95 protein-coding genes and 1 riboswitch (2 of these 96 running past the window's edge) are annotated in these 115,048 nt (G+C 71.3%); of the genes, 44 read left to right on the top strand and 51 right to left on the bottom strand.

Annotated features, from left to right (window positions below; genetic code table 11):
- Positions 1-217: the 5' portion of a LacI family DNA-binding transcriptional regulator gene (locus OHT77_RS10195; protein WP_328827854.1), read on the bottom strand. It extends 884 nt beyond the left edge of the window; the window shows 217 of its 1,101 coding nt (coding positions 1-217); it begins with the start codon at positions 215-217; its stop codon lies beyond the left edge, outside the window.
- A 121-nt stretch (positions 218-338) separates the two neighbouring features.
- Positions 339-1,352 (bottom strand): hydroxyacid dehydrogenase, encoded by a 1,014-nt coding sequence (locus OHT77_RS10190; RefSeq protein ID WP_328827853.1) that lies wholly within the window; start codon positions 1,350-1,352, stop codon positions 339-341.
- Positions 1,353-1,638: 286 nt separating this feature from the next.
- Here OHT77_RS10190 and OHT77_RS10185 point away from each other — a divergent pair, with 286 nt between their 5' ends.
- Positions 1,639-3,243, top strand: coding sequence for a carboxylesterase/lipase family protein (locus OHT77_RS10185; RefSeq protein WP_328827852.1), 1,605 nt, complete (start codon positions 1,639-1,641; stop codon positions 3,241-3,243).
- A gap of 184 nt (positions 3,244-3,427) precedes the next feature.
- On the top strand, positions 3,428-4,480 hold the full coding sequence (locus OHT77_RS10180) for a LacI family DNA-binding transcriptional regulator (protein ID WP_328827851.1): 1,053 nt from the start codon (positions 3,428-3,430) through the stop codon (positions 4,478-4,480).
- Between the two features lie 11 nt (positions 4,481-4,491).
- On the opposite strand, the gene mmuM is transcribed toward OHT77_RS10180, so the two are convergent.
- On the bottom strand, positions 4,492-5,421 hold the full coding sequence (gene mmuM, locus OHT77_RS10175; RefSeq protein ID WP_328827850.1) for a homocysteine S-methyltransferase: 930 nt from the start codon (positions 5,419-5,421) through the stop codon (positions 4,492-4,494).
- Positions 5,422-5,538: 117 nt separating this feature from the next.
- A complete protein-coding gene (locus OHT77_RS10170; RefSeq protein ID WP_328827847.1) occupies positions 5,539-7,641 on the bottom strand; it encodes an autotransporter in 2,103 nt (700 codons plus the stop codon).
- A 160-nt stretch (positions 7,642-7,801) separates the two neighbouring features.
- Here OHT77_RS10170 and OHT77_RS10165 point away from each other — a divergent pair, with 160 nt between their 5' ends.
- Positions 7,802-9,214 (top strand): RICIN domain-containing protein, encoded by a 1,413-nt coding sequence (locus OHT77_RS10165; protein ID WP_328827844.1) that lies wholly within the window; start codon positions 7,802-7,804, stop codon positions 9,212-9,214.
- Between the two features lie 8 nt (positions 9,215-9,222).
- Here the strand turns inward: OHT77_RS10165 and OHT77_RS10160 are convergent, their stop codons facing one another.
- A complete protein-coding gene (locus OHT77_RS10160; protein ID WP_328827843.1) occupies positions 9,223-10,296 on the bottom strand; it encodes a pectinesterase family protein in 1,074 nt (357 codons plus the stop codon).
- Positions 10,297-10,335: 39 nt separating this feature from the next.
- Positions 10,336-12,015, bottom strand: a complete 1,680-nt coding sequence (locus OHT77_RS10155) for a rhamnogalacturonan lyase B N-terminal domain-containing protein (RefSeq protein ID WP_328827842.1) — start codon at positions 12,013-12,015, stop codon at positions 10,336-10,338.
- Between the two features lie 187 nt (positions 12,016-12,202).
- Here OHT77_RS10155 and OHT77_RS10150 point away from each other — a divergent pair, with 187 nt between their 5' ends.
- Both OHT77_RS10150 and OHT77_RS10145 read left to right on the top strand, forming a co-directional pair.
- Entirely contained in the window at positions 12,203-13,270 is a 1,068-nt protein-coding gene (locus OHT77_RS10150) for a rhamnogalacturonan acetylesterase (protein WP_328827841.1), read from the top strand.
- Between the two features lie 78 nt (positions 13,271-13,348).
- Positions 13,349-15,055, top strand: a complete 1,707-nt coding sequence (locus OHT77_RS10145; RefSeq protein WP_328827839.1) for a DUF2264 domain-containing protein — start codon at positions 13,349-13,351, stop codon at positions 15,053-15,055.
- Positions 15,056-15,268: 213 nt separating this feature from the next.
- Here OHT77_RS10145 and OHT77_RS10140 read toward each other — a convergent pair whose 3' ends face one another.
- Positions 15,269-15,841, bottom strand: a complete 573-nt coding sequence (locus OHT77_RS10140; RefSeq protein WP_328827838.1) for a TetR/AcrR family transcriptional regulator — start codon at positions 15,839-15,841, stop codon at positions 15,269-15,271.
- 123 nt (positions 15,842-15,964) lie between these two features.
- Here OHT77_RS10140 and OHT77_RS10135 point away from each other — a divergent pair, with 123 nt between their 5' ends.
- The 3 genes from OHT77_RS10135 (at position 15,965) to OHT77_RS10125 (ending at position 19,207) form a co-directional block, all read left to right on the top strand.
- The gene (locus tag OHT77_RS10135; RefSeq protein ID WP_328827837.1) at positions 15,965-17,242 is read left to right on the top strand and encodes a YhgE/Pip domain-containing protein; all 1,278 of its coding nucleotides are present in this window, start codon (positions 15,965-15,967) and stop codon (positions 17,240-17,242) included.
- Between the two features lie 67 nt (positions 17,243-17,309).
- Positions 17,310-17,933, top strand: a complete 624-nt coding sequence (locus tag OHT77_RS10130; protein WP_328827835.1) for an ArsR/SmtB family transcription factor — start codon at positions 17,310-17,312, stop codon at positions 17,931-17,933.
- Positions 17,930-19,207, top strand: a complete 1,278-nt coding sequence (locus OHT77_RS10125; protein WP_328827833.1) for an MFS transporter — start codon at positions 17,930-17,932, stop codon at positions 19,205-19,207. Before OHT77_RS10130 ends, OHT77_RS10125 begins: the two co-directional genes overlap by 4 nt.
- Before the next feature lie 105 nt (positions 19,208-19,312).
- Here OHT77_RS10125 and OHT77_RS10120 read toward each other — a convergent pair whose 3' ends face one another.
- The 9 genes from OHT77_RS10120 to OHT77_RS10080 all read right to left on the bottom strand — a co-directional run bounded on the left by OHT77_RS10120 (position 19,313) and on the right by OHT77_RS10080 (position 30,334).
- Entirely contained in the window at positions 19,313-20,476 is a 1,164-nt protein-coding gene (locus tag OHT77_RS10120) for an MFS transporter (protein WP_328834206.1), read from the bottom strand.
- 5 nt (positions 20,477-20,481) lie between these two features.
- Positions 20,482-23,349 carry a glycoside hydrolase family 2 TIM barrel-domain containing protein gene (locus tag OHT77_RS10115; RefSeq protein ID WP_328827832.1) on the bottom strand — a complete coding sequence of 956 codons (2,868 nt, stop codon included), beginning with the start codon at positions 23,347-23,349 and terminating at the stop codon, positions 20,482-20,484.
- A gap of 27 nt (positions 23,350-23,376) precedes the next feature.
- Complete coding sequence (locus OHT77_RS10110; RefSeq protein ID WP_328827831.1) at positions 23,377-24,249, bottom strand: carbohydrate ABC transporter permease; 873 nt, start codon at positions 24,247-24,249, stop codon at positions 23,377-23,379.
- On the bottom strand, positions 24,246-25,211 hold the full coding sequence (locus OHT77_RS10105) for a carbohydrate ABC transporter permease (protein ID WP_328827829.1): 966 nt from the start codon (positions 25,209-25,211) through the stop codon (positions 24,246-24,248). The genes OHT77_RS10110 and OHT77_RS10105 overlap by 4 nt, the downstream gene beginning before the upstream one ends.
- Positions 25,212-25,228: 17 nt before the next feature.
- A complete protein-coding gene (locus tag OHT77_RS10100) occupies positions 25,229-26,494 on the bottom strand; it encodes an ABC transporter substrate-binding protein (RefSeq protein WP_328827828.1) in 1,266 nt (421 codons plus the stop codon).
- Positions 26,495-26,786: 292 nt separating this feature from the next.
- Positions 26,787-28,040 carry an ROK family transcriptional regulator gene (locus tag OHT77_RS10095; protein ID WP_328827827.1) on the bottom strand — a complete coding sequence of 418 codons (1,254 nt, stop codon included), beginning with the start codon at positions 28,038-28,040 and terminating at the stop codon, positions 26,787-26,789.
- A 160-nt stretch (positions 28,041-28,200) separates the two neighbouring features.
- A complete protein-coding gene (locus OHT77_RS10090) occupies positions 28,201-29,445 on the bottom strand; it encodes a D-arabinono-1,4-lactone oxidase (protein WP_328827826.1) in 1,245 nt (414 codons plus the stop codon).
- The gene (locus tag OHT77_RS10085) at positions 29,442-29,768 is read right to left on the bottom strand and encodes a hypothetical protein (protein WP_266773896.1); all 327 of its coding nucleotides are present in this window, start codon (positions 29,766-29,768) and stop codon (positions 29,442-29,444) included. The genes OHT77_RS10090 and OHT77_RS10085 overlap by 4 nt, the downstream gene beginning before the upstream one ends.
- Positions 29,769-29,773: 5 nt before the next feature.
- Positions 29,774-30,334 carry a TetR/AcrR family transcriptional regulator gene (locus OHT77_RS10080; protein WP_328827824.1) on the bottom strand — a complete coding sequence of 187 codons (561 nt, stop codon included), beginning with the start codon at positions 30,332-30,334 and terminating at the stop codon, positions 29,774-29,776.
- A 127-nt stretch (positions 30,335-30,461) separates the two neighbouring features.
- Here OHT77_RS10080 and OHT77_RS10075 point away from each other — a divergent pair, with 127 nt between their 5' ends.
- From OHT77_RS10075 to OHT77_RS10065, 3 genes are all read left to right on the top strand, one after another.
- Positions 30,462-31,121 (top strand): pyridoxamine 5'-phosphate oxidase family protein, encoded by a 660-nt coding sequence (locus OHT77_RS10075; protein WP_328827823.1) that lies wholly within the window; start codon positions 30,462-30,464, stop codon positions 31,119-31,121.
- Between the two features lie 302 nt (positions 31,122-31,423).
- Positions 31,424-32,743, top strand: coding sequence for a radical SAM protein (locus tag OHT77_RS10070; protein ID WP_328827821.1), 1,320 nt, complete (start codon positions 31,424-31,426; stop codon positions 32,741-32,743).
- Positions 32,744-32,956: 213 nt separating this feature from the next.
- Positions 32,957-34,474 (top strand): cellulose binding domain-containing protein, encoded by a 1,518-nt coding sequence (locus tag OHT77_RS10065; protein WP_328827820.1) that lies wholly within the window; start codon positions 32,957-32,959, stop codon positions 34,472-34,474.
- 24 nt (positions 34,475-34,498) lie between these two features.
- Here OHT77_RS10065 and OHT77_RS10060 read toward each other — a convergent pair whose 3' ends face one another.
- Positions 34,499-36,547, bottom strand: a complete 2,049-nt coding sequence (locus tag OHT77_RS10060) for an eCIS core domain-containing protein (protein WP_328827819.1) — start codon at positions 36,545-36,547, stop codon at positions 34,499-34,501.
- A 399-nt stretch (positions 36,548-36,946) separates the two neighbouring features.
- Between OHT77_RS10060 and rsgA the strand changes: the two genes are divergently transcribed.
- The 3 genes from rsgA (at position 36,947) to OHT77_RS10045 (ending at position 40,490) form a co-directional block, all read left to right on the top strand.
- The gene (gene rsgA, locus OHT77_RS10055) at positions 36,947-38,065 is read left to right on the top strand and encodes a ribosome small subunit-dependent GTPase A (protein WP_328827818.1); all 1,119 of its coding nucleotides are present in this window, start codon (positions 36,947-36,949) and stop codon (positions 38,063-38,065) included.
- A gap of 464 nt (positions 38,066-38,529) precedes the next feature.
- Positions 38,530-39,984, top strand: coding sequence for a DNA-3-methyladenine glycosylase 2 family protein (locus OHT77_RS10050; protein ID WP_328827817.1), 1,455 nt, complete (start codon positions 38,530-38,532; stop codon positions 39,982-39,984).
- Entirely contained in the window at positions 39,981-40,490 is a 510-nt protein-coding gene (locus tag OHT77_RS10045; protein ID WP_328827815.1) for a methylated-DNA--[protein]-cysteine S-methyltransferase, read from the top strand. Before OHT77_RS10050 ends, OHT77_RS10045 begins: the two co-directional genes overlap by 4 nt.
- A gap of 7 nt (positions 40,491-40,497) precedes the next feature.
- Here the strand turns inward: OHT77_RS10045 and OHT77_RS10040 are convergent, their stop codons facing one another.
- On the bottom strand, positions 40,498-40,866 hold the full coding sequence (locus OHT77_RS10040) for a PPOX class F420-dependent oxidoreductase (RefSeq protein ID WP_328827814.1): 369 nt from the start codon (positions 40,864-40,866) through the stop codon (positions 40,498-40,500).
- A gap of 180 nt (positions 40,867-41,046) precedes the next feature.
- Between OHT77_RS10040 and OHT77_RS10035 the strand changes: the two genes are divergently transcribed.
- Positions 41,047-42,390 carry an SGNH/GDSL hydrolase family protein gene (locus tag OHT77_RS10035; protein ID WP_328827813.1) on the top strand — a complete coding sequence of 448 codons (1,344 nt, stop codon included), beginning with the start codon at positions 41,047-41,049 and terminating at the stop codon, positions 42,388-42,390.
- A 10-nt stretch (positions 42,391-42,400) separates the two neighbouring features.
- Here the strand turns inward: OHT77_RS10035 and OHT77_RS10030 are convergent, their stop codons facing one another.
- Positions 42,401-42,883 carry a DUF456 domain-containing protein gene (locus OHT77_RS10030; RefSeq protein ID WP_266773905.1) on the bottom strand — a complete coding sequence of 161 codons (483 nt, stop codon included), beginning with the start codon at positions 42,881-42,883 and terminating at the stop codon, positions 42,401-42,403.
- A gap of 36 nt (positions 42,884-42,919) precedes the next feature.
- Complete coding sequence (locus OHT77_RS10025) at positions 42,920-43,900, bottom strand: helix-turn-helix domain-containing protein (RefSeq protein ID WP_328827812.1); 981 nt, start codon at positions 43,898-43,900, stop codon at positions 42,920-42,922.
- 1,305 nt (positions 43,901-45,205) lie between these two features.
- On the opposite strand from OHT77_RS10025, the gene OHT77_RS10020 reads away from it, so the two are divergent.
- Entirely contained in the window at positions 45,206-46,903 is a 1,698-nt protein-coding gene (locus OHT77_RS10020) for a protein phosphatase 2C domain-containing protein (RefSeq protein ID WP_443048203.1), read from the top strand.
- Between the two features lie 72 nt (positions 46,904-46,975).
- Positions 46,976-48,718 (top strand): pyruvate dehydrogenase, encoded by a 1,743-nt coding sequence (locus OHT77_RS10015; protein WP_266773907.1) that lies wholly within the window; start codon positions 46,976-46,978, stop codon positions 48,716-48,718.
- Here OHT77_RS10015 and OHT77_RS10010 read toward each other — a convergent pair.
- Entirely contained in the window at positions 48,715-49,953 is a 1,239-nt protein-coding gene (locus OHT77_RS10010) for a helix-turn-helix domain-containing protein (protein ID WP_328827809.1), read from the bottom strand. The two genes, OHT77_RS10015 and OHT77_RS10010, sit on opposite strands and share 4 nt — an antisense overlap.
- A gap of 146 nt (positions 49,954-50,099) precedes the next feature.
- Here OHT77_RS10010 and OHT77_RS10005 point away from each other — a divergent pair, with 146 nt between their 5' ends.
- Positions 50,100-50,570 (top strand): hypothetical protein, encoded by a 471-nt coding sequence (locus OHT77_RS10005; protein ID WP_328827808.1) that lies wholly within the window; start codon positions 50,100-50,102, stop codon positions 50,568-50,570.
- 486 nt (positions 50,571-51,056) lie between these two features.
- Positions 51,057-51,509: an ATP-binding protein gene (locus OHT77_RS10000; RefSeq protein WP_328827807.1), complete on the top strand. Its 453-nt coding sequence runs from the start codon at positions 51,057-51,059 to the stop codon at positions 51,507-51,509.
- A gap of 110 nt (positions 51,510-51,619) precedes the next feature.
- Here OHT77_RS10000 and OHT77_RS09995 read toward each other — a convergent pair whose 3' ends face one another.
- The gene (locus OHT77_RS09995; RefSeq protein ID WP_266773911.1) at positions 51,620-52,663 is read right to left on the bottom strand and encodes a DUF2637 domain-containing protein; all 1,044 of its coding nucleotides are present in this window, start codon (positions 52,661-52,663) and stop codon (positions 51,620-51,622) included.
- Positions 52,664-52,966: 303 nt separating this feature from the next.
- On the bottom strand, positions 52,967-53,815 hold the full coding sequence (locus tag OHT77_RS09990) for a (2Fe-2S)-binding protein (RefSeq protein WP_328827806.1): 849 nt from the start codon (positions 53,813-53,815) through the stop codon (positions 52,967-52,969).
- 157 nt (positions 53,816-53,972) lie between these two features.
- Between OHT77_RS09990 and OHT77_RS09985 the strand changes: the two genes are divergently transcribed.
- Both OHT77_RS09985 and OHT77_RS09980 read left to right on the top strand, forming a co-directional pair.
- On the top strand, positions 53,973-54,779 hold the full coding sequence (locus OHT77_RS09985; protein ID WP_328827805.1) for a GntR family transcriptional regulator: 807 nt from the start codon (positions 53,973-53,975) through the stop codon (positions 54,777-54,779).
- A gap of 128 nt (positions 54,780-54,907) precedes the next feature.
- Complete coding sequence (locus tag OHT77_RS09980; protein WP_328827804.1) at positions 54,908-55,180, top strand: hypothetical protein; 273 nt, start codon at positions 54,908-54,910, stop codon at positions 55,178-55,180.
- A gap of 1 nt (position 55,181) precedes the next feature.
- Here OHT77_RS09980 and OHT77_RS09975 read toward each other — a convergent pair whose 3' ends face one another.
- Together OHT77_RS09975 and OHT77_RS09970 are read right to left on the bottom strand one after the other, a co-directional pair.
- On the bottom strand, positions 55,182-55,949 hold the full coding sequence (locus OHT77_RS09975; RefSeq protein WP_328827802.1) for a hypothetical protein: 768 nt from the start codon (positions 55,947-55,949) through the stop codon (positions 55,182-55,184).
- 132 nt (positions 55,950-56,081) lie between these two features.
- A complete protein-coding gene (locus OHT77_RS09970) occupies positions 56,082-57,755 on the bottom strand; it encodes a PucR family transcriptional regulator (protein ID WP_266773916.1) in 1,674 nt (557 codons plus the stop codon).
- 310 nt (positions 57,756-58,065) lie between these two features.
- On the opposite strand from OHT77_RS09970, the gene OHT77_RS09965 reads away from it, so the two are divergent.
- The 5 genes from OHT77_RS09965 (at position 58,066) to OHT77_RS09945 (ending at position 64,747) form a co-directional block, all read left to right on the top strand.
- Positions 58,066-58,965, top strand: coding sequence for an FAD binding domain-containing protein (locus OHT77_RS09965; RefSeq protein ID WP_328827801.1), 900 nt, complete (start codon positions 58,066-58,068; stop codon positions 58,963-58,965).
- Positions 58,965-59,549 (top strand): (2Fe-2S)-binding protein, encoded by a 585-nt coding sequence (locus OHT77_RS09960; protein ID WP_328827798.1) that lies wholly within the window; start codon positions 58,965-58,967, stop codon positions 59,547-59,549. The genes OHT77_RS09965 and OHT77_RS09960 overlap by 1 nt, the downstream gene beginning before the upstream one ends.
- Before the next feature lie 2 nt (positions 59,550-59,551).
- Positions 59,552-61,939 (top strand): xanthine dehydrogenase family protein molybdopterin-binding subunit, encoded by a 2,388-nt coding sequence (locus tag OHT77_RS09955; protein WP_328827797.1) that lies wholly within the window; start codon positions 59,552-59,554, stop codon positions 61,937-61,939.
- A 149-nt stretch (positions 61,940-62,088) separates the two neighbouring features.
- Positions 62,089-63,549, top strand: coding sequence for an NCS2 family permease (locus OHT77_RS09950; protein ID WP_328827796.1), 1,461 nt, complete (start codon positions 62,089-62,091; stop codon positions 63,547-63,549).
- A 46-nt stretch (positions 63,550-63,595) separates the two neighbouring features.
- A complete protein-coding gene (locus OHT77_RS09945; RefSeq protein ID WP_328827795.1) occupies positions 63,596-64,747 on the top strand; it encodes an XdhC family protein in 1,152 nt (383 codons plus the stop codon).
- Between the two features lie 10 nt (positions 64,748-64,757).
- On the opposite strand, the gene OHT77_RS09940 is transcribed toward OHT77_RS09945, so the two are convergent.
- Positions 64,758-66,923 carry a serine/threonine-protein kinase gene (locus OHT77_RS09940; RefSeq protein WP_328827794.1) on the bottom strand — a complete coding sequence of 722 codons (2,166 nt, stop codon included), beginning with the start codon at positions 66,921-66,923 and terminating at the stop codon, positions 64,758-64,760.
- 183 nt (positions 66,924-67,106) lie between these two features.
- On the opposite strand from OHT77_RS09940, the gene OHT77_RS09935 reads away from it, so the two are divergent.
- A complete protein-coding gene (locus OHT77_RS09935; RefSeq protein WP_266773922.1) occupies positions 67,107-67,748 on the top strand; it encodes a LysE family translocator in 642 nt (213 codons plus the stop codon).
- A gap of 115 nt (positions 67,749-67,863) precedes the next feature.
- Here OHT77_RS09935 and OHT77_RS09930 read toward each other — a convergent pair whose 3' ends face one another.
- Positions 67,864-68,304 carry an SRPBCC family protein gene (locus OHT77_RS09930; RefSeq protein WP_328827793.1) on the bottom strand — a complete coding sequence of 147 codons (441 nt, stop codon included), beginning with the start codon at positions 68,302-68,304 and terminating at the stop codon, positions 67,864-67,866.
- Between the two features lie 205 nt (positions 68,305-68,509).
- On the opposite strand from OHT77_RS09930, the gene OHT77_RS09925 reads away from it, so the two are divergent.
- A complete protein-coding gene (locus OHT77_RS09925) occupies positions 68,510-69,520 on the top strand; it encodes a DUF2278 family protein (protein WP_328834205.1) in 1,011 nt (336 codons plus the stop codon).
- Between the two features lie 63 nt (positions 69,521-69,583).
- Here OHT77_RS09925 and OHT77_RS09920 read toward each other — a convergent pair whose 3' ends face one another.
- The 9 genes from OHT77_RS09920 to OHT77_RS09880 form a co-directional block, all read right to left on the bottom strand.
- Positions 69,584-70,318, bottom strand: coding sequence for a polysaccharide deacetylase family protein (locus tag OHT77_RS09920; protein WP_328827791.1), 735 nt, complete (start codon positions 70,316-70,318; stop codon positions 69,584-69,586).
- 186 nt (positions 70,319-70,504) lie between these two features.
- Complete coding sequence (locus OHT77_RS09915) at positions 70,505-71,089, bottom strand: histidine phosphatase family protein (protein ID WP_328827789.1); 585 nt, start codon at positions 71,087-71,089, stop codon at positions 70,505-70,507.
- 105 nt (positions 71,090-71,194) lie between these two features.
- The gene (gene metE / locus OHT77_RS09910; RefSeq protein WP_328827788.1) at positions 71,195-73,513 is read right to left on the bottom strand and encodes a 5-methyltetrahydropteroyltriglutamate--homocysteine S-methyltransferase; all 2,319 of its coding nucleotides are present in this window, start codon (positions 73,511-73,513) and stop codon (positions 71,195-71,197) included.
- A gap of 150 nt (positions 73,514-73,663) precedes the next feature.
- Positions 73,664-73,863, bottom strand: a riboswitch (cobalamin riboswitch).
- Between the two features lie 61 nt (positions 73,864-73,924).
- Positions 73,925-74,908: a methylmalonyl Co-A mutase-associated GTPase MeaB gene (meaB, locus tag OHT77_RS09905; protein WP_328827785.1), complete on the bottom strand. Its 984-nt coding sequence runs from the start codon at positions 74,906-74,908 to the stop codon at positions 73,925-73,927.
- On the bottom strand, positions 74,905-77,091 hold the full coding sequence (gene scpA, locus OHT77_RS09900; protein WP_443047974.1) for a methylmalonyl-CoA mutase: 2,187 nt from the start codon (positions 77,089-77,091) through the stop codon (positions 74,905-74,907). The genes meaB and scpA overlap by 4 nt, the downstream gene beginning before the upstream one ends.
- A complete protein-coding gene (locus tag OHT77_RS09895; protein WP_328827784.1) occupies positions 77,091-78,896 on the bottom strand; it encodes a methylmalonyl-CoA mutase subunit beta in 1,806 nt (601 codons plus the stop codon). The genes scpA and OHT77_RS09895 overlap by 1 nt, the downstream gene beginning before the upstream one ends.
- A gap of 220 nt (positions 78,897-79,116) precedes the next feature.
- Positions 79,117-80,466 (bottom strand): diaminopimelate decarboxylase, encoded by a 1,350-nt coding sequence (gene lysA / locus OHT77_RS09890; protein ID WP_328827783.1) that lies wholly within the window; start codon positions 80,464-80,466, stop codon positions 79,117-79,119.
- A gap of 9 nt (positions 80,467-80,475) precedes the next feature.
- Positions 80,476-80,919 (bottom strand): SAV_915 family protein, encoded by a 444-nt coding sequence (locus OHT77_RS09885; protein WP_328827781.1) that lies wholly within the window; start codon positions 80,917-80,919, stop codon positions 80,476-80,478.
- Between the two features lie 160 nt (positions 80,920-81,079).
- A complete protein-coding gene (locus tag OHT77_RS09880; RefSeq protein WP_328827779.1) occupies positions 81,080-81,613 on the bottom strand; it encodes a universal stress protein in 534 nt (177 codons plus the stop codon).
- 422 nt (positions 81,614-82,035) lie between these two features.
- Between OHT77_RS09880 and OHT77_RS09875 the strand changes: the two genes are divergently transcribed.
- On the top strand, positions 82,036-83,646 hold the full coding sequence (locus tag OHT77_RS09875; protein ID WP_328827778.1) for a purple acid phosphatase family protein: 1,611 nt from the start codon (positions 82,036-82,038) through the stop codon (positions 83,644-83,646).
- A gap of 74 nt (positions 83,647-83,720) precedes the next feature.
- Here the strand turns inward: OHT77_RS09875 and OHT77_RS09870 are convergent, their stop codons facing one another.
- Positions 83,721-84,290 (bottom strand): hypothetical protein, encoded by a 570-nt coding sequence (locus OHT77_RS09870; RefSeq protein WP_328827777.1) that lies wholly within the window; start codon positions 84,288-84,290, stop codon positions 83,721-83,723.
- A 204-nt stretch (positions 84,291-84,494) separates the two neighbouring features.
- Between OHT77_RS09870 and OHT77_RS09865 the strand changes: the two genes are divergently transcribed.
- The 4 genes from OHT77_RS09865 (at position 84,495) to OHT77_RS09850 (ending at position 88,299) form a co-directional block, all read left to right on the top strand.
- A complete protein-coding gene (locus OHT77_RS09865) occupies positions 84,495-85,001 on the top strand; it encodes a SigE family RNA polymerase sigma factor (RefSeq protein ID WP_328827776.1) in 507 nt (168 codons plus the stop codon).
- 10 nt (positions 85,002-85,011) lie between these two features.
- Positions 85,012-85,680, top strand: coding sequence for a hypothetical protein (locus tag OHT77_RS09860; protein WP_328827775.1), 669 nt, complete (start codon positions 85,012-85,014; stop codon positions 85,678-85,680).
- A 139-nt stretch (positions 85,681-85,819) separates the two neighbouring features.
- Positions 85,820-87,046, top strand: a complete 1,227-nt coding sequence (locus OHT77_RS09855; RefSeq protein ID WP_328834203.1) for a glycosyltransferase — start codon at positions 85,820-85,822, stop codon at positions 87,044-87,046.
- The gene (locus OHT77_RS09850; RefSeq protein ID WP_328827773.1) at positions 87,043-88,299 is read left to right on the top strand and encodes a hypothetical protein; all 1,257 of its coding nucleotides are present in this window, start codon (positions 87,043-87,045) and stop codon (positions 88,297-88,299) included. The genes OHT77_RS09855 and OHT77_RS09850 overlap by 4 nt, the downstream gene beginning before the upstream one ends.
- Before the next feature lie 9 nt (positions 88,300-88,308).
- Here OHT77_RS09850 and OHT77_RS09845 read toward each other — a convergent pair whose 3' ends face one another.
- Positions 88,309-89,295, bottom strand: coding sequence for a hypothetical protein (locus OHT77_RS09845; RefSeq protein ID WP_328827772.1), 987 nt, complete (start codon positions 89,293-89,295; stop codon positions 88,309-88,311).
- 178 nt (positions 89,296-89,473) lie between these two features.
- Positions 89,474-90,403: an NADP-dependent oxidoreductase gene (locus OHT77_RS09840; protein WP_328834202.1), complete on the bottom strand. Its 930-nt coding sequence runs from the start codon at positions 90,401-90,403 to the stop codon at positions 89,474-89,476.
- 137 nt (positions 90,404-90,540) lie between these two features.
- Here OHT77_RS09840 and OHT77_RS09835 point away from each other — a divergent pair, with 137 nt between their 5' ends.
- Entirely contained in the window at positions 90,541-90,927 is a 387-nt protein-coding gene (locus tag OHT77_RS09835; RefSeq protein ID WP_328827770.1) for a winged helix-turn-helix transcriptional regulator, read from the top strand.
- 67 nt (positions 90,928-90,994) lie between these two features.
- On the opposite strand, the gene OHT77_RS09830 is transcribed toward OHT77_RS09835, so the two are convergent.
- Positions 90,995-91,579, bottom strand: a complete 585-nt coding sequence (locus OHT77_RS09830; protein WP_328827769.1) for an ArsR/SmtB family transcription factor — start codon at positions 91,577-91,579, stop codon at positions 90,995-90,997.
- A gap of 57 nt (positions 91,580-91,636) precedes the next feature.
- Here OHT77_RS09830 and OHT77_RS09825 point away from each other — a divergent pair, with 57 nt between their 5' ends.
- Entirely contained in the window at positions 91,637-92,542 is a 906-nt protein-coding gene (locus OHT77_RS09825) for a S41 family peptidase (protein WP_328827767.1), read from the top strand.
- On the opposite strand, the gene OHT77_RS09820 is transcribed toward OHT77_RS09825, so the two are convergent.
- From OHT77_RS09820 to OHT77_RS09810, 3 genes are read right to left on the bottom strand one after another with little or no spacing between them, the layout of a single operon-like run.
- Positions 92,527-93,519 carry a VOC family protein gene (locus tag OHT77_RS09820; RefSeq protein WP_328827766.1) on the bottom strand — a complete coding sequence of 331 codons (993 nt, stop codon included), beginning with the start codon at positions 93,517-93,519 and terminating at the stop codon, positions 92,527-92,529. The two genes, OHT77_RS09825 and OHT77_RS09820, sit on opposite strands and share 16 nt — an antisense overlap.
- Positions 93,516-94,379: an alpha/beta fold hydrolase gene (locus OHT77_RS09815; RefSeq protein ID WP_328827764.1), complete on the bottom strand. Its 864-nt coding sequence runs from the start codon at positions 94,377-94,379 to the stop codon at positions 93,516-93,518. Before OHT77_RS09815 ends, OHT77_RS09820 begins: the two co-directional genes overlap by 4 nt.
- A gap of 8 nt (positions 94,380-94,387) precedes the next feature.
- Positions 94,388-95,953: a bifunctional 3-(3-hydroxy-phenyl)propionate/3-hydroxycinnamic acid hydroxylase gene (locus OHT77_RS09810; protein ID WP_328834201.1), complete on the bottom strand. Its 1,566-nt coding sequence runs from the start codon at positions 95,951-95,953 to the stop codon at positions 94,388-94,390.
- Positions 95,954-96,114: 161 nt separating this feature from the next.
- Between OHT77_RS09810 and OHT77_RS09805 the strand changes: the two genes are divergently transcribed.
- The 3 genes from OHT77_RS09805 to OHT77_RS09795 are packed head-to-tail and all read left to right on the top strand — an operon-like array spanning position 96,115 to position 98,353.
- Positions 96,115-96,756, top strand: a complete 642-nt coding sequence (locus OHT77_RS09805) for a TetR/AcrR family transcriptional regulator (protein WP_328827763.1) — start codon at positions 96,115-96,117, stop codon at positions 96,754-96,756.
- Positions 96,753-97,307, top strand: a complete 555-nt coding sequence (locus OHT77_RS45000) for a hypothetical protein (RefSeq protein ID WP_443047972.1) — start codon at positions 96,753-96,755, stop codon at positions 97,305-97,307. The genes OHT77_RS09805 and OHT77_RS45000 overlap by 4 nt, the downstream gene beginning before the upstream one ends.
- Positions 97,304-98,353 carry an amidohydrolase family protein gene (locus OHT77_RS09795; protein ID WP_328827760.1) on the top strand — a complete coding sequence of 350 codons (1,050 nt, stop codon included), beginning with the start codon at positions 97,304-97,306 and terminating at the stop codon, positions 98,351-98,353. Before OHT77_RS45000 ends, OHT77_RS09795 begins: the two co-directional genes overlap by 4 nt.
- A 61-nt stretch (positions 98,354-98,414) precedes the next feature.
- On the opposite strand, the gene OHT77_RS09790 is transcribed toward OHT77_RS09795, so the two are convergent.
- Positions 98,415-99,584 (bottom strand): magnesium and cobalt transport protein CorA, encoded by a 1,170-nt coding sequence (locus OHT77_RS09790; RefSeq protein ID WP_328827759.1) that lies wholly within the window; start codon positions 99,582-99,584, stop codon positions 98,415-98,417.
- A gap of 301 nt (positions 99,585-99,885) precedes the next feature.
- Here OHT77_RS09790 and OHT77_RS09785 point away from each other — a divergent pair, with 301 nt between their 5' ends.
- Positions 99,886-100,977 (top strand): winged helix DNA-binding domain-containing protein, encoded by a 1,092-nt coding sequence (locus tag OHT77_RS09785; RefSeq protein WP_328834200.1) that lies wholly within the window; start codon positions 99,886-99,888, stop codon positions 100,975-100,977.
- Between the two features lie 25 nt (positions 100,978-101,002).
- Here the strand turns inward: OHT77_RS09785 and OHT77_RS09780 are convergent, their stop codons facing one another.
- Entirely contained in the window at positions 101,003-101,650 is a 648-nt protein-coding gene (locus OHT77_RS09780; RefSeq protein ID WP_328827758.1) for a LysE family translocator, read from the bottom strand.
- A 104-nt stretch (positions 101,651-101,754) separates the two neighbouring features.
- Here OHT77_RS09780 and OHT77_RS09775 point away from each other — a divergent pair, with 104 nt between their 5' ends.
- Positions 101,755-102,621, top strand: coding sequence for a LysR family transcriptional regulator (locus OHT77_RS09775; protein WP_328827757.1), 867 nt, complete (start codon positions 101,755-101,757; stop codon positions 102,619-102,621).
- 127 nt (positions 102,622-102,748) lie between these two features.
- A complete protein-coding gene (gene dmpI, locus OHT77_RS09770) occupies positions 102,749-102,931 on the top strand; it encodes a 4-oxalocrotonate tautomerase DmpI (protein ID WP_266773946.1) in 183 nt (60 codons plus the stop codon).
- A gap of 115 nt (positions 102,932-103,046) precedes the next feature.
- Here dmpI and OHT77_RS09765 read toward each other — a convergent pair whose 3' ends face one another.
- The 3 genes from OHT77_RS09765 to OHT77_RS09755 form a co-directional block, all read right to left on the bottom strand.
- The gene (locus OHT77_RS09765; protein WP_328827756.1) at positions 103,047-103,838 is read right to left on the bottom strand and encodes a S1 family peptidase; all 792 of its coding nucleotides are present in this window, start codon (positions 103,836-103,838) and stop codon (positions 103,047-103,049) included.
- A gap of 202 nt (positions 103,839-104,040) precedes the next feature.
- Positions 104,041-106,857: an ATP-binding protein gene (locus OHT77_RS09760; RefSeq protein WP_328827755.1), complete on the bottom strand. Its 2,817-nt coding sequence runs from the start codon at positions 106,855-106,857 to the stop codon at positions 104,041-104,043.
- A gap of 171 nt (positions 106,858-107,028) precedes the next feature.
- On the bottom strand, positions 107,029-107,862 hold the full coding sequence (locus tag OHT77_RS09755; protein ID WP_328827753.1) for a response regulator transcription factor: 834 nt from the start codon (positions 107,860-107,862) through the stop codon (positions 107,029-107,031).
- 125 nt (positions 107,863-107,987) lie between these two features.
- Here OHT77_RS09755 and OHT77_RS09750 point away from each other — a divergent pair, with 125 nt between their 5' ends.
- Complete coding sequence (locus OHT77_RS09750; RefSeq protein ID WP_328827750.1) at positions 107,988-109,658, top strand: AMP-binding protein; 1,671 nt, start codon at positions 107,988-107,990, stop codon at positions 109,656-109,658.
- Positions 109,655-111,262, top strand: a complete 1,608-nt coding sequence (locus OHT77_RS09745) for an AMP-binding protein (protein WP_328827749.1) — start codon at positions 109,655-109,657, stop codon at positions 111,260-111,262. Before OHT77_RS09750 ends, OHT77_RS09745 begins: the two co-directional genes overlap by 4 nt.
- 51 nt (positions 111,263-111,313) lie before the next feature.
- Here the strand turns inward: OHT77_RS09745 and OHT77_RS09740 are convergent, their stop codons facing one another.
- Positions 111,314-112,021 (bottom strand): hypothetical protein, encoded by a 708-nt coding sequence (locus tag OHT77_RS09740; RefSeq protein ID WP_328827748.1) that lies wholly within the window; start codon positions 112,019-112,021, stop codon positions 111,314-111,316.
- A gap of 175 nt (positions 112,022-112,196) precedes the next feature.
- On the opposite strand from OHT77_RS09740, the gene gcl reads away from it, so the two are divergent.
- A complete protein-coding gene (gene gcl / locus OHT77_RS09735) occupies positions 112,197-113,981 on the top strand; it encodes a glyoxylate carboligase (RefSeq protein ID WP_328827747.1) in 1,785 nt (594 codons plus the stop codon).
- Positions 113,982-114,173: 192 nt separating this feature from the next.
- On the opposite strand, the gene OHT77_RS09730 is transcribed toward gcl, so the two are convergent.
- Both OHT77_RS09730 and OHT77_RS09725 read right to left on the bottom strand, forming a co-directional pair.
- Positions 114,174-114,407, bottom strand: a complete 234-nt coding sequence (locus OHT77_RS09730) for a hypothetical protein (protein ID WP_328827746.1) — start codon at positions 114,405-114,407, stop codon at positions 114,174-114,176.
- A 368-nt stretch (positions 114,408-114,775) separates the two neighbouring features.
- Positions 114,776-115,048 carry the 3' end of a catalase gene (locus OHT77_RS09725; RefSeq protein ID WP_328827745.1) on the bottom strand. The gene runs 1,185 nt beyond the window's last position, so only the last 273 of its 1,458 coding nucleotides appear in the window; its start codon lies off the right edge, out of view; it ends in the stop codon at positions 114,776-114,778.

Raw genomic sequence — 115,048 nt, 5'->3', positions numbered from 1 at the left:
CCGTCGGCGTGCCACCGCCGGCCAGGGAGCGGGCGTGCGCGTTGGTGACGTAGTCCAGGTCGCCGACGACCTTCATCACCCGGCGGCGCAGCTCCTCCGACACCGGATAGTTGCCGGACAGGACGCGCGAGACGCTCGCCACGGAGACCCCGGCGCGCTCCGCCACGTCCCGGATCGTCGCCCGGCCGAGGTCGCCCGACGCCTTGCGCTGACTCACCGTAGCGACTCCTTCACCGTGACCGCGTGTCCACCGGGCGCCCCGGGGGCCTGACCCCGCGCCGGTCGGGAAACCGTATCCCAAGGTCGTTCCCGGTGTGACGGCCTGTGGACGGCGCGGATCAGGCGACACGGGCCAGGTCCGCGCGCCGTACCTCGTGGGCCGGTGGCAGGCCCGCGGCCAGGCGTTCCAGCTCGTCGACCACGATGGCGCCGAGCCGCGCCAGCTCGTTGCCGAGGGAGCCCGCGATGTGCGGGGTGAGGAAGACGTTGGGGAGCTTGTAGAGCGGGGAGGTGGGAGGCAGCGGCTCGGGTTCCGTGACGTCGAGGATCGCGGTCAGACGGCCCGACAGCAGCTCGTCGGTGAGGGCCTCGTGGTCGATCAGGGCGCCCCGCGAGGTGTTGATCAGCACGCCGCCGTCCCGGATGAGCGCGAGCCGCCCGCGGTCCAGCATGCGCTGCGTCTCGGGGATGTCGGGGGCGTGCAGGCTGACGATGTCGCTCCGGCTCAACAGGTCGTCCAGCGGCAGGAGTTCGGCCCCCAGCGCGGCGGCCTCGGTGACGCTGACGTAGGGGTCGTGCAGGAGGACCTCGAAGTCGTACGACCGCAGCAGCTCCAGGAGCCGGCGGCCCACGCGGGAGGCGCCGATGACGCCGATCCGGCGGCCGAGGTTGCCGATCGGGGCGGTCTCGGCGGGCGTCGGGTAGGTGTGCGTGTGCCGGAAGCGCTCCCGCTGGGCGAAGGTGTCCTTCCCGGCCAGCAGGATCATCGCGAGGGTGTACTCGGCGACCGGGAGCGCGTTGCCGGTGACCGCGCTGGAGACGGTCACCCCGCGTTCCCAGAGGGCCTCGCCGACCAGTGAGCGGACCGAGCCCGCCGCGTGCAGCACGGTCCGCAGCCGGGGTGCCGCCGCCAGCGCGTCGGCGTCGAGGTGCGGGCAGCCCCACCCGGTGATCAGGACCTCGGCGCCCGCCAGGGCCTCGGCGGCCTCGGGGGCACCGAAGTCCCGTACGACCAGGCCGGGTTCGATCTCCGCGGTCCGGCGCAGCCGGTCCAGCAGGGGCGGGGGGAAGAGCAGGGGCAGGTGCACCGGATCCATGGCGAACACGGCCCTGGGCGGCTGGGCGCTGGGCATGACCCTCCAGAAGTGCGGCAGTGGTGCTGCGTGAGGACGACGTGAGGAGAGAGCGGAAACGTTTTCTGAAAACGCCTTCTACCGTAGATCTGCGGTGGAGCGAGGGTCAATCGCTGAGAAGGCACCCCGGACGCGGAAATATTTCGATCGGTCCCGGGACCGGAGGCAGGCGGTTCCGCGGGGCCGTGACCCGTCCAGCCGCGCTCGTCCGCCGGAATAGCCGGGCGCGATGTGATGCTCTGATGAGCAGCATGGTTCACGAGCGTGGTGAGGAGCTGGTGGGCAGATGACGGCGACGACGACGCAGACGGCAGAGCGGACGGGCCCCGTGGTGGGCACCCCCTACGGGGCGGTGCGCGGCCGGTACGAGAACGGGATCGCGGTCTTCCGGGGCATCCCCTACGCGGCGCCCCCCTTCGGCCCGCACCGGTTCCGCCCGCCCGTCCCGCCCGAGCCCTGGACCGGGGTGCGCGACGCGCTCGACTTCGGCCCCACCGCGCCGAAACCGCCGTACTCCGACGCCTTCGCCAAACTGCTCTCCGACCCCGTCGTGCCCGGCGACGACTGTCTCAACCTGAACGTGTGGACCCCGGAGCCCGGCCGCGGCGCCCGGCTGCCGGTGATGGTGTGGCTGCACGGCGGCGCGCTGACCCGGGGTTCGTCGGCCGTCCCGGTCTACGACGGCCACGCCTTCGCGCGCGACGGTGTCGTCATGGTGTCGGTCAACTACCGCCTGGGCGTGGAGGGTTACGGCCTCTTCCCGGACGCCCCCGCCAACCCCGGCCTGCGCGACCAGCTCGCCGCGCTGCGCTGGGTGCACGAGTCCATCGAGGCGTTCGGCGGCGACCCCGACCGGATCACCCTCTTCGGGCAGTCCGCCGGCGCGATCAGCATCGGCGCCCTGCTCGCCGTACCGCAGGCGCAGGGCCTGGTCCGGCGGGCCGTGCTGCAGAGCGGGCCCCCGGAGGCCTTCGACCGCGACAAGGTGCGGCGGATGGTGCGCCGGATGGCGACCCGGCTGAAGATCCCCGCCACCGCCGAGGCCTTCGCCGCCGTCGACCGTGAGCTGCTGCTCCGCACCCAGGCCGACGTGGGCCGACTCAGCAGCCCGGTGCTCGGCGGCCCGACCTTCGGGATCGTCATCGACGGCGAACTGGTGCCCCGCGATCCACTGGAGGCGCTCGTCGACGGCGAGGCCGCCCGGGGCGTCGACCTGATGCTGGGCTGGACCCGCGACGAGTACCGGCTGTGGCTGGTCCCCGGCGGACTCCATGAGCGGGTCGACCGGCTCGGCGCGGTCGCCCTGGCCGGTGCGATGGCCCGCTGCCACTGCGGTGTCGAGGTCCCGCGCGGCTACCGCGCCCTGCACCCCGGGGCCGGCGCCGCCGAGACCGTCGGCCAGCTCGTCACCGACCACCTGCTCCGCTACCCCCTGCACCGCCTCGCCGACGCCCGCCCCGGCACCGCTCACGTCTACGAGTTCGCCTGGCCCTCCAACCTCCCCGACCTCGGCTCCTGTCACGCCCTCGAACTCGGTTTCGTCTTCGACACGGGCGACATCCCCGAGTCCGCCAAACTCGCAGGCCAGGGGGCGCCGCAGTCGCTCGCCGACGCCATGCACGGGGCGTGGGTGCGGTTCGCGGTGGACGGCGACCCCGGCTGGCAGCCCTGGGACGACACGCATCCGGTCCGGATCTTCGGCGAGGAGGGCGAGCCGTACGTCGTGCACGGGGCGCGCGACCCCGAGTTCGCGCTGTGGGCGACCGACGCCGTGGCGAAGGAGACGGCGGCCCGGGCCGAGGGCACACCGCCCGCACGGAGCGCCACCGAGCTGCGGTCGGTCGTACGGCGGCGGCTGCGCCGGACGGGAGACGTGCGGAGGTCCTCGTGAAAGCGGGCTTACGGATCGGGGAGAGAAACCGGTTGCCGAACGTCGGCTCTCGCCCATCTTCCCGCTGACGTAAGCGAATTGGCCGACGCTCGCCCCTCCTCCCCGTCTCCGCCCGCTGCTACCCTCCGCGCAGGGAACCGGTTGCCGGAGTGTTTCCACCGGCCGGGGAGGGGCGGGGCGGTAGATGACCAGGAAGAGCCAGGACGCGAGCGGGAGCACCATCCGGGACGTGGCGGCCCGCGCCGGGGTGTCCGCGTCCACGGTGTCGCGGGTGCTCGGCGGCGACTACCCGGTGAGCACGGCCACCCGCACCCGTGTGCTGCGGGCGGTCCGTGACCTGGACTACGTCGCCGACGCGCGCGCCAAGGCGGTGGCGGGGGTCGGGACCCCGACGCTTGCATTCGTTCTGGAGGACATCACCGGACCGTCGTTCGCGCTGATGGCGCACGGCGTGGAGCGCGAGGCGAACCGGCTCGGGCACCTGTGCCTGGTGTGCAGCACGGAGGGCGACGTCCAGCGCGAACTGGACTTCATCGAGACCATGCGCGCCCAGCGCACCGCCGCCGTGATCCTCGTCGGCGGCACCGCCGACACCCCCGAGTACCGTGAGCGCACCCGCCGTATCGCCGACTCGCTCGCCGCCGCCGGTTCCCGGCTCGTGCTCTGCGGACGCCCGCCGCTCGGCCCGGGGGCGCCGGTCACGGTCATCGAGTACGACAACGAAGGCGGCGCCTACGCCCTCGTCGCGCACGTCCTGGCCCAGGGCCACCAGCGCGTCCTGTTCCTCGGCGGCAAGCCGGACCACACGACCGCGCAGGGCAGGGAACGCGGTTACCTCGCCGCGCACCGCGCCCGGGGCCTCGAACCCGACCCGGACCTCCTGCTCCACGGCGACTTCACCCGCGACTCGGGCCACCGCCTGATGCGGTACGCGCTGAGCCGGAAACTGGAGTTCACGGCGGTGGTCGCCGCCACCGACATGGTCGCCGCGGGCGCGCTCACCGCCCTGCACGAGGCGGGCCTCGACGTCCCGGGCGACGTGTCCCTGGCCGGTTACGACGACATCCCCTTCGCCCGCGACCTGCACCCCGCCCTGACCACGGTCCATGTCCCCTACGAGGAACTGGGCCGCCTCGCCGTCCGCACCGCGCTGGGCCGCACCCCGGAGTCCCCGGACGAGCACCTGCTGCTGGGCACGCACGTGGTCGTACGGAACTCGGTCGCGGCCGCTTCCTAGGGCGGGGTCTTTCAGGCGACCCCGTCCAGCGTCCGCGCGATCGACGTGATCGCTCCCGGGCCCACCCGGCAGCACCCGCCGATCAGCCGCGCGCCGGAGTCCCGCCAGCCCTCGACCTGCTCGGCCGTGAAGGTCGAACGGCCCGTCCACGCGCGGGCCTCCGCGTCCCAGGTCTCGCCGCTGTTGGGGTACACCACGACCGGCTTGCCGGTGACCCGGGCCGCCGTCTCGACCGCGCCCTCGACGTCCTCGGGGGCGCAGCAGTTGACGCCGACCGCGACGATCTCGTCCGCCTCGGCGGCCAGCGCGAACGCCTCCTCCAACGGCTGCCCGGCACGGGTGCGGTCACCCGCGATCGAGTACGACAGCCAGGCCGGCACCCCGAGTCCGCGCGCCGCCCGCAGCAGCGCCTCGGCCTCGGCGGTGTCCGGGATCGTCTCCAGGGCCAGCACGTCCGGGCCGACGGCGGCCAGCACTTCCATGCGGGGCCGGTGGAACGCCTCCAGCTCCGCCACGCTCAGCCCGTACCGCCCCCGGTACTCGGAGCCGTCCGCGAGCATCGCGCCGTAGGGCCCGACCGAGGCCGCCACGTACAGGCGCCGCCTGATGCCCCGGCGCCCCGCCTCCACCGCCGCGTCGAGCGCCAACTCCACGCTCAGGGCGATGAGTTCGGCCGCCCTGTCGCGCTTGATGCCACGCTTGGCGAAGCCCTCGAAGCTGGCCTGGTAGCTGGACGTGATCGCCACGTTGGCGCCCGCCTCGAAGTACGCGAGGTGCGCCTCGGTGATCGCCTCGGGCCGGTCCGCGAGCAGCCGCGCCGACCACAGCTCGTCGCTCAGATCGTGCCCGGCCGCCCCGAGCTGGTTGGACAGCCCGCCGTCGAGGACGAGCGTCCCGGCGGCGAGCGCGTCGGTGAACGGGGCAGAGGTATGGCTGGTCATGTCACGACGCTAGTCGATACGGCCGGGCAGCCGGGGTGGCGTCCAGTCCGCGAACGGAATGCCCGGAATGCGGGACGTGCAACGGCGTCACGGCAGACGGCCGGGCCGTTGTCGGTCCTACGCCGCGTGCCGCCCGCCCCCGCGCCTGCCGCCGCCCCGGGTGCGCCTGGTCGCCGGGACCAGCAGGCCGCCGAGAAGGCCGAGGCCGAGGGCGTAGGGCCACCAGCCGAAGCCGTCGCCACGCGCGGTGTCCGTGGTGCGGGCCTCGGCGAGCGTCGTACCGGACGAGGCCTTGGGACGGTCGGTGGGGGAGGAACTGCTCGCGGGGGCGGCAGTCAGGACGACGTCGTTGCCGTCGCCGCCGCGGTAGCTGATGCGGTACGTCGTGTCGGCGAGCCTCAGCTTCGCGCCCTCGCGAAGTCCCGTGAAGACGCCGGTCGTTGGGGCGCGGCCCGTGTGGTCGAGGATCGTGACGGTCCGCGCGGGATGCGTCCCGGCGGCCGCGAGGTCCAGGTCGCCCGCGAGGCGGGCCTTGCCCGCCACCTTCAACGGCTCGGCGCCCAGGACGAGTTCACCCCGCACGCTCTGCGTGTAGTCCCCGGTCACGGTGAGGCCGGACGTCACCAACCCGTCGTTCGTGATCGCACCCTTCACCGTGCCCACGCCGGTCAGCTCCGTCGACAAACGCAACCCGGCCGTCCCCACGTCCAGCCGCGCGCCCGCCGAGGTGAGCCGGATCGCCCTGCTGCGGGCGAGCGTCGCCCCCGACCGCAGCGCCAGCGTGCCCTTCGAGACCGTCGTCGTCCCCGTGTACGTCACCGCCGTACCGGTCAGCGTCGTGGTCGCGGCGCCCGACTGGACGAGTGACCCCTTGCCGCCGATGTGCGACAGCTGGACGCCGAGTGCCGTATTGCGTACGACGAGGGTCCCGTCGTCGACGATCCGCCGCTGCTCCGTCCCGGTCAGCAGGCCGCCGTCGCCGCCCCTCTTCGCGGACCCGAGCCGCAGCACCGCCCCCTGCTCCACGGTCGTCGACCCGTCGTAGAACTGCGGCGCCGCGAAGGTCACGTCGTTCCCGCGCGTCCCCGCGACCACGATGTCCCCGGCACCGGGCGCGGCCAGCGTGTCGTGGTACCTGCCGCCGCCGATCGGTGCGCCCAGGGTGACCGGGCCGTCGTAGTCGAAGGTCAGCCGGGAGCGGACGCCGCTCGCCTCGTGGAGGTTGATGTAGACGGTGTCCTTGGTGCCCGGCATGAAGATCCGGTGGGTGGTGCCGTCGCCCCACCGGACGTCCGCGCCCTCGATGTTGGTGCCGCGCTTGTTCAACTGGTGGGCGATCGCACGCCAGTTGAGGCCGGGGTCGCTGAGTGACGGGTTGGTGTCGCCGCCCTGGTCGCTGTAGCTGTACTGGCCGGTGAGGACGACCTTGCTGCCGGGGCGCGAGTGGACGTTGACGTCGCTGCCGTACTCCCGCTGGTAGAAGTTCTGGCGCAGGGTGATCGTCTGGTGCAGCGGGGTGTCGATGATCCAGGAGCCCTGGTTGAGGATCGCGCGGGCGTTCGGGAGGGCCACCGGGTACTCGGGGCGGCCGGCCGCCGTGCCGGTGCCGTTGTCCATCACCCCTGAGAACGGGTGGGTTCCGGCCAGGTCGAGCGTGCCCCACATGTTGCGCGGCTGGGTGACCAGGCCCGAGCCGCTGATCGTGCCGATGTTGAAGGTGCGGGTCAGGGAGAGGCGCAGGGTGCCGTCGACCCGGACGTTCAGCTCGTTGAGCCGGTAGCCGGGCGTGCCGTAGGGGAAGTGGCCGATCAGGCCGGTGCCACCGCCCTTGCCGTACTGGAGAGTTGTGCCGCGGTCGACCGTGATCGCGGGCGGGTCCGGGTTGCTGACGGTCGTGTAGGGGTGGTTGCCGCCCTGGGTGGTCACCTTCTGCCGCTGCCGGGAGGCCGGGAGCGTGAAGTCGCTGTCCTTGGTGAGGATCAGCGTCCCGCCGCCGCGCACGGTCAGCGTCCCCTGGCCGCGGAACACCCCGTCGTACGTCGTCGTCCCGGACGGCACGGTGACCACCGTGTCGCCGGTGAGCGTCACATCGCGGCCCGCGAGGACGTCGGCGGTCGCGTCACGGGCACCGGCGGCCGAGGCAGCGGGAGCACTGACGAGGAGGGTGACGGCCGCGAGGGCACCTGCGGCGGCTGAGGTCTTGCGGGTTTGGCTGCGCACGTCTCTGGAGACGCGCGCCGGCGGCGGCGATAACAGAAATCTCCCGGCCGTCTTTGTCCCGCACGACCCGTTGACCTTCCCGTAACACACCCTTACCTTTTCGGCGTTCGTCATGACAGATGCCGTACGAGATCTCGAACTCCCTTCGGAGAGGCGTCAGATGAGACGTGTGTACGCAATCCTCGTCGCCCTGTGCTGCGCGCTCGCCGCGGCGCTGGTGACCGCGGGACCGGCGCAGGCCGCGGCCCAGACCATCACCAACGGCACGCAGTTCACGGACACTTCGGGCAACCCCGTGCACGCGCACGGCGGCGGGGTGATCAAGGTCGGCAGCTACTACTACTGGTTCGGCGAGGACCGCAACACCGACAACACCTTCAAGTACGTGGACGCGTACCGCTCCACGGACCTGAAGAACTGGGAGTTCCGCAACCACGTCCTGACCCAGTCCAGCGCCGCCGAACTGGGCACCGCGTACATCGAGCGGCCGAAGGTCGTCTACAACGCGTCCACCGGCAAGTTCGTGATGTGGATGCACAAGGAGAACGGCGTCGACTACAGCGAGGCCAAGGCCGCCGTCGCCGTCTCCTCGACGGTGGACGGCAGTTACACCTACCAGGGCAGCTTCCAGCCGCTCGGCGACACCATGTCCCGGGACATCACGACGTTCGTCGACACCGACGGCACCGCCTACATGGTCTCCGCCGCCAACGAGAACTACGACCTGCACATCTACCGGCTCACCGCCGACTACACCGCCATCGCCGGCCTGGTCGCCAACCCGTGGGCCGGCGGGCACCGCGAGGCACCGGCCCTCTTCAAGCGCAACGGCGTCTACTTCATGCTGACGTCGGCCGCGACCGGCTGGAGCGCCAACCAGCAGCAGTACGCCACCGCCACCAGTATCGGCGGCCCGTGGACGGCGTTCACCAACGTCGGCGACTCGACCGCGTACAACTCGCAGACCGCCTACGTCCTTCCGGTCCAGGGGACTTCGGGCACCTCGTACCTCTACATGGGCGACCGCTGGGGCAACTCCTTCGGCGGCACCGTCAACGACTCCCGTTATGTGTGGCTGCCGTTGACGTTCCCGACCACGACCTCGATGTCCATGGCGTCCTGGTATCCGGAGGTGTCGATCGACACGGCCGCCGGCACGATCACCGGCACGAGCGCGACGTACAACACGCTCGTCGCCCGCAACAGCGCCAAGTGCGCGGACGTGGCGAACCAGTCGCTGTGGCAGGGCGTCGCGATCAGCCAGTACACCTGCAACGGCGGCACCAACCAGAAGTGGTGGTTCAAGGACCTCGGCACCGGCTACTACGAACTCATGGGCCGGGGCAGCTCGTTGTGCCTCCAGGAGAACGCCGCGAACGTGACCCAGGAGAACTGCACCGGCGCCACCGCCCAGCAGTGGAGCCTGACCACGTCCGGCAGCTACGTCCTCGTGAAGGCCAGGGCGAGCGGTGAGTGCCTGGACGTGTCGGGCGCGTCCACCGCCAACTCCGCCGCGATCATCACGTACACGTGCAGCGGGGCGACCAACCAGCAGTGGACGCGCGGTAGTTGAGAGCAGGTTTACCGGACCGGATTCCAGCCATCCGTGCCCGCCAGGTACTTCTGGGCCGTGTAGTTCGCGGCCTGGGAGTCGGTGAGCTGCGGGCGGTCGGAGTTCACCGTGGCGCCCGCGCCGGTGTTCCTGTACTCGAAGAAGCGGGCGTTCTTCCACGAGTAGCCGCTCATGTCCGTCCAGGGCCCGGCGACCTTCACGGCGGCGGGCAACGAGGTCTCGCGCACGACCAGTTGACCCACCGCGTCCGCCGTCGGATGCCAGGGGCGGCCCAGGTAGTACGTGTTGGCCGCCGCCGAGCTGCTCACCGAACTGCCGGTGACGAGGATGCCGTAGGTCTTCGCCGAGCTGGTGTTGGGCGCGGAGAGGAAACCGTTGAGACCGCCCGCGGCGGCGCCCGAGTTGCGCAGTTGGATGGTGACACGGTCGTAGACGGCGGTGGCGTTGCCGAAGACGAAATCGACGTCGCCGGAGATGAACGACGAGTAGAAGTACTGCCGGTACTGACCGGTCGACGACGGCGACCAGTTGAGGACCGTGTCCTGGCGGCTGATGAACCGGTCGTTGGTGAACGTCTGCCGGTCGCCCTGCGCCGTGACCGCGACGGCCTGGGTGTCCGTGATCTCGGGATGGGCGGCCTTGTCGAAGGTGTTCTGGACGGTGATCCCGGTGACGGTCAGCCCGCCCGCCGAGAAGGTCGCCACCGAACTGCCCAGCGTCCCGTACTTGTTGCCGCCGGAGTCGGTGTAACCGGCGGCCCGGTCATAGGTGATGACGACGTCCTCGGCGTTGCCGGTGGCGCCCTTGACGGTCAGCCCCGCCTTCCCGGACGGCACGTTGACGATCTCGGTGTACGTGCCCTTCGCGACGGAGATCGTGTCACCGGCAGCGGCGGCGTTCACCGCGGCCTGCACGGAGGTGTATCGCCCCGAACCGTCCTTGGCGACGGTGATGACGGTGGCGGCCCGCGCCTGGGTCGCCAGCGACACCGCGACCAGCCCGAGGGCGGCCGCGGTACCGGTCGCGACGGCCGCGGTGCGGCGCCGGGCGGGGGAGCGGCGGTGCGTGTTCGGCTCAGTCATGCCTACCAGTCGCCGTGCCCCGCCCGGGAGTTGCCGCCTTCAGGCGAGCAGATCGATGGCGTCGACGGACGTGCCCGCGCTCAGGAACGACGTCGTGCCCGAGCCGCTCGCCACAGAGATCTTCAGCGTGTTGTACGCACTGGCGTCCGTCAGCCAGGCCGACGCCGGAACGCTGTACGTGAACGTGTAATTGTTGCCCCGGTACGAGCCCACGGTCAGCGACCGGGTGCTCGGCTGGGTCGGCGGCGAAGGGACGGCCGAGGTCCAGGTGTCGTTGACGACGACCTGCGGCCGGCCGTTCGCGTACGCCGTCGTCACCCCGATGCGCAGGGTGTGCGCGGCACTCGACTGGGCGGCCGTCAGCCTGAAGTAGACGATGATGCCGCTGTTGACGTCCTTCCACAGATAGCAGGGGAACGCCGAGGTCTCCGTCCCGCTGCCGACGACGACGTTCCCGGTCCAGGACGCGGCCCGTACGTCCGAGGGGTGCGCGTACGTCATCAGGTCCGCGTTCTTGAACCCGCTCGGCGAACCGTCCCAGTTGCCGATCCGCCAGATCGCGCTCGCGTTGGACGGGTCGTTCGAGGCCGGGATCGCGATGCTGTTCAGCGTCGTCGTCCCGCCCGCCGTGACCGCCACCGAGCTTGTGTAGACGGCGAGTTCACCCTTGAACACGGTCAGCGTGTACGTCCCCGGCAGCACCCCCGCGATCGAGAAGTAGCCGTCCGAGGCCCGGGCCGAACCCCAGTACTGCGCGGCCGAGTTGGCGAGCCCGACCATGTACGCGTACGCCGTGTCCCGCCCGGTGATGCCCACGCCCGCGACGCGTCCGCGCGAACTCGCCGCCGTGTAGCCGGAGATGCCGAGCCCGTCGGCCCACGCGGTGGTGAGGTTGGCGTGGTACAGCGACGAGGAGGGCGCGCCGCCGTCCGTGAGGGCGATGACGTACGGGCCCTGGAGGCCGAAGCGCTGCGCCTCGGTCTGGTTCTCGCCGTAGTAGAGGATCTCGTACAACCCGCCGCCGTCCGCGCTCTGATGGCGCAGCAGGGAGCGGTAGAACGGGCCGCCGGACGCCTTCTCGTGGTTGCTGCGCACGACCCACAGGCCGACGCTGCCGGTGGTCCAGCCGACGTAGTCGTAGTCGATGACCCGGTTCTTCGAGTAGTGCTTGGAGCGGGTCTGGCCGTCGGACTTCGCGAAGACGTCCGCGGACTCGATGGTCGTCGGCGCGTAAGTGTAGGAATCCGGCTGGTCGTTGAGGAACAGGCCGGCCTTCACCCGCACGATGTAGCGGGTCGCGCTGACCGAGGTGTCGGCCTTGTTGGTCCACAGATAGACGTTGTTCTCGCCGCTACGGGCCGCGTAGTAGTGCTTCAGCGTGCCGTGCGTGACGGAGATCAGGATCGTCGTGCCGGACTGCGCGATCGTCACCGTGGACGCGCCGAGGCCGGACTCGACATGCGAGTTCATGCCGCCGTAGCCCTGGTACTCGGTGCCCTTGTAGAGCAGCGAGGTCAGATCGCCGTTCGTCTTGCTGACCTTGAAGACCAGGCTCGCGCCGGTGTCGACGACGTAGTTCGAGCCGTCGTCGGTGTAGCCGAAACTCGCGGCCGACGCGCTCTCGGCGAGCGGCCCGGCGAGCGCCGCCGAACCGGCCGCGGCCGCCGTGCCGAGGACGAAGGTGCGGCGGCGAACCGGTCTGTTCACAGAGCCGGACATGGGGGTGCCTCCTTCGGGAGGTGGGGGTGCGGGTGCTTTGGAGCGTGGCAGTTGAATCGATTTCGCGAAAGGGCTTTCGCAGCCTTGGAGTTGGCAAGGATGTGAAAACCTGCCGGGCTCTAGAAAGCGCTTGTCCGAAGCGGTACGGTCCTCCGCCAGGCCTTGTCGTCGGACGGAGGAGCCACGCATGAGACGTTTCACGATCGCCCTGCTGGCCGCACTGACCCTGAGCACCGCCCTGCCGGCCGCACCCGCCCAGGCACACGACCGCACACCCCCGCTCGGCCTCGCCGACTGCACCGCCACCGCCTGCCACTTCGACGTCCCGCCCGGCACCTACGACGTCACGGTCCGCCTCGGCGGCGCGGCGGCGGCGAGTACGGCCATCGGCGGCGAGACCCGGCGCTCCCTGCTCCCCGAGACGGCCACCGCCGCCGGCCGCACCGTGACCCGTGCCTTCACGGTCGACGTCCGCACCCCCGAGGGCGAACCCACCGGCCCCGACGGCACCCCCGGCCTCGACCTCACCCTAGGCGGCACCGCCCCCGCACTCGCCGGCATCCGCGTCACCCCCGCTCGAACGAACTCGCGCGGGGGCACCCCCATCGCCCGCCGGATCATCCTGATCGGCGACTCCACGGTCTGCGACCAGCCGGGCGACCCGTACTCGGGCTGGGGTCAACAACTGCCGCAGTTCCTCCGGAAGGGCGTCTCCGTCGCCAACTACGCCGATTCCGGGGAGAGTACGGTCACCTATCTGGAGAATCCCTTGCTGTGGGGGACAGTTGAGCCGAAGATCCGCCCCGGCGACCTCGTCCTCGTCCAGCTCGCCCACAACGACAAGACCACCGACGAGGCGACGTATCGCGCGAACTTGGAAACGCTCGTAAGGGGTATCCGTGACAGGGGAGGCCGTCCGGTTCTCGTGACACCGATCGTCCGCCGCTGGTTCAATGCCGACGGCACACTGGACAACGACACCGCGCTGCTGGTGAACGGGCTCGGGGTCGACCTTCCGGGTGTCATCCGCTCGGTCGCCGCCGCCGAGAGGGTAACGCTCGTGGACCTCACGGCGCAGACCAAGGCGCTGGTGGAATCGCTGGGAGTGGAAGGCTCGAAGGCGATCTACCTCTACAACGAGAAGAAGGACAACACGCACACCTCCGCGCACGGCGCCACCGTGTACGCGGGCCTGGTCCGCGACGCACTCGTCGCCCGGCATCTGCTGCCGGAGGGCCGGGTACGAGTGGGGTGAGACCCGAAAGACCCCTGGGGCGTTCCGACCGGAACCGGGGCGCCCCAGGTTCCACCCCTCCAGCGTGAGAGCGAGCCGATGCACCTGCCTTCCGACGACCGCGCGTCGAGCCCCCGCACCGGCTTCACCCGGGCCCACTGGGAGACGGCGGCCGACACCCTCCTCGCCGCCGTGGAGCCGTACGCGACCGAGGACCGCGCGCTCTACCACCTCCCCGGCACCCACACCAGCCACTCCGGCAGGCTCTCCGACGGCCTGGAGGGCTACGCCCGCACCCTGCTGCTTGCCGCGTTCCGCCGCGACGAGACGGCACTGGAGCGCTACGCCGACGGACTCGCCGCCGGCGTCGCGGGCGTCTGGCCGGGCATCGAGGACCGCAGCCAGCCGCTGGTCGAGGCGGCCTCCATCGCCCTCGCCCTGCGCCTGACCCGCCCCCTCCTGTGGGACCGCCTCGACGAACCCGTGCGGCAGCGCGCGGCGGACTGGCTCGCCGACGCCCTCACCGCCGAACCCTGGCCCTGCAACTGGGAGTTGTTCCCCGTCACGGTCGGCGGCTTCCTCCAGGACGTCGGCCACGAGGTCGACGCGTCCCGCAAGGCGATCGACCGGGGCCTGTCGCGCATCGAGGACTGGTACGTCGGCGACGGCTGGTACACGGACGGCGACGGCCGCAAGTTCGACTACTACAACGGCTGGGCGATGCACCTCTACCCGGTCCTGCACGCCTGGCTTTCCGACGACCCCCGGCTCCTCGACCTCTACGGCGGCCGCCTGGAACGCCATCTCGCCGACTACGCCCGTCTGTTCGGCGCCGACGGCGCCCCGATGCTCCAGGGCCGCTCCCTCACCTACCGCTTCGCGACGACGGCTCCGCTGTGGCTCGGCGCGCTGACGGGCCGTACGCCACTGTCGCCCGGGGAGACGCGGCGGCTGGCGTCGGGCGCCCTGAAGTACTTCCTGGAGCGCGACGCGGTCGACGCCGACGGACTGCTCACCCTCGGCTGGCACGGCCCCGACGAAGCCTTCCTGCAGAGCTATTCGGGTCCCGCCTCCCCGTACTGGGCAAGCAAGGGCTTCCTCGGCCTGCTCCTCCCGCCGGACCACGAGGTGTGGACGGCGACGGAGGACCCGGGCCCGGCGGAGCGGGAGGACGCGATCACGCCGGTCGCGCCCGCCAACTGGTTGCTCCAGTCGACCAGTTCGGACGGCCTGGTCCGCCTCCACAACCACGGCAGCGAGGACGTCCGCTACGACCCGTACTACACGCGCCTCGCCTACTCCACCGTGACGCGGCCTTCGTCGTCGTACGACAACAGCGTGATCGTCGGCGGCGATCCGAGCCGTACGGAGATCGTGCCGCTGGGGGTGGGGGAGGGCTGGGCCGCCTCCCGGCACACGGCGGCCGACGGGGCGCACGTGGTCAGCCTGGTGGTGGCCGAGGGGGCGGTGGAGGTGCGGGCCTACCTGGTCGTGGGCGCGGCCGAGGGGACGACCGTGCGGGTCACGGGGTGGCGGGCGGGGGAGCCGGCCAGGGCCGAACTCGTCTCGGTGCACGGGTTGTTGGAGGGCGAAGGCGTGACCGGCGACGGGCCCACGCTGTTCGTCGCACTGGCCCGGCTCACGGCGGAGCCGGACCCCCGTCCCCTGGCGGACCTGGTGTCCGTGGAGGTCGACGCGGATCACGACGTCACCGTCCAGTGGGCCGACGGCAGGCGGGTGGGCTTCCGGTTCACGGAGTCAGCCGGGCGATCCGGAGACTCGTCGTGGTCGGTGACGCCCCGCTGAGCGGGGTCGCGCAGGTCGGCGTGACGGGGGCGTGGGCCCAGGTCGCGGCCTGCGGGCGATGCGGCGGGGGGAACGGCGACGGTGCGCGGTGCTGCGTCTTGCGTTGGTCGTGCCTCAAGTCGACGCCCGCGCGGGGAGGTTGCCGTGGCGCCGCGCGAAATAAGCGGAGGTGAGACCGGTTCTACGGCGAGGGTGGGCCCGTCGGTGTCTCCGTCAGCGCTCGCCCGGCCACCGTGTCAGCGCCACGTGCAGCGCGTCGACCGCCCGCTCCCAGGACACCTGTACGTCACGGGACGCGCCGAAGCCGCCGGTGGACTCCAGGGCACAGTAGCCGTGGAACGTACTCCTCAACAGCCGTACGGCGTCGGTGAGATCGGGTTCCTCCAGGCCGTAGGCGCGCAGCATGCCGTAGGTGATCTCGGCGGTGCGGATCAGGGCGGGGGAGTCGGCGACCAGCGCCTGGTCGATGCGGATCTGGGTGGCCGCGTACCGGCCCGGGTGCTCCAGTGCGTAGGAGCGGTAGGCGTCGGCGAAGGCGCCCAGGGCGGCCCGGCCGGTGCGGCCGGCGACCGCGACGGCGATGCGGTCGATCAGCTCGCCGCCCGCGAGGAACGCGACGCGGGTGCGCAGGTCCTGGAGGTTGCGGACGTGCGAGTACAGGCTCGCGTCCTTCACGCCGAACCGGCGGGCCAGCGCGGACAGGCTGACGTTCTCGAAGCCGACCTCGTCGGCGAGGTCGGCGGCGGCCGACACGACCCGGTCGGCGGTGAGTCCCGCGCGTGCCACGGCCCACCACCTCTTCTCTGACCTGCGACGACTTGACCCCTAGGACAATAGCCAATGACAAGACGGGCGCCCGGCGCGTTTCACCGCCGTCCCCACCGGATTCCGACTCCAGACTTGACCACCATGGACGACGACTCCGGCACCCCCGCCCCCACCGGCCTCCCCGCCACCGCACTGCTCGGCCGCCCCAAGCTGTGGCTCATCCCCACCGTGCTCACCGGCCTGCTCGCATTCCTGCTGTCCCTCCTCTACATGGGCGGCATCGTCAACCCCAACCGCGAGCTGAACGCGCTGCCCATCGCCCTCGTGAACAGCGACACGGGCAAACCGCTCACCGGGCAGCAGCAGAACCTCGGCACCCAGATCGCCCACTCCATCGCGACCAACTCCGGCAGCCGCGCGGCCGGTTGGCGCCAGCTCACGAAAGCCCAGGCACAGGACGAACTCGACGCCGGGAAGGTCTACGGCGCCCTGGTCATCCCCGCCGACTTCACGAACTCCGTCGCCGCGCTGACCACCGCGAACGCCACCACCCGCCCCACGATCACCGTGCTGACCAACCCCGGCAAGGGCAGCCTCGGCTCCTCCCTCGCCAGCCGGATCAGCACCACCGCGGCCCAGCAGGCGTCCCTGACCATCGGCAAGCAGCTCACGGCGGCGGCACCGAAGGCCGACGGCACGCAGAAACTGCTCCTGGCCGATCCCGTAGCCGTCACCACCCAGGTCGGCCACCCCATCGGCGACAACAGCGGCATCGGCCTCACCGCCTTCTACTACACCCTGCTGCTGGTCCTGGCCGGATTCATGGGCGGCAACGTCATCAGCAACGGCGTCGACACCGGCCTCGGCTATGCCGACAACGAGATCGGCCCCTGGCACACCCGCCGCCCCACCGTCCCGATCAACCGCACCCAGACGCTGATCCTGAAGATGGCCATGACCGCCGGGATCACCCTCCTCAGCGTCTCCCTGATCATGCTCGCCAGCGTCAGCATCCTCGGCATGGACGCGACCCACATCCCGCTCCTGTGGATCTACTCCTACTGCGCCGCCCTCGCCGTCGGCCTCGGCGTCCAGGCCATCAACGCCGCGTTCGGCGGGATCGGCCAGCTCATCTCCATGTTCGTGTTCATCGTCCTGGGCCTCCCGTCCTCCGGCGCGACCGTCCCCCTCCAGGCCGTCCCCGGCTTCTACCGCTTCCTCTCCCACTTCGAGCCGATGCGCCAACTCAGCGACGGCGTCCGGGCGATCCTCTACTTCGACGCCCGCGGCGACGCGGGCCTCGACCGCGCGTGGACCATGATCGGCGTCGGCGCGGCGATCGGCCTGCTCTTCGGCTTCGCGATGGTCCAGTACTACGACAGGAAGGGCCACAAACGCCTGACACCGCAGCCGGCCTGATCCGATCAACCGGTCCGGTAGATCTGAGAGTTGACTCTCAGGCTTTCCGAGAGAACACTCTCAGACCATGGATTCCGGCAATCGTTTCGGTGACCTGGAGATATCCGACCCCAAAGCCATGCGGGCGCTGGCGCACCCCGTCCGGCTCGCGATCCTCGAACGCCTCCAGCGCCGCGGCCCCGCCACCGCCTCCCGCCTCTCCCCGCACGTGGGCGCCACCCCGTCCGTCACCAGCTGGCATCTGCGCCACCTCGCCGGGTTCGGCCTGGTCCGCGACGCCGAGGGCGGGACGGACCGGCGGGAGCGGCGGTGGGCGGCGGTGGCGCGGGGCTTCCGGTTCGAGATGCCGGACGACGAGGAGGGGCGGTCGGCGGCGCGGGTGCTGATCGGCGAGTTGTTCGCGCGCAACGCCGAGCTGCCCCTGCGCTGGCTCATGGACACGGCGCCCGGACTGGAACCGGAGTGGAACAGGACCGCCCGGGCGAACAACACGCGGATCGTGGTGACGGCGGACGAACTGGCCGCACTCCAGGAGGCGTTCGAGGAACTGATCGCGCCCTACGTCGTCCGCGAACCGGACCGGCGCCCGGCCGACGCCCGCGGTGTACGGCTGCTGATGTACGCACTGCCGGAGGGCCCCGGGGACGAGGGCCGTGTAGATGAGGGTGCCGACACCGACGCTCCGGAATGAAGGGCACCCGGCTCCTTCGGCCCGTACCGGGCTCGTTGTGGCGGGACCGGCGGTTCGTACGGTTCTGGTGCGGCCAGTCCGTCTCCCAGTTCGGCGACCGCATCTCCGAACTTGCCTTGCCCCTCCTGGCAGTTGGCGCACTGCACGCCTCCGCGAACCAGGTCGCCCTGCTCACCGCCCTGGTCTGGACACCGAACCTCGTGGGCCTGTTCCTGGGCGCCTGGGTGGACCACCGCCCCGCCAAACGCCGGCTCATGGTGTCCGCCGATCTGATCCGCGCCGCCGTACTGCTGTCCCTCCCGGTCGCCTACGCCCTCGACACGGTGACGCTCGGCCAGCTGTACACGGTGGCCCTGCTCACCGGCACGGCCGCGGTCGTCTTCAACACCGCGTACTCCTCCTTCTTCGCCCACCTCGTACCGGCCGAGGCGTACGTCGAGGCCAACAGCAAGCTCAGCGCGAGCAGATCGGCGTCCTTCATCGCAGGCCCCGCGATCGGCGGCGGCCTGGTCCAGGCGCTGTCGGCTCCGGTCGCGGTCATCGCGGACGCGCTGTCGTTCATGGCATCGGCACTCCTGGTCGGAGGCACGAGAGTCGACGAACCGGCGGCCGCTACGGTGTCGGCGGGCCCCTCGTTGCTTCGGCGCGCCCGGGAGGGCCTGGCCTTCGTGCTCCGCGAACCCGTGATGCGGGCGGGACTGCTCTGCGCCACGACCGTCAACTTCTTCACGTTCCTGACGGGCACGGGGCTGCTCGTCCTGTTCGCCGACCGGGTGCTCCAACTGCCGCCCGGCGCCATCGGTTTGGCGTTCGGGGTGGGCGCGACGGGCGGGCTTTTGGGCGCGGTGGCGGCCCCGGCGATCTCGCGCCGGATCGGCGTCGGCCGCAGCATCGTCGTCGGGGCGGTCCTGTTCCCGGCCCCGCTCGCCCTGGCTGCGGCGGCAACCGGCCCTGCCTGGGCGCGACTTGGGTTCCTGGGCGCGGCCGAGTTCCTCTCCGCCTTCGGCGTCATGCTCTTCGACGTCAACCTCAACTCGCTCCAGGCATCGGTGGTCCCGGACGGTCTGCGCAGCCGCGTGGCGGGCGCGTACAGCACGGTCAACTACGGGATACGGCCGCTGGGGGCGCTGATCGGGGGCGAGTTGGCCACGCTGGCGGGGCTGCGGGTGACGCTGACGGTCGCGGCGGTCGGGGGAGCGATGTCGGCGCTGTGGCTGATGGCATCGCCAATACCGGGGACACGGGTGCTGGGGCGGACCGGGAGTCCGACGTGACGTCGCTCGGTTTCCGGGGCTCCTGGGTCAGGTGCTCCGGAGCTGGGTCACAGCTCCCTTGGCGCGCTCACTGGATCAGCCTTCGGGTGAGCTGGAACAGGGCGTTCATGACGTGGATCTCCTCGTCAGTCCGATCAGCCGAAGCGTCGCCAGAAGTGACGCGCCCGACAACGCGGTCAACAGCAAGGGCACCGCGTGGATCCCGGAGGCCTCGATCCCGACGCCGAGCAGCGGTGGGGCCGCCACACCGCCGACGTTCGAGGCCGCGATCACCCACGCCCCTGCCCGCTTGGCCTGGGGGAGCGCCGAGTTGAGCCAGGCGAGGCCCGTCGGGAAGACAGGCGCGATGAACAAGCCGACACCGGCGTACGCCAGCGGTGCCACTCCTTTGATCAGCGTCAGCAGCAGGCACACCGTCATTCCCGCCGCGCACACCGCGAGGATCCGCTCGGGGGCGTGGCGCAGCGTGATCGGTACGACGAGGAAGCGGCCCGCCGTCATCATCAGCCAGTAGACGGAGGTCGCCCCCGCGGCCACGGTGGCGGTGTAGCCGACCGTCTCCAGATGCGTGGGCTCCCAGCCGCCGACGCCCGCCTCGACGGCCACGTTGAGGATGTAGAGGACCAGGAAGCCGACGAGGACCCGGGATACTCCCAGGGGCCTCGACTTCCCCGTCGCTGGTGGAGCGTCAGCTGCACGTGTACGTACGCCACTTGAGCCCGCGAACACCAGCACCGCCGCCAGAACCGCGCACGCGCCGAACGCGTACGGGTAGGCGTCCGGGCCGAGCCACGCGATGACCGCTGGGCCGAGTACCGCGCCGATGCCGAAGTGGGCGTTGAGCACGTTCAGCATGGCGGTGGAGCGGTCGCCGAAGCCGACGGCGAAGAGCTGGTTGAGGCCGTAGTCGATCCCGCCGAAGCCGAGACCGGCGAGGAACGCGGCGGCCAGGGCGAGGGGCCAGGTCGGGGCGAGCGCGAAGCCCGCGCCGCCCGCTGCCATCAGGGCGTAACCCCACGCGAGGAGTGCCCTGTTGCTGATCCGGGAGTGGATCGCGTTGAAGGCGAGCACACCGGCGACCCCGCCCGTGAAGTGCAGGCTCAGACCGAGACCGGCACCGGCGGGGGAGAGGCCGAACTCGTGGCGCAGGCCCGGGACCGCGGGGCCGTAGAGGGCCTGGAGCATGCCGATGAGGACGAAGCCGACGCAGGACGCGACCGCGGCCGACCGGGCGAAGAGCCGGTCGGCCGCAGGCGGGTCGGTGACCATGTCAGTCAACTGGTCTCCGGGGTTTCCGAGAACACGAAGGAGAACTCGGTCGGCCGGGCGTTCAGGAAGTACTGGGGGAGCGGGCCGGGGCCGCAGGACTGCGAGCCGATCCCGTGCTGGCCGTGGTCGAGGTTCACCCACACAGTGTCGCCGGGGGTGAGGTCGGTGCGGTGGGTGGCCGCGTCCAGCTGTTCCGTCGTCCAGCGGCGGGCGGTGAACCAGAACTCCGGGTCGCCGTCGATCCGCAGACCGCCGATCTCCGCCCAACGGACGTCAGGGCGGGCGCCGTTCTCCTGCGGACGGAGGTAGGGGGTCTGGAGCTCGTCGACCGTCGACTCCCAACGGGCCAGCAGCGAGGCCGACTTCGTGTCCGGGTATCCCTCGCCGGGACCGCCGCCGAACCAGCGCACCCGGTCGGCGCTCGCGTCGAGCCCGAGCCGGATGCCCAACCTCGGCAGCGGAAAAGCCCAGTTGCCCTCGGGCGCCACGGACACGGTCAGCCGCAGCCCCGTACCGTCCGAGGTCCAGCGGTACACCGTGGCGAGCCCGATCTCCCAGGCGGCGGGCGCCACCCGGGTGCGGACGGTCAGCGCGTCCTCGCTCAACTCCACGCCGTCCAGGCGGTGTCGCATCCGGTGCAGTCCGAACTTCCGCCAGAGCAGCCCGTATCGGGTGTCCGTCTGCCAGGACGCGCCGTCGTCGTTGTCGGTGGGTGCCCGCCACACGTCGAGACGCAGACCGGTGACGTCCACCGCACCGATCGTCCTCAACTCCCCGGTGCGGGCGTCGAAGGTGGCCGGGCCGAGAGTGATCCGCCGCTCCCCGGGCACGGGTCCGGCGAGTGCGGAGACGGACGGCAACGGGCGTGCCGTGACGGGGAACTGCCCCCAGCCGACGACATGACCGGCGGGACCCCACGCGGTGTCGGCCGCGAGCAACGCCCGTACGGTCCAGTGGGATTCGGCGCCGTCGGACTCCGCGGGCGGCTCGGGCAGTTTGACGTCGGCGGACTCGCCGGGGGCGAGCGAAGGCACGGTGAGGGTGCCGGACTCGGCCGTCTCGCCGTCCACTTGGTACGACCAGGTGAAGGCGAGCGCGGAGAGGTCGGCGAAGTCGTACGTGTTGGTGACGCGTACGGTGCCGTCCGCGCCGTCGCCGGTGATCCGGACCGGCTCGATCACCTTCTTGTACTCGATCAGACCGGGGGAGGGCGTGCGGTCCGGGAAGATCAGCCCGTCGCAGACGAAGTTCCCGTCGTGCAGCTCCTCGCCGAAGTCACCGCCGTACGCGAAGCCGTAGCGCTCGTCCTTGATGCCGTGGTCGATCCACTCCCAGATGAAACCGCCCTGGAGCCGGTCGTACGACTCGAAGAGCCGCTGGTAGTCGGCGAGTCCGCCGGGGCCGTTGCCCATGGCGTGGGCGTACTCGCAGAGGATGAAGGGGAGTTGACGGCGCCGCTGGGTGCCGCCGTCCAGGCCCTTGCCGAGGCGCTCGACCTCGGCGTGGTCGGCGTACATCCGTGAATAGACGTCCGTGTCACGGCAGTTGACGTCGCCCTCGTAGTGCACGAGGCGGGAGCTGTCGCGGGCGCGGATCCACTCCGACATGGCCGTGAGGCCGCGTCCGGTGCCGGCCTCGTTGCCCAGCGACCAGATGACGATGGAGGGGTGGTTCTTGTCGCGCTCCACCATGCGGGCCGCGCGGTCCAGCAGGGCCGGGGTCCAGCGGTCGTCGTCAACGGGGTTGTCGCGCCAGGCCTGTTCGGTGAAGCCGTGGGTCTCCAGGTCGCACTCGTCGATGACCCACAGGCCGTACTCGTCGCACAGGTCGAGGAAGTCGGGATGCGGCGGGTAGTGCGAGGTGCGGACCGCGTTGATGTTGTGCCGCTTCATCAGCAGCACGTCCTCCCTCATGGTCTCCGGATCGAGGGCGCGGCCCTTCTCCGGATGCCATTCGTGGCGGTTGACGCCCTTGAAGAGGATCGCCTTGCCGTTGACCTTGATCAGGCCGTCGGAGAGTTCGACCGTCCGGAAGCCGATGCGGAGCGGGACGCGTTCGCCCTCGGTGGTCAGCAACCCGTCGTAGAGATGAGGGAGTTCGGCCGTCCACGGCCGCACCGGCACGGTGACCGACTCGCCCGTCGCGACATCGATGTCCAGGGCGGGCACGGTGACACGGCCGTCGACGTCGGAGTCGACGCGGAGGGTGCCCGCGCCGCCGACGTGGTCGTAGGAGGCGTGCACGAAGAAGTCGAGGGCGCTGCCCGGCGGCCGGTGCAGCAGGGTGACGTCACGGAAGATGCCCGGCAGCCACCACTGGTCCTGGTCCTCCAGGTAGGAGCCCGCGGACCACTGGTGGACACGGACGGCGAGCACGTTGCCGCTCGGCTTCAGCAGGTGTCCGACAGCGAACTCGTGCGGCAGCCGCGACCCCTTGAACTCGCCGATGTCCGTGCCGTTCAGCCAGACCCGGGCGCAGGACTCGACGCCGTCGAAGCGGAGCACGGCCCCGCCGTCCGAGGGCCACTCGGACGGCAGGTCGAAGGTGCGGAGGTGGTCGCCGGTCGGGTTCTCGGTCGGGACGCGGGGCGGGTCGACCGGGAAGGGGTAGAGGTGGTTGGTGTAGATGGGCGAGCCGTGGCCTTGCAGGACCCAGTGGCCGGGGACCGTGACCTCGGCCCAGTCCCCGGCGTCGTAGCCCTCCCCGGCGAACGAGTCGTCCTCGGCGTCGGCCGTCGCCGACACACGCAGACGCCAACTGCCGTTCAGTGACAGTGACTTCGCGTCCGAGGACGCGTACCGGGCGCGGGGTGGGAGGGTCCCGCTGCCCGGGGAGACGTCTTCGAGATGGTCGGCGGCGGTGCTGGGAGTCATCGGTCTCCTGGTCGTGAGAGGCGGGTGTCAGCCCTTGATGCCGGTCTGCGCGATGCCCTGGACCAGCCAGCGCTGGAGGAAGAGGAACACGAAGACGAGGGGCAGGATGGAAATCGCGGTGGCCATGAAGATCTGGTGGAAGACGACGGTCTGGTTGGTCATGTACGAGGACAGTGCGACCTGGACGGTCCAGGCCCCGGGGTCCTGGCCGATGACCAGCGGCCAGAGGAAGGCGTTCCAGCCGCTGATGAAGGTGATCGTGGCGATCGCGGCGAAGAAGTTCAGCGAGTTGGGCACCACGACTTTCCAGTACGCGCCCCAGTAGCCGAGTCCGTCCACGCGTGCCGCCTCCTCCAACTCTTTGGGGAACCCCAGGAAGTACTGCCGGAAGAGGAAGCAGGTGAAACCACTGAAGAGGCCCGGGATGATGAGACCTCTATAGGTGTCGACCCAGCCGAGGGACGAGACGAGAACGAAGCTGGGCACGAAGGTGACGGCCGTGGGAACCATCAGGGTGCCCAGGACGACGTAGAAGATCTTGTTGGAGTGCTTGTACGGGATGCGGGCCAGGGCGTAGCCGGCCAGCGAGCAGATCAGCAGGATGCCCACGGTCATGGAGACGGCGACGACCAGGGAGTTCCACATCGACCGGGCGAAGTCCACCGAGGTGTCGTCGAAGAGGTCGCCGACGTTGCCCCACTGCAGGTGCGTGGGGAAGAACTTCCAGTGCTCCCCGGTGATTTCGGCATCCGTGGAGAGCGCGTTGCGGACCAGCAGGTAGAACGGGACGAGGAAGAGGAAGGCGGCGACACCGGTCGCGAGGTAGAGACCCGTGTTGCCGAGGACGCCGCCGCGCTTCTTGCCGCGCGGTTTCCTCAACTGCGGTGCGGTGGTGGTCACTTGGCCTCCTCCCCCCGGCCGAAGCCCATGAGCTTGCCCTGGAACAGGGTGACGATGACGATCAGCACGGTCAGGATCACGGCACCCGCGCTGCCGGCGCCGTAGTCCTGGTTCTCGCCGAGAGCCGTGTAGTACAGCTCGACGAGCGGCGGGCGGCCCCAGGTGGTCTTGGACAGGAGGTTGAAGAACTCGTCGAAGGCCTGGTAGGCGGCGATCAGCAGCAGCAGGATCACCGCGGTCGAGGTCGCCCGGAGCTGCGGCAGGGTGATGTGCCGGAAGGTCTGCCAGCCAGGCTTGGCTCCGTCGATCGCGGCTGCCTCGTACAGCTCCGCCGGGATGTTCTGCAGCGCGGCCAGGAAGAGGATCATGTAGAAACCGGACTGCAGCCACAGGCGGGCGGTGACGATGACGAACCAATACCAGGGCGGGCTGGGGTTGGACAGCCAGGCGATGTTCTCTGCGCCGAACCAGCCGATGACCGTGTTCATCAGGCCGAAGCGGACGCCGCTGAAGATGGACATCTTCCAGATCAGCGCCGCCGCGACATAGCTGCACGCGGTCGGCAGGAAGAACACGGACCGGAAGAAGGCCCGCATGAACCTGAGCCGGTTGACCAGCAGGGCCAGGCCCAGGGACAGCGCCCAGGTGGTGGGCACGATGAACGCGGCGAAGACGGTGAACGTGCCGAGCGAGCCGACGAAGTCGGGGTTCGTCAGCATGTACGTGTAGTTGTCGAGCCCGATGAACCTGCTCGGTGTGACGGTGAAGCGCGCCTCGAAGAAGCTGAGGTAGATGCTCCAGCCGATCGGGACGTAGACGAAGATCATCAGTCCGGCGAGGAACGGCCCGATGAAGAGCCAGAAGTTGAAGGTGCTGCTGCCCCGCAGGGCCCGCCGCGGCTTGGACGAAGTGGCCTTCGCCGGGGCGGGGCTCGCGAGGTCGGGTGTCGTGGTCGTCGACATGTCCGGTCCGCCCCGGCCTATCCGAACAGCTTCTTGAGCTCGCGGTTCACGGCCGTGTCGGCCTTGTCGAGCGAGGCCTCCGGGTCACCGCCCTTGCGGACGGAGTTGGCGAAGACGTCCTCCAGTGCCGTGATCATCGCCTGGGTCCAGCCGATGTTGTCGAAGTGGCCGAACTCGCTGAAGAGCTTGACGCCCTCGGCGGGCAGGCCGGTCTTGAGCTTGGTGGCCTCGGCGGCGATCGACGCGCGTGGCGGGATGTGGAAGCCGTAGGAGGTGGCCCAGTCCTCCTGGTCCTTCTTCTGGTCGATCCACAACCACTTCACGTACTCCTTGGCCGCGTCGGCGTTCGCGCCCTTGGCGTTGACGAACATCGACCAACCGCCGTTGTAGACCGACTGCTTGCCCGAGTCGATCGTCTTCGGGAACGGGAAGATCCCGATGTCGTCGCCGAGGGCCTTCTGGAACTGCGGCATGGCCCACATGCCGCAGAACTGGACTGCGCACAGGCCCTGGTTGAGGGCGGAGGGGTCCCAGTAGTCCGTCGGGGCGTCGAGCAGCAGGTCGCCGCTGGTGAACAGCTTGCGCATCTTCTTGATGCCTTCGATGACACCCGGGGTGTGGTACGCGATCTCGTTCTTGTCGTTGAGGGTGTCGGCGCCGGCCGACCAGATCATCGGGCTGATGACGGCATGCAGGTCGTTGCCGAGATAGAGGCCCTTGACCTTGCCGGTGGTGAGCTTGGCGGCGGCCTCGATCAGCTCGTCGAGGGTCTCCGGGACCGTCACGCCGGCCTTTTTGAACAGGGAGGGCCGGTAGAAGAAGAACTGCGGGTCGTCGATCATCCGGACGCCGTAGATCTTCCCGTCCACCGTGTGCGAGGCGATGTCGGCCGGGTTGAAGTCGGACTTGACCGGGTCGATGATGTCGCTCAGGTCGGCCACCTGACCGCTCTTCACCATCTGGATCTGCGGGTGGAACTCGAAGAGGTCGGGGGCGTTCTTGGTGAGCAGCGTGGCGAACAGCTTGCTCTCGTAGTCGCTGCTGGTGATCCACTGAGTGGTGACGTTCGCCCCGGAGTACGCCTTCGCGTAGCGCTTGATGGCCTGTTCCGTCCCGGCCTCGCCGTACGCGTGGAACATCTGGGTGAGCTGCTTGCCCGAACCACCGCCGGTACCCCGCCCGTTGTTGCTTCCGCAAGCGGCCAGCGTCCCCGCGGCCGCCATCCCCGCGGCCGCCCGGAATATCGATCGGCGGGACCAGTTGCTGTTGCTCATTGCCGACATGGTGACGTCCTTGTCTCTCGCGCGGCTGCGGCTCCACGGCTCCGCGGCACGTGGCCCGAATCGAGGTGCGGTGCGGGACGCTAACCTTCGCCTAAGCCTTCGGCAAGGGGTTGGGCGAAGTCTGTTCGAAGCGTTGCGTAGCGTTCGGAATACCGGACGTGACGAAGGTGCGGGTCGTCATGGAGACGGCCCGCACCTCGCATTCAGATGGTCAGTACACCTTTGACCAGGCCTCGTTGGCCCCGCCGGGGGGCGGAGAGAAGGGTGCCGGTGACAGCGAGCGCGGCTGCCGTCATGAAGGTGGTGCGGTACGGCTCCTCGTGGGCTTCTTGCCGGCCCTCTGCCCGACCGACTGAAGTGCCCCTTCCAGCGCGAACGTCGCCGCGCCCAGACACGCCGGGTCGGTGAGGATGGGGGAGAGGACGATCTGGGTGGCGGCGAACGGCCTTCTGAGCGCGTGCCGTTGGACGGCCTCACGCACCTCGTGCAACAGCGGTTCGCCGAGCGTGCGGGCGACCCAGCTGCTGAGCACGACGACCTCGGGGTTGAGGATGTTGACCAGGTTGGCGATGCCCGCACCGACGTAACGGGCCGTCTCCCGTACGACCTTGAGCGCCACCGGGTCGCCCGCGGTCACGCCGTGGGCCAGCGCGTCGATGGTGGCCGTCTGGTCGTCGGGGTGCAGCAGCGGGCTGCGCGGGCTCAACTCCCGTAGGTTCAGCATGATTCCGGGCGCCCCGACGTACGCCTCCACGCAGCCGTGGTTGCCGCAGCGGCACAGCCGGCCGTCCAGGACGAGCGTCGTATGACCCCACTCGCCCGCGCTGTTGCTCACGCCCCGGTACAGCGCCCCGCCGAGCGCGAGGCCCGCGCCGACGCCGGTGCCGAGGTTGACCACCACCGCGTCCCCGCGTCCGCGCGCCGCCCCGAACCACATCTCGGCGACCGCGCAGGCGCGCAGCGGGTTGTCCAGGTACAGCGGGTAGGCGATGACCTCGGACAGCAGGTCGAGCAACGGCACGTCGTGCCAGTCCCAGTTGGGCGCGTACTCCGAGACACCGGTGTCTCGGTCCACCTGCCCCGGCACGCTCACCCCGACGCCGAGCACCCGCGCGCCCTCGACGCCTGCCTGCGCGACCACCGAGCCGACGGCGGCGGCCACATGGCTCACCACCTGCCCCGGCAGGCTCTCGCCGGGGCGCATGTCCTCGTCGGCGCGGGCCAGGACGTTCAGCGCCAGGTCGAAGAGCTCCACATGGACGTACGTCTCCGCGATGTCGACGCCGATCAGCGCGCCCCCCGACGCGTTGACCGCCACCAGCCCTCGGGGACGGCCCCCGGCCGAGTCCTCGAAACCGACCTCGGTGATCATGCGGAGGTCGAGCAGCTCCCCGACGAGCGTGGCCACCGTGGCCAGGCTCAGCCCGGTGGCGGCCGCCAACTCCTGCCGGGACGTGGGCGATTCGGCGATGATCTGACGCAGCACCTCGTAACGGTTCGCGGTGCGGATGTCACGTGATGTGCGCTTCACCGGAGTGACCGCCATCCCTCCCCCTCGCATCATGCCGAGGCACGACGGCACCGGCGCGCGGCAAGGCTATGGCGAGGGGGCGACGTTCGACAAGGGGTTAGGAAAGGGGCTGTACAAAGTCGGGCCCCACTCGGTCACCCTCGGTCGAGCAGCCGGTCACCGCCCGGTCACCCGCTCAGTCGCCGAGCACGTCCCGCACGAAGGCGTTGGCGAACTTGCCCTCCGGGTCGAGGCTCCGCGCCAGCGCCGCGAAGTCACCGAGCCGCGGATAGCGCCCGCGCAGCACCTCCGCCGGCGTCGTGAACACCTTGCCCCAGTGCGGCCGTGCGTCGAAGGGGTCGAGCGCCTCCTCCAGCCGCCGCACCACGGGCAGCACCGCCTCCGTGTCCTCGATCCAGGTGAAGTGCAGGGCGACCGTGTCCCGCCCGTACGAGGGGCTCAGCCACTGCGCGTCGGCGGCGACCGTCCGCACCTCGCAGGTCTGCAGCACGCTGGAGACCGTCTCCCGGATGCCGTCGACCGCGGCCAGCGCCTCGACCGCCGCCGAACGCGGCAACAGGTACTCCGACTGCAGCTCCGCCCCGCTGCTCGGCGTGAACTCCGCCCGGAAATGCGGCAGTCGCTCGTGCCACGGCCCCGGCACCCCGAACTGCTCGGTGGTGTTGACCGCGGGCATCCCCGGCACCGGGTGCAGCGCCACCGTCGCGGGCGCGGCCCACGGGAAGTCGGACAGCTGCTGGTCGGTGCGCCGCTTCAGCCACACCTGCCGGAAGCCCGGCGCCCGCCAGTCGGTGAACAGACTCACGCTGTACGCCGACGCGGCCACCGTCTCGAAGTCCAGTCCAGCGAGCGGCAGTTCGGTGAAGACGTACTGCTCGACCTCGAAGGCGGGCTCCAGGTCGAGGGTGAGGAAGGTGACGACACCGAGCGCGCCGAGGGAGGTCACGGCACCCTCGAAGCGGTCGTCGCCGCGCGCGATCGTCACCGTGGAGCCGTCCGCCGTGACGATCTCGACCTCGCGCACGGCCGACGCGAGCGAACCGTTGCCGACGCCCGAACCATGGGTGCCGGTCGCCACCGAACCGGCCACCGAAATGTGCGGCAGGGACGCCATGTTGGGCAGCGCGAGGCCCTGCGCGTCCACCCGGCGGGCCAGTTCGGCGTACCGGACGCCGCCCGAGACCCGTACCGTACGGGCCGTCGTGTCGATGTCGAACTCGGGCGGCAGCACGGCGGTCGACAGCAGGGTGCCGTCGGGGCCCGGCTCGGCGATGTCGTTGAAGGAATGGCCGCTGCCCAGCACCCGGACCCGCGCGCTCTCGGCCACCAGGGTCCTGAGGGCGTCGAGTGTGCGCGGGCGGTGGAGTTCCTTCGCCGCGTAGGTGATGTTGCCGGCCCAGTTGGTGACCGTCTCCGTCATGCCTGCCGTCCCTCCGGGAGCGTGCGTTCGCGTGTTCTGCCCCAGGGGTCGGTGCGCCACAGCCGGGCGTGGATCAGCCCGACGAGGAGGACTCCTGCTGCTGCCGCAGCATAAGTCGGCAGCCGATGTGCCTGCGTATCGGTGTAGTGCCAGCACACGGCGGCTGCGACGATCAGCACCCAGCCGGAGAGCACGTTGGCGGTCGCGGAGGGCCGGAACGGGCCGGGACCGACGGCGTCCCCGGTGCTGCCCATGACGTAGTACGGGAGGCCGTTCCCCGCGCAGAAACCGGCGGCGAGACCGAGAGCGATCGTACCGATCATGGTGCTCAACTCCCTTGTGATGGACGGGTGTTCCCCTGCTCCGACGCGCTGTCGAGGCCGCTCATGACGAGGTCCACGAGACGGCGCAGCCGGCCCCGGAGCAGCTCCGGGGTGCCGTCGGACTGGCCGATGCCGACGGTCGCGGCGAGCAGGAGCGCGGCGGTCTCGCGGGGCTCGGGAGTGTCGGCGAGCAGAGTCGCCAGCGCGTCCAGCAGTCCGTCCTCGGCCGGGGTGAGCCCCATCGCGGCGGCCTCCGCGACCAGCTCCTGCCGGAGCCGCTCCTCGGTGACCCCGATCGCCGTCTCCAGCTTCACCGCGAGGACGCCGTGGACCCGGTCGGCCGGTGTTCCCTCGGTGTCGCGGGCGCGGTGGGCCGCGGCCGTCATCAGGTCGGTGACACGGGCGGCGACGGCGGCGAAGACGTCCTGCTTGTTCGCGAAGTGCTGATACAGCGCGGGCCGGGACACGCCGGCCGCCCGCGCGAGCAGCTCCATCGAGGTCTGCCGGAACCCGTACCGGCTGAACACGTCGACGGCCGCTGTGACGATGTCGTCCCGCTTGCTCATGCTGACAATTCTGACGAGAAATGTCAGAAACGTCAACACTGCGAATTCAGTCGCGGTGGACCCTTGCAGGTGCCGTATCCGTTGCGGGTATGGCCATTGATCTACGACATCGGTAGTCTCCGGCGGTATGACCGACCGTCTCCCGCAGACCGACCGCACCCGCCACCGCCGCCTCGCCGACCAGGGCAGCCTCGACCGTGCGGACCTGGACGCGATCCTCGACGCGGGGTTCGTCTGTCACCTGGGGGTGGTGATCGAGGGGCGGCCGGTCGTAGTCTCCACGGTGTACGGGAGGCACGGGCGGGAGCTGTACTTCCACGGGTCCGTGGCGAGTCGTAGCCTCGCGGGCGGCACCCCCGTGTGCGTCACCGTCACGCACGTCGACGGGCTGGTGCTGGCGCGGTCCGTCTTCGAGCACGGCGTCAACTACCGCAGCGCGATGATCCACGGCGTACCCCGCAAGGTCACCGACCCGGACGAGAAACTGGCCGGCCTGCGCCGCCTGACCGAACACGCGACGCCCGGGCAGTGGTCGTACGCGAGGCAACCGAGCCGCAAGGAACTCGCGGCCACCACCCTGCTCGCCCTCCCCCTCGACGAGGCGTCCGTCAAGATCCGCACCGGCGGCCCGGATGACGGAGACGGCCCGGACGCGGAGCTGGCCGTATGGGCGGGAACCCTGCCACTGACCTCGACCTGGGGGACGCCGGTACCGGACCCCGCACTGCCCCCGGACATCCCGCTACCGGAGCACATCGCCCGCCGAGAGGGAGCACCCCAGGGCTGACCCACCCTCGCCGCCCCAATCCCGCCCACCCCCATCCCCTAAGGGGCGCGGGGAACTGCGCGCCCAGCCACAACGCACCCGCACTCACAGACAACCCAAGCCCCCACCCACACGCACCCGCACTCACAGACAACCCAAGCCCCCCCGGAACGCACCCGCACCCCCAGACAACCCCGAGCCGCACCCCCGCCCCGCCCGGCCTCACCCACCCAAACCGCACCACACCGCCCCCCCGCTCCCACCCCCCAACCGCCGGGGGCATACCGTGAAGAGTCGTACGCCTAGCCAGGAGGAGATACGGGATGGGCAGCCGCACCGCGTTGGTCGAGGATCTGATGGAGCGCTTTCCGCATGTGCCGCGGGAGGCCGTCTTCAAGGAGGACCTGCTCCGCGGAGGTGTCGCCTTCGACCCGTCCGCGCTCAGTGACAACGAGGGCGGTGAGGTCAAGCCGAAGTCGTACTTCATCTTCTCCTTCGACCACGGCACCCTCCCCGAGCTGGGCGAGGCCGCGCTGCGCCGCCCCCCGGAGGAGATCATCCTCACGGGAGGCCCGTACGACCTGCGGCGGACCGTCGTCTCCGTGCGGGTGAACCCGACCTCGCCGTACCGCGTGGCCGCCGACGACGACGGGGTCCTCGGGCTGTACCTCGACGGGAAGCGGATCGCGGACGTCGGGGTGCCGCCGATGCCGGAGTACTACCGGCACAAGCTCGCCAACGGGAAGTCCGTCATGGAGGTCGCCCCGACCATCCAGTGGGGCTACCTGATCTACCTGACGGTCTTCCGGGTCTGCCAGTACTTCGGCGCCAAGGAGGAGTGCCAGTACTGCGACATCAACCACAACTGGCGCCAGCACAAGGCGGCGGGCCGGCCGTACACCGGGGTCAAGGACGTCGAGGAGGTCCTCGAGGCCCTGGAGATCATCGACCGGTACGACACCGCGAAGGTGTCCACCGCCTACACCCTCACCGGCGGCGCGATCACCAAGACGGTCGCCGGGCGCGACGAGGCCGACTTCTACGGCCACTACGCCAAGGCCATCGAGGAGCGCTTCCCCGGCCGCTGGATCGGCAAGGTCGTCGCGCAGGCGCTGCCGAAGGACGACGTGCAGCGGTTCAAGGACTACGGCGTGCAGATCTACCACCCCAACTACGAGGTGTGGGACGAGTACCTGTTCAAGCTGCACTGCCCGGGCAAGGAGCGCTACGTCGGCCGCGCCGAGTGGCACAAGCGGATCCTCGACTCCGCGGAGATCTTCGGCGCGCGCAACGTGATCCCCAACTTCGTGGCCGGCGTGGAGATGGCGGAGCCGTTCGGCTTCAAGACCGTCGACGAGGCGATCGCGTCGACGACCGAGGGGCTGCGCTTCTTCATGTCGCAGGGCATCACGCCCCGCTTCACCACCTGGTGCCCGGAGCCCACCACCCCGCTGGGCAAGGCCAATCCGCAGGGCGCGCCGCTGGAGTACCACATCCGGCTGCTGGAGGCCTACCGCGCCACGATGGAGGACTTCGGGCTCAAGTCCCCGCCCGGATACGGCGAACCGGGCCCCGGCCGCGCCGTCTTCTCGGTCAGTTCCTTCATGGACAGTCTCCCCGCCGAGGAGCCCGCGGCTTTGTAAGGTAACGGTGTGGCCAACTCCTGCGACGGGTGAGCCGGGAGAGGCCCGGACACGTACAACTGCACAGAGGCGACTGACAGTCACCGTAATTGAATACGCGGCTTGTCAGTTGTGTGGGATGCGTGAAAGGCTCTGGCCCTGTCACGAGGCAGCCCCCTCCAACTCGCTTACTGTCGAAGCCAGTTGGCCGTCATTCGTGGATGCAGGAGACCCATGCCCGACCTGCCGACTCCTCAGGACGCCGCTGAGGCAGCGCTGTTCACCGAGTGCTGGGACGCCGTGCTGTCCTACGCCGACCTGTGCACGTCCGGAGCCGAATCGGCCACCGAACTGGCCGGGGAGGCGTTCGCGCTCGGCATCCAGGAGGCCCGGTCCGCCGGGTCCGGCCTGATGCGCGGACCGGCCCGTCGGATGCTGCCGGTGATACCGCTGCTGCTGACCGCCGTGCGCACCACGGCGGCGGCGTGGGAGCTGGCCGGGCGGGGGCACCGGCTCGACCCGGACCTGCGGCTGTGGCTCAACTCCGAGAAGGCGGCCCGCTATCACGGCATGCCGCTGCAGCGCCCGATCGCCCTGCGCGGTCTGCGGGACCTGCAGGAGGCGGACGCGGCGCTGCTGTGGCTGGCCGAGGTGGAGGCCCTGCCGCTGCCCGTCGTGGCCCGCCGCCTCGGCCTCGACCCGACGGCCGTCTCCACCGAACTCGCCCAGGTGCGGGCCCTGTTCAGGGACCGCTGCCACCGCAGCCATCTCGACACCCCGATGGACGCGGAGTGCCGCAGCTACGCCCGGCTGCTGGACGCGGTGACCCGTTCGCCAGCCGCCGACACTCCTGAGGACCTCTCCCGGCACCTCGCCACCTGCGTGCAGTGCGCGGAGGCCGCCGCCTGTCTGCGGCTCGCGGGCGGCGGACTGCCCGCGGCCCTCGCGAGCGGCGTCATCGGCTGGGGCGGGCTCGCCTATCTGGAACGCCGCCGCAGGGCCGCCGAGGTACGGCTGGGCGCGGGGCGTCCCGTGGCCGAACTGGAGGCGGGGGAACCGAAGGAGGGCGCGAGCAAGGCGCGCCTCGTGCGCAACGGACTGCTCGCCGCGGCCGTGCTGCTGTCCCTGGTCGCGCTCGGTGTGTCGATGATGCCGATGGGCGGCTCCGGCCACGACAACGCGGTCCGCGACGACGCCGACCGGCAGCCGGTGGCCGACCACCCCGGCCCCACCCCGTCGTCCGCCGGCGCCCACCCCTCGGGCACGTCCTCGACGTCTTCCCGGCCCACGGCGAGCAGCACGGCGACCGACGCGCGGGACAAGAACCCCGACACGGAACCCCAGGGCACCGCCTCGACGACGGCGGGCAACTCACCGGCGCCCACGAGGAGTTCGGGCTCCGGTGCGGGTCCGGGATCGGGTTCGGGCACGACCGCGCAGGCGAGCTGCGACGTCACCTACGACCTCGTCAACCAGTGGCCCGACGGCTTCCAGGCCACTGTCACCGTCACCACCACCAAGGCCCTCGACACCTGGCGCCTCGCCTGGTCCTACCGCGACGGCCAGCAGGTCACCCAGATGTGGGACGCGAGCGTCGCCCAGGACGGCTCCCGGGTCACCGCCACCGCCGCCGACTACAACAAGAACGTCGCAGCCGACGGCAGCTTCACCTTCGGCTTCCTCGGCACGTGGAACAACAGCAGGAACTCGGCGCCGTACGGCTTCACGCTCAACGGCGCGTCCTGCAAGTAGCCCGGCCGCAGGGCAACCACCCTTTCACTGGCGAGCATTGCTGCGCTTGCCGATCAAGTCCCGGTACAGGGCGGCGCGTTCCTGGTCCGTCTTGGCCTTGGCGAGTTCGGCCTTCCAGTCCTTCTCCAGGTCCTTCAGCCGCTGCACCCAGTCGCCGAACTCCTTGAGGTCGACGTGGCGTTGACTCGACCTGAGCGGGGCGTCGGCGCCGGGCTTGTCGTCCTTGTGGCCGCCGTGCTGGCTCACCGGGTTGTTGTTCTTCTCGCTGCTCGTGACGCGGTGTTCGTAGCCGTCGGGGGTCCTGCCGCCGGGCCCGGCGGTCTCCAGGCCGACCTGAAGTCCCCCGTCCCGCTTGTCCGTCGGCGGCTTGTACCCCATGAACATGTGGCCGTACGACTCGTTCGGGAGGATGGTGTCGCCGTGGTAGTCGGTGTTGCCCATGCCCCCGGTGGCCAGGGGCAGGCCGTAGAGGTGGCTGTGCGGATCGACCCAGTTCTGCAGGGTGGCCCCGATCTCGCCCTTCTCCACGAACGTGCCGGGCGTGCCGTCCGCCCTGTTGTTCCCGATCTCCAAGTGGTGCGTGCCGAACAGCCGCCGGTACACCGGCTTCTCGGGCGCCGACTTCATCTCCCAGGGCTTCCGGTTCTCCTTGGTGATGTGCAGCCACTGGGGCAGCTCATAGCCGTGCTGGCCGTCCGCGAGCTGCGGGATGCGGATGTTGACGCGACCGCCGTAGGCCAGGGCGTGGGCGACGTCGTCCTTGAAGTCCTCGTGCATGCCCGCCTCGGGGTTGAAGACCTTCAGGCCCTCCTTCAGGATCAGGAAGATCTTGGTCAGCACCTCGGTACCGCGCTCGACCCGCTCGCGGTGCTTGTCGGCGTCCGGCACGTCGTCGCTGATCCCGGGCGGCAGCATGGTGCTGACCAGGGTCTGGAAGATCTGCTCGTTCCGCTCCCCGGTCAACTGGTCCTTCTCCGACTGCGGGGTGTCCTCGGCGTGCATGGCCATGTGGCGGCCGAGCTGGTAGTCGGAGCGGGTCGGCTTGTCCGGGTCCTTCCCCTGCTCGCGCTCCGCCACGTTCTGGTGCCAGCGCAGGGTCGCCACGAGGAGCCGCTTGCCCTCCGGCTGCTGGAGCCAGCTGTGGAAGTCGCCCGCCTTGAGGTAGGCGTCGGCCTCGGCGTGCGTGCACATACCCACGGTCTTCAGCCACTTGGGGTCCTCGGACTCCACGGCCTTGATCGCTTCCAGCTCCTCGCCCGTGAAGCTCGGGCCGCTGCGCGCCCGCCGGTGGATGACCGCCCGCACGTCCTTGTTGCGGATCTCGCCCTCGACGCCGACGATCAGCCGCGCCAGCCGGGCGATGGCCGGGGGAGAGGCCCCGATCGGCGGGGACACCGAGGGCCGGGGCGGGGTCGTGGACGGGCCCGGCCGGTCCGCCCGCTGGACGGCGACCTCCTCATCCACACTGCGCTGCACCGCCCCGCCGGGTGCGGGCGCGCCGGGCAGCGACAGGTCGGGCGCACCGCCCCGGGCCAGCCTCCGGCCGTTGGCACCGGCGCTCCGCTCGAACGGGTCGTCCGGGTGGGAGACCTTCTCGCCCCGGCCGTTGTCGGTACCGGGCACGGGACCCAGGGCCTGCTGCCGGATGTGGTCGACCTCCTCGAACATCACCTCGTCCGCGACGCTGCCGCCGCCGAGCACGATGTGGGAACCGGTCGTGTACGCCAGAGCCCCCAACTCCTCGGCCGAGCGCTGGGCGACGGGGCCGTTGTGCACCCGTACATGTCCGAAGTCCATGCTGTACGCCTGCTCGGCGCGCTGCAGGATGCGCGGCTCCAGCGGGCTGCCGGGCGAGCCGACGGCGTCCACGACCGACGCCCGCTGCACCTCCGCGGGCTCGGCGTGCTGCTCCTGGGTGTCACGGGCCCGCTGGATCGCCCGGGTCACCGCGGCGTTCCCCGCGGTCTGCTGGAGCGCGGCCAGCGGAGGCAGGGCGGCGGCCGACCGGGGCGGGGCCACGGGGCGCCCGCCGGTCCGGTCACCGCTCGACCGGTTCTCTCCCTGGATACGCATACGCCGTTCCCCTTCGCTCGCCGGCCGCCCTCCCTGTTGGGTGCCCTTCCCTCTTACCCGACAGGGGGCGGGGGGAGGAAAGGCCGAACGGGCAGAGGTGGGGGCAGAGTTGGCGGACAGGCGAGGGAGCACCGGGCCCGGGTGTTGCGTAGCCGTCCGTAATTCGCTGGCGTCATGGCTCGCGCACCTTCTAGGGTTGGCGCTGTTGGAGCGGCAACCGTGTGTTGCCGCCGGTGACTTGGCTTGTGTTGTGGGAGGTGTGACCGATGGCTGTCTCCGTGGTGGGCGCTGCCCGTATCCGGAAGTTCATCAAGTCCACTCCCGTGGTCTCCGGCTGACCTCTCTTCCTCCCGCGTCTGTGTGCGCGGTGCCGGGGCCACCCTTGTGAAGGGTCACCCCTTGTCTTTCTCCTCTCTCCCGGGTTCGTCCTCGTCCTCGTCCGTGCATCCGCTGCAGCCGTACGGCTGGGATGCGGAGTGGGAGGCCGAGTTCGCCCCGTTCGCCGAGCAGGGGCTCCTGCCCGGCCGCGTCGCACGCGTCGACCGTGGTCTGTGCGACGTCATCACCCCGACCGGCACCGTCCGTGCCGACACCGAGTTCGTCGTCCCCCGTGACCCGATGAAGGTCGTCTGCACGGGCGACTGGGTCGCCGTGGACCCCGACGGCGGCACCCCGCGCTACGTACGGACGTATTTGCCCCGCCGTACCGCCTTCGTGCGCTCCACCTCCTCCAAGCGGTCCGAGGGGCAGATCCTCGCGGCCAACGTCGACCACGCGATCATCGCGGTGCCGTTGACCGGGGATCTCGACCTCGGCCGTATCGAACGGTTCCTCGCGCTCGCCTGGGAGAGCGGTGCCCAGCCCCTGGTCGTGCTCACCAAGGCCGACCTCGTGCCGGACGCGGTGACGCTGTCGTATCTCGTCCAGGACGTGGAGACGGCCGCGCCCGGTGTGCCGGTGCTGGCCGTGAGCGCCGCCACCGGGGACGGCATCGACGTGCTGGCCGCGGTCGCCGCCGGGGGCACGTCCGTGCTGCTCGGGCAGTCCGGCGCGGGCAAGTCGACGCTCGCCAACGCGCTGCTGGGCGAGGACGTGATGGACGTCCAGGCGACGCGTGACGTCGACGGCAAGGGCCGTCATACGACCACCACGCGCAACCTCCTCGCCCTGCCCGGCGGCGGGGTCCTGATCGACACCCCCGGGCTGCGCGGGGTCGGCCTGTGGGACGCGCAGACCGGCGTCGGCCAGGTGTTCGCCGAGATCGAGGAACTGGCGTCCCGGTGCCGTTTCCACGACTGCGCCCACACCGCCGAACCGGGCTGCGCCGTCCTCGCCGCACTCGACTCCGGCACCCTCTCCGAACGCCGTCTCGAGAGCTACCGCAAGCTCATGCGCGAGAACCAGTGGATCGTCGCCAAGACCGACGCCCGTATGCGGGCCGAACTCCGCCGCGACTGGAAACGAAAGGGAGCGGAGGGCAAGGCGGCGATGGAGGCGAAGCGGGGGCGCTGGGCGTAGGGGTGGCCGGTCCGGATGGTCCGGGGGAGGGTTCGGGGTGTGGCCTGCCGGGGGGGGCTTGGGCTTGTGACCCGGGTGCGGGATGCGGGGTGCGTCCGCTCGCGGCGGTCGGGGGGGCGGACCCTGGGCGTCCGGTCCCGGCTGCTCGTCGGCGGGCCGGTGCCCGGGGTGCCCGGGTGCGTGGTCCGGCTCCGCCCGGTCAGCCGACAAGCAGCCGGGACCTGGGCGCCCGCCTCTCCGGTCCGGCGCCTACCTCCCGGCCTCGGCGCCCGCCTCCCCTCCCCGGCGCCTACCTCCCGGCCTCGGCGCCCGCCTCCCCTCCCCGGCGCCTGCCTCTCCGGCCCGGCGCCCGCCTCCCCGCCCCGGCGCCCGCCTACCCGGCCCGCGCCCACCTCCCCACCCCCAACACCACGTCCGATTTCCGCCAGCCCCACCCTCGGGGATGGCGGAGACTGGACACTGTGATGGACGAGGAGAGCAGGTACGAAGCCGTGCGGAGCCGGGATGCCCGGTTCGACGGGGAGTTCTTTTTCGCTGTGGTCACGACCGGGATCTACTGCCGGCCCAGCTGCCCGGCGGTGACGCCTAAGCGGCGGAACGTGCGGTTCTTCGCGACCGCCGCCGCCGCGCAGGGCTCGGGGTTCCGGGCCTGTCGGCGGTGCCGGCCGGACGCCGTGCCGGGGTCGGCCGAGTGGAACGCGCGCGCCGATGTCGTGGGCCGCGCCGTGCGGCTGATCGGCGACGGCGTCGTGGACCGCGAGGGCGTCGCCGGGCTCGCCGTACGGCTGGGATACAGCGCACGGCAGGTCCAGCGGCAGCTCACCGCCGAACTCGGCGCCGGGCCCGTCGCCCTCGCCCGGGCCCAGCGCGCGCACACCGCACGCGTGCTCGTGCAGACCACCGACCTGCCGATCACCGACGTGGCCTTCGCGGCCGGTTTCGCCAGCGTGCGCCAGTTCAACGACACCATCCGCGCCGTGTACGCGTCGACGCCGAGCGAGTTGCGGACCGCCAAGGCGCCGCACGTGGCGCGAGCGACGGCGGCCGGCCCCTCCGCCGGCATCCCGCTGCGGCTCGCCTACCGCGGCCCCTACCAGTCCGCCGCCGTCTTCGACCTGCTCGCCCGCGAGGCCGTCCCCGGTGTGGAGGAGATCATCGGCAGCCCCGGCCGCCGTACCTACCGCCGCACGCTGCGCCTCCCCTACGGCACCGGAATCGTCGCCGTCGACGAACGCCCCGGTGTCCTCAAGGCCGCGTCCCTCGCCCACCCCGGCGGCTGGCTCGACGCCCGGCTGCACCTCACCGACCACCGGGATCTGACCACCGCCGTCCAGCGGCTACGGCGGCTCTTCGACCTCGACGCCGACCCGTACGCCGTCGACGAACGGCTCGGCGAGGACCCCCGGCTCGCCCCGCTCGTCGCCGCCCGCCCCGGCCTGCGTTCACCGGGCACCGCCGACCCGGAGGAACTCGCCGTACGGGCGCTGGTCGGCCCGGCGGAGGCCGAGCGGCTGGTGCGGCGGTACGGCAAGACGCTGGACGCCCCGTCCGGTGGTCTCAACCATCTCTTCCCCGAGCCGTCCGCCCTGGCGGAGGCCGCGCCCGGCGAACCCCTGTCCGCCCTCGCCACCGCCCTGGCCGACGGCACCGTACGGCTCGACGCCGGCGTCGACCGGGACGACGCCCAGGCCGCCCTGCTCGCGCTGCCCGGCATGGACGCCGCCACCGTCGCCGTCATCCGCACCCGCGCGCTCGGCGACCCCGACGTGGCACCGCCCGGAACCGACACCCCGGACGCCTGGCGGCCCTGGCGTTCCTACGCCGTCCAGCACCTGCAGCACGCACAGCGCGAACAGCACGTAGAACACGCAGAGCACGTACAACACCTGCGCACGGCAGGGGAGTTGGAGCACCGATGACCGGCCCCACGACCGATCCGACCATCGTCCGCTGGACGAGTCTCGACAGTCCCCTCGGTCAACTCCTGCTCACCGCCGACGAGTTCGGCGCCCTCACCTCCCTCTCCGTGCCCGGGCAGAAGGGCGGCCGTACCGTCCAGCCCGAGTGGCGGCAGGACCCTGGTCCCTTCCGTGCCGTCGGCGACCAGCTCGCCGCCTACTTCGCCGGTGAACTCAAGGAATTCCAGCTGGAGTTCCGCACCTCCGGCACCGACTTCCGTGAGCGCGTGTGGGCCGCCCTCGACTCCGTGCCGTACGGCGCGACGACGACGTACGGCGAGATCGCCGCGCGGGTCGGCGCACCCCGGGCCGCCGTCCGGGCTGTCGGCGGGGCGATCGGCGCCAACCCGTTGCTGGTCGTCCGCCCCTGCCACCGCGTCATCGGCGCCGACGGAACACTCACCGGCTACGCGGGCGGCCTCGACCGCAAGGTCCAACTCCTCACCCTGGAGAACGTGTTGGGGTGAGTCGGCCTCAGATCTCCAGGCCCCAGCTGTGGATCCGCCGGGGGTGGATACGGATCACCTCTTCGCTCATGTGCGCCCCCAACTCGTGCGGGCCGACGAGGAGTTCGGCTTCGCCCCGGATGTCGATGCCCCGTACCTTCCAGGGGCTGACGCTGACGATGTCGTCCACCACCAGCGCGACCTTCGGGTTCTTCCGAAGGTTGCGCCACTTCTTCGTCGTACCCATCGCGTAGCCGCCGACCAGGATCGTCCCGTCGGCCTGCGGGAAGAAGCCGACGGGGTTCGCCTGCGGTTGGCCATGCGGGTCGACGGTGGCCAGTCGGCCCAGCCGCTGCGAGGTGAGGTACGCGCGTTCGGCCTCGGTGAATTCGGTCATGCCCGCAGCCAAACACGCCTGCCCGCCCCGCGCATCGGCCTCCGGTGCCAGCCGTCGTCCGCGGTCCGTCCTACGCCGGACAGGGGACGCGGCGCCCGGCACCGGTGATGCGCCGCCGTCCGTCCGCCCCCGCGTGCCACGGTCGCCTTCGTTGTGGCTGGTGGGAGACGTGGAGGGCGCATGGTCGGGGCCGGACGGGTCGTCGTAGGACTGCTGGTGCTCGGGCTGGGAGCGGCGGTCGGGACGGCGGGGACGGTGGAGACCGCGGGCGCGGCGACCCCCGATGCCTCCGCGGCCTCCGCGCCCGCGGCGTCCGCTCCCCGAGCCGCCGCTCTCCAAGCCGATGCTCCCGGGGCCTCGGTTCCCGGTGCCCCCGCTTCTGGCGCCTCCGCTCGCGAAACCCGGGCCCGCGACCCCTTCGGCACCTGGACCGGTACTTGGGAGGCCGCCCCCTCCGGGACCGTGTCTGCCCACCCCGGCGCCTCCTTCCGCAACGTCGTGCACGTCAGCGTCGGCGGGGGCGCCGCCCGTGTGCGGCTCACCAACCGGCTCGGTACCGCGCCCCTCAGGCTCGACGCGGTGACCGTCGGGCTGCGGGAGTCGGGAGCGGACGCCGTGCCCGGCTCGATGCGTGCCGTCACCTTCGCCGGTGTCACGGCGGTCACGATCCCGGCGGGCGAGGACCTGGTCAGTGATCCTGTTCCGCTCGCCGTGCCCGACGGGGCCGACCTCCTGGTCACCGTCCACACGCCGGGCGACTCCGGCCCCGCGACCTACCACCGTGCCGCCGGGCAGACCAACTACCGTGCCCCGCAAGGGAATCGGGCCGCCGACGAGGACGGCGCCGCGTACACGGCGACCACCACCTCCTGGTACTACGTCACCGGCGTCGACGTCCTCGACGCGCAGGCGGCCGGCAGCGTCGTGGCCCTCGGCGACTCCTTGACCGACGGCAACGGCTCCACCCTCGACGCCAACCACCGCTGGCCCGACCGCCTCGCCGACCGCCTCGCCACCCTGCCGTCGTACCGCCGCCTCGGTGTCCTCAACGCCGGTATCTCCGGCAACCGGCTGCTGCGCGACGACGTGGGCCCGAGCGGGCTGTCCCGTCTCGACGCGGACGCGCTCTCCCGGTCGGGCGTGCGGGTGCTGATCGTCCTCGAGGGCATCAACGACATCAAAGGCACCCCGAACGCCACCGACCCGGGCGCGTTCGAGGACGCGTACCGCACCCTCGTGGCCCGCGCCCACGCGCACGGCATCCGCGTCATCGGCGCGACCCTCACGCCGTACGGCGGCGCCGGTGCCTTCACGGCCGCGCGGGAGGCCGTACGGCAGAAGGTCAACACGTTCATCCGGGGCGGCGGGCCCTTCGACGGGATCGTCGACTTCGACGCCGCCGTCCGCGACCCGGCGCAGCCGCAGCGGATCCTGCCCGGCTACGACTCCGGCGACCACCTGCACTTCAACGACGCGGGCATGCGGGCGCTCGCCGAAGCGGTCGACCTCACCGCGCTCGGCTGAAGGGCCCGGGTCAGCCCCAGATCACCGCGCCCACCCACGCGCCCATGATCAGCAGGCAGGTGAACAGCTCGGTCAGCACGCTGGAGCCGCCCGAGCGCATCGCCGTACGCAGAGAGGCCATCGCCTCGCCGTGCCGGCCTAGGCGCAGGCGTTCGTGGAGGTAGATCCCGGCCATGAAACCGGGGATCGCGCCGAGCACGGGGATCAGCACGAAGCCGAGCAGCGCGCCGACCCCGGCGTACACGCCCATTCGGGGGGTCGCTCCGCTCGTGCGCAGCCGGCGCGGCGGGAGGACCCAGCGCACCACCTGGGAGAGGAAGAGGACGACGGTCGCGCCGACGAGGACGCCCCACGCGACCGGCTGCGGGTCCTTCAGCGCCCACCACAGGACCGCGGCCCACACCAGCCACGACCCCGGCACTCCGGGCACCAGGACTCCGCACAGGCCGAGCAGGATGACGACGCCGACCAGGAGGAGTTCAGCCACTCCCATCTGACCAGCGTGCGGGACGGACGGTGAAACCGCAGGTCAGCTACGGGCCACCCAGCCCCGTTCGTATGCGTGCCAGCCCAGTTGCAGCCGGGTCGTCACCCCGCTCAGCTCCATCAGCCGCTTCACCCGGCGCTGGACCGTGCGCAGGCCAAGATCGAGCTGTTTCGCGACGCTGGCGTCGGTCAGGCCGGCCAGCAGCAGGGACAGCACCTCCAGGTCCGTGCCGTCGGGGCCGTCCGGCTGCTGCTCGGTGGCGCCGGAGGTGCCCAGGCGCAGCGGGAGCGCGTCCCGCCAGACCGACTCGAAGAGCCCGCAGAGCAGCTCCAGCAGCCCGCTCGCGTGCACGACGAGCGCGGCGGGCTCGGCGGTGTGCGAGGTCAGCGGGACCATCGCGAGGGTGCGGTCGGCGACCACCAGTTTCGTCGGCACGGTGTCGACGACCCGCACCTGTTCGTCGCGGCCGAGCGCGGCGGTCAGTTCGGTGAGGCCGTCGGGCAGGTCGAGGGCGGCGCGTTCGAGGACGACCCGGTAGCGGACGCCCCGGTCGGCGGCCTGCTCCTCCGCGTCGTTCTCCCCGCCGGTGACGGCGACCGGGTTCCCGGTGACCAGCGCGCAGACCTCCTCGGTCGCGCCGAGCTGGAGCTGGAGGAAGCGCTGGCTGACGGCGGCGGCGCCGATCACCACCTCCACCAGGTCGTGCACGGCGGGTTCGGCGGTGGTCGACCGGTACTCCTCGGCGAGGAGCGCGGCGGCCAGCTCCGCCTTCTCCAGTTCGTGCCGCTGCTGGGTGAGCAGCGCGCCGAGGGCGACCCCGGGCGGGGCGGCGACCCAGCGGCCGGGGCGGGACGAGGACTGGGCGGCGAGTCCGTGGCGTTCCAGGCGGCGCAGGGCGCGCTCGGTGTCGTACTCGCCGAGGGTCAGCCGTCGGGCGAGATCGGGCACGTCCGCGGCGCCGACGGACACCAGTGCCCGGTACGCCGACTCGTGTGCCTCGTCCAGGCCTATCGCTCCCAGCATCAGGCGCCGTCCCTCCCGGAAGACATCACCCCGTGGGGTGCGCGGTGGCGGAACCGGCCGCGGTGGCGGGAAACAGCCACGGCGCGAACCCGCCTCCGCACATCATCGCCGTACCACCCGTCACTCTGCCAAGGTTGCGTCACGGGGGCCTCAACTGCCGCCCGTAATGCCCGTATTGGGCCTTCTTGGCCTGCGGGTTCGCGTACGGCGTGCTGTGGGTGAGGCCGTCGGAAGTCACAGCGGATCTTCAGGAAGACAGGTCACACTCGGGTCGGGTGGGCCGAACTCGCAACGGGATTCGGTCATATGGAACGTGACCCGGGCTCATGCCGTGCGCTCGCGCGCGGGGAGCCGGGGGCGGGTCACCCAGGTCGTCGCCGGGCGGTTCTCCCGTGGGGGGTGGGACCGTCCGGCGGCTCTGTGCCGGATGGGTGTTCGGTACGTCGCCGACACGCCGTTCGAGGACCGGCTCACGTCTGATTTTCCGGACGCCCCGTTTCCAACTGGCCTGCGCGGTGGACAATTAGGGGCATGAGCCAGCAGGGGGGAACGCCGACCGGTCACGAGGACGACTGGTGGAGCCAGCTGTACGACGACACCGCGGACGACACGGGCCCGACGGCCGCGGGGGACTCCGTCGACGACCGGTTCGCCTCGGCGGCGGGGACGGTGGAGCTTCGCGGAGCGGGGGAAGGGCCTGCGCCTGGGCCCGGTGCGGGTGCCGGTTCGGGTCCGGTTTCGGGTTCTGCTTGGGGCTCCGGTTCGCGGGTGGATTCGGGTGCGGGTCCGTCGGGTGAAGGCGCGCGTTCCGGACCGGGTGTGGGTTCGGTGGGCGAGGGAGCGCGTTCGGCGGGTTCGGGTGTTCCGGCGCCGCGTGCGGCGGGCAACTCCGGGCGAGGTGCGGGTGTGGACCCGGTTGCCGAGCCGCCGGTGTTCACGCCTTACGGTCCTTCGGCTCCTGGTGACGGGCGGGAGCCGGATAGCGAGACCCCGGCGTTCAGGCCTTACGGTGCTTCGGCTCCTGGTGACGGTGTGGAGCCGGATAGCGAGACTCCGGTGTTCAAGCCTTACGGTGCTTCGGCTCCTGGTGACGGTGTGGAGCCGGATAACGAGACCCCGCTGTTCAAGCCCTACGGTGCTGCGGCTCCCGGCGATGGTGTGGAGCCGGAAAGTGCGCCCCCGCTGTTCACGCCCATCGCCCCGGCCGCCCCGAGCGAGGATGCTCCGCCTGCGCCGCCCCGGCAGCACCGCCCCGCGGACACCCAGCCCGACCTCCCGCCCACGGCACCTCCGCAGCCGCCCAGTGTGGCCTCCGCGCCCGCGTACCCGCAGCGACCGACGGCACCGCCTGCCGACAGCCCCGCTGCCCCTCCGGGGGATGTCCGTCCGGACGGACTGTCCGCTCCGCGTTCGTATCCGGACCCGTCGGCCATTCCCGCGCCGCCTGCTGACGATCCCGCAGCCTCGCCGGGAGGCCTTCGTCCGGATGGGCTTTCCGCTCCGCGGCAACCGGCGGTGCCCCCACGCCGTGACGATGATCCCGCCGTCGCTCCGCAGTCCCTGCGTCCGGATGGCCCGCCCTCTCCGCGTTCGTATCCGGAGCCGTCAGCCATTCCCGCGCCGCCCGCCGATGATCCCGCCGTGGCTCCTGGAGACTTCCGTCCGGACGGGGTTTCCGCTTCGCAGCAACCGGCGTTGCCCCCACGCCCCGCCGACGATCCCGCCGCCCCTCCGGGGAACTTCCGGTCAGACGGCCCGCCCGCCTCGCCTCCCTACCCCCAGCCGCCCGCCGCCGCCCCCGGTCTCCCCACTCCCGCCCCGCAATCGCTTCGTCCCGCCCGCCCGCTCCGCCCTTACGACCCGCGCCCCTTCCCGCAGCCGCCGGCAGACGCACCCCTCATCGACAACCCCGCTTCCACCCAAGGGGACCTTCGTCCCAGCAGTCCGTCCGCCCTCGGCCCGTACGCGCAGCCGCCCGTTCTCCCCGCCGCCGATCCCGCCCCGCAGCTTCTTCCGGCCACCCCGCCCCCACCACCCCTCTCCCTCGACTACGTAGGTTCCGGCCCGCCCACCTACGACGCCGAGCCCACCGCGCTGCCCCCGGCCGACCCGGACGAACTCGACGACCTCGTCGCGGACACCGTGTTGGACGGGGCGCGGTACGGGGCGAGCACGCTTCGGGCCGCTTCCGTGCGGGGGGACTCCGCGCGGTTCAGGGGGGAGCCGCGGCGGGACTCGTTGCTGACGGCGCGGTTCGGGGCCGGGGAGCAGGCGTTGGTGCTGGTGGCGATGGCGACCGGGGCGCGGGCCACGCCGGGAGCGCACCGGGCCGCGGCCGAGGCGTGTCACTGGATCGCGCGGGCCGTGGGCCGCAGCCACGCGCGGCTCTCCGAGGACATAAGGGCCGCCCGGCGCGGTGACCTGAAGTCCGGGCTGCACCGCCTCACCGACCGCAGCCTCGGCAAGCTCCGCGCCAGCGCAGCCGAACAGGGCATCGACCCGGAGGAGTACTCGGCGGGTCTGCGCTGTCTGCTCCTCCCCGCGGACCCGGAGTGCCGTACCCGCGTGTTCTTCGGGGTCGGGCCGGGCGGGCTCTTCCGGCTGCGCGACGGCGAGTGGCAGGACATCGAGCCCAGCGTCGCCGACGCGATCGGCGAGGCCGTCGTCGGGTTCGGGTCGCAGCCCGCCGAGACCCCGGAGGGCGACCGGCTGACGATGGACCTCGGGATTCCGACCCCGCCGAGCCCCTACGAACCCGCCCCCGAACCACCCCGCGAACCCTTCCGCTTCCGTGCCTCCGTCGCCCGCCCGGGGGACGCGCTCCTCATGTGCACCGGCGGGCTTGCCGAACCCCTGCGCGGCGAACCGGAGCTGTCCGCCCATCTGGCGGGGCGCTGGTCCGGTACCACTCCGCCCGGCCTGGCCGCCTTCCTCGCGGACACCCAAGTGCGGGTCAAGGGTTATGCCGACGACCGCACGGCGGCCGCCGTTTGGGAGGCGTGAGCGCCGAGGCTGTGAATTCATGGACCCAGAGGGATCCGTAGGACACAGGAAACCGAAGGGCACGCGAGAACCATGGCCAAGCAGAACGTTGCCGAACAGTTCGTCGACATCCTCGTCCGCGCCGGAGTCAAGCGCCTCTACGGCGTCGTCGGCGACAGCCTCAACCCGGTGGTCGACGCCATCCGCCGCAACTCCGCCATCGACTGGATCCACGTACGGCACGAGGAGACCGCCGCCTTCGCCGCAGGCGCCGAAGCGCAGATAACCGGGAAGCTCGCGGCCTGCGCCGGCTCCTGCGGCCCCGGAAACCTGCACCTCATCAACGGCCTCTACGACGCCCACCGCTCCATGGCCCCGGTGCTCGCCCTCGCCTCGCAGATCCCGTCCAGCGAGATCGGCCTCGGCTACTTCCAGGAGACCCACCCCGACCGGCTCTTCCAGGAGTGCAGTCACTACAGCGAGCTGATCTCCAGCCCGAAGCAGATGCCCCGGCTGCTGCAGACCGCCATTCAGCACGCGGTGGGGCAGTCCGGCGTCAGCGTCGTCTCGCTCCCGGGCGACATCGCCTCCGAGCCCGCCCCGGACAAGGCCGCCGAGACCGCCCTCGTCACCTCACGCCCCTCCGTCCGGCCCGGCGACGCCGAGATCGAGAAGCTCGTCGAGATGATCGACGAGGCCGACAGGGTCACCCTCTTCTGCGGCAGCGGAACCGCCGGCGCGCATGCCGAGGTGATGGAGTTCGCCGGGAAGATCAAGTCCCCGATCGGACACGCCCTGCGGGGCAAGGAGTGGATCCAGTACGACAACCCGTACGACGTCGGGATGAGCGGCCTGCTCGGCTACGGCGCCGCCTACGAGGCCACCCACGAGTGCGACCTGCTGATCCTCATCGGCACCGACTTCCCGTACAACGCGTTCCTGCCCGACGACGTGAAGATCGCCCAGATCGACGTACGGCCCGAACACCTGGGCCGGCGCTCGAAGTTGGACCTCGCGGTGTGGGGCGACGCGAAGGAGACGCTGCGCTGTCTCATCCCCCGGGTGAAGCCGAAGGGGGACCGGAAGTTCCTCGACCGGATGCTCAAGAAGCACGCCGACGCGCTGGAGGGCGTCGTGAAGGCGTACACGCGCAAGGTCGAGAAGCACGTCCCGATCCACCCCGAGTACGTGGCCTCCGTCCTCGACGAACTCGCCGACGAGGACGCCGTGTTCACCGTCGACACCGGCATGTGCAACGTCTGGGCCGCCCGCTACATCACGCCCAACGGCCGCCGCCGCGTGATCGGTTCGTTCTCGCACGGCTCGATGGCGAACGCGCTGCCGATGGCGATCGGCGCCCAGTTCACCGACACCGAGCGGCAGGTCGTGTCGATGTCGGGCGACGGCGGATTCTCCATGCTGATGGGCGACTTCCTCACCCTCGTCCAGTACGACCTGCCGGTGAAGGTCGTCCTGTTCAACAACTCCTCCCTGGGCATGGTCGAGTTGGAGATGCTGGTCGCCGGACTCCCGTCCTACGGCACCACCAACAAGAACCCCGACTTCGCCGCCGTGGCGCGCGCCTGCGGTGCCTACGGTGTGCGGGTCGAGAAGCCCAAGGACCTCGAAGGCGCTCTGAAGGCCGCGTTCAAGCACAAGGGTCCGGCGCTCGTCGACATCGTCACCGACCCCAACGCCCTGTCCATCCCGCCGAAGATCAGCGCCGACATGGTCACCGGGTTCGCGCTGTCGGCGTCGAAGATCGTCCTGGACGGGGGAGTGGGCCGCATGCTGCAGATGGCCCGCTCCAACATCCGCAACGTGCCCAGGCCCTAACTGTCGTACGGCACCCACCCGTTCGACGAGTACCAGAGGTGCCGCAGGCCCTTGATGCTGCTCGTGCGGAACGGCGTGCCGTGGTCGTCGATGCGGAGGGTGCCGGTGCGGCCCTGGGAGGACCAGTCCAGTTCCAGGTACCAGCGGCAGTCGCAGGTCCCGGTGCGGGCCTTGACCAGCAGGACCTCCGGGTCCGTGGCCGAGACCCGGTACGGCAGGTGCGCCACCGGGACCTTCCTGCCCGTGTCACTGCCCGGCTCGGGCTTGACGAGCGGGCGGTGGGCGTCCAGGTTCACGCCGAAGTAGCGCGGGGTGATGTCCCCGCCGCAGCCCTGGGCCATCGAGTACGCGGTGCCCGGGGCGGGTGCCGTACGGCCGACGACCCGGACCCGAAGTGCCTCCAGGACCACGGCCGTTGAGCTGCGGCCCTGCACCGAGATCTCCACGTTCGTCTGGCCGCCGTGCACCGCGTGCTGTGTCGCCGCCCAGGCCCCGGCGTCCTGCTGGACCGGGGGCGGCGGCACGTCCTTCGGCGCCTTGTCGATGACGTAGTCGTGGTCGCAGCCGATCTCCCAGGCCTGCGAGTCGGCGGTCCAGGCGAGGGGTGCGGGGCGGGCGGAGGGTGAAGTACCGGTCGTAGCACCGGTGTTGCTCCCTGCCCCGGTCCCCACTCCGCCCCCGGACTTGGCCGTGTCGTGCGTGGACACCGCCGACAGGGTGCCCCAGACGGCGAGCACCGCGCACGCGGCGGCGGCGGTGAGGGTGAGGCGCCGCCGGGACCAGAGCGAGCGGGCGACGGGACCGGCGGCCACTGCGGCGGCAGCCACCGGCGGCTCACCGGTATCGGGCACCGGCGCCTCGGCCGGCCCTGCGGGCAGCTCCTCGGCCACCGGAGCCGCTGCCCCCGCCGCCCCGGTCACCCCCGCCTCCCGGCGCCGTTGGCGCGCGGCCACCGCCAGGATCCAGTACCGGTGCAGCTCGACCCGCTCCTCCGGCGTCGCCCCGCACAGCGCCGCGAAGCGTTCCACGGGGGCGAAGTCGAGGGGGACCGCCTCGCCGACGCAGTAGCGGTGCAGGGTCGAGGCGTTCATGTTCAGGCGGCGGGCCAGCTGGCCGTAGCTGCGGTCCGTGCGTGCCTTCAGGCGCCGTAGCAGCGCCGCGAACTCCTCGACGTCCTTGTCGTTGGCCTCGCCCGACACCGTTGCTCCCGGGTGTGTCGCGTCCCAGGACGGCATCCCAGGGACTCCATGTACCAGGAGGTCAGCGGGGGTGGGACGGTTCCACCGTTGCGGGATCGGCGGTGGTGATTGCGGTCGCCGCCGCCGTGCGCCCAAGCTCGGTCCGACCACAGCACGGCACCGAACCGAAACGGGGACCACACGTGAACAGCAAGAAGGCCACGCGCCGCACCGCCCTCGCCGCCGGCCTCGCCCTCGCCCTCGGGCTGGGCGTGGCGGCCCAGGCATCCGCCGGCGCCCCGCGCACCGTGAGCGGCTCACCGGACGACAACATCACCCGCATCGCCGACTTCTACGGCGCCTACATCGACGCCGAGACCGACCTGGACAACGGCGGCGGGAAGCTGACCACCGAGCTGCGCAGCTACTACCTCACCCCGGCCTACCTCAAGGAGCTGAAGGCCTGGGAGGCGAAGAACCACGCGGACGGTGTTCTCCAGGCGCAGAACACCCCCATGAGCTGGAAGGTCACCGACAACGGCACCGCCGACCACACCGAGGCCACCGTCACCCTCACCTGGGGCGGCGGCGACACCACCAAGCTGATCGTCGACATGACCCGTACCACCCACAAGATCATCCACATCGGCCCCAAGGGAATCGGCGGCAAGTAGGGCCCGCCGAGCGGCTGTTGCCGGGTCGCGAACGGCTGATTCCGGCCAGTTTCACGGAGCGTGGGCCTCGGGGGAGGTCTGTGGCCGGTGTGGGGGGACCGGCCGCCCCACGCTCTCGTGGACCACGGCCGGATCGGCGGCACCGGATCGGCGGCCGGTCCGGTCGCCCGTGGTCAGGACGTCACGGGGTGTCAGGTCCCGTCGCCGGGGGTCACGGCACCCAGGAGGCGAACGCCCCGACCGCCCCACCCGGGCCGCAGGCTCCGTACGGTGACTGTTCGACGTGTCGGACGGCACCGCGCCCGGAACCTCCGCCCCGCCGGACACGCCGTACGCATGGCCGAACACCCGGTCGTCAACCACTCGACATGACTGCCCCGTTCCCGACGAGGGCATGGATCCCCGTGAACGTGTTCGAGCAGGAGGGAACCGGAAACCGGCGTGCAGGCGGGGGTCATGAAGAGGCAAGCACGAGGGGGCGGTCCCATGGCGATCGGGGCCTCCTCGGCGAAAGCGGTGGAGGACAAGGCCGACAGCGCCACGGAACCGGCGCAGCCGCCTCAACTGAGGCGCAGACTCGGACGCGCGGACCTGCGGGCGGTGCCCGAGGCGCGCAGAGCGTTGCGGGAACTGTTACGGCACTGGGGGAGGCCGGGACGATCGGAGATAGCGGAACTGCTCACGAGTGAGCTGGTCACCAACGCGCTGATCCACACCGACGACGACGCCGTCCTGACGGCGACCGTCGGACCGCGCGGACTCCGCGTGGAGGTGAGGGACTTCGTGGCCCGTAGGCCCCGACTGCACGTACCGGACGCCGACGACGGTACGCACGGGCGGGGCCTCGTCCTGGTCCAGTCCCTCGCGGACTCCTGGGGAGTCTCGGCCCACGGGGTGGGCAAGTCCGTCTGGTTCGAGCTGGATCCGGACGCGGTGTGAGCGACGTGCCGGACACGGCATGAGCAACGGGGCGGGGGCGGCGTCCAGTTGGACTCCGCCCCCGCCCCGTGTGTCGCCCGGTCCCGGTTCTCGTGTGACAGCTCTCCGGCTCAGCCGAACTGCTGCTCCAGGTCCTTGAGCTTGCGCTCAAGGGAGTCGAGACGCGGCAGGGCCATGGTGTCGTCCTCGGCAGTGAGGTCGACGGTTATCGGGTCAGATGCCCCGCGGACTGGCTGGAGTGAGGGACGCGTGCGAACCGGCAGTTGTTCCGGCGTCGATAGAGCAGGCTCCGCGGATGCTTGTCCGGAGCCGCCACGCTCCAGGGCCTGCGGCTCCGACGACCGGCCGTTGCCCCGGCCGATGAGGCCGCGCTGGCCACGGCTTATGGCCTTGAGCTGAGCCCGCTCGATCCGCTGCTGGTCGCGGCGGCGCAGTCGGGTCTCCTCCTTCTTCGCCTTGTCCTCGCGCACCTCGTCGACCGCCTCGTCCAGGCTGCGCACGTTCTCCAGGAGCATCAGCGACCAGGCGCTGTAGGTCTCACGGGGGGCCCGCAGCCAGCGGACGATACGGATCTGCGGCAGCGGACGCGGCACCAGACCCTGCTCGCGCAGCGCGGCCCGGCGGGTCTGCTTCAGCGCGCGGTCGAAGAGGACCGCGGCCGACAGCGACATGCCGGAGAAGAACTGCGGAGCGCCCGCGTGGTCGACACCCCTGGGCGCGTGCACCCAGTTGAACCAGGCGGCCGCGGCCGCGAACGTCCACACGAGTATCCGCGAGCCGAGGGCCGCGTCACCGTGGCTGGCCTCGCGGACCGCGAGGACGGAGCAGAACATGGCCGCGCCGTCGAGGCCGAACGGGACCAGGTACTCCCAGCCGTCGGTCAGGCCGAGGTTCTCCTGGCCGAAGCCGACCAGTCCGTGGAAGGAGAGTGCCGCGGCGACCGCCGCACAGCAGAACAGAAGGACGTAGGAGGCGATGCCGTATATGGCTTCCTTGCGCCTGCGGCGCTCCTCCGTGCGCTCCCACGAGTCGTCTTTCGCGTGCTCCCCGGCGGACCGCTTGCTCCGCGCGAGCACCGCAACCGCCGCCAGCATGCCCAGGAGCAGTACGGCGCCGGGAAGCAGCCAGTTAAGCGATATGTCGGTCAGTCTCATCTGGGGTCCCTTGCATTGGGATAGGGCGTAACGCCCGCCATAGTGGCCCAATCCCAACGGCCCTCAGGCGTTTTCGGGGCAAGAGGCCGCCAAGGAGGTGCAAGGGGATGCCCAGGGCGGCTTTCTGCTCGAACTGCCGCTTGAGGGGCGGGAGTTGAGTTCGAATAAGACTACCCGTACGGGTGGTTCCACGGAAAGTTCCTGCGACAAGTGAGGAAGTTGTGAATCCCCTGTAACCGGGTGGGCGCCTCGTTCGGGGCTGATCCTAGCGGGCGTCGAGGGACGCCTGTGACTGAGGGTCCCTCAACTCGCGGTGGCTGCCAGCAGCTTGGTGACCCGCTCGGTCTCGCAGGTGCGCGGGCAGGTCGCGCAGGCGTCGTCCGCGTCCAGCGTGTAGTACATGCAGCAACTCGCCCGGTCCCGCGTGGACAGCGCCTCGCCGTTGGGCCCGGTCACCTCGCGGAACGCGGCCGAACCGACGTACGGCTTGGTGGATCCCGGCAGCAGCCGCTCCAACTCCCGTACGGCCCGCGGCTGTTCGCCGAAGAGATCGGCGACGTACCAGATGCCCTCGACGACCTCGTCGGTCGCCATGCCCCACAGGGCGCGGCCCCTACGGCGCATCCGCGGGCCGAAGCCGGCCAGCACGGGTTCCATGTGCTCGGCGACCGCGGCGCGCACCTCCGCCCGCAGCGCCTCCTCGTCGGCGACGACCCGGGCACCGGGCAGGGCCGCGGCCGGGTCGCCGGGCAGGCAGGCGAAGGCGTCGGTGCGGACGGCCAGCCGGCCCATGCCGAAGCCCTCGGCCGTGCGGTCGTAGGAGACGTGAGTCACAGGGAGGCGGGGGACGCGGCGGTGCAGGAACCACGGGACGGTGAAGAGGAGGACGACCGGCCAGGCGTAGCGGTGCAGGCCGAAGGTGGCTATGACGTCCGGGCGGCCCCGGCGGCCGTGGTCGCGCAGGACCTGGGCGTCGTCCCACGCGAGGAACGCCTCCAGGCCCGCGCCGCCCTCCGCGAGCGCCGCCGCCGAGGCCCAGCCGCCGCCGGTCGGGGTCGGCTGGTCCGGGGCGAGTTCGGTGATGCCGAGCCCGGGGACGACCTCGGTGAGGCGGGCGTACGCGTCCGCTGTGGCCGAAGAGGGCAGGGGCATGCCGGGACCGCCGATTCGCCGTTGGTTTAGAGGTAAGGCTTACCTTACCCAATCGGGCGGGGATGTGAACTAGTCCGATCTGCGCCTAAGGTGCTTGACGGACGAGTAACAAGCCGCCGTAATGACCCCAAGTACCGACACGTCCGGAGGAGGACCCGTGAAGCAGGGCACGCAGAGCTCCGCCGGTACGGGTGTCCCGGATCCGCGCACCCGGGGCTCCCGGGTGCCGCCGCAGCCGCGCGCCGCCGACGTGGACCGGAACCGGGATCTCGCGGACGGCTCGGGCGCCGTGCGCGGCGAGCACACGCACAGCGAGACGCCGATCCCGCGGCCCCGCGCGGTCGTCCAGCGTTCCTCCGTGCGCGGCCAGATCCTCGACGCGCTGCGCACCGCGCTCGTCGGCGGCGAACTGACCCCGGGCGAGGTGTACTCCGCGCCCGCGCTCGGCGACCGGTTCGGCGTCTCCGCCACCCCCGTGCGCGAGGCCATGCAGCAGCTCGCCACCGAGGGCGCCGTCGAGGTCGTACCCAACCGCGGCTTCCGTGTCATCGAGCGGGGCGCCCGCGAACTCGCCGAACTGGCCGAGATCCGCGCCCTGATCGAGGTCCCCGTGATGCTTCGGCTCGCCCGGACCGTGCCCGCCGCGCGCTGGGCCGACCTGCGCCCGCTGGCCGAGAGCACCGTCCGCGCCGCGTCCTCCGGGTGCCGGGCGACCTATGCCGAGTCCGACCGCGCCTTCCACCGCGGGGTCCTCGCCCTCGCCGGGAACGAGCAGCTCGTCCAGATCGCGGAGGACCTGCACCGGCGCGCCCAGTGGCCGCTGGTCGGCGGGCCGGTCACGCGCGGGCGGGCCGACCTGGTCGCGGACGCGGCCGAACACCTCGCGCTCCTCGACGCGTTGGGCGCGGGGGAGTGGGACGTGGCGCAGTCACTGGTGCGGGAGCACTTCGCGGGAACCGCGTGACCATGAATATGTGACTCCGGTCACGAGCGGGTCCGGGTCCGGCCACCGGACGCCGTACCGGGAACCCGGCCGCCCGGCGGTGACGTGCCCCACGGAGAGGACCGACCGATCCGTGGGGGAGAACGCCGATGTTTCCGAATCCCGGCCAGCAGGCCGCCCAGCAGGCCGCGCGGCGCGGCGCCGAACAGTCCGCGCGCCAGGCCGCGCAGGACGGCATGCGCGCCGCCCAGATGGGCGCGAGGCGCGGTCACTCCGGCTCGTCACGCGGCGGCTTCCTGACCTTCCTGCTGCTCGTCGCCGTCGTCGTGCTGGTCGCCCGCGACCCCGAACTCCGCGCCTCCGTCCCGCACTTCGTCCACCACGTCGTGAACGTCGTCCAGAGCCGCACCGACCACGCCTGACCTACGCCGTCGCCGCACCCGGCGCCGGAACCGCCAACTGCCGTGCCAGCCACGTCGGTACACCGCCGAGCAGCCGGAACAGCCGCCGCGCCTCCTCGCGCAGCCGGGACGCCTCCGGCTCGGCCTCCGCGTCCGCGAGCGAGGCGAGCGCCGGAGCCGTACCGACGAGGTAGCCCAACTCCTCCCGGATCCGCAGGGATTCGGCGAAGCCGTGCCGGGCCTCCGTCAACTCCCCGTCCCGCAGGGCCAGTCCGGCCAGATGACGGTAGGTGAACGACAGCAGCAGCGGGTCTGCCTGGTCGGCGGCGCCCGCGTGGGCCCGCCGGTACGCGGCCCGCGCGGCCTGCGGCGAACGCGCCAGGTTCTCCGCGACCAGCCCCCGCCGGAAGTCCAGCAGCGCCCGCCCGGCACCGTCCGGCGGGATCAGCGCCGCCGCCCGCCCGAGCGCGGCCCGCGCCTCGTCGGCCCGGTCGCGCACCCCGTGCAGCGTGGCCGCGTAGGCGAGGTGTCCGCGCTCACAGGCCGCCGCGCCCCGCTCGTCGTCGCTGTGGGCCAGCGCCTCGGCCGTCCGCAGCGCGTCCTCGGCGTCCTCCCAGCCCTGCTCGGTGTAGAGACACCGCTCCACGAGCAGCGCGGTCCGCTGGAGGGCCGGAGCCGCGGTGTCGGGCCGCAGCAGCGCCGCCGCGTCGGCCCAGCAGGCCCGCGAGCGCAGCCGCCACACCGCGGTCTGGAGGGGATCGTCGCCTTCGGTCGTTCCGTTTCCAGACATGGCGGAAAGCGCCACGTTGCCCTCCCCGAGCACACCATTGAGCTGTTGAGTGGTGGCCGCATCTCAGCACGAATCCCGGGGCCCGGCCAAGGGGCTGGGTGAAAGAATTCACAAAGTCGTGGGATCCCCGGGTCAGCTCATCCGCAGTGCCAGGAAGAAATCCAGCTTGTCCTCGAGGCGCGAGAGGTCACGACTCGTCAACTGCTCGATCCTGCCGACCCGGTAGCGCAGCGTGTTGACGTGCAGGTGCAGCCGGGTGGCGCAGCGCGTCCAGGAACCGTCGCACTCGAGGAACGCCTCCAGCGTCGGGATCAGCTCCGCGCGGTGCCTGCGGTCGTAGTCCCGCAGCGGGTCGAGCAGCCGCGCGGTGAACGCCCGCCGCACGTCGTCCGGCACGAACGGCAGCAGCAGGACGTGCGAGGCCAGCTCCTGGTGACCCGCCGCGCACACCCGCCCGGGGCGCGCCGCCGCGACCCGGCGCGCGTGCCGCGCCTCCTCCAGCGCCCCGCGCAGCCCCTCCGCCGAGTGCACGGCGGCGCTCACCCCGAGCGTCACCCGCCCGTCGCCGTCGAGCCCGGCCGCCAGCGGATCCCGTACGGCGTCCAGGAGCACGTCCGCGTGGATCCCGGACTCGGAGCCGTCGTGCTCCGCCGACACGGCGGGCAGCGGTACCAGCGCGATGGCCTCGTCGCCCGAGTGGGCCACGGCTATGCGGTCGGAGGGCTCGGGGCCCGTCGTCCGCGGGTCGACCAGGATCTCCTCCAGGAGCGACTGGGCGACCGGGCCCGCCTCGATGTCGGTGCCGTCCCACTCGACCCGGGCGACGACCACCTGCCAGTGCGGGGCTGCCCCGAGCCCGGGCAGCAGCACGGGAGCGGCGACCCGCAGCCGTGCGGCGATCTCGGCGGGCGCGGCACCCGTCTGGACCAGCTCGAGGACCTCCTGCGCGAGCCGTCTGCGGACCGTGCGCGCCGCGTCCCGCCGGTCCCGCTCGACCGCGATCAGCTGGGTGACGCCCTGCAGCAGGTCGAGCCGCTCGTCCGGCCAGTCCCCGGCGTCCGCCTCCACCGCGAGCAGCCAGTCCGACAGCACGGTCTCGCGCACGTCCCGCGCGCCCTGCGGGGAGCGCCCGCCGCCGCGGATCGGGAAGAGGGAGTACGTCGACGCGCCGAGCGTCAGCCGGTGCGGTCCCCGGCGGCCGGTGCGGGCGGCGGCCAGCTGCTCGGCGGCCAGCCGCGCGCACACCTCGACGGGCAGCGCCGGGCCCGACACCTTCGAGCCCGCGATGAGCCGCCCGGTCGGCGACAGCACCCACGCCCGCAGATCCAGGTCGGAGCCCAGCAGGTCCAGGACCACGTCCGGGCCGCCGCCGGCGGGACCCGAGGTCATCATCCGGCGGTGCCGGTCCACCACGGCCGCGAGATCACCGGCCCGCTCGCCCGACACCTGCCGTACGACATGTTCGGTGATCGTCGCGAACGCCACCGACTCGTTGACCGCGAACAGCGGCAGCCGGTGCCGGGCGCAGGCGGTCACCAGGTCGTCCGGGATGGCGCCGAGCTCGGCCTCGCCGGCGGCCAGCGCGGCCACCCCGGCGCCCACCAGCAGCCGTACGAACGGCTCGGTGTCGGCCGCGTTCCGGCGCCAGGCCAGGCCGGTCAGGACCAGCTCGCCGCCGGAGAGATAGCGGCTGGGATCGCGCAGGTCGGTGGTCATCACCCCGCGGACCGTGCGGTCCAGCTCGTCCTCGCCGCCGAGCAGGCGCAGCCCCAGCGCCCCGGTGTCCAGAAGTGCGCGCAGCCGCATCGCCGTCGCCGCCGTTCTTTGTCTAGAAAACTACGATGAACCAAGAGGTGCTGTGGGTGCAGGGCCGTGCGGGGCTGTTTCCCACGTTTCCACAGGGAATCGGAGGGGTTACTGATGACCTCCGTTCATATGAATCTACAAGATGCCCGTGCTGGCCAGCCAACTCCTTCATGGTTTCCGTGACTGACCCGCTCCGCGCACGGCGCTGTGTACTGAGCCCACGCTGCATTAACAGCGCATGAACGAGCCGGACCCGCCGCACACGAACTGGCTTGATCCGTACGACCCGAGACGAAGAAGAGAGCCGGTCATGGACTTCCTTCGCCCCGCCAGCTGGGATGAGGCGCTCGCCGCGAAGGCCGAGCACCCCACCGCAGTACCGATCGCGGGCGGCACCGATGTGATGGTCGAGATCAACTTCGACCACCGCAGGCCCGAGTACCTGCTCGACCTGAACCGCATCGGCGACCTCTACGAGTGGGAGGTCGGCGCCGACAGCGTGCGGCTCGGGGCCTCGGTCCCGTACACCCGGATCATGGAGAACCTGCGCGCCGAGCTGCCGGGCCTCTCCCTCGCCTCGCACACGGTCGCCTCCCCGCAGATCCGCAACCGCGGCGGCGTCGGCGGCAACCTCGGCACCGCCTCCCCGGCCGGCGACGCGCATCCCGCGCTCCTTGCGGCCGGCGCCGAGGTCGAGGCCGAGTCGGTGCGCGGCAGCCGCCGTATCCCGATCGACGAGTTCTACACCGGCGTGAAGCGCAACGCGCTCGCGCCCGACGAGCTGATCAGGGCCGTCCACATCAAGAAGGCCGACGGCCCCCAGCAGTACTCCAAGGTCGGCACCCGCAACGCGATGGTCATCGCCGTCTGCGCCTTCGGCCTCGCCCTGCACCCCGCCACCCGCACGGTCCGCACCGGCATCGGATCGGCAGCGCCGACCCCCGTCCGGGCGAAGGCCGCCGAGGAATTCCTGAACGCCGCACTCGACGAGGGCGGCTTCTGGGACAACGGCAGGATCATCACCCCCTCGGTCGCCAAGCAGTTCGCGGACCTGTGCTCCGCCGCCTGCAACCCGATCGACGACGTCCGCGGCACCGCGAGCTACCGCCGCCACGCGGTCGGCATCATGGCCCGCCGCACCCTGACCTGGACCTGGGAGTCGTACCGCGGCAGTGACGGCCGCTCCATCGAGAAGGGCAGTGTCGCCTGATGCGCGTCAATTTCACGGTCAACGGCCGCCCGCAGGAAGCGGACGACGTGTGGGAGGGCGAGAGCCTTCTGTACGTCCTGCGTGAGCGCATGGGGCTGCCCGGCTCCAAGAACGCCTGCGAGCAGGGCGAGTGCGGCTCCTGCACCGTCCGCCTCGACGGCGTCCCCGTCTGTTCCTGTCTCGTCGCCGCCGGCCAGGTCGAGGGCCGCGACGTCGTCACCGTCGAAGGCCTCGCCGACTTCGCCAAGCAGCGCGCGGAGCACGGGAGTTGCGGAACGGGCGCCTGCGGCACCTCCGTCGACGAGGCCAAGGCCTGGACGGCGAAACCGCTCGACTCGCAGACCGGCGAGGGCACCCAACTCGCCCCGATCCAGCAGGCGTTCATCGACGCGGGCGCCGTCCAGTGCGGCTTCTGCACCCCCGGACTCCTCGTCGCGGCCGACGAGATGCTGGAGCACAACCCGAACCCGACCGACGCGGACATCCGCGAGGCGCTCTCGGGCAACCTGTGCCGCTGCACCGGCTACGAGAAGATCATGGACGCGGTCCGCCTGGCGGCCGCCCGGCAGGGAGAGGCGGTCTGACGATGGGCACCACCGGAACCCCCACGAACCTCACCCAGCGCTCCAAGACCAAGGGCGGCATCGGCGAGTCCACGCTCCGCCCGGACGGCACCCTCAAGGTCACCGGCGAGTTCGCGTACTCCTCCGACATGTGGCACGAGGACATGCTCTGGGGCCAGATCCTGCGCTCCACGGTCGCGCACGCCGAGATCGTCTCCATCGACACCGTCGAGGCCCTGAAGACCCCGGGCGTCTACGCCGTCATGACCTACGACGACCTGCCGACCGACGTGAAGAACTACGGCCTGGAGATCCAGGACACCCCGGTCCTCGCGCACGGCAAGGTCCGCCACCACGGCGAGCCCGTCGCGATCGTCGCCGCCGACCACCCGGAGACCGCACGCCGCGCGGCCGCGAAGATCAAGGTCGAGTACCGCGAACTCCCGGTCATCACCGACGAGTCGTCCGCGACCGCGCCGGACGCGATCCTCATCCACGAGGGCCGCGACGACCACCACATCGGCCATGTCCCGCACCCGAACATCGTGCACCGGCAGCCGATCGTGCGCGGAGACGTCGAACAGGCCGCCAAGAAGGCCGACTTCGTCGTCAAGGGCGAGTACACCTTCGGCATGCAGGACCAGGCCTTCCTCGGCCCGGAGTCCGGCCTCGCCGTGCCCTCCGAGGACGGAGGCGTCGACCTCTACATCGCGACCCAGTGGCTGCACTCCGACCTCAAGCAGATCGCGCCCGTCCTCGGCCTGCCCGAGGACAAGGTCCGCATGACGCTGTCCGGCGTCGGCGGCGCGTTCGGCGGGCGCGAGGACCTGTCGATGCAGATCCACGCCTGCCTGCTGGCCCTGCGCACCGGCAAACCGGTGAAGATCGTCTACAACCGCTTCGAGTCCTTCTTCGGCCACGTCCACCGCCACCCCGCCAAGCTGTACTACGAGCACGGCGCGACGAAGGACGGCAAGCTCACCCACCTCAAGGCCCGCATCGTCCTGGACGGCGGCGCCTACGCGTCGGCCTCCCCGGCCGTCGTGGGCAACGCCTCGTCGCTCGGCGCCGGCCCCTACGTCGTCGACAACGTCGACATCGAGGCCATCGCGCTCTACACCAACAACCCGCCCTGCGGCGCGATGCGCGGCTTCGGCGCGGTCCAGGCGTGCTTCGCCTACGAGGCCCAGATGGACAAGCTCGCCGACGAGGTGGGCATGGACCGGGTCGCGTTCCGCCAGCTCAACGCGATGGAACAGGGCACGGTCATGCCGACCGGGCAGCCGGTCGACTCCCCGGCACCGGTCGCCGAACTCCTGCGCCGCGTCAAGGCGATGCCCATGCCGCCCGAGCAGCAGTGGCTCGCGGCCGGAGAGGCCGCCGACGTACGGCAGTTGCCCGGCGGTCTGTCCAACACCACGCACGGCGAAGGCGTCGTACGAGGTGTCGGCTACGCGGTCGGCATCAAGAACGTCGGCTTCTCCGAGGGCTTCGACGACTACTCGACGGCCAAGGTCCGCCTGGAAGTCGTCGGCGGCGAACCCGTGGCCGTCGTGCACACCGCGATGGCGGAGGTCGGCCAGGGCGGCGTCACCGTCCACGCGCAGATCGCCCGCACCGAGCTGGGTGTCACGCAGGTGACGATCCACCCGGCCGACACCCAGGTGGGCTCGGCGGGTTCGACCTCCGCGTCCCGGCAGACGTACGTCACCGGCGGCGCCGTCAAGAACTCCTGCGAGCTGGTCCGCGAGAAGGTCCTGGAGATGGGCCGGCGCAAGCTCGGCACCTACCACCCGGCCTGGGCCACCGCCGAACTCCTGCTGGAGGGCGGCAAGGTCGTCACCGACGGCGGCGAGGTCCTCGCCGACCTGGCCGACGTCCTCGAGGGCGAGGCCGTGGAGATCGAGGCCGAGTGGCGCCACCGCGCGACCGAGCCCTTCGACCTCCGCACCGGACAGGGCTTCGGGCACGTCCAGTACACGTTCGCCGCGCACCGCGCCGTCGTCGAGGTCGACACCGAACTCGGCCTGGTCAAGGTGATCGAGCTGGCCTGCGCGCAGGACGTCGGCAAGGCCCTCAACCCGCTGTCCGTCATCGGCCAGATCCAGGGCGGCACCACCCAGGGTCTCGGCGTCGCGGTCATGGAGGAGATCATCGTCGACCCCAAGACCGCGAAGGTCAGGAACCCGTCCTTCACGGACTACCTGATCCCCACCATCCTCGACACCCCGACCATTCCGGTCGATGTGCTCGAACTCGCCGACGAGCACGCCCCGTACGGGCTGCGCGGCATCGGCGAGGCCCCCACCCTGTCGTCGACCCCGGCCGTCCTCGCGGCGATCCGGAACGCGACAGGACTGGAACTGAACAGGACACCGGTCCGCCCGGAGCACCTCACCGGAACCGTGTGATCCCGCCGCCGGGCAACCGTCGAGTCGAGGTTGCCCGGGCTCAGTAGATCTTGTTCGTCTCGGGCCGTCCCCCGGGTCGTGTACATCCCAAATCCCGCTGATCGTAAAGGCGTTCGCGGGTGCACCTTTGAACCTTGGGAGACGGCACCATGACCCAGCAGTCCCTTGAGCCCAGGGCCACAGCCGAAGACGCGGGTGAAGGAACCCGTGTCCCGGCCGGCCGGTCCTGGCTCGACCGGTACTTCCACATATCCCTACGGGGATCGACCGTCGCGCGTGAGGTGCGCGGCGGCGTCACCACCTTCATGGCGATGGCGTACATCCTGCTGCTCAACCCCCTGATCCTGTCCGGCAAGGACGTCGCGGGAGACACGCTCGGCCAGAAGGGCCTGATCACCGCGACCGCGTTCGCGGCGGCCTTCACCACCCTCCTGATGGGCTTCGTCGGCAAGGTGCCCCTGGCCCTCGCCGCCGGCCTCTCCGTCTCCGGCGTGCTCTCCTCGCAGGTCGCCCCGCAGATGACATGGCCGCAGGCGATGGGCATGTGCGTCCTGTACGGCGTGGTCATCATGCTGCTCGTCGTCACCGGCCTGCGCGAGATGATCATGAACGCGATCCCGCTCGCGCTGAAACACGGCATCACGATGGGCATCGGTCTGTTCATCGCGCTCATCGGCTTCTACAAGTCCGGCTTCGTGCACCAGGGCAAGGCGACCCCGCTGACCCTGGGCCCGGCGGGCGAACTCGCGGGCTGGCCCGTCCTGTTGTTCGCCGGCACCCTGCTGCTGATCTTCATGCTCCAGGCCCGCAACATGCCCGGCGCGATCCTCATCGGCATCATCACCGGCACGGTCGTCGCCTCGGTCCTGAACGCCGCCGGGGTCATCCCCGCCAAGCAGTGGGCCAGCGGCGCCGCCCCCGAACTGCACGGCAGCGCGGTCTCGATGCCGGACTTCTCGCTCTTCGGCCATGTGGAGTTCGGCGGCTGGGGCAAGGTCGGCGCGATGACGGTCGGCATGATCGTGTTCACGCTCGTGCTGGCCGGCTTCTTCGACGCGATGGCCACCATCATCGGCGTCGGCACCGAGGCCAAGCTCGCCGACGACAAGGGCCGCATGCCGGGCCTGTCGAAGGCGCTGTTCATCGACGGCGCCGGCGGCGCGATCGGCGGCGTGGCGGGCGGCTCGGGCCAGACCGTCTTCATCGAGTCGGCGACGGGGGTGGGGGAGGGCGCCCGTACCGGACTGGCCTCCGTGGTCACCGGCCTGTTCTTCGCCGCCTGCCTCTTCTTCACCCCGGTCACCGCGATCGTCCCGCAGGAGGTCGCGTCCGCCGCCCTGGTCGTCATCGGCTCGATGATGCTGATGAACGCCCGCCACGTGGACTGGGCCGACCGCGCCACCGCGATCCCCGTGTTCCTGACGGTGGTTGTGATGCCGTTCACGTACAGCATCACCGCGGGCGTCTCGGCGGGAGTCATCTCCTACGTCGCCATCAAGACCGCGCAGGGCAAGGCGCGGGAGGTCGGCGCCTTCATGTGGGGGCTGACGGTCATCTTCCTCGTGTACTTCGCCCTCAACCCCCTCGAGAGCTGGCTGGGCGTGCACTAGCCGCCCCCAACCCCCTTTCCCCGCACCCCTGTTAGGAGACCGAGAGATGCTGGACATCGCCGAAGAGCTGCACCGGTGGGTCGAGCAGGGCCGCGACTTCGCCGTCGCCACCGTGGTGGCCGTCGGCGGCAGCGCACCCCGCCAGCCCGGCGCCGCCCTCGCGGTGGACACCGAGGGCACGGCGATCGGCTCGGTCTCCGGGGGCTGTGTGGAGGGCGCGGTCTACGACCTGTGCCAACAGGCGCTCGCCGACGGCGAAACCGTCCTCGAGCGCTTCGGCTACAGCGACGAGGACGCCTTCGCCGTCGGCCTGACCTGCGGCGGAGTCATCGACATCCTCGTCACACCGGTACGGGCGGGCGACCCCGCCCGACCGGTGATCACCGCCGCCCTCTCGACCGCGACAAGCGGCGGAGCGGCGGCCCTGGCCCGCATCGTCTCCGGCCCGACCGCCTTGCAGGGCCGGGCGATCGTCGTCCACCCCGACGGCTCCTACGACGGCGGGTTCGGCGCCCACCCCGAACTGGACCGCACGGTCGCGGCCGAGGCCGGCGCCTACTTGGACGCGGGCCGCACCGGCACCCTCGAGATCGGCGAGCAGGGCTCCCGCTGCGGCGCCCCGCTCACCGTCCTGGTCGAGTCGTCGGTGCCGCCGCCCCGCATGATCGTGTTCGGCGCGATCGACTTCGCCTCCGCGCTGGTCCGCGTCGGCAAGTTCCTCGGCTACCACGTGACGGTGTGCGACGCCCGCCCCGTCTTCGCCACCCGGACCCGCTTCCCCGACGCCGACGAGATCGTCGTCGAGTGGCCGCACAAGTACCTCGGCCGCACGGACGTCGACGCCCGCACCGTCCTGTGCGTCCTCACCCACGACGCCAAGTTCGACGTACCGCTGCTCCACCTCGCACTGCGCCTCCCGGTGGCCTACGTCGGCGCGATGGGCTCCCGCCGCACCCACCTCGACCGCAACGACCGCCTCCGCCAAGTCGGCGTCACCGAAATGGAGTTGGCCCGCCTGCGGTCCCCGATCGGCCTCGACCTCGGCGCCCGGACGCCCGAGGAGACGGCCCTGTCGATCGCCGCGGAGATCGTCGCCAACCGGCGCGGCGGCAGCGGCATCTCGCTCACCGGCGCGCACACCCCGATCCACCACGACGCGACCTCGCTGCCCGCCGGACGGATCGGCTCGGTGGCCTGAGCTGTACGGCTCAGCGCGCCGCGGGCGGCCGTACCGAGAAGGCGGTGTCGCCCGCCACGGCCACGAGCGCGTCCTTGACGAGCAGGACGGACGGCGTGGTGTCGGCCGTCGAGTCACCGGCGTTCGACAGCGCGGACGTACTCCACTCGACGGTTCCGGTGCTCCGTTTCAGGGCCAGCAGCCGGCCGAACTGGTTGGAGAAGTAGAGCCTGTTGAACTTCGCCGAGTACACCGGCGCCGACAGGTTCTCGGTGTTCGTCTCCCGCTGCCACAGCCGCTTGCCGTCGGCCGCGCGCACGGCGGTGACCGTGCCGTTCGGGCGGACGAAGTAGATCACGCCGTCGACGAGGGTGGGCGTGCCGCGCGAGCCGCCCGCCAGCGGAACCCGCGTGCCCCCGCCGGCGGGGTCCACCTCTTCCAGGGTGGTGTACGGCTGGTCCTCGCCGCTGCCGAAGTAGCCCTCCGCCAACTTCGGCACCGCGAACAGCAAGTGACCGTCGGTCACGCCCAACGGCAGCGAACCGGTGGGGAGTTGACCGACCTCCTTCGCCGTGCCGGTCCTCGGGTCGAGACGCAGCAGGCTGGTGTCCCCCTTGGAGGGATCGTCCTCCGGCGTGCACAGGCCGTAGGGGGCGCCGCCCAGCACGGCCGGGGTGCAGGCGTCGCCGCTCGACGACTTCGCGGCGGCGGTCCAGAGTTGGCGGCCGGACGTGTCGTAGGCGACGAACCGGGTCGCGTCCACGTCCATCGCCAGGATGCCGCCGTCGAACAGCACGGCATTGCGGTCCTCGCTGACCGAGTGCTTCCAGAGCTGGGTGCCGGTCCTCGCGTCCAGGGCGACCAGACGCCGGGGAATGTAGCTCTGGGACGAGTCCGGCTTGACGTAGGTGAAGACGCGGCCGTCCCGGACGCCGACCGGGCGTGAGGTCTCCGGACTGGTGCCCGAGCGCCAACCCACCCTGCCGGAGGCGGAGTCGAGTGCGGTGACCGTGAAACCGGTGCCCGCGCAGTACACGGCGGTGCTGCCCGCCACACAGCCGGACTCGCCGTAGTCGAGGGGCTCGCCCGTCTTGGCGGTGAGCAGGCTCGACCGCCACGGCTGCCAGCCGGTGGGCAGCGCCATGGCGGCGGTCGACGTGGACGCGGCCGGTGTGCCGGTTTCCGTGGTGCGGTCCGACATCCAGTGCAGGGTCGTCAGGCCGAGCGCGGAGACGGCGACCGCGGCCGCCAGGGCGATGACCAACCGCCGGGCCGGGCGCGGCCGTTGACCGTCGTTCCGCACCGTCTCCGGAGCGCCGGGGTGGGGGTGCGGCGCCCGGGGACGGTCCGTCACCACGGTGGGCCAGGACCCCTCCCCGGACTCGGACTCCGCATCGGGCAGGGCCAGCAACAGGCCGTGCAGTTCGGCCAGTTGGGGACGGGCCGCCGCGTCCTTGTCCAGACAGCGCGCGGCGATGCTCCGCAGCGGCTCGGCCACCCCGTCCAGCCTCGGCTGCTCGTGCATGACCTGATAGCCCGTCAGGTAAGGGCTGGCGCCGTCGAAGGGGCGATTGCCGGTGGCCGCGTAGACCAGCAGCGAGCCGAGGGAGAAGACGTCGGAGGCGGCCGTGACGTCCCGGGGCGCCGCGAACTGCTCCGGGGACATGAAGGGCGGGGTACCGATCAGCCGGCCCGTGACGGTGAGGGTCTGGTTGTCGGCGGCACGGGAGATGCCGAAGTCGATGACGCGGGGGCCGTCCTCCGCGAGCAGGACGTTGCTCGGCTTCAAGTCCCGGTGCACGACGCCCGCTTGATGGATGTCCCGCAGCGCCTCGACCAGTCCCAGCGCGAGCGTGCGCAGGGCGCGCCCCGTCAACGGGCCGTCCCTCTCGACGACTTCGGCCAGGGTGCGGCCGGGCACGTACAGCGTGGCCATCCACGGCACCTCGGCGTCCGCGTCGGCGTCCACGACGGGTGCGGTGAAGGCGCCGCTCACCCGGCGGGCCGCCGCGATCTCCTGCCGGAAGCGGGCCCGGAACTCCTCGTCCAGCGCGTACTGCGCGTGCACCACCTTGACGGCGACCTGCCGTCCCGAGGCCGACCGCCCGAGATACACGACGCCCATACCGCCGCTGCCGAGCCGGTCGACCAGCGCGTATCCGCCGATCGACTCCGTGTCCCCGGGGCGAAGCGACATGTCGCCGGTCACCTTTCCTGATTCCGTGCGCGGACGGGCTGTCCAGCCCCATCACACTAGGGCGTTCGTCCGACTCCCGGGGCATCGACCTTGCGGGACAAGGGACGGGAGGGGGGAAGCGGCCGGGATCGGGGAGAGGGAAATGGGTTGCGGGCCCGGGGCGCCCGCATCTTCCATGGCCCCATGGTGTCCACCGACCGACTGCTCGCCTTCGCGGCCCTGTCCTTCCTGCTGATCATCGTGCCCGGCCCCAGCGTCCTCTTCGTGATCGGCCGCGCGCTGGCCCACGGCCGCCGGGCCGCGCTCACCACCGTCGTCGGCAACACCCTCGGCGCCTATCTGCTCGTCGTCGCGGTCGCCCTCGGCGTCGGCTCGCTGGTGGAACGCTCGGTGCTCGTCTTCACGGCACTGAAGCTCGCCGGCGCCGCGTACCTGGTGTACCTCGGCGTGAGGGCGTGGCGTCAACGCGGCTCGCTGCGGGCCGCGTTCGCGGGCGAGGAGACGGCCCCGCACAGCGGACTGCGCACGCTCTGGGAGGGCTTCGCCGTCGGGGTGGCCAACCCCAAGACCATCGTGTTCTTCGCCGCCGTACTGCCCCAGTTCGTGGACCGCGAACAGGGCCATGTGACCACGCAGATGCTGCTCCTCGGCCTCGTCTTCAACCTCATCGCCGTGGCCTCGGACAGTGTGTGGGGGCTGGTCGCATCCACCGCCAGGGAGTGGTTCGCACGGTCGCCCCGGCGGCTGTCCGCGGTCGGCGGGATCGGCGGCCTCACGATGATCGGGCTGGGCGTGACGGTCGCGGTGACGGGGCGGAAGGACTGAGGACGCGGGCCGGGCGGAAGCGGGAGCCGGCCGGATCGGATGGAAGGGTACATAGCGGGCGCTGCCTGCCTGCCTGCCTGCCTGCCTGCCCGCACGGACGGACGGACGACGACCCTCACTCCCGTCTCAGCAGGGCGTTCACCGCCCGCCCGAACATCGACCGCGCCGTCCACCGCAGCGGCCCGTCGAAGAGGCGCGGCAGGAAGCGGACCCGGAGCTCCTCCTCCCACACCACGCGGCTACGGCCTCCGGGCCCCGGCCGTACCTCGATCTCGGCCCAGCCGAGGACGACCCGCCCCCGCTTCTCCAGCCGGACGAGACCCGGCTCGTCGTCGGTCGGCGGGCGCCACACCGTGACCTCCATCCGGTCGTCGAAACCGAGCGGGCCGAGCCCGGAGCGGGCCACGAAGACCGTGCCCTCGGCGGTCGGCGGGGGAGTGACCACGGTGACCCGGGTCAGCGGCACCACGTCGGCGTGGCGTGGCCACTCCGTCAACCGGCGCCACGCCTCCTCGAGCGGGAGCGGGGCCGTGCGTTCGAGACGGAAGTTGACCATGTGTGGATCGTAGAGAACGCTTCTTGATCGGCGGTACTTTCGCCGAGGGCTCACACCCTTGGCCTAGCGGTACATAGGTTCGGATACGTACACCGGACAGCCGCCCCGAGTTTCCCCGCGTCCGGGCCGGAGCGGGCGCCTCCCCCCCCCTACGCTTGCCCGCATGGGCGGGCATCCCGCCTGCCCGCAGGGGGAGTTGGTCGTCATGCCGCTGAAGGCCTATGGCGTATTGATCACGCGCGCGGTGGACACGAGGCGCGAGGGCGCTGCCGGTACACCGCACTACCAGATCCATCTCACGGACGACTCGGGTACGCATTTCCGGGCCGCGGTCAATGTCCTGTCGGCGGAGCAGCCCTCCGAGCTGCTCTACCTCGTCAGCGAGGACTTCCGACACCCGGTCACCGCCCGCCTGGAGGGCCTCCCGAGCGGCTGGAACACGCTGCTGCCGGGGCCGGGCGGCCCGAACCTCGACTTCGTGCGCGGCAACCTCTTCGACCCGGCGCAGCTGCGCACGCTGCCGCCGGACGCGAGCGGCCCCGACAACGACCTCGCCAACCTCCTCGACCACTACGTCCGGCGTGCGGTGGACGACCCGGACGCGCGGCTGTACGTCTTCGGTGAGCGCTTCGGCCCCGAACCGACCGTCAAGGACAAGGTGTTCGGCTTCCTGCCGGGCAACGGCGTCCACGACATCCACATGAACCAGGGCAACAGCCGCCGGTTCAGCGGCGACGACGGGGTCTGGCAGGACGGCGGCCTCCTCATCCACTTCCCGGCGCAGTCGCGCTGGGTCGGCATCTTCCTCGCCTTCCAGAGCCAGTCCTGGCACACGGACGACACCACCGGCCACACCCTGGAGGACACGGACGGTTCCCGCCCGGCCCCCGGCAGCCAGCCCGTCCGGGTGGTGGCGGCCCTGGTCAACCCCCGTGGCCCGGCGCCCGAGTTGGAAAGCGTCACCCTGCTCAACGCCTCACCCGACCCGCTCGACCCGGCCGGCTGGCGCGTCCGGGACCGGCTCGGCCACTCCTGCGCGGTACCGCCCGGCCCCCTCGCCCCGGGTGCCACCCTGCTTGTCCCGCTCACCGGCGGCGTCCAACTGGGCAACCAAGGCGGCGAGATCACCCTCCTCGACGCCAACGGCCTGAAGGTGCACGGCGTCTCGTACACAGCGGACCAGGCCGCCCGCGAAGGCTGGACGGTCGTCTTCTGACCAACTGACCTGCACGGCACAGAAGTTGCCTGGTTGGAGAACAAGTCACCCCGACCCGGTTCGTCAGGGACGGTAGACCTTCCCCGGCTCGGCGTGCCCCGGCGCGAGCAGCTGCGGCACGGTCACGAACACGTACCCCCGCTCCTTCAGCGCGTCGATGATGCCGGGGACGGCGGGCACGGTGCCCTGGTACAGGTCGTGCAGCAGGATGATGCCGTCGCGGGAGGCCTGGGCGAGGACGCGCTTGGTGATGAGCGCGGAGTCGGTGGTCGCGTAGTCCTTCGCGGTGACGCTCCACAGGACCTCCGAGAGGCCCAGCTCCCGGCAGATCTTGTGCACGGTGTCGTTGGTACGGCCCTGCGGCGGGCGCATCAGCGTGGGCCGCTTGCCGGTGATGCGCTCTATCGCGGTGTCCGTGCGTTCCAGTTCGTCGCGTATCTGCGCGGGGGTTATTCGGGTCAGGATCTTGTGGTCCCAGGTGTGGCTGGCCACCTCGTGCCCCTCGGCCGCCATGCGCGCGACCAGCTCCGGGTACTTCTCGATGTGCCGCTTGCCGAGCAGGAAGAAGGTCGCCGGAACCTTCTTCTCCTTCAGCACATCCAGCAACCGCGCCGAGTTCTCACTGGGCCCGGCGTCGAAGGTGAGCGCGATGCACTTCACCTCCCGGCAGTCCACCGCCCCGAAACGCGCCTGCGCGACACCCGCCCTACCCTCCCCACGGGCGGCGGCCGGCGCGGTCGTATCCCCCCTGCCACACCCACTGGAAGCCAGCACCACCGCAAGCCCCACCAGGAACATGCCGACACCACGCAACCCGCCCCGGCTTCTTTCCCTCTTCTTACGCAGCGACCTCAAAGTTGACATGTTATGACTATACACACCGAGTATATACGCAGTGTATAGCGGGGCGGTCCCGGTCGCTTTTCCGGGGCGCGGGGAACTGCGCGACCAGCCCCCACCGACCGTCAGCCGGACAACAACAGCTCAAACGGAGCCTTCAACACCCCCCAGCTCCCGCCCGACCCGCACATTCCACCGCCCACCCCGCCCACTGACGTCGGTCGCGCTCAACGGCACCACATCAAGCCGCCAGAACGCCTCACCAGACGCACCGAGAACGGCAACCACAACAGCCCGCACAAACTCCGGCTCGACCACCGCAAGCGTCCGCCCCTCAAACCCACCCGCCACATCGAGCCACCGCACAGCCCGCTCGCAGAGCCCCCGCACGGACTCCCCGCCATGCGGCACCGCATCCGGATCGGTCAGCCACCCCATCACCGCGTCCGGCTCACGCCCCATCACCTCGTCAAGCGTCAGTCCCCGCCACCGCCCCACGTCCAGCCCCGCCAACTCCGGCTCCACGACGGCCGACAGCCCCAACGCCGACGCGGTCTCCCGGCACCGCACAGTGGGCGAGACCAGCACCCGGTCAACCGAGCGGAGCGAACCGGCGACGGACGCGGCCCGCGCCGCACCACTCGGGTCGAGCGAGCACCCGCCGTCGAACCGGGTCTCCCGCAGGGACCGGTTCATCGCAGGCGAGATCAAGGTGATGCGGCTGGTCACGTGATCGCTCCAGTTCTCCGGGCTGTGCGGGTCATCGTCTCCCACGCACCTCACGGCGGAGGCGGCCGGGAGGGTGCTCTCCCGGCCGCCCCCGCCACCATCGGCTCAGGACCCGGCCAGCTCCGCCCGGACCGTGCGGGCCGCGGCGACCAGGTTCTCGAGGGACGCCCGGGTCTCCGGCCAGCCGCGCGTCTTCAGACCGCAGTCCGGGTTGACCCACAGCCGCTCGGCCGGAATGGCCTCAAGTCCCTTGCGCAGCAAGGCCGCTGCCTCGTCCGCGCTCGGCACGCGCGGGGAGTGGATGTCGTAGACACCGGGTCCCGCCTCGCGCGGATAACCGTGCTCGGCCAGCTCGCGGGCCACCTGCATGTGCGAGCGGGCCGCCTCCAGGCTGATGACGTCCGCGTCGAGGTCGTCGATGGCCTGCACGATGTCGCCGAACTCCGCGTAGCACATGTGCGTGTGGACCTGCGTCTCCGGCCGGACCCCGGCGGTGGTCAGCCGGAACGCCTCCGTGGCCCAGGCGAGATACGCCTCCCGGTCCGCGGCGCGCAACGGCAGGGTCTCACGCAGCGCGGGTTCGTCGACCTGGATGACCGAAGTCCCCGCCGCCTCAAGGTCGTTGACCTCGTCGCGCAGGGCGAGGGCGACCTGCCGTGCGGTGTCGTCGAGCGGCTGGTCGTCGCGGACGAAGGACCAGGCGAGCATGGTGACCGGTCCGGTGAGCATCCCCTTGACCGGACGACCGGTGAGCGACTGGGCGTACGTCGTCCAGCGCACCGTCATCGGCTCCGGGCGAGAGATGTCGCCGGCCAGGATCGGCGGACGGACGTACCGGGTGCCGTACGACTGGACCCAGCCGTGCTGGGTGGCGAGGTAGCCCGTCAGCTGCTCGGCGAAGTACTGGACCATGTCGTTGCGTTCGGGCTCGCCGTGCACGAGGACGTCGAGGCCGGTCTTCTCCTGGAACGAGATGACCTCCTGGATCTCCGCCCTGATCCGCTCCTCGTACCCGGCCCTGTCGATCCGCCGGGCCCTCAAGTCGGCCCGCGCGGTGCGGAGTTCGGCTGTCTGCGGGAACGACCCGATGGTGGTCGTCGGCAGCGGCGGCAGCCCGAGATGCGCCCGCTGGGCCGCCGTCCGCTCGTCGTACGGCCGGGAGCGGCGCGCGTCCGCATCGGTGACGGCGGCGGCCCGTGCCCGTACGGCGGGGTCGCTGGTGAGGGCCGAACCTGCGCGGGAGGCCAAGTCGGCCCGGTTGGCGGCGAGTTCGGCGGCGATCGTGTCGGTGCCCTGCGCCAGGCCCTTGGCGAGGGTGACGATCTCGGCCGTCTTCTGCCGTGCGAACGCCAGCCAGCGCAGGATCTGCGGCTCGATGTCCCGCTCGGCCGCGGCGTCGAGCGGCACATGGAGCAGCGAGCACGAGGCGGCCACGTCGACCCGCTCGGCGAGACCGAGCAACGTGCCCAGTGTGGCGAGGGACTTGGTGAGGTCGTTGACCCAGACGTTACGGCCGTTGACGACACCGGCGACGAGCCGCTTGCCGGGGAGACCGCCCGCCGCGGCCAGGTCGTCCAGGTTGGCGGCCGCGGCCTCGGTGAAGTCGAGCGCGAGCCCCTCCACCGGCGCCTTGGCGAGGACGTGCAGCGCCTCGCCGAGCCGGTCGAAGTAGGACGCGACCAGGATTTGCGGCCGGTCGGTGAGCCCCCCGAGGTCGCGATAGGCGCGCATGGCGGCGTTCAGTTCGGCGGGGGTGCGGTCCTGGACGAGAGCGGGCTCGTCCAGCTGCACCCACTCCGCGCCCGCCGCGCGCAGGTCGGCGAGGACCTCGGCGTACACCGGCAGCAGGCGGTCCAGGAGGGTCAGCGGTTCGAAGTCGGCCGCGACACCCGGGGCGGGCTTGGCGAGCAGGAGGTAGGTGATCGGGCCGACGAGCACCGGACGGGCGGTGAGGCCCAGCGTGAGGGCCTCCTTCAACTCCGAGACCTGCTTGGTGGAGTCGGCGGTGAACACCGTACCCGGGCCCAACTCGGGCACCAGATAGTGGTAGTTGGTGTCGAACCACTTCGTCATCTCCAGCGGCGCCACGTCCTGCGTGCCGCGCGCCATCGCGAAGTACCCGTCCAGCGCGTCGAGTTCGACGGCGGCGCGGTGGCGGGCGGGGATCGCGCCGACCATGACGCTGGTGTCCAGCACATGGTCGTAGTACGAGAAGTCGCCGGTGGGCACCTCGTGGATGCCAGCGTCGGTCAGGTGCTGCCAGTTCGTGCGGCGCAGTTCGGCGGCGGTGGTCCGGAGGGCGTCGGCGTCGACGCGGCCCTTCCAGTAGCCCTCGATGGCCTTCTTCAGTTCCCGGCCCTGGCCCTGACGGGGATAGCCGTACACGGTCGACCGTGCTGCCGCGGCTGCGGACTTCGCTGTCACGGAAATCTCCTTCGCGAGATATCTCCCTGGATCCCGGTGGCGGGACGTGAGCGCGAAGGTTCGTAGACCGGGGGGTGGTCACCGCCCGTGTGTACGCCGACCCGCCCACGAGGTCACCGGGATTCCGCGCGCGAATGCTTCGCGTGCGGGCAGGTGGCAGGTCTTCGGACTTGCGGGCACGTCCTCCTGTGTGACCGGAGGACACCTACTGGCCGTCGCTTCCCAGGTCCTGGTGTGGGCCCAGTGCGTATGACGGCGGTCGTTCCCGCTTACCGCTGCGGGGCAGTCCCGGAGTTTCACCGGGTTCCCTCTTGCGACGCGTCCGTCTGGGTGACGGGGCGAACCAGCTGCGTCGGCCAGCCTACGGGGTGGGGGCTGGGTGCGTCGATTTCCTGTCCGCGGCTCGGAGGTTCAGCTTGGCGGCGTGCCAAATGCTCGCAGGATCTGCTCAGCCGCCAAGGTCGCTGTCAACTCGCCCTCCCGTACCTGGCGTTCCAGATCCGGGGCCAGGGCGCGGACCGACGGGTTGGCGTGCAGGCGGCCCAGGAGTTCTTCTCGGACCATCGTCCAGGTCCAGTCCACCTGTTGCTCGCTGCGCTTCGCGGCCAGGCGGCCGGTGGACTCCAGCAGGGAGCGGTGTTGTTCGAGGCGTTCCCAGACCGTGTCGAGGCCGCTGCCCTCGCGGGCGCTGCAGCTCAGGACCGGCGGGGTCCAGGCCGCGTCGGCGGGGTGCATCAGCCGCAGGGCGCCTGCCAGTTCGCGGGCCGCGCTTTTCGCGTCGCGCTCGTGCGGGCCGTCCGCCTTGTTGACGGCGATGACGTCGGCCAGTTCCAGGACGCCCTTCTTGATGCCCTGCAGTTGGTCGCCGGTGCGGGCCAGGGTCAACAGGAGGAAGGAGTCGACCATGTTGGCCACCGCTGTCTCCGACTGGCCCACGCCCACCGTCTCGACGAGGACGACGTCGTAGCCCGCCGCTTCCATGACCACGATGGACTCGCGGGTCGCCTTCGCGACGCCGCCCAGCGTGCCGGCGGTGGGGGAGGGGCGGACGAAGGCAGCCGGGTCGACGGCGAGGCGTTCCATGCGGGTCTTGTCGCCGAGGATCGAGCCTCCGGTGCGGGTCGACGACGGGTCGACGGCGAGGACCGCGACCCGGAAACCCAGCGAGGTCAGCAGCGTGCCGAACGCGTCGATGAAGGTCGACTTGCCGACGCCGGGCACACCGCTGATGCCGATGCGGCGGGCCCGGCCGCTGTGCGGGAGGAGTTCGGTCAGCAACTCCTGCGCCATGAGCCGGTGTTGGGGCTTCGTCGACTCGACGAGGGTGATGGCGCGGGCCACGAGGGCCCGCTTGCCGTCGAGGACGCCCTTCACATAGGTGTCGAGCTCGATCACAGGGTGTGCCCGAGGTCGGTGGCCAGTCGCCGCACCAGGTCGTAGGCCGCGTCCGGGATCACCGTCCCGGGCGGGAACACGGCCGCCGCGCCCATCTCCAGCAGGGTGGGGACGTCCTGCGGGGGGATCACGCCGCCGACCACGATCATGATGTCCTCCCGGCCCTCCTCGGCGAGCGATTCCTTCAACGCCGGTACGAGGGTGAGGTGTCCGGCGGCGAGGGACGAGACCCCGACGATGTGGACGTCCGCCTCGACGGCCTGGCGGGCCACCTCGCCGGGGGTCTGGAACAGCGGGCCGACGTCGACGTCGAAGCCGAGGTCGGCGAAGGCGGTGGCGATCACCTTCTGGCCGCGGTCGTGGCCGTCCTGGCCCATCTTGGCGACCAGGATGCGGGGGCGGCGGCCCTCGGCCTCCTCGAACTCGGCCACGAGGGCGCGGGTGCGCTCGACGGACGGGGACTCGCCGGCTTCGGTGCGGTACACACCGGAGATCGTACGGATCTGGCTCGCGTGCCGCCCGTACACCTTCTCCAGCGCGTCGGAGATCTCGCCGACCGTCGCCTTCGCGCGGGCCGCGTTCACCGCCAGCTCCAGGAGGTTGCCGGTGCCCTCGGCCGCGCGGGTGAGGGCGTGCAGGGCGTCCTGGGTGGCCTGTTCGTCGCGCTCGGCGCGCAACCGCCGTAGTTTCTCGATCTGTTGGGTGCGGACGGAGGAGTTGTCGACCTTGAGGACGTCGATCTGCTCGTCGGTCTCCACGCGGTACTTGTTGACGCCGATGACCGGCTGGCGGCCGGAGTCGATGCGGGCCTGGGTGCGGGCCGCGGCCTCCTCGATGCGGAGCTTGGGGATGCCCGCGTCGATGGCCTTGGCCATACCGCCCGCCGCCTCGACCTCCTCGATGTGCTGCCAGGCGCGGCGGGCCAGGTCGTAGGTCAGCTTCTCGACGTACGCGCTGCCGCCCCACGGGTCGATCACGCGGGTCGTGCCGGACTCCTGCTGGATGAGGAGCTGGGTGTTGCGGGCGATGCGCGCCGAGAAGTCGGTGGGCAGCGCGAGGGCCTCGTCCAGGGCGTTGGTGTGGAGTGACTGCGTGTGGCCCTGGGTCGCGGCCATCGCCTCCACGCACGTGCGCGTGACGTTGTTGAAGACGTCCTGCGCGGTCAGCGACCAGCCCGAGGTCTGTGAATGGGTGCGCAGGGAGAGGGACTTGGCGTTCTGCGGGTCGAACTGTTTCACCAGTTTCGCCCAGAGGAGGCGGGCGGCTCGCAGCTTCGCGACCTCCATGAAGAAGTTCATGCCGATCGCCCAGAAGAAGGAGAGCCGGGGCGCGAACGCGTCCACGTCCATCCCCGCCTCCCGGCCCGCCCGGATGTACTCCACGCCGTCCGCGAGGGTGTACGCCAGCTCCAGGTCGGCCGTCGCGCCCGCCTCCTGGATGTGGTAGCCGGAGATGGAGATCGAGTTGTAGCGGGGCATCCGCTGCGAGGTGTACGCGAAGATGTCGGAGATGATCCGCATCGACGGCTTCGGCGGATAGATGTAGGTGTTGCGGACCATGAACTCCTTGAGGATGTCGTTCTGGATGGTCCCGGCCAACTTCTCGGGCGGTACGCCCTGTTCCTCCGCCGCCACGATGTAGAGCGCCAGTACGGGCAGCACCGCGCCGTTCATCGTCATCGACACGGTCATCTTGTCCAGCGGGATGCCGTCGAAGAGCTGCCGCATGTCGTAGATCGAGTCGATCGCCACGCCCGCCATGCCGACGTCACCGGTCACGCGCGGGTGGTCGCTGTCGTACCCCCGGTGCGTGGGCAGGTCGAAGGCGACCGACAGGCCCTTCTGGCCGGCCGCGAGGTTGCGCCGGTAGAAGGCGTTGGACTCCTCGGCCGTGGAGAAACCCGCGTACTGACGGATCGTCCAGGGCTGGTTGACGTACATCGTCGGGTACGGGCCGCGCAGATACGGCGCGATGCCCGGGTAGGTGGCGAGGAAGTCCAGGCCCTCCAAGTCCTGCCCCGTGTAGAGGGGTTTGACGGCGATGCCCTCCGGGGTCTCCCACAGGAGGTCGTCGCCGCTCGCCGCCTTCTTCACGGCGTCACGCCACTCGTCGGTGCCCGCTCCGGTGGCCGGGGTCCCCAGCTCGACCCCGGAGAAGTCGGGGATGCGCCCCATCGCTGCCATCAGGACACTCCCATGCGGTCGAGGGTGGCGGAGAGCACGGCTACGGCGTCGCAGCCCGCGAAGACGTAGGCGTCGACTCCTGGGTACTGCCCGGGACGGCCCGCGAGGAACACGTGCGCGGCACCGGCGGACGTCAACTCCCCGGCGACCGCGGCCGCTTGCTCCTCGTACAGCGCGTCGCTGGAGCACAGGCAGGCCTCGGTGGCGCCGCTGTCCGCGAACGTGCCCGTGGTGACGGGTTCGATGCCGCCCGCCTGGAACAGGTTCGACGCGAAGGAGAGCCGGGCGGTGTGCGCGGCGGCCGGGCCGAGCGCCGCCAGGAAGATCCGCGGCCGGGAGCCGGTCGCCGCGAGGTGGGCGTCGGAGCGGGCGCGCAACTCTTCGTAGGCCTCGTCGCGGCGCACGCGCGGCAGCCCGCCGGAGGGCTCCACGGGGGCCGGTGCCCGCTCCGGGAGGCGCTCGGTCAGGTTCGGGAACTCGCTCACGCCGGTGATGGGTTCGCGGCGCTCGGCGAGCTTCGCGCTGCGGGCCGCCCAGGTCGCGGCGAGGTCGTCGCGGAGGCTGCCGGAGCGCAACACGGCCGCCTGGCCGCCCTGTTGCTCGATGTGCTGGAAGAACTCCCAGCCCGCGTGGGCGAGTTCGTCCGTGAGGCGCTCCACGTACCACGAGCCGCCCGCCGGGTCGATCACCCGGGACAGATGCGACTCCTCGACCAGGATCGTCGAGGTGTTGCGGGCGATCCGGCGCGCGAACGCGTCCGGCAGCCCGAGCGCGTGGTCGAAGGGCAGCACGGTGACGGACTCGGCGCCGCCCACCCCGGCGGCCAGTGTCGCGACCGTCGTGCGCAGCATGTTCACCCACGGGTCGCGGCGGGACATCATCACCGGCGAGGTCACCGCGTGCTGCACCTGCCCGCCCGGCGCCCCGCACACCTCGGCCACCCGCGCCCAGAGCCTGCGCGCGGCGCGCAGCTTGGCGATGGTGAGGAACTGGTCGGCGGTGGCCGCGTACCTGAACTCCAGCTGTCCCACGGCCTGTTCGACGCTCAGGCCGGCCTCGGTCAGCTCGCGCAGATAGGCGACACCGGTCGCCAGCGAGGCGCCCAGCTCCTGCGCCGCCGAACCGCCGGCCTCGTGGTACGGCAGCGCGTCCACGGTCAGCGCGCGCAGCCCCGGGTACTCCTCGGCGCAGCGCCGGGCGAGCGCGGCGACCGGTGCGAAGGGGAAGCCCTCGCCGCCGGTGCGGGCCGCGAAGCCCAGCGGGTCGGCGCCGAGGGTGCCGCGGGCGGCTTCGGGCGCGACGCCCCGCTCCTCGTAGAGCCGGAGCAACTCGGCCGCCGCGGGCTCGACTTCGCTGCCCGCGTCGAGGGCGACGGGCGCCAGGTCGAGATAGACGCCGTCGAGGATGGTGCCGAGCGACGCGACCGGGATGCCGCGCTCGCCGACGACCAGCCACAGCGAGGTGACGCCGTTCTCCAGGTCGCCGAGGACCGCGCTGTTGTCGGCGGCCATGTGCCGCTGCCGTACGTCCCAGCCGCCCAGGGTGGTGCCCTCGGCGCGGGCACCGCGCACGAAGGGGGCGAAACCGGGCAGGCCGGGGTCGGGCGCGGAGTCGTCCGCGGTGTACAGGGGGCGGGCGCGCAGCCCGTCCTCCAGCGAGGTGGACAGGGCGTCTTCCGCTGCCGCGCCCGAGACTTCCTTGCCCGACTTGCGCAGGACGCCTGCCACCAGGCTTTGCCACTGCTCATGGGTCGCGTCAGGGAACTCGGCGGCCAGCGAGAGCCCGTCGTCAGGCAGGACCGTCATGCTCGGATGCTAGGGCAAATGCGCAGGTGAGCAGCAGAGGACGCGGCTGTGACCTTTGCCTCTCCGGGCGGTCTAGACCAGTCCGCGTGCCGCTCTCCGGCGGAGCTCCGGCGCGGCACGGGACCCGGGTGCGTCCGTCCCGCCGGGTGCGCGGCGGACGACCGGAGCCCCCTGACCGATCTCGACGGGCTCACCGCGCCGTCCCTGGCGGGGCCCGGGACTACAGCCCGATGTCCCTGCGGCTCATGTCGTCCAGCGACTCGCGGCGGACCAGTACCCGCGCGATCCCGTCGGCCACCGCGACGACCGGCGGACGGCCGACGAGGTTGTAACCGGACGCCATCGACAGGTGGTACGCCCCCGCCGCCGGTACGGCCAGCAGGTCCCCGGGATGGACATCGCCGGGGAGCGCCACCTCGTCCGCGAGGATGTCGCCCGCCTCGCAGTGCCGGCCCACCACGGTGACCAGGCGGGGCGGCGCGGTCGCGGGGCGGCCGATCAGCCGGGGTGCGTAGCGCACGCCGTAGAGAGCGGGCCTCGGATTGTCGCTCATGCCGCCGTCGACCGCGACGAACGTGCGGTCGCCGGTGCGCTTGACGGCCAGGACGCGGTAGACGGCGACCCCGGCGGGGCCGACGATCGCCCGGCCCGGCTCCAGGGTGAGCCGGGGCACCGGCAGGCCGGTGCGGGCGCAGCCGTCCTCCAGTTCGGCGCGGATCCGGCCCGCGAGGACGGGGATGTTCAGCTGCTCCTCGCCGGGGCGGTAGACGATGGCGTGGCCGCCGCCGATGTCCAACTGCGGGAGTGTGATGCCGTGTTGGTCACGGATGCGGGCCAACAGCCCCACCATGCGGCGGACCGCGGCGACGTACGGCTTCGTGCTGGCGATCTGCGAGCCGATGTGGCAGTGCAGGCCCACGAGTTCGAGATGCGGCTGGTCGAGTATCCGGGTCACCGCGTGCTGCGCGGAACCGTCGGTGATCGACAGACCGAACTTCTGGTCGTCGGTCCCCGTGCGCACCTTGACGTGGGCGCCGGCCGCGACCCCGGGCACCACCCGCACCATCACCTTCTGCCGGGTGCCGGCCGGGGTGATCGCGGCCAGCCGGGCGATCTCCGAGGTGCTGTCCACGACGATCCGGCCCACCCCGAGGCGCAGCGCGGTGCGCAGGTCCTCCGGGCTCTTGGCGTTGCCGTGCAGCACGATCCGCTCCGGCGGGAAACCGGTGGTGACGGCGAGCGCGAGTTCACCGGCCGAGCAGACGTCGAGGCCGAGCCCCTCCTCCTGCACCCAGTGGGCCATCGCCCGGCACAGGAACGCCTTGGCCGCGTAGACGACGTCGGCCTCCGGGAACGCCGTGCGGTAGGTGCGGCAGCGCTCGCGGATCTCCTGCTCGTCGAGGACGTAGACCGGAGTCCCGAAGCGGTCGGCTGCCTCGGCGAGGGAGACACCGCCGACGGTGAGGTCGCCGGTGGGGGCGGGGCGGGTGGAGCGGGGCCAGACGGCGAGGTCGTCGGCGTCCGCCGGGACCTGGGGCAGGACGTGCAGCGGGGCGTCCAGGATGGACATGGTGGCTCCTCAGCCGATCAGGAGGTTCAGGCAGGCGACGACGGCGGCGGCGCCGGTCACCCGCAGGGCGCCGACGTGCTGGGGATGCCAGCGGCGCCAGGAGTTCTCCCGCTCCCGCACGGCGGCGGCCGTACGCTCGGCGGCCGGGGCGGAGAACTGCGGGTCGACGGTGAGGGCCGTCACGCCGAGCGGTGCGGCGAGGGCGCGCAGCGCGGGTTCGGAGAGCCTGATGCTCGCCTGCTCGGGGCCCAGGGTGGCGGCGAGCCGCGCCGCCGAGGTGAAGCCGACCGCCGTACGGCCGCCCAGCGGCGTACGGAAGAAGCGGGCCGTGCAGCCCGCGGGACCCGACCGGACCGGGACGTACAGAAGTCCGGCCGGGACCCGTTCGGAGGGCTCGGCGTCCCCCGGCTCCTTGAGGCCCTCGGCGTGCTCGGCTTGCTCGACTGGAGACATCGTGCGGCTCCTTGCGGAAGGTGACGTGCGGGGCCCGGCCGGTGCGGCCGGGCGCTCTTCGAAGCTATGCCCGAGAGGGAGGGGTCCGGGTGCCGCTCTGACGGATGCTTGACGGGGGAGCGGCCAGCCATAACGCCCTGCTGACGGGGGGTACGACGGCTCAGCCGCCGCCCTCCGTCAGCTCCCGCGCGTCGACCGCGAGCCGCAGGGAGATACGGCGGTGCAGCGAGGCCAGCTCGCTCTCCAGAGGCGACGGCGGCACCGTCAGGACCGGGCAGTCGGCGTGCGCGACGCAGTACCGGGTGACGGACGGGAAGAGGGCGCGGAGCGGGCCTCGCGGACCCGTGCCGATGACGAGGAGGTCGTCCGGGCGGTCGGCGGTCTCCACCAGGGCGCGGCCCGCCGTGCCCCGGACCACCAGGCCCTGGAACGCGACCCCGGGACCCGTCTCGCCGAACGCCGCGTCCAGCACGGCGAGGAGCCGGTCGGCCGCGTCCCGGCGGAGCTGGGCCGCCGGGGGCGCCAACATCGAGCGCCCGTGGGCCAGTTCACCGCCGGGCGGCTCCCAGGCGAGCACGGCCAGCAGCTCCGCGTCGGTGCGGCGGGCCTCCCGCACCGCCCGGTGCAGCGCGGCCAGGCTGCCCGTCGACCCGCTCACTCCGACCACGGCACGTGCTCGCCCGCCACTGCTCATCGTCGCTCACCTCTCGGCGTACACAGTTGTCCGTGTCCCATCGAAGGGGCGAAGAGGACTGACGGAGCGCGGTGTTGGCGCGCGTCTGACGCCGGAGTGCCGAATCTTGACGTGGCGATGACGCCGTGACGGGTGCCGGCGGTGGCCCGTGCGGAGGGCGACGGGGGTGTGCCTTCGGTGGCTCATGGCGGGCGCGGTGCGGTGTGCCGTCGGTGGCCGGAAATGGTTCCTCGCCCAGCCTCCCGCGACCCGGCCGCGTCAACGAAGTGACCGTCCCTGGCAAAGCCCGGGGCAAGAATCGCCCCCGGCGCCCGCACCCGGGGCCGCAACGACCGTCTGGCAACGCACTGTTCACTCGGGAGCCGCCGGGAAGCGCCACTGTGCGGTCGTCGTCAGCTCAACTGCTCGCCAGGGAGGGCACCATGACCACACAGACCGAGACACCGGACGAGTCCGCGCAGTCGTCCGAGGGAGTCAGCCGGCGTCACGCGCTGGGTCTCCTCGGTACGGCCGGCGTCGGCGCGGCCGTCACCCCCTTGCTGGGAGCAGGCACGGCGCAGGCCGCCCCGCTCGCCGCCCCGGCCCTGCACCTCACCGCGGACTCCTCCGGCACATCCCCGGTCCAGGGCCTGCACCTCACCTTCGGCGCCGACCCGCGCACCCAGATGAACGTCTCCTGGATCACCGACAAACCGGTGACCAGACCCGCCGTCCGCTACGGCACGCTGGAGCACGGCTTCGGCTCCAAGGCCGACGCCCACACGGTCACTTACGTGGACGGCACCTCCAGCCGCACCGTCTACGTCCACCACGCCTCGCTGAAGCGCCTGTCGCCCGGCACCGACTACGTCTACATGGCCACCCACGAGGGCGCGACCCCCGACAGCGGCACCTTCCGCACCGCGCCGCGCGGCCGGGCCCCCTTCACCTTCACCAGCTTCGGCGACCAGTCCGCCCCGCAGGTCACCTGGGCGGCCGACGGCACCGTCGCCCTCGACGCGAACTCCACCCCGGCGACGAAGGACATCGTCACCGGCATCGAGCAGGTCGCCCCGCTCTTCCACCTCCTCAACGGCGACCTCTGCTACGCCAACCTGGACGTCGACCGGGTGCGCACCTGGAACAACTTCTTCACCAACAACACCCGTTCGGCCCGCTTCCGCCCCTGGATGCCGGCGGCCGGCAACCACGAGATCGAGAAGGCCAACGGCCCGATCGGACTCGGCGCCTACCAGACCTACTTCACCCTCCCCTCCACCGAGACCGACGCCGAACTCGCGGGCCTGTACTACGCGTTCACCGTCGGCTCGGTCCGCGTGATCGTGCTCCAGAACGACGACAACTGCCTCCAGGACGGCGGCGACGTCTACATCAACGGCTACTCCGGCGGACGCCAGCTCGCGTTCCTGGAGAAGGAGTTGAAGGCGGCCCGGGCCTCGCGCGACACCGACTGGATCGTCGTCGCCATGCACCAGGTGATGATCAGCTCCTCGGACGCCAACGGCGCCGACCTCGGGCTGCGCCAGAAGTACGGCCCCCTCTTCGACCGCTACGGCGTCGACCTGGTCCTGTGCGGCCACGAGCACAACTACGAGCGCTCGCTGGCCGTGCGCGGTGTCGTCACCGGCAGCGAGACGCTCACCCCGAACCCGGTCTCCACGGCCACCGACTCCATCGACACCGGTCTCGGCACCGTGCACATGATCCTCGGCGGCGGCGGTGTCTCCGGCACCACGAACCAGAGCTTCTTCAAGGACGGCACCGCCAAGGTCATCACCGCCGTGTCGTCGAGCCCCGGCTCCAACGGTAAGCGCACCTCCACCTACACCAAGGAGGAGGCGATCTGGACCGGCGTCCGCGACACCGAACACCCCTATGGCTTCGCGGCGTTCACCGTCGACCCGGGCCGCCACGCCGGTGACACGACCCGCATGCACGTCACGTACTACAACGTGAACAAGCCGCACGGCGAGCTGTCGGTCTTCGAGACGTTCACGATCCACCGCAAGCGCTCGGACGGCCACAGCCGCTGATCCTGGTTCCCTCCGCATCCCGGGGTCCCGCAGATCCACGTCCTTCCGGTGGACCTGCGGGACCGTCGGTGTCTTCAGCCCGTCGTCGCGGACTTCTGTCCGGAGGGCGCGATGGCGTACCACTCGCCGTCCTTGCCCTGGCCGTTGACCTGTCCGGCCGCCGTGTCGCCGATGTACCGGTACAACGGCCAGCCCGCGAGGGTGAGTTGCTTCAGGCCGCTCCGGTGGACCGTGCCGAGGAGGCTCTTCTCCACGCCCGAGGTCCGGACGGAGTCCTGCACGATGACCGGGATCCACGTCATCGTGCAGGCGCCCTTGCATGTCCACTTGGACGGGGACGGCTCGTCCTTGTCGAAGCGGTAGAGGGTCATGCCGTTGTTGTCGGTGACGACGTTGCCGAGGCCGTTCATCGCCTTGGCGGTCACGGCGGTGGTCGTGGTCCCGCCGTCGGAACCGGTGCCGGCCGTGGCGCTCGCACCCGCGCTCGTGCTCGGCGGTGAGGCCACCGGTGTCGAGATCGCGGGGTCCGACGCGGCCGGGGCGGCGTTGTCGGTGCCGGTGCCGTTCGAGGAACCGCACGCCCCCAGCAGCAGCGTGGAGGCGAGCCCTGCGACGAGGCTCAGGACGATGCGTCGCGGGTTCAAGGAAGTGCCCTTCGTCGGGGTCGTGTCTGCTTGCTCCCTTAGTACGTCGGCGGGTCCCGGCCCTCTCAGCCCCGGATTCCACATGACGCACTCTTGACCCCGGATCCGGATGTAACCCGGATCACAGCCGTGGGGTGCAGCGCGGTGGGGGGTCCAGGGCCTTTCTCTCTGTGTAAGGGGCTTGCCTGAACGGGGACGGTACGGATGGAACAGAGTCGGGCCGAGGGGTTCGACGGGTTCGTGGCAGCCCGCTGGTCGGCGTTGTTCCATCTGGCCTGTCTGCTCGTGGGAGGCGACCGGCACCGCGCCGAGGACCTCCTCCAGGAGGCCATGGTCAAACTCTGGTTCGCCTGGCCGAAGATCGGCGAGGAGGCACCGGAGCCGTATGTGCGCAGGATCCTCGCGCGGGCGGCGGCGCGTTCGGCGCGGCGGCGCTGGTGGGGCGAGCGCCCGGTCGAGCAACTGCCCGACCGGGCGGAGACCGGGGACGTGTCCGCCGTGGTGGCGGAGCGCTCGCGGCTGGAGGCGGCGCTGGCCCAGCTGCCGCCCGCGCAACGGGCCGCCGTGGTCCTGCGCTACTACCAGGACCTGCCCGACAAGCAGGTCGCCGAAGTGCTGGGGTGTCCGGTCGGCACCGTCCGGTCCCATGCGTCGCGGGGCGTGGCGCGGCTGCGCCGGATCCTCGGCGACGTCATCGAGCCGGTGGGATGAGGGGGAGCTGATGGACCACTTCGACCAACACGATCAGTTCGACCCGGGCGATCAGTTCGAACCGAGCGATCAGTTCGGCCCAGGCGCTCAGTTCGGCCAAGGGGATCAGCCGGGCCGAGGGGATCGGCTGGGCCAGGGCGATCGCCTCGACCGCTTCGAGCGGGAGCTCGCGCGGATGATGCGCGACACCCAGGAGACCACCCCCTTCGAACCCCGGCACCGGACTCGGCTCCGCGACGGCGTACGGGCCAGGCGCCGGGCCCGTACGGCGCAGAAGGCGGTCGGCTCCGCGCTGGCCGTCGCCGGGATCGGCCTCGGCTTCTTCCTGCTGCCGCACGACCGGGTGGACGACAGACCGCAGGCCCCGCTGCCCCGCCCCGCCCTGAGCCCGACCCTCCCCGGCCCCACCCCGACTCTGACCCCCGACACCACCCCGAGCGGAACCACCGGGCCGACCCCGACCCGCACCAGCGTGCCGCCCACCGCACCGACCACGACGCCGGGCGGAGGTTCGTCCACCCCGTCCACGGACCCGGCCACGAACAGCCCCGCACCGCCGTCCGCCACGGGGACGGCCAACACGCCCACGGGACACGGCACTTCGACGAACACGGCGACGGCACCCCCGGCGACCGAGTCGTCCGAGACGGTCGGTGCGGAGGCGACGAACACCGGATGACCCGCCCCACCACGTAAGCCCGCAAGCCCCTGGGCCTCAGCCCCTACACCCTCGTTGCGACATCGTGCCCGCCGGCGATCCCGCATGCCCTGCGACGCCTCACAGACCAGGACGAAACATGAAATTGCCGACGAGCCAGATGAGCCGACTACCGCTCCGCACACCGGTGTCGGCCCGCCAGCACGAGCCCGTCCTCGACGTGGTCGTCCCCGTGCACAACGAGGAGACGGACCTCGAACCGAGCGTACGGCGCCTGCACGCCCACCTGCTGGAGACGTTCCCGTACCCCTTCCGCATCACGGTCGCGGACAACGCCAGCACGGACGCGACCCCGCGCATAGCGGCCCAACTGGTCGCTGAAATACCCGAGTTGGAGTGGCTGCGGCTCGCCGAGAAGGGCCGGGGCCGGGCGCTGCACGCGGCCTGGTCCGGGTCGCGCGCACCCGTCCTCGCCTACGTCGACGTCGACCTGTCGACCGACCTCGCGGCGCTCCTCCCGCTGGTCGCCCCGCTGATCTCCGGCCACTCCGACATCGCGATCGGCACCCGCCTGGCCCGTGGCTCCCGGGTGGTGCGCGGTCCTAAGAGGGAGGCCATCTCCCGTTGCTACAACGCCCTGTTGAGATCCACCCTCTCCGTCGGCTTCTCCGACGCGCAGTGCGGTTTCAAGGCGGTACGGCGGGATGTCGCCGAGCGGCTGCTGCCGCTGGTGAAGGACTCGGGGTGGTTCTTCGACACCGAGCTGCTGGTGATCGCCGAGCGGGCCGGACTGCGCATCCACGAAGTGCCGGTCGACTGGGTGGACGACCCCGACAGCCGCGTCGACATCCTGTCCACGGCACTGGCCGACCTGCGCGGAATCGCGCGCATAGGACGGGAGTTGGCGCGCGGCACCCTCCCGACGGCGGGGCTGCGCCGGTCCGCCGCCGACGGTTCACCGCCGACAGGTCTGGCCGCGCAACTGCTGCGCTTCGCCGCCGTGGGCGCGGTCAGCTCGGTCGGCTACGTCCTGCTGTACGTGGCGTTGCGCCCGGCGGCGGGCGGCCAGGCCGCGAACGCGCTGGCGCTGCTGCTCTGCGCGCTCGCCAACACGGCCGCGAACCGCCGCCTGACCTTCGGACTGCGCGGCCGCACCGGCGCCCTCCGCCACCAGGCCCAGGGCCTCCTGGTCTTCACGATCGGCCTCGCCCTCACCAGCGGCTCCCTGGCCCTCCTCCACCGCGTGAGCCCAACTCCCGCGCGCGGCTTGGAAGTCGGGGTGCTGGTCGCGGCCAACCTGGCGGCAACCCTCGTACGGTTCCTGCTCTTCCGGGCCTGGGTGTTCCCGGCCGGGCGCCGCGACGAGGCGGAGGCGACGACGACATGAGCGAGACGACGACGTTGACGCGCCTCGTCGCCGAGGCCGCAACCGGCAGCCCCCGCAGGGAAGTTGGGGAGTTCCTGCGCCGCACGGTCCGCCACTACGGCCCGGTGCTCGTGCTGTACGGCGTGCTGAAGCTGATCGGCTTCGCCGTCTTCATGTACCTCCTGGACTCCGACGGCGGCTTCCGGACGAAGAACCCGCGCTTCGGCGGCGGCGCCCACGTGTGGGACGTACTCGCGACATGGGACGGCTGGTGGTACCAGCAGATCGCCGCGCACGGCTACGACCCCGCGCTCGTCCATGTCCCCGGCGCCACCGGCATGATCACCCTCGAAGGCAACTCGGCGGCCTTCTTCCCGCTCTACCCGGCGTCGATGCGCCTGGTCTCCGAGGTCACGGGCCTCGGGCTGTACGGCTCCGGGATGCTGGTCTCGGTCGTGGCGTCGTTCGCCGCGGCGCTCGGCGTCTACGCGGTCACGGTGAGGTTCGGGGGCAGGCGGGCCGGGTTCGCGGCGGCCGGTCTGTGGGCGGTGTGGCCCGGTTCCGGCATGGAGTGGGCGGCGTACTCGGAGTCCCTCTACATCGCCCTCGCGGTCTGGGCCTGCCACGCCGTGATGACCGACCGCTGGCTCACGGCGGGCGTCCTGACCTTCGCCGCGGGTCTGAACCGCCCCACGGCCGTCGCGTTGATCGCGGCCGTCACGGTCGCCGCGCTCCAGACGCTCCACCGCCGCCGGGACCACATGGCGACCCCCTGGTTCGCCATGCTGGTCGCACCGCTCGGCCTGACCGGCTACCTCCTCTGGGTCGGCAACCGCATGGGCAACCTGGCCGGTTACTTCGCGCTCCAGAAGGGCGCCTGGGGGCACACCTTCGACTACGGCAGACAGACCGCCGACGTCTTCAGCTCCATGGCGGTCGGCCGCTTCGACTACCTCTTCGCGTTCCCCTTCGAGGACACCATCGCCGCGGCCACCGTCCTCCTGGCCGCGCTCCTCCTCCCCTTCCTGATCCGCCTGCGCCCGCCGGCCGTCCTGGTCGTCCACACCCTGCTCACCCTGGCCCTGGTCCTGGGCAGCCAGCAGATCTTCGGCAACGTCTCCCGCTACCTGCTCCCGTGCTTCCCCCTCTTCATCCCCCTGGCCACGAGGCTGCGGACCGTCGGACTGCCCACGCTGTGCCTGGTGTTGGGGGTCGCGGCGGTCGCGTCCGGGTCCTATGCGGGGTACGTGTTGTTCGAGGCGGGGGTCCCGTAGGCGGGTCGGTCAGTCGGCCGCAGGCCGCCAACGGGGTTCCAGGGCAGGGGTGATGCTGCTCCGCCACACCAGCGCTCCGTCGATCAGGCCGGGCCTGTCACGGGTGGCGAGGGCGGGGGCTTCGAGCATGTCGGCGGCCTCTTCGAGGTACGTGACGAGGGTGTCGAGCACGTCGCCGGGTGGTTCGTTGTAGCGGGACCAGGACCCCAAGTAGCCGCTCTCGGCGTCGAGATGGAGCCCCGAGGTGCCGTCGGACGGCCGCCAGGCGACCAGCGGAATCCAGGTCGCCTTCCACACGGTGATCCGCTCCTCCTCGGGGCGCTTGGCGTTGAAGACGTCCTCGTGAGATTGGGCATCGGACCTGCGCCGATGGTGAGCGGCTACGGCGTCCAGGTCCAGCAGCGCCATGTTGCCCGGGAGACAACCACCGCCGCCTGCCCCGTCGTCACCCGCGGTCAGCATCCACAGGGTGCGCAGCTCGATGGGTATCGGGATGCCGAGTTTCGCCTCCAGGGCGGCGAGGGCGGGGGAGTCGGCACCGGGGCGGAGCGCGGCGTAGGAGTCGGGGGCGTGGGACTTGAGCCAGGAGGTGATGCGGTGCCAGGCGTCGGCGACCTGCCGCACCGTGAGGGCGGCAGCGGCGGGGTCGGCGGGTTGCTCCCGCTCGCCGGCCTCGACGGCAGGCTCGATGGCGGGCTCGGCGGAGGGGGCCACTCTCAGGAACCGGATCTCCACACGGTCCGGCTCGCGGATGTAACCGACCGACAGATCAGGGCAGTTGTCGAACATGTCACCGTCGACCGTCAAGTTCAGGATGCCGGGCAGCCCCGAGGGCTCGCCCAGGTCGGGATCGTCGGCGAGCTGACCTGCCACGGCCTTCAACGCGTAGGGAACATCCGGCCCGAGCCGAACGGCCAAGTCCCTTACATCCGGCTGGATTTCCACCTTCACGGCGTACTGCTCCTTGCTGGTCGGGCAGCGGGCGACACCGCTCACGCACCGGGTCCCGGCGTTCGACGGACGAGATCACCCTGACACGCGGGCCTCGATGGCGTCGAGCAGGAAGCCGAGGCTCCTGCGGAAGGTGTGGTCGGCGTGGAGCTGGGCGGCATCGCGCACCACAGGCGGCCGGCAAGTCGCCGGCCGCCTGTCGGTCGGCCTGGCTCGGACGGGATCAGAGGGTGAGGACGAGCTTGCCCCGCAAGTGGCCGGTGTCCAGCAGGCGGTGGGCGTCGGCGACGCGCTCGAACGGGAACGTCTCCTCCACGTGGACGCGGAGCCTGCCCTGCTCGACGAGTTCGACGAGACCGCGCAGGCCGACCGGATCGGGGTCGACCGCGATGCCGCTGAAGCGCAGGCCGGCCGCCTCGTAGCGGGCGATGAGGTCCTTGTCCTCCTCGGCGACCGCGGTCACCAAGTGGCCACCGGGGCGCAGCACTTGGAGCGAGCGCTCGACGGTGTCGCCGCCGATCGTGTCGAGCACGACGTCGATGTCACGGACCGCCTCGGTGAAGTCGACCGCCGTGTAGTCGATGACCTCGTCGGCGCCGAACCCCTCGACGAACTCCCGCTTGCCTCCGCTCGCGGTGGCGATCACGTACGCGCCGAGCGCCTTCGCGAGCTGGATCGCGATGTGGCCGACCCCGCCGCCACCGCCGTGGATCAGTACGCGGTCGCCCTCGCCCACGCCGCCGAGATCGACGAGGCCCTGCCACGCCGTCAGCCCGACGACCGGCAGCGCGGCCGCCTCGACGTGGGAGAGCGACGCCGGCTTGCGGGCCAGGTGCAGCGCGGGCGCCGACACGACCTCGGCATACGCGTTCGCGGCGTGCGGGAACAGCGGCATCCCGAACACCTCGTCGCCGGGCCTGAACCGCCAGGTCCCCGGCGCCTGTTCGACCACACCGCTGATGTCCCAGCCGAGGACGAACGGCGGCGGGCCCAGCAGCGGGAACTCACCGGCCCGCAGCCGCGCCTCCAGCGGGTTCAGCCCGATCGCCCGGACGCGGACGAGGACCTCGGTCGGGACGGGGCGGGGTTCGGGCGCGTCCACGATGGTGAGCACCTCGGGCCCGCCGAGCGTCTGCTGGGTGATGACCCGCATGGATCGCGTGGGTTCGGTGGAGCGGGTCGGTCGGGTGGGTCGTACGGGTTCCATGGGCTGCATGACTCTCCTGGCTGGGAAGGGGGGAGAGACCCACGCTAGGTTTCCGACAGGAACCGCCAGGTACCTTAGGCGCCATGAGCGGTTACGGTCCCGGTGATCCCTTCCTCGCCGACTGCCCGGCACGCCTGACGGTCGAACTCCTCGCCGACAAGTGGACCGCGGTCGTGCTCTACGGCCTCAGTCAAGGCCCCGTTCGCCACGGCGAGTTGGTCGAGCTGATCGGCGGCATCTCCCGCAAGGTGCTCACCCAGACCCTCCGCCGACTCCAGGCCCACGGCCTCATCCAACGCCACGCCTACGCCGAGGTGCCGCCCCGCGTCGAGTACGAACTCACTCCGCTCGGCGCGACGTTGATCGACCCGATCCACATGCTGACGGAGTGGGCGAGGGCGAACGGGGACGCCGTACTCGACGCGCTGGACGCCGACGCCGAGCCCGAGCCGGTCACTCACGGCGACTGAAGTCCCGTCGGTGCGCTGGGTGTTCGCACGCCGCCGGGAGACGGTGGTGATCACCGACACGGTCGGTTCAGCCACCCGCCGCGCCCACGGCACCACGGGCGGGGCCGGTCGGCGGAGCGGTCGGCGGAGTGGTCGGCGGAGCCTGCTGATAGAGCGCCACCAGCACACCGTGCACCGGCTCGTCCTCCGCGTCTTCTTCCGCGTCGTCGACCAACTTGGCGAGCGCCTCGCCGAGTTCCCTCGCCTTGGCAGGGCTCAGGCGCAGGTGGCGCAGGGTCAGGTGGTGGTCGGTGGGAGAGAGGTCCAGCTCCTGGGCGACGGCGGCGAACATCGCGGCGGTGCCCGCCGCATGGGGTTCGGCGACGAGCATGTGGCGGGCCGTGCGCTGGTAGTACTGCTCGGTGCCGCCACGGACCTGGCGCGTCTCGGCGACGTGGATGAGCCCGGCTTCGCGGAGCACCTTGACGTGATGGGCGACGTTGCCCTTCTTCGCGTCGAGCTGCGCCGCGAGCTGGCTGATGGTGGCAGGCCGATGCCCCAGAGCGAAGAGCAGCCGCTGCCGCAACGGGTGGGCGAGCGCCGCGAATTGCTCGGGCGCGCCGATCTCCAGCACGTCCTCGGGGGGCGGCGGATGGGAAGGCTGATCACGCATAGAGAAAGTGTCTAATCTTGTTGACGCTTTCGCAAGGGCGGTGCTCTACTCCCTTCCATGACAACCCTGACGAAGCTTCAGCCCGCCCCCGTCATCGACGAGACCGCCCGACTCCTGACCGAGCACTACGTCTTCCCTGACATAGCAGAGCAACTGGCCGCCCTGCTGCGTCGACGCCTCTCCGAGGGCGCCTACGACGTCGACGACGCCGAGGAGTTCGCCCGACTGGTCACCGCCGACCTGCAATCCGCCAACGGCGACCGCCACTTGAGACTCAAGCACCACGCCGACCCCGTACCCCCCAAGCAGGGAGCGGCCAACTTGGCTGCCATCCGCCGGGACTTCGACACCTCGCTGGGCGGTGCGCCCCGAGTGGAACTGCTCAACGGCGGGGTCGCCGTACTGGAGTTGGCCCCGATGCTGTTCCCGCTGGAGTGGGCCGCCGAGCCACTGAGCGCCGCCCTCACCCTGGCCTCCCGCGCCCAGGCACTGATCATCGACCTCCGCGCCAACCGGGGCGGCGACCCGGACGCGGTCGCCTTCGTCTGCAGCTACCTGCTCGACGAACGCACCCACCTCAACTCCATGTACTGGCGCGCAGGCGACCGCACCGAACAGTCCTGGAGCCTCCCGCACGTCCCCGGCACCCGCTTCGGCGGCACCAAACCGCTGTACGTCCTGTCCAGCACCGACACCTTCTCCGCCGCCGAGGAACTGGCCTACGACCTCCAGCAACTCGGCCGCGCGACAGTCGTCGGCGAGCGCACCCGGGGTGGCGCCCACCCGTGCGAGGGCTGGACCGTCCACCCCCACCTGGAGGCCACGGTCCCGGTCGGCCGCGCCGTCAACCCCGTCTCCGGCACGAACTGGGAGGGCACCGGCGTACAACCGGACGTCCCGTGCGCCGCGGCGGACTCCCTCACTCAGGCCCACACGCTGGCCCTCGCTCAACTGGCAGGCTGACTAGGAACCGTGACCTCCCGGCGGGTCAGGGAGCGGGCGCCGAGGCGGAACTGGTCGAGTTTGTCGACGATCGTCCGGCCGACGGGGGTGTGGCCCCAGACGCTGATGCCCTGGTGGGTGCTGGGCTGCCAGGTGGTCTCGTCGATGACGACGGGGTTCCAGCCGACCTCCCATTCGAAGCCCGAGGGGGTGCGGGCGTAGTAGGAGAGTTCCCTGTCGTTCGTGTGCTGGCCGACGGACAGGGCCATGTCGAAGCCGAGTTCGTGCACCCGCTGGTAGCTGCGGGCCACGTCGTCGAGGGTGGCGGCCTGGATGTTGAGGTGCTGGACGCGGGTGCGGACCGGGTCGATCGGCAGGCCGCGGACGGCGGCGACCGCGATGGAGTGGTGGCGTTCGTTGACCCGCAGGAAGCGGATCTTGAGTTTGACGCCGCTGATGGTCTCGTCGATGCAGTCCGTCAGGCGGGCGTCGAAGACGGTGTCGAAGTAGCCCCGCAGCTGTGCCGGCTTGGTGGACGTGATGGCGATGTGGCCCATGCCCGAGTCGCCTGTGACGAACCCGGACGCGAGCATCCGCAGCGGCTCCGCGGCCTTCACCGGGGCGGTGCAGATCTCCTGCGTGATGCCCTTCGGACCGGGGAAACGCAGCAGGCGTTCGACGCCCCGCAGGGCCGCGTCCTCCGCGGTGCCTTCGACGACCGGTACGCCGTGGGCGCGCACCCGGGCCTCGATCCGCTCGTAGGCCGCGTGGTCGTCGATGTGCCACCCGGTCGCCACGACGTCCTCGGCCGGCCCGCGCCGCAGCAGGAACCGGCACTCCTGGTCGTCGAGCCGGAACCGCGTCAGGCCCGAGTCGAGGTCGTCACGGTGCATGCCGATGGCCTCGGTGCCGAAGCGGCGCCAGTCGGCGAAGCGCTGGGTCTCGATGACGACGTAGCCCAGGTGGACCGCGCCGAAGACCGAAGCGGTGGTGTTCATCGGCGGCCTGCCAGGAAGTCGGCGCAGAGCCGGTTGAACAGTTCGGCGCGTTCGAACTGGACCCAGTGACCGGTGTTGGCGACCTCGTACAGATCGCAGTTGGGCATCCGCCCGGCCAGCATCCGGCCGCCGCTGGGCCGGTTGACCTTGTCGGCGGCGCCCCACAGCACCAGGGTCGGCACGAGCAGCCGGGACAGCCGGGCGTCGCGGGTGAAGTCCATTCTCCACACGGCGCGCAGTGACTTGGGGCGTCGCAGCGGCGGAGCCGCGACGACCTCCGGGTCGATGCTGTCGCGATAGCGCGCGTCGATGACGCCGTCCGGCACGTCGGCGGCGTTGAAGACCAGGTAGGTGCGGATGAACTTCTCCAGCTTCAGCCGTGAAGGGCCGTCCCCGGAGTAGTAGTTGAGCAGGCTGTTGAGGCCCGGGGTGGGCAGCGCGCGGGTGGTGCCGACGCCGCCGGGGCCCATCAGGACCATGCGGTCGACGCGGTCGGGGGTGTCCAGGGCGAGCCGCAGGGCGCACGCACCGCCGTAGGAGTTGCCGACCAAGTGGGCCCTGTCCAGGCCGAGTTCGTCGAGGAGGCCGCGGATCGCGTCGGCGAGGTGGCCGAAGGGATCGGCGCCGTCGACGCCCTTGGTGCTGCGGCCGTAACCGGGCAGGTCGGGGACGATGACCCGGTACTGCTTGGCCAACTCCCCGATGTTCCGCTGGTAGTTGGAGACTCCGGAGGCGCCGGGTCCGCCGCCGTGCAGCAGCAGTACGGGCGGCCCGTCTCCGGTCTCCGCGACGAAGATCTTCTTGCCGGCGACATCGAGCAAGGACTCCTGCATCGACGGCAGTTCGGTGTACGTGGTCATGGCGGTCCTCACAGGGCGATCGAGGCGGTCGGGCGCGACGCCGGGGCGAATCCGGTCGGGGGCGGCGGGAGTTGGGCACCGGCCGGAGCGGCCGCGTAGACGTACGCGTCCGGGCGCAGCGCGAGGGTGGCCGCGCGGTGCCCGGCCATCCAGGGCAGCAGGACGCCTTCGCTGTCGACGACCGTGCCCTCGGCCGGCTCGGAGCCGCCGGGTGTGACGGTGAGCGAGGGAACACCGAGGCGGTCCCACGCGGACTGGGGCACGGCGTGCTTGCCGTGCAGGAGCAGCCAGCGGCCGGCGAGGACGTCGTCCAGCCGTACGCGTTCACCGTCGGGGCCGGTCACCCAGGGCTGCGGGATCTGGTGGCCGGACGCCCTGGTGCGGGGGAGGGCCTGGAAGCCGGCCGAGTAGCGGGCGACGGGTATCCAGTGGGAGTCCTGGAGCCAGTTGCCGAAGCCCGGTATGCGGCTGAGGCCGCGCAGCGCGGTGTTGCGGATGCGGGTCACCGGGCGGCGCCGCTCGGTGATGATCCCTCCGACGAACACCGCCCGCCTGGTGATCTCCTTGACGTGCGGCTTGCGTTCGGCCTCATAGCTGTCCAGCACCGCCTCGGGCAGTTCGCCGCGCAGCACGGCGGCCAGCTTCCAGCACAGGTTGGCCGCGTCCCGCACACCCGCGGCCATGCCCTGGCCGATCCACGGCGGCATCGCGTGAGCCGCGTCGCCGGCGAGGAAGACCCTGCCCGTACGGAAGCGCGCGGCGAAGCGCACGTGGTGGCTGTAGACGGTGGCCCGCAGGATCTTGATCTGGTCCCGGCTGATTCCGTACCGCGAGACCATTTCGTGGATCGCGTCGTCCGTGGTCAGGTACCGCTCGTCGTCGCCGGGCAGGATCGGGAACTCCCAGCGGTGGTGCCCGAGCGGGGTCGGGCAGTCGACGGCGGGCCGGTCCGGGTCGCAGCGGAAGCGCAGCCGGTCGTGGTCCGGCCACGGCTTCAGCATCTCGGTGTCGATGACGACCCAGCGGTCCTCGTACGTCCTGCCCTCGTAGCCGATGTTGAGCTGGGCGCGGGTGAGGCTGGAGCCGCCGTCGGCCGCGACGACGTAGGAGGCGCGCACGCGGTGCACGGCGTCGTCGGCCGTGCCGACCACCGTCAGCTCCACGCCCTCGGCGTCCTGGCGCAGCCGCAGACACTCGTGCCGCAGCAGCACCTCGACGTTCGGGTGGCGGGCGACCCCGTCGCGCAGGACGCGCTCCAGCGCCGGCTGGTAGACGAACATCTGCGGCGGATGCCCGTGCCCGCGCGGGGTGGGGCGCGCGCTGAGGAACGGCCGGCCACGCGCGTCGACGAAATCGAGGGGCCGCTCGGCCAGCATGTCCTGCTTCAGCCGGTCGGCCAGACCGGTGCGCTGCCAGATCCGCAGGACCTCCTCGTCGGTGGAGATCGCGCGGGCGCGGGCGTAGATCTCGGCGTCGCGTTCCACGACGACGACCCGCAGGCCCATCGCCCCCAGCAGGTTCGCGGCGGTGACACCGGTGGGGCCGTAGCCGATCACCGCCACGTCGTAGGTCATGTCTCCGGCTCTGAACTCGCTCACCCGGCACCTCGCTGTCGTCCCTGTCGCGGTGTGTTGCGAACACGTTGCTGTAGCGTTCATTCCAGTTGGAGTGATCGCTACGGTAAGATGGCTGCGGAACGGGGTCAAGTGCCGGCACGGCAGGAAGGGCAGGTCCGATGAGCAGGCCGCAGGCGACGCAGACGACGCGCAAGAAGCGGGCGAACGGGGTGGAGTCGCGGCAGCGCATCCTCGACGCCACGGTGGAGATCGCGGGCGAGCGCGGTTACGAGGGCACGTCCATCGCGGCGGTCAGCGCCAAGTGCGGGCTGCCGGCGAGCTCGATCTACTGGCACTTCAAGGACAAGGACGACCTGATCGCCGCCGTCATCGAGCGCAGCTTCGAGACCTGGCTGGCAGCCGTCGAGCTCCCCGGCGAAGAGACGGGCACGCCCCTGGAGCGGGTGACCGTCATGGCGGCGAAAGTGGCCAGGTCCCTGGTCGACGCACCGGACTTCCTCCGCCTCGGCCTGATGCTCGCCCTGGAACGGCGGCCCACCCAGCCCCGGGGGCGGACGGTGTTCCTCCAGGTCCGTGACATCGCCGCCCAGAAGATCGCCGAGGTGACCGGGACCGTGTTCCCGGAGCTGGACGAGGACGCCGTGCGCACGCTCACCACGTACGCCGTCGCCGGCGCCGACGGGCTGTTCGTGCACCGGGAGATCCACGGCGACACGGTCGATCTGGTGGCGTTGTTCGAGCTCCACGCGCAGGTGGTCTGCGACGCGGCGGGTCGCTTGGCGGCGGGGAGCGAGGGATGAGCACGCTGAGTGCGCCTCGGCGTGAGACGGCCGGTCGAGCGCTGGGTGCGGCGGCCCGTCGGGCGGTGCGTGAGGTGGCTCGTCGGGCGCTGGGTGAGGCCGAGCGTCATGTGGTGCCGATCGACCCGCTGTCGAACATGGAGCCCGGTTTTGAGTCGGCCGGTGCCGGTGCCGGTGCCGATGCCGGTGCCGTCCAGCAGGGCAACACGGCCCGGCGCCTGGCCAATGGACCGAGCGTCGTCGGCCTCGCCGACAAGGCCGTGCTGACCGCGAGCGCGATGCGGCAACTCCTCGGGCCGGGCATCACCGCCGCCGGCGAACTCGGACACGCCTACGGCCAGGATCACCTCGTACGACCGCTACGGGGCCGCCCCGCGCGGATCGACGTCCAGGCCGACCGGGAGACCCTCACCCTCGGCTGCGCCGGCGTGTACCCCAGACTCCTGCGCCACGCCGAATCCGCCCCCGCCCGCTACGGCATCGACGCGCTCGACCTGCTCACCACACAGAAGGCCCCGAAGGCCCAGAACGCTCAGGAGAACGCCTCGTGACCGACGCAGCGGCTGGCCGGGTCGACGTCCACCAGCACATAGTCCCCGCCTTCTACCGCGACCTCCTCGCCCAGGCGGGCATCGCCGAGGCCGGTGGCCGTGAACTGCCCGAGTGGAGCGCCGAGTCGGCCCTGGAGCTGATGGACCTGCTGGACACCGCCACGGCGATCGTGTCCGTCTCCACCCCGGGCACCGGCTTCCTCACCGATCCGGGAGAGGCCGCCGACCTGGCCCGGCAGCTCAACGACTTCTCCGCGACCCTCACCGCCCAACACCCGGGCCGTTTCGGGTACTTCGCCACGCTGCCCATGCCCGATGTCACCGCCTCCGCCGTCGAGGCGGAGCGGGCCCTGGACGAGTTGGGGGCCGACGGGGTCACCCTGCTCGCCAACAACCAGGGCGTCTACGTCGGCGCGGGCGGCCAGGACGAACTGTGGCGGACCCTGAACGACCGGGGCGCCGTCGTGTTCGTCCACCCCGCCGACCTCCCGGCACCCGCTGTGGACGGCATCCCGCCGTTCGCCGCCGACTTCCTCCTCGACACCACCCGGGCCGCATACCTCCTGGTCCGCAACGGCGTCGTGCGCGCGTACCCGAACATCCGGTTCGTCCTCAGTCACGCCGGGGGCTTCGTGCCCTACGCCTCCCACCGCATGGCCGTGGCCATCGCCGGCGACACCGGACGCAGCCCGCTGGACGTGCTGGACGACTTCCGCGGGTACTACTTCGACACCGCGCTGTCCTCCAGCCCCGCCGCCCTGCCCACACTGCTCGCCTTTGCCCGCCCCGGACACATCCTCTTCGGCAGCGACTGGCCGTTCGCCCCCGCCGCCGCGAGCCAGTACTTCGCCAACGGCCTCGACAGCGGTGTCGACCCCGGCGTCCTCCAGTCCGTCAACCGCACCAACGCCGAAGCCCTCTTCCCCCGCCTGACAGGCACTCCCGCGACGACTCCGGCCCGCCCGACCCCGCTCCGCCTGCGCCACACCGCCCAACGCACCGCCGCCCGCCTCGTCTTCAAGCTCGTCCAGCCCGGCACGGATTGAGGCACGTAGTCAGGACGACGAAACTGTCGGGCATTGTCGGGAGCGCTGGGCGGCCAGAGCGCTAGAGCCAGTCCCTGCGCTTGAAGATCAGGTACAGGCTGACGCAGACAACCCCCATCAAGCCGATCGCGAACGGGTATCCGAAGCGCCACCCAAGCTCCGGCATGTTCGCGAAGTTCATGCCGTAGATCGTTCCCACCAACGTGGGTGCAAACAGAATGGCCGCCCAGGACGAGATCTTCTTGATCTCCTCGTTCTGTTCGAAGCCCGCCTCCGCCAACGCCCGCATTTCCGCGTTCTGTTCCTGGGTGACCAGGGTCGCGTTCACGGTGAGGATGTCGGTGAGGGCCTGGCGGAAGCCGTCCACCTGTTCGCTGGTGTGGGTGACGTGGTCGGCCACGTCGCGGAGGTAGCGCTGGAGTTCCTCGTCCGTGCCGTACTTCGCGAAGCCGGCCATGAGGCTGTGCAGCATGCCTACCAGGGGGCGGGTGGCGCGTTGGAACTCGACCATTTCGCGGGAGAGTTCGTAGATGCGGCGGGAGACCTTCGGGTCGCCGCAGAAGACCTCTGTCTCGATCTCGTCGATGTCGGTCTGGACGCCGGCGACGACCGGCGCGTACCCGTCGACGACCGCGTCGAGGATGGCGTACAGCACCGCCTCGGGACCGAGTCTCAGCAACTCCGGTGATTCCTCCATGCGTTGGCGCACCGCAGAGAGGTCGGGGGCCGCGCCGTGCCGGACCGTGATCACGAAGTCGGGGCCCACGAAGACGTGCAGTTCGCCGAAGTCGACCTCCTCCGTGTTGTCCAGGTAGCGGGCCGCGCTGAGGACGACGAACAGCGTCTCGCCGTAGCGCTCCAGTTTGGGCCGCTGGTGTGCCTCCATCGCGTCCTCGACGGCCAGCGGGTGGAGGTCGAACTCGGCTGCCAGGGAGAGGAGTTCGCGTTCGGTGGGGCGGGCGAGGCCGATCCAGGCCATGCCGGAGGGCTGGTCGCGGAGTTCGCGGAAGGTGTCGGCGAGGGTGTCCGGCGCCGAGACCCGTACGCCGTCCCGGTACAGGGCGGCCTGTACGACGCTGCCCGCGTCGGACGGCTCCGGGGGTGGCGTGTCGGCGGTGGACGCCGGGGTCGCGGGTGCCGGTTCCGGTGGCGGGACGGGTGTGCGGCGCCAGCCGGGGCGTCGGCCGGTCCTGCCGTTCCTCGAGGTGGGGCGGGCGCGTCGCTGGGGCATGCGCGGCTGCCTCTCGGTCGAACCTACGTCTGCGTGATCACGGAGCGGGATCAGAGCACGAGCAGGATATACGCGGCAAACGACCTTGGCGTGTGCACCCGTTCCCGGATTCGGCGAGAGTTGCGGACACGCCCTGTCCGCAACCGCCCGTAGCGTGGAGAACGTGACCAAGGAGAAGCCCCCGGTTGACGCGAAGACCCCGGCCCGAGCCAGGCCCCTCACCACACCCGAACCCCCCACCAAATCCGAACTCCCCACCAAAGCCAAACCCCCCACCCCGTCGAAGCCCCCCACCCCCGTCCTGGACACCCGCACCCTCAACCGCGCCACCCTCCACCGCCAACTCCTCCTCCACCGCACCCCCCTCCCCGCCGGCGCAGCCGTCTCGCACCTCCTCGGCCTCCAGGCCCAGAATGTCAAGCCGCCGTACTACGCCCTCGCCGCCCGCCTCGACGGCTTCACGCCCGAGGCGCTGTCCGGGGCGATGGCCGAGCGCGAGGTCGTCCGGATCGTCACCCTTCGTTCCACCATCCACACCCACACGGCGGACGACGCCCTCATCCTGCGGCCGTTGGTGCAGGCCGCCCGGGATCGGGAGCTGGGGAACTTCCGTAAGGGGCTCGTCGGGGTCGATCTGGACCGGCTCGCCGTCCTCGCCCGGGAACTCGTCGAGGCGGAGCCGCGCACGATGAAGGAGTTGCGGGAGGCGCTGCTCGTCGAGTGGCCGGACGCCGACCCGCAGGCCCTCGCCATCGCCGCCCGGTGCAAGCTGCCGCTCGTCCAGGTCACCCCGCGCGGGCTCTGGGGGCAGAGCGGCCAGGTGGCTCTCACCACCGCCGAGCACTGGCTGGGCCGCCCCGCCGAACCCGCGCCCGCCCCGGACGCCACCGTGCTCCGCTACCTCGCCGCCTTCGGGCCCGCCTCCGTGAAGGACATGCAGACCTGGGCCGGCCTGACCCGCCTCCGCGAGGCCTTCGAGCGGCTACGGCCGCAGCTCGTCACCTTCTACGACTCCAACGGCGTCGAACTCTTCGACCTCCCGGACGCGCCGCGCCCCGCCGCCGACACCCCGGCCCCGCCGCGCTTCCTCCCGGAGTTCGACAACCTGCTCCTCTCCCACGCCGACCGCACCCGGGTCGTACCGGCCGAGTACCGGGGCCGTGCCTGGCAGGGCAACGTCGCTCACCGCACTCTCCTGGTCGACGGCTTCCTCGCCGGTCTCTGGAAACTCGACGAGGCCAACGGCCACCTCGTCATCGAGCCCTTCGGCCGGCTGACCAAGGCACAGCGGAGCGAGATCGTCGCCGAGGGCGCGCTGATGCTCGACACCCTGCACAAGGGGACGTCGTACGACATCCGGTTCGGGACGGTCGTAGGCCCCTATAACCCCTAGGACGCTCCCTAGGCCCCCTACAAGGTCAGTCCGCCCGCCCCGTCACCGCCACCGTCAACCCCAGCCCGATCATCGTGAACCCACCCGCCCCGCCGATCAGGGACAGCCGGCGGTCGGAGCCCGCGAACCACGTGCGGGCCGCTGACGCGGTCAGGCCCCAGAGGGTGTCCGTGACCAGGCCGATGGAGATGGGGATCAGGCCGAGCAGGAGCATCTGGAGCGGGACGTGGCCCGTGGAATGGTTGACGAACTGGGGGAGTACGGCGGCGAAGAAGACCACACCCTTGGGGTTGGTGACGCCGACGAGGGCGCCGTCGAGGACCGTGCGGAGGTCGCCCCGGGGTTCGGTCGCCGGGCCCGCCCGCATCGCCGACGCCTTCAACTCCTTGCGGTGGCGGAACGCCTGGACGCCCAGGTAGACGAGGTACGCCGCGCCCGCGAGCTTCACCGTCAGGTAGACCGCGACCGAGCGCTCCACCAGCGAGCCGATGCCGAACGCGACCGCCGCCACGAGGAGGTACGAGCCGAAGACGTTGCCGATCGCCGTCGCCACCGCCGTACGGCGACCGTGGGCGAGCGCGCGGCCGATGACGAACAGGACGCTGGGTCCCGGGATCACGATCACCAGCAACGACATCGCGGCGAACGCGAGGAAACGGTCCGTGGACACCATGCCTGTCACTCCCACCCGCTCGCGTTCGTCCGGCGCTCCCGTCCGGCCCTCGTTCCGGCGCTCATTGAAACAGGCGTCCAGGTGGCCCCTCTAGAGTCGAGTCCATGGAACTGCGGCAGCTCACCTACTTCGTCGCCGTCGCCGAAGAGCTGCACTTCGGGCGGGCCGCCGAGCGGCTGCACATCGTGCAGTCGGCGGTGAGTCAGCAGATCCGGCGGCTGGAGCGGGAGTTGGGGGCCGAGCTATTCGACCGTTCGCCCCGGCGGGTGCGGCTCACGGGCGCGGGGGAGCGGCTGCTGCCCGAGGCGCGGGCCGTGCTGGCCGCCGCCGAGCGCGCCCGCGCGGCCGTCGCCCCGCCGGAAGGGCTGCGGATCGGCACCAGCACCGGACTCGGCGCCCATCTGGACCGGGTGCTCGGCGCGTTCGCCGAACGCGCGCCGGACGTCCCGGTCGAGCTGTTCTCACTGCCCGTCGGCGAACGGCTCGCGCGGGTCGCGGGCGGGCAGTTGGACGCCGCGTTCGTCCGGGCGGTGGAGCCGGTGCCGGGCGTACGGGTGCTGCCGCTGTGGGCCGATCCGCTCGTGGCCGCCGTGCCCGCGTCGCACCCGCTCGCGGCCCGGCCTGAGCTCCGGATCGAGGAACTCGCCGCGCTGCCGCTGGCCATCACCGAGCGCCGGAACAACCCCGCGCTCGTCGACCTGGTCGTCGGCGCCTGCCACGACGCCGGGTTCGAGCCGCCGCCCGGGCCGGTGAGCGGTTCCCTCCAGGACACCCTCGCGAGCATCGGCGCGCGCCCGCTGTGGACGGTCGTCTACGCCTCCCACGCGCGCGTGCTGCACAGCCCGCGCGTGGCCTTCGTACCGTTCGCGGCGCCGGGCCTCACCCTGTCGACGGGCCTCGCCGTGCACGCCACGAAGGTGCCGCCGCACCTGGACACCCTGCTGCTGGCCTGCGGCGATCACGAGAACTGATCGCTGCGGTCGCGGACTGCCTCTTGGTCGGGGGCGGGTGACGCGGTGGACTGGAGCCGGCCGAGAGGCGTACCGGTCCCGGCGGGCACACCTGGCCCAACGGGCGTACAGATCAAGGGAGTTCAGCATGCCCATCGTGACCATCCAGCAGGGTCCGCGCGACGTCGAGCTGAAGCGGGACCTCGTCAAGCGGGTCACCGACGCCTTCGTCGACGCGTACAAGATCCCCGCCGAGAGCGTGCAGGTGTGGATCCACGAGGTGCCGGCCGACAGCTGGGGCGCGGCCGGGAAGCTCACCGCCGACAAGTAGGCCGACGAGGCACAGGCGTCAACCGGCATATGGATAGGGTGCGTTGCGGGCTGCTCGTGGAAGCCCGCAACGCACCCTGGTTCTTCCCTGAGGGATACTCAGGAGTTCTTCCGGGTCACGAGTTGACCTGTGCGGTCACCAGGCTGGAGAACGTGGTCAGCCGGGAGTACACACCCGGGTAACCCGCCTCGGCACAGCCCTCGCCCCAAGAAGTGATCCCTGCCAGGACGCCCCCGATGAGCAGGGGACCGCCGCTGTCGCCCTGGCAGGTGTCTACGCCGCCGGATGTGTATCCGGCGCAAACCATGTCGGACGCGATGAAGTCCGAACCGTAGGAGCTCTTGCAGCTGGAGTCGGACACGATCGGGACCGTCGCGGTCCGCAGCTGGTTGGAGGAGCTGCCGTTCTCCGAGGTGGTGCCCCAGCCGAGGATGCGGGCGGTCGTGCCGGCCGCGTACACGCCGGTCTGGGACGAGGAGACGTAGGACGCCGTGGTGTACGGCATCGACGTCGACAGCGTCAGGACGGCCACGTCGTCGCCGTTGGTGGCGTCCGTGTAGCTGGGGTTGATCCAGATCTTGCTGACCTTGCTGACGGTGCCGTTCGTACCGTTGAGGTAGGTACGGCCGCCGACCACGCGGACGCTGCTGGTGCTCTCGCCGACCATGCAGTGGGCGGCGGTGACCACCTTGGTCGCGGAGACGAGGGTGCCGCCGCAGAACTGGTTCTGCGAGGCGTCCGTGATCTGCATGACGAACGGGTACGACGTCGTCGTGGTCGTGGAACCGCCGACGATGGGCTGGGGGGCTGCCACAGCGGTGGGGGCGCTGAGCAGTGCGGTCGCTGCGGCAGCGGCGGCTGCTGCGACGAACGCGGTGGTTCTCTTGGCGCGGTTGTGCCCGAACATGAGTCTCCTCATTGGGTTGCCGGTGGGGGGTCGCGCGGGTGTGGGGGGTGCAACGGGGGTCGCGGGACCGACCCCCGTATGCCCGGGCGAGCGGCACACCCATAAGCTAGAACCCGGTGCACCCTGCTCCCAATGAGGGAACCCCCTAGGGGAGTTGGGCAGGGAAAACCCTCGGTCGCCGCACAGTAAACCCGCAGGGTCCTCAGTTCGGACGGCGCCCCGCCGCCAGTCGGACGATATCCACCCGGGAGCGGATCCCCAGCTTGCGGTAGACCCGGGTCAGGGTCGCCTCGACCGTCTTGACGCTGATGAACAGCCGGGCGGCGATCTCCCGGTTGGTGGCGCCCTCCATGACGAGCGCGGCGACCTGACGCTCCATCGAGGCGAGCCCGTCGAGCCCTTCGAGGGTCGGCGCGGGCGTGGGCACCGGCGCGGGCTCCGGCGGGCGTGCCACGGCGGCCTCGTCCACCTGCCGCAGCCAGGGCAGCGCCCGGCACCGCCGGAACAGTCGGGTCGCCTCGTCGTAGGACGTCGGTCCCGGCTGCCCGGTGCGCAGCGACGCCAGCGCGAAGGCGGCGCGGGCCTCCTCCAGGCCGTAGCCCAGCTTGGCGAGCCGGTCCTGAACGGACGTCAGTTGTGCTACGGCGGCGTCGTGTTCGCCGCGTTCCGCGCGCACCAGGGCCTCGGCGCGGTCGAGGACGGCGATGACGCTCTCGCGGCCCAGGCGCAGCGCGCGTTCCCGGGTGACGTCGATGACGTCCTGGGCCTCGGTGCTCTCGCCGATGCGGACGAGGGCCTCGGCGAGGTCGCCGTGCCAACGGCCGCGGGCCGGGTCGGTGACCCCGAGGGCCTGCTCCAGTTCGCGGACCCGGCGCAGCGAGCGGACGGTCCCGTGGGCGTCACCGGCGACCAACTGGGCGTATCCCAGGGCCCCGAGGGCACGGGACAGATACATCTGGTCGCCGTCCTCCTCGGCGTGCTCGACCGCCTCCCGGGCCAGGGCGAGTGCCTCGTCCACGTCACCGCCGGAGGCCTCGGCGAGCGCGGTGAGCATCGCGGACGCGGTCTGCCCGATGCCGGAGTCGCGGGCCAGCCGGAGTCCCTCGCGGGCCAGGTCGAGGGCGCGGCCGCAGTGCCCTGAGCGCAGTTCGGTCTCGGCGAAGCCGCGCAGGAAGTGCACCTCGCTCTCCACCGACCCGCGCCGCCGCACCTCGCGCAGCAGCGCGGTGATGGTCGCGCGGGCCTCGGGCAGCTGATCGCTCATCACCAGCCAACGGAACCGGGCCGAGCCGGCGCCGTTGTGATGGCACGCCACCCTCGGGTCCTGGGGCTCCTTCAGCGCGCGCTTGATGGTCAGGGGTGCGTCGGGGTGGCCCATCAGGGTCTCGGTCTGCGCCTGGAAGGAGAGCGCGAGGAGTTCGGTGCGCCGGTCGCCCGCGCGCGCGGCCAGCTCGGCGGAGCGCGCGGTCTCGGCTCGGGCCTCGGCGAAGTCGCCCTCGACCAGCAGGGCGCGCCAGGCGAGTTGGTAGCGGACCAGGGCGAGCAGCCGGGGGTCGTCGCCCGCGTCGGCGAGGGCCTGCGGGAAGACGGCGTCGACGTCCGCCATGGAGTGGCCGGCGGTGTCGATCACGATGATCCAGGCCCGCACCCGCTCGGCGGCCACCGAGGTCCGGGTCAGCACCTCGCGCGCTATGTCCCGGGCGAGGTCCAGCTCCCCGGCGGTGATCGCGTCCTCGGCGGCCTGCAACCTGCGCTCGTCCGGGCCCGGCACGCTGTCGCCGGGGGTGTGCCGGGCGGCGAGCAGTCCGAGCGAGGCGGCGACCGAGGGCGCCCCCCGGTCACGGGCCAGGGTCGCGGCCTCGGCGAGCCGGGCGGCGACCTCCGGGTCGGTGCCGGTGGTGGCCAGGGCGAGATGCCGGGCGCGCTCGATGGGGTCGGAGGCCGCCGTCGACAGCGCCGCGTGCGCGGCCCGCCGCTCCTGCGCGGGTGCCTCCGCGTACAGCGCGGCGGAGATCAGCGGATGCGCGAACCGTACGGCGGGACCCTCGGGCTCCGTGGCCAGCAGGCCGAGTTCGGCCGCCTGGGCGGTCTCCGCCTCCGCGTTCTCCCGTCCGGCCGTCTGGAGCAGGGCCACCGTGGGACGGGCGCCCGCGCTCGCGACCAGCAGGGTGCGGCGCGCCTCGGCGGGCAGCATGTCGAGCCGGCTCAGCACCAACGCGCGTAGTGAAGTCGGCACGGGCAACGGTTCGCCGGGTCTCGGCGGGGTGGGGTTCTCGGCCAGCGCGCGGCCCAACTCCAGCGCGAACAGCGGGTTTCCGCCACTCGTGCGGTGGATCTCGCGGACCGTGGAGCGCGGCAGCCCGGCGTACCCGCGATGGTCGAGCAGCCCGGACACCTGCGCCCGGGACAGCGGACTGAGCCGGAACGCGAGGGTGTCCGGCGGCGACGCGCTCAGATACCGGTCGTACTCCTGGCCCTCGGTCCGCACCGCGAACACCATCTGCACCTGCGTGTCCCCGAGCCGCCGCGCCGCGAACCCGAGCAACTCCGCGCTGGCCGGGTCCAGCCACTGCAGATCGTCCGCTACGACGAGGACGGGACCGTCGGCCGCGAGGGCGCGCAGCGCGGACAGGACGGCCAGGCGCAGGGCGAGTCCGTCGCGCTGGAGGGAGGACTCGCCGCGTCCGGTGAGCGCGGATTCCAGTGCCGTGCGCTGTGCGGCGGGCAGCCGCTCGGACACCTCGTCCAGGACCAGACCAAGGAGGTCCGCGAGGGCCAGGAAGGGGAGATGGGATTCGGACTCCGTGGCCGAGCAGCGCAACACGGTCCGCGCCGTCTCGCCGTATTCCGCGGCCAACGCCCGCAGGAGGGTCGACTTTCCTATTCCGGCGGGGCCGTGGAGCAGCACACTGCCGCCCTCCGCGAGCTGGTCACGGGCGGCGGAGAACATCTCCTCCCGGCCGATGACCAGGTCGGGGCGGCATCTGGCAGGCTCCTTGAAGTCCCGTCGCACGGTCACCGCTCCCCTCGTGTGTCGTGTCCGGGCCAATATTAGGCAATCAGTCCTTGAAATTCGGATGGACGGGGTCGTGAGGGAAATAACAACTCTGCAGCATCAGGAAATTCAAAGCTCCGATGAATGAATAGACGCCCGCCACGGGAGCCGCCGACGGAGGCACCTCGACCCCTCTCACGGCAGCACCCCGGCCCGCCGAGCCGCCACCACGGCCTCCCCGCGGGTGTGCGCCCCGAGCCTCCGCATCGCCGAGCGCAGATACCCCTTCACCGTCTCCGGCCGCAGCCCCAGCCGCTCCGCCGCCACCGCGTTCGTCGCCCCCGCCGCCACACACGCCAGGACGTCCAGCTCCCGGGGCGTGAGACCGACCTCGCCGGCGGCCGCCTCCGCCGTCAACAGGCCGCAGGCGTCCAGCAGTTCGGCCCGCAGCGCCGGGTCCGCGATGCGCGGGGCCAGCGCCCGCAGCGCCGCGTGCGCCTCCCGCACCTGCTCCCACACGGCGCTCGCCGCCGGGTCGGGGGCCTGCGCCGGACGCGCCGCGCTCAGCAGCTCGTGCACTTCCTCCCGTACGACCAGGGCCTGTTCGACGTCCCGGGCGGCCTCCATCGCCGCGCTCAGCATCCGGTCGCCGAGCGGCTGGGCGGTGCGCAGCGCGCCGTAGAGGACACCGCGGACGCGGCGGCGTACGACGACCGGGACTGCGAGGATCGCGCGCAGGCCCTCGACGGCGACCGGGGCGTCGTACTCGTGGCTGATCTGGCGGGAAGCGGAGTAGTCGAGGACGGCGCACGGGCGGGCGAGGGCGACCGCCTTGCCGCCGAGGCCGTTGCCCGAGGAGACCGCGAGGGCGCGCAGGGCGGGGGTCGCCGTGCCGCTCAGTTCGCTGATGCGCATCTGCCGGCGGCCGCTCTCCACCAGGCCGCCGAAGGCGACCGGCAGCCCCGTGCCGCGCCGGAGCCGGACCAGCGCCGACTGAATCTCCACCATCCCTGCCGCGTCCGTCGTCACCCGCTCGCCCCTTCATTGCGGCCGCCCTGCTGCACACACCCCCGTACGGGGGTAGTGAGACCCACATCACGGATTACACGATGTCAGAGGGCCGCCCGGCAATGGTCCGGTACTTAGGAGGACAGATGACGACGGCGAGTGAGTCGTTCCGTAGTGCGCGGGATTTCCTGTTGGCACATCGCGAGGACTATGCCACGGCCTACGAGGGTTTCTCCTGGCCCCGGCCCGAGCACTTCAACTGGGCGCTCGACTGGTTCGACGCCATCGCGGCCGGGAACGACCGCACGGCCCTGCGCATCGTCGAGGAGGACGGCACCGAGTCCGCCCTCTCCTTCGCGGAGATGTCCGAGCGCTCGAACCGCGTCGCCAACTGGCTGCGCGCCCAGGGCGTGCGCCCCGAGGACCGCATCCTCGTCATGCTCGGCAACCAGACCGAGCTGTGGGAGACGGCCCTCGCCGCGATGAAACTGCGCGCCGTCGTCATCCCCGCCACCCCGCTGCTCGGCCCCGCCGACCTGCGCGACCGCGTCGCCCGCGGCCGGGTCCGGCAGGTGATCGTGCGCTCCGAGGACGCGGCCAAGTTCGACGAGGTGCCCGGGTCGTACACCCGGATCGCGGTCGGCGGCGCCGTCGAGGGCTGGCGGTCCTACGCGGACGCGGACACCGCCTCCGCGGAGTTCACGGCGGACGCGCCGACCCTGGCCGACGACCCGCTGATGCTCTACTTCACCTCGGGCACCACCGCCCACCCCAAGCTGGTCGAGCACACCCACACCTCGTACCCGATCGGCCATCTGGCCACCATGTACTGGATCGGCCTCAAGCCCGGCGACGTGCACCTCAACATCTCCTCGCCCGGCTGGGCCAAGCACGCCTGGTCGAACCTCTTCGCGCCGTGGAACGCGGAGGCGACCGTCTTCATCCACAACTACACGCGCTTCGACGCGGCCCGGCTGATGGCCGAGATGGACCGCGCGGGCGTCACCACCTTCTGCGCCCCGCCGACCGTGTGGCGCATGCTCATCCAGGCCGACCTGACCCAGCTGCGCACCCCGCCCCGCGAGGCGCTGGCGGCGGGGGAGCCGCTGAACCCCGAGGTCATCGAGCAGGTCAGGCGGGCCTGGGGCGTCACCATCCGGGACGGCTTCGGGCAGACCGAGACCGCCGTCCAGGTCTCCAACAGCCCCGGCCAGCCGCTGAAGACGGGGTCGATGGGGCGGCCGAGTCCGGGGTACCGGGTCGAACTGCTGGACCCGGTGTCGGGTGCGCCCGGCGCGGCCGAGGGCGAGATCGCGCTCGACCTGTCCGACCCGCCGGTCGGCCTGATGACCGGCTACCACGGCGACCCGGACCGTACGGCGGAGGCGATGGCCGGCGGCTACTACCGCACCGGCGACATCGGCTCCCGCGACGAGGACGGCTACATCACCTACGTCGGCCGCTCCGACGACGTCTTCAAGGCCTCCGACTACAAGATCTCCCCGTTCGAGCTGGAGAGCGCGCTGCTGGAGCACGAGGCGGTGGCCGAGGCCGCCGTGGTGCCCGCGCCGGACGAGTTGCGGCTCGCCGTACCGAAGGCCTACGTCGTGCTCGCGGCCGGCTGGGAGCCGGGACCCGACACCGCGAAGGTGCTGTTCGAGCACTCGCGTGACGTCCTCGCCCCCTACAAGCGCATCCGGCGGCTGGAGTTCGCCGAGCTGCCCAAGACGGTCTCCGGCAAGATCCGCAGGATCGAACTGCGCGAGGCGACCGCCGCAGGGTCGGCCGCCGAGTACCGCGAGGAGGACTTCCGGTGAACTCGTACTCCCATGGAACCAGCGGGACTTCACTCCTCGGCGACACCATCGGCGCGAACCTCGACCGGGCCGTCGCCGCCTGGCCCGACCGCGAGGCGCTCGTCGACGTGCCGTCGGGCCGACGCTGGACCTACGCCCAATTCGCCGCCGCCGTCGATGAGTTGGCGTACGCGCTGCTCGCGAGCGGGGTGGCCAAGGGGGACCGGGTCGGGATCTGGGCGATCAACTGCGCGGAGTGGGTGCTCGTCCAGTACGCCACCGCCCGCATCGGCGCGATCATGGTGAACATCAACCCGGCGTACCGCACCCACGAGGTCGAGTTCGTCCTCAACCAGGCGGGAATCTCCGTCCTGTTCGCCTCGGTCGGCCACAAGAGCAGCGACTACCGGGCGATGGTCGACCAAGTCCGGGGCAGGTGCCCGGAGTTGCGCGAGGTCGTGTACATCGGCGACCCGAGCTGGGACGCGCTGCTGCGGCGCGGGACGCCCGACCTGTACGAGGACTTCGGGACCCGCGGGAGCGAGCTGTCCTGCGACGACCCCATCAACATCCAGTACACCTCGGGCACGACCGGCTTCCCCAAGGGAGCCACCCTCTCCCACCACAACATCCTCAACAACGGTTATTTCGTGGGGGAGTCGATCACCTACACCGAGCAGGACCGGGTCTGCATCCCGGTGCCCTTCTATCACTGCTTCGGCATGGTCATGGGCAACCTCGCGGTGACCTCGCACGGCGCGTGCATGGTGATCCCGGCCCCGTCCTTCGACCCGGCGGCGACCCTGAGGGCCGTACAGCAGGAGCGGTGCACCTCGCTCTACGGCGTACCCACCATGTTCATCGCGGAGTTGAACCTCCCCGACTTCGCGTCCTACGACCTCTCCTCGCTCCGCACCGGCATCATGGCGGGCTCGCCCTGCCCGGTCGAGGTGATGAAGCGGGTGGTCGCCGAGATGCACATGGCGGAGGTGTCCATCTGCTATGGCATGACGGAGACCTCCCCGGTCTCGCTCCAGACCCGGCGGGACGACGACCTCGAACACCGCACCGGCACGGTCGGCCGGGTGCTGCCGCACCTGGAGGTCAAGGTCGTCGACCCGGCTACCGGCGTCACCCAACCCCGGGGCACGGCAGGGGAGTTGTGCACCCGCGGCTACAGCGTGATGCTCGGCTACTGGAACGAGCCCGAGAAGACCGCCGAGGCGATCGACGCCGGCCGCTGGATGCACACGGGCGACCTGGCGATGATGCGCGAGGACGGCTACGTCGAGATCGTCGGCCGCATCAAGGACATGATCATCCGGGGCGGCGAGAACATCTACCCGCGCGAGATCGAGGAGTTCCTCTACACCCACCCGAAGATCGCGGACGTCCAGGTCGTCGGCATCCCCCACGAGCGCTACGGCGAGGAGGTCCTGGCCTGCGTCATCCCCCGCGACCCGGCGGACCCGCCGACGCTGGAGGAGGTGCGTGCCTTCTGTGACGGGAGGCTGGCGCACTACAAGATCCCGAGCCTGTTGCAGACGATGGACGCGTTCCCGATGACGGTGTCGGGCAAGGTGCGGAAGATCGAGCTGCGGGAGCGGGCGGTGCGGGGGGAGTGAGGTGGAGGTGCCCGTGGACCTGCCGTGCCCCGGCGGGTCCGACGGGACCGACTAGCTCCCCGCCGCGTCGAGTTGATCCGCCAGGTCGTTCACCGGCTGCGGTGTGCCCGTGAGGTCGAGGACGAACAGGGGGACGCCCAGGGTGTCCGCGTGGGCGCGGGCGTCGTCGGCGTACCCGGCGAGGGAGAAGTAGACGCACTCGGTGGACTCCGTCATGGCGGTCAGCCACAGGCACTCCACGTCCCGCAGTGACGCGGGGCGGACGGTCGGGTCCACCTGCGCGAGGATGCCGCGGGCGGCGAGACCGATGCCGGACGGGGGCCGCTGGTCGGCGCGGCGGATGTCCCGGTAGCCGAGCCAGCGCAGATACAGCGCGGCGGCGGTGACCGCGTCGCGCGCGGTACGGATCGTCACCGGCTGGAAGGCGGGCCGCCCCCGCACATCGGCCCCGAGCCGCGTGGTCCGCACCGCGGGTTCCGAGGTCGGCTCCTCCCCCGCGACGGGGATCCGCAGCAGGGTCCCGCACGGGCAGCCCAGCTCCGGGTACGGCCACTCGTCGAGCCGCCCGCAGGCCGCACAGCGCACCGCGATCCAGTCCTCGTCCCACACCCGGTGGGTCACGACCGTGGCCACGCCGCGCTGATCCAGCGGCGGGGCGACGGGGGCTCCGCACACACAGGGGTACGACGGCGCAGCGTAGACGTGCTCACGTCGGCAGGCCGGACACCGCACCGGCACGCTCTCGGACATGAGCCCCATGGTCCTCCTGGAAACCCTTGCTTGTCCGTCTCTTGACGGCCTTGGTCACCCCACTTACATTACTTCCAGATAGTAGAAGTTAAATTCCGCAATGCGGAAGTCAGAAGCTAGCGAGGAGCTTTCACCGCGGGGCGCGCCGGTGAGGTGATTCCGACAGCCGAAGCAGGAGTACTCCATGGCTCGTATGACCGCTGCCCGCGCGGCAGTCGAGATCCTCAAGCGCGAGGGCGTCAGCGACGCGTTCGGCGTCCCGGGTGCGGCGATCAACCCGTTCTACGCCGCGCTCAAGGCATCCGGTGGCATCCACCACACCCTCGCCCGCCATGTCGAGGGCGCCTCGCACATGGCCGAGGGCTACACCCGTACCAGTCCCGGCAACATCGGTGTCTGCATCGGCACCTCGGGCCCGGCCGGCACCGACATGATCACCGGCCTCTACTCCGCGAACGGCGACTCGATCCCGATCCTGTGCATCACGGGCCAGGCCCCGACCGCCGTGATCCACAAGGAGGACTTCCAGGCCGTCGACATCGCGTCGATCGCGGCCCCCGTGACGAAGATGGCCATCACGGTCCTGGAGGCGGCCCAGGTCCCCGGCGTCTTCCAGCAGGCCTTCCACCTCATGCGCTCCGGCCGCCCGGGCCCGGTCCTGATCGACCTGCCGATCGACGTGCAGCTCACCGAGATCGAGTTCGACCCGGAGACGTACGAGCCGCTGGCGGTGTACAAGCCGACGGCGACGCGGGCGCAGATCGAGAAGGCGATCGGTCTCCTCAACGCCTCCGAACGCCCCCTGCTCGTCGCGGGCGGCGGTGTCATCAACGCGGACGCGGCCGAACTCCTCGTCGAATTCGCCGAGTTGACCGGCACGCCGGTCGTCCCGACCCTGATGGGCTGGGGCGTCCTGCCCGACGACCACGAGCTGAACGCCGGCATGGTCGGCCTCCAGACCTCGCACCGCTACGGCAACGCGACCTTCCTGGAGTCCGACTTCGTCCTCGGCATCGGCAACCGCTGGGCCAACCGCCACACCGGCAAGCTGGACGTCTACACGGCGGGCCGCACCTTCGTCCACGTCGACATCGAGCCCACCCAGATCGGCAAGATCTTCGCCCCCGACTACGGCATCGCGTCCGACGCGAAGGCGGCGCTGGAGCTGTTCGTCGAGGTGGCAAGGGAGTTGAAGGAAGCGGGCGCCCTCCCCGACCGCTCGCAGTGGGCCGCCTCGGCCCAGGAGCGGAAGGCAACTCTCCAGCGCCGTACGCACTTCGACAACATCCCGATCAAACCCCAGCGCGTCTACGAGGAGATGAACAAGGCCTTCGGCCCGGAGACCCGGTACGTCTCCACCATCGGCCTCTCCCAGATCGCCGGCGCCCAGATGCTGCACGTCTACCGCCCCCGCCACTGGATCAACTGCGGCCAGGCGGGCCCCCTCGGCTGGACCATCCCCGCCGCCCTCGGCGTCGCGAAGGCCGACCCCGAGGCGTCGGTGGTGGCCCTCTCCGGGGACTACGACTTCCAGTTCATGCTCGAAGAACTGGCGGTCGGCGCGCAGCACCGCATCCCCTACGTCCATGTCCTCGTGAACAACGCCTACTTGGGCCTCATCCGCCAGGCCCAGATCGGCCTGGACATCAACTTCCAGGTCAACCTGGAATTCGAGAACATCAACTCACCCGAGCTCGGCGTCTACGGCGTCGACCACATCAAGGTCGTCGAAGGCCTCGGCTGCAAGGCCATCCGCGTCACCGACCCCGCAGAACTCGGCGCAGCCTTCGAACAGGCCAAGAAGCTCGCCGCGGAGTTCCGCGTCCCGGTCGTCGTCGAAGCGATCCTGGAACGCATCACCAACATCGCCATGAGCAAGACGAACGACATCAGCAACGTGGTGGAGTTCGAAGAACTGGCAACAGAACCGGCCCACGCACCCACGTCGATCAAGACGCTGAAGGTGTAAAAGACGGAAGCAAAGGCGGGGCGGCCCATCCGAGAGGATGGGCCGCCCCGCCTTGTTTTGGTCGCCCTCTTTGTAGGCGCGAAGCGCCACAAAAGGGGCGCGGGGAACTGCGCGGCCAGCCACATACCGACCCGCACCCCGCAACGAACAGCCCCAGGCACCCCCGACCCGCCCCAGAGGTCTACCCGAGGTTCACAGATCGAGTTCCGAGAGACCAGGCCACTCCTCCGGCCCACCCCCCTGCCACTCGATCAGGTCACTCTCCTCGACCTCGATCCGATCAAGATCGGCCAGCCGCAGAATCTCGACGACATCATCGAGGTGCGACGCGATCCCCAGGGTCACATCCCCGCTGGTGACCCGGCGGGAGCCATCCAGCGCAGGGGCGTGCACCACGATGTGCGGACGTTCCGATGGGTGTGCCATGCCTTCAGGCTGCTGCGCGCACGCCCGATCCGCACCCGGAAACACAGAAGAGCGCCGGATACGGGACTGTCCGTATCCGGCGCTCGTCGTGGTGGCCGTCCGGTGGCGCGAGGCTGGGCGTGTCAGGTCGTTCGCGCCGCCGGACGGAGTCTGGGGGGAGAGGGGGCTCCACGGGACGTGGAGAAGTCGGCTGGGACCGCGGCGGTCGCGACGGGACCGGGGTGCTCCTTCCCTCAGGTCGAGAAGGAGGCCTCGGTGCCTTTACCACCGCACTGGCTCGCACTCCGCCGCGGTCCTGGCCCTGCCCGTGCCGTGCCGGTGACCACCCCTCATCCGGGTCGTCCGGCACACACGGGCCGTCGGTGGGGTCAGTCCTCGCGCAGGGCGTGGACCGCCTCCTCCACGCGCCGGCCGTACTCCGGGTCGGCGGCGTGGAAGTGCGCGAGGTTCTTCTCGATCACGTCGTCGCGGGAGACCTGGGACAGGCCGCCGGCGATGTTCGCGACGAGACGGGACCGCTCCTCGGACGACATCAGGCGGTACAGCTCGCCCGCCTGGTAGAAGTCGTCGTCCTTGGTGTGCTGCGGTGCCTCGTGCGTGCCCGTGTAGCCGGTGACCGACAGCGGCGCCGACAGGGCGCG

The organism is Streptomyces sp. NBC_00252 (assembly GCF_036187565.1).
In the GTDB taxonomy this organism is placed as follows: domain Bacteria; phylum Actinomycetota; class Actinomycetes; order Streptomycetales; family Streptomycetaceae; genus Streptomyces.
The sequence above is the reverse complement of the archived record's forward strand: the minus strand, read 5'-3'. Positions and strand labels throughout refer to the sequence as shown.

Bases quoted from the DNA above. Each gene is read 5' to 3' on its own strand.
- OHT77_RS10190 (WP_328827853.1), bottom strand. From the start codon at position 1,352: ATGCCCAGCGCCCAGCCGCCCAGGGCCGTGTTCGCCATGGATCCGGTG.
- OHT77_RS10185 (WP_328827852.1), top strand. From the start codon at position 1,639: ATGACGGCGACGACGACGCAGACGGCAGAGCGGACGGGCCCCGTGGTG.
- OHT77_RS10180 (WP_328827851.1), top strand. From the start codon at position 3,428: ATGACCAGGAAGAGCCAGGACGCGAGCGGGAGCACCATCCGGGACGTG.
- mmuM (WP_328827850.1), bottom strand. From the start codon at position 5,421: ATGACCAGCCATACCTCTGCCCCGTTCACCGACGCGCTCGCCGCCGGG.
- OHT77_RS10165 (WP_328827844.1), top strand. From the start codon at position 7,802: ATGAGACGTGTGTACGCAATCCTCGTCGCCCTGTGCTGCGCGCTCGCC.
- OHT77_RS10160 (WP_328827843.1), bottom strand. From the start codon at position 10,296: ATGACTGAGCCGAACACGCACCGCCGCTCCCCCGCCCGGCGCCGCACC.
- OHT77_RS10155 (WP_328827842.1), bottom strand. From the start codon at position 12,015: ATGTCCGGCTCTGTGAACAGACCGGTTCGCCGCCGCACCTTCGTCCTC.
- OHT77_RS10150 (WP_328827841.1), top strand. From the start codon at position 12,203: ATGAGACGTTTCACGATCGCCCTGCTGGCCGCACTGACCCTGAGCACC.
- OHT77_RS10145 (WP_328827839.1), top strand. From the start codon at position 13,349: ATGCACCTGCCTTCCGACGACCGCGCGTCGAGCCCCCGCACCGGCTTC.
- OHT77_RS10135 (WP_328827837.1), top strand. From the start codon at position 15,965: ATGGACGACGACTCCGGCACCCCCGCCCCCACCGGCCTCCCCGCCACC.
- OHT77_RS10130 (WP_328827835.1), top strand. From the start codon at position 17,310: ATGGATTCCGGCAATCGTTTCGGTGACCTGGAGATATCCGACCCCAAA.
- OHT77_RS10125 (WP_328827833.1), top strand. From the start codon at position 17,930: ATGAAGGGCACCCGGCTCCTTCGGCCCGTACCGGGCTCGTTGTGGCGG.
- OHT77_RS10120 (WP_328834206.1), bottom strand. From the start codon at position 20,476: ATGGTCACCGACCCGCCTGCGGCCGACCGGCTCTTCGCCCGGTCGGCC.
- OHT77_RS10115 (WP_328827832.1), bottom strand. From the start codon at position 23,349: ATGACTCCCAGCACCGCCGCCGACCATCTCGAAGACGTCTCCCCGGGC.
- OHT77_RS10105 (WP_328827829.1), bottom strand. From the start codon at position 25,211: ATGTCGACGACCACGACACCCGACCTCGCGAGCCCCGCCCCGGCGAAG.
- OHT77_RS10100 (WP_328827828.1), bottom strand. From the start codon at position 26,494: ATGTCGGCAATGAGCAACAGCAACTGGTCCCGCCGATCGATATTCCGG.
- OHT77_RS10095 (WP_328827827.1), bottom strand. From the start codon at position 28,040: ATGGCGGTCACTCCGGTGAAGCGCACATCACGTGACATCCGCACCGCG.
- OHT77_RS10090 (WP_328827826.1), bottom strand. From the start codon at position 29,445: ATGACGGAGACGGTCACCAACTGGGCCGGCAACATCACCTACGCGGCG.
- OHT77_RS10085 (WP_266773896.1), bottom strand. From the start codon at position 29,768: ATGATCGGTACGATCGCTCTCGGTCTCGCCGCCGGTTTCTGCGCGGGG.
- OHT77_RS10080 (WP_328827824.1), bottom strand. From the start codon at position 30,334: ATGAGCAAGCGGGACGACATCGTCACAGCGGCCGTCGACGTGTTCAGC.
- OHT77_RS10075 (WP_328827823.1), top strand. From the start codon at position 30,462: ATGACCGACCGTCTCCCGCAGACCGACCGCACCCGCCACCGCCGCCTC.
- OHT77_RS10070 (WP_328827821.1), top strand. From the start codon at position 31,424: ATGGGCAGCCGCACCGCGTTGGTCGAGGATCTGATGGAGCGCTTTCCG.
- OHT77_RS10065 (WP_328827820.1), top strand. From the start codon at position 32,957: ATGCCCGACCTGCCGACTCCTCAGGACGCCGCTGAGGCAGCGCTGTTC.
- OHT77_RS10060 (WP_328827819.1), bottom strand. From the start codon at position 36,547: ATGCGTATCCAGGGAGAGAACCGGTCGAGCGGTGACCGGACCGGCGGG.
- OHT77_RS10050 (WP_328827817.1), top strand. From the start codon at position 38,530: ATGGACGAGGAGAGCAGGTACGAAGCCGTGCGGAGCCGGGATGCCCGG.
- OHT77_RS10045 (WP_328827815.1), top strand. From the start codon at position 39,981: ATGACCGGCCCCACGACCGATCCGACCATCGTCCGCTGGACGAGTCTC.
- OHT77_RS10040 (WP_328827814.1), bottom strand. From the start codon at position 40,866: ATGACCGAATTCACCGAGGCCGAACGCGCGTACCTCACCTCGCAGCGG.
- OHT77_RS10035 (WP_328827813.1), top strand. From the start codon at position 41,047: ATGGTCGGGGCCGGACGGGTCGTCGTAGGACTGCTGGTGCTCGGGCTG.
- OHT77_RS10030 (WP_266773905.1), bottom strand. From the start codon at position 42,883: ATGGGAGTGGCTGAACTCCTCCTGGTCGGCGTCGTCATCCTGCTCGGC.
- OHT77_RS10025 (WP_328827812.1), bottom strand. From the start codon at position 43,900: ATGCTGGGAGCGATAGGCCTGGACGAGGCACACGAGTCGGCGTACCGG.
- OHT77_RS10015 (WP_266773907.1), top strand. From the start codon at position 46,976: ATGGCCAAGCAGAACGTTGCCGAACAGTTCGTCGACATCCTCGTCCGC.
- OHT77_RS10010 (WP_328827809.1), bottom strand. From the start codon at position 49,953: ATGCCGTCCTGGGACGCGACACACCCGGGAGCAACGGTGTCGGGCGAG.
- OHT77_RS10000 (WP_328827807.1), top strand. From the start codon at position 51,057: ATGGCGATCGGGGCCTCCTCGGCGAAAGCGGTGGAGGACAAGGCCGAC.
- OHT77_RS09995 (WP_266773911.1), bottom strand. From the start codon at position 52,663: ATGAGACTGACCGACATATCGCTTAACTGGCTGCTTCCCGGCGCCGTA.
- OHT77_RS09990 (WP_328827806.1), bottom strand. From the start codon at position 53,815: ATGCCCCTGCCCTCTTCGGCCACAGCGGACGCGTACGCCCGCCTCACC.
- OHT77_RS09980 (WP_328827804.1), top strand. From the start codon at position 54,908: ATGTTTCCGAATCCCGGCCAGCAGGCCGCCCAGCAGGCCGCGCGGCGC.
- OHT77_RS09975 (WP_328827802.1), bottom strand. From the start codon at position 55,949: ATGTCTGGAAACGGAACGACCGAAGGCGACGATCCCCTCCAGACCGCG.
- OHT77_RS09970 (WP_266773916.1), bottom strand. From the start codon at position 57,755: ATGCGGCTGCGCGCACTTCTGGACACCGGGGCGCTGGGGCTGCGCCTG.
- OHT77_RS09965 (WP_328827801.1), top strand. From the start codon at position 58,066: ATGGACTTCCTTCGCCCCGCCAGCTGGGATGAGGCGCTCGCCGCGAAG.
- OHT77_RS09960 (WP_328827798.1), top strand. From the start codon at position 58,965: ATGCGCGTCAATTTCACGGTCAACGGCCGCCCGCAGGAAGCGGACGAC.
- OHT77_RS09955 (WP_328827797.1), top strand. From the start codon at position 59,552: ATGGGCACCACCGGAACCCCCACGAACCTCACCCAGCGCTCCAAGACC.
- OHT77_RS09950 (WP_328827796.1), top strand. From the start codon at position 62,089: ATGACCCAGCAGTCCCTTGAGCCCAGGGCCACAGCCGAAGACGCGGGT.
- OHT77_RS09945 (WP_328827795.1), top strand. From the start codon at position 63,596: ATGCTGGACATCGCCGAAGAGCTGCACCGGTGGGTCGAGCAGGGCCGC.
- OHT77_RS09940 (WP_328827794.1), bottom strand. From the start codon at position 66,923: ATGTCGCTTCGCCCCGGGGACACGGAGTCGATCGGCGGATACGCGCTG.
- OHT77_RS09935 (WP_266773922.1), top strand. From the start codon at position 67,107: ATGGTGTCCACCGACCGACTGCTCGCCTTCGCGGCCCTGTCCTTCCTG.
- OHT77_RS09930 (WP_328827793.1), bottom strand. From the start codon at position 68,304: ATGGTCAACTTCCGTCTCGAACGCACGGCCCCGCTCCCGCTCGAGGAG.
- OHT77_RS09925 (WP_328834205.1), top strand. From the start codon at position 68,510: ATGCCGCTGAAGGCCTATGGCGTATTGATCACGCGCGCGGTGGACACG.
- OHT77_RS09920 (WP_328827791.1), bottom strand. From the start codon at position 70,318: ATGTTCCTGGTGGGGCTTGCGGTGGTGCTGGCTTCCAGTGGGTGTGGC.
- scpA (WP_443047974.1), bottom strand. From the start codon at position 77,091: ATGGCAGCGATGGGGCGCATCCCCGACTTCTCCGGGGTCGAGCTGGGG.
- OHT77_RS09895 (WP_328827784.1), bottom strand. From the start codon at position 78,896: ATGACGGTCCTGCCTGACGACGGGCTCTCGCTGGCCGCCGAGTTCCCT.
- lysA (WP_328827783.1), bottom strand. From the start codon at position 80,466: ATGTCCATCCTGGACGCCCCGCTGCACGTCCTGCCCCAGGTCCCGGCG.
- OHT77_RS09885 (WP_328827781.1), bottom strand. From the start codon at position 80,919: ATGTCTCCAGTCGAGCAAGCCGAGCACGCCGAGGGCCTCAAGGAGCCG.
- OHT77_RS09880 (WP_328827779.1), bottom strand. From the start codon at position 81,613: ATGAGCAGTGGCGGGCGAGCACGTGCCGTGGTCGGAGTGAGCGGGTCG.
- OHT77_RS09875 (WP_328827778.1), top strand. From the start codon at position 82,036: ATGACCACACAGACCGAGACACCGGACGAGTCCGCGCAGTCGTCCGAG.
- OHT77_RS09865 (WP_328827776.1), top strand. From the start codon at position 84,495: ATGGAACAGAGTCGGGCCGAGGGGTTCGACGGGTTCGTGGCAGCCCGC.
- OHT77_RS09860 (WP_328827775.1), top strand. From the start codon at position 85,012: ATGGACCACTTCGACCAACACGATCAGTTCGACCCGGGCGATCAGTTC.
- OHT77_RS09855 (WP_328834203.1), top strand. From the start codon at position 85,820: ATGAGCCGACTACCGCTCCGCACACCGGTGTCGGCCCGCCAGCACGAG.
- OHT77_RS09850 (WP_328827773.1), top strand. From the start codon at position 87,043: ATGAGCGAGACGACGACGTTGACGCGCCTCGTCGCCGAGGCCGCAACC.
- OHT77_RS09840 (WP_328834202.1), bottom strand. From the start codon at position 90,403: ATGCGGGTCATCACCCAGCAGACGCTCGGCGGGCCCGAGGTGCTCACC.
- OHT77_RS09835 (WP_328827770.1), top strand. From the start codon at position 90,541: ATGAGCGGTTACGGTCCCGGTGATCCCTTCCTCGCCGACTGCCCGGCA.
- OHT77_RS09830 (WP_328827769.1), bottom strand. From the start codon at position 91,579: ATGCGTGATCAGCCTTCCCATCCGCCGCCCCCCGAGGACGTGCTGGAG.
- OHT77_RS09825 (WP_328827767.1), top strand. From the start codon at position 91,637: ATGACAACCCTGACGAAGCTTCAGCCCGCCCCCGTCATCGACGAGACC.
- OHT77_RS09820 (WP_328827766.1), bottom strand. From the start codon at position 93,519: ATGAACACCACCGCTTCGGTCTTCGGCGCGGTCCACCTGGGCTACGTC.
- OHT77_RS09815 (WP_328827764.1), bottom strand. From the start codon at position 94,379: ATGACCACGTACACCGAACTGCCGTCGATGCAGGAGTCCTTGCTCGAT.
- OHT77_RS09810 (WP_328834201.1), bottom strand. From the start codon at position 95,953: ATGACCTACGACGTGGCGGTGATCGGCTACGGCCCCACCGGTGTCACC.
- OHT77_RS09805 (WP_328827763.1), top strand. From the start codon at position 96,115: ATGAGCAGGCCGCAGGCGACGCAGACGACGCGCAAGAAGCGGGCGAAC.
- OHT77_RS45000 (WP_443047972.1), top strand. From the start codon at position 96,753: ATGAGCACGCTGAGTGCGCCTCGGCGTGAGACGGCCGGTCGAGCGCTG.
- OHT77_RS09790 (WP_328827759.1), bottom strand. From the start codon at position 99,584: ATGCCCCAGCGACGCGCCCGCCCCACCTCGAGGAACGGCAGGACCGGC.
- OHT77_RS09780 (WP_328827758.1), bottom strand. From the start codon at position 101,650: ATGGTGTCCACGGACCGTTTCCTCGCGTTCGCCGCGATGTCGTTGCTG.
- OHT77_RS09775 (WP_328827757.1), top strand. From the start codon at position 101,755: ATGGAACTGCGGCAGCTCACCTACTTCGTCGCCGTCGCCGAAGAGCTG.
- dmpI (WP_266773946.1), top strand. From the start codon at position 102,749: ATGCCCATCGTGACCATCCAGCAGGGTCCGCGCGACGTCGAGCTGAAG.
- OHT77_RS09765 (WP_328827756.1), bottom strand. From the start codon at position 103,838: ATGTTCGGGCACAACCGCGCCAAGAGAACCACCGCGTTCGTCGCAGCA.
- OHT77_RS09750 (WP_328827750.1), top strand. From the start codon at position 107,988: ATGACGACGGCGAGTGAGTCGTTCCGTAGTGCGCGGGATTTCCTGTTG.
- OHT77_RS09740 (WP_328827748.1), bottom strand. From the start codon at position 112,021: ATGGGGCTCATGTCCGAGAGCGTGCCGGTGCGGTGTCCGGCCTGCCGA.
- gcl (WP_328827747.1), top strand. From the start codon at position 112,197: ATGGCTCGTATGACCGCTGCCCGCGCGGCAGTCGAGATCCTCAAGCGC.
- OHT77_RS09730 (WP_328827746.1), bottom strand. From the start codon at position 114,407: ATGGCACACCCATCGGAACGTCCGCACATCGTGGTGCACGCCCCTGCG.